Genomic DNA, 81,640 nt, shown 5'->3' on the forward strand with positions numbered 1-81,640 from the left:
CGAAAAGTCCCCCATTTAGACAAATTTTCTTTCTTTAATCGGTTTTAACCAACCATACTTTTCATGTTCAAAATCAATGGCTAGAAAACCTGGTTCGCATTTGCGAATACATTCAAAGAAAGCAGTCTCCGCTTCAACGTCACCCTCAGATTTAAGTATTATGGATTCACCCTCAATAGTTAAGGCCGCCTTGCTTGTTCCACTTGTTTTTTCTAAATAGTATTTACCGTTTTGCGACCAAAAATTCATCTTTTTCTTTAACCGCTGTTCAATAACAACCTGCAATTGGATTACGGGAACTGTCTTGGTGACATATTCGATTTGTTTTTGCAAAATACTCCTTAGTCCACCCTTTGCTTGAATATACTCCAAAAACAAATTGAAGAAAAGCTTTTCCCTACCATAATAATGATGGGCGAATTCATCTTCAATCAAAAAAATCTGATAGGTTCTCATTAGCCTATACCTCCCTAGGATCTCAATTTATGAACAGATATTAAAACGTAATGGCTTTTGCCATGAACCTTTATAAACCTTTACCCATTTGACACATTTAATCGATAATTAATTATTCTTATTATATCTTGACAAAACAACAAGATATGTTGTTTGCTGGAGAAATTTTCATCTTTTTTTGTCGAATGGGATTTTTTTAAATAAGTCCTCATTTACCTGAAATATAAGAAAAACTGACACCTCATAAATAGGTGTCAGTCATGTATTACTCAATTATTTAACAAGCATCTCTTTTACACGAGCTACTACATTTTCAACGGTAAAGCCGAATTCTTTCATAATTTTACCACCTGGAGCTGAAGCGCCAAAATGATTAATGGCTAAAATTTCACCTTCATCCCCTGTATAACGGTCCCAGCCAAAAGGTGAAGCCATTTCGATAGCCAGACGTTTTTTGACAGCCGGGTTGATTACACTTTGTTTGTAATCCTTGGATTGAGTTTCAAAACGATCCCACGATGGCATGCTGATAACGGAAACTTCAATTCCTTCCTCCGACAATGCTTGCTGTGCTTCGACAGCTAGATGAACTTCAGAACCAGTAGCCAGTAGCAATGCATCCGCTACTTCTTTTTTAGCGTCTGATATAACATACGCACCTTTTAACACACCTTCATAAGCAGTTTCTGATGTGTTTTTGATTGTCGGTAACCCTTGTCGTGTTAACACAAGTGCCGTTGGTTTATCTTTAGACTCAATAGCGACCTTCCAAGCTGCTGCAACTTCATTACCATCAGCTGGACGAATCACACCAAGATTAGGCATGGCACGTAATGAGGCTAATTGTTCGATAGGCTCATGTGTCGGTCCGTCTTCACCAACAGCGATACTGTCGTGAGTGAATACATATGTTACAGGAAGTCCCATTAAGGCAGCCATTCGGATGGATGGACGTAGATAATCAGAGAATACGAAGAATGTTCCACCGTAAACCTTGATGCCACCATGTAGCGTCATCCCGTTCAATGCTGCTCCCATAGCGAATTCACGTACACCAAACCATATATTACGTCCACTATAATTTCCAGACAATAGATCTGTAGCACCTTTGATGGATGTATTATTTGAACCTGCTAAATCGGCTGAACCTCCAATAAGGCTAGGTAGTTTTTTCGCTAATGCATTCAATACTTCTCCACTGGAAGCACGCGAAGCCAATGTCTTGCCTTCTTCATAAACTGGAATTTCTTGATCCCAGTCTGCAGGTAGTTCACCTTTTATAGAAAGCTCCAGCTGTTCTGCGAGCTCAGGGTACGCTTCTTTATATTTATTAAATAGTTCATTCCATTCTTGTTCTTTTTTATTTCCAGCTTCTACACAAGCTTCATTAAAGTGTGCATATACTTCATCCGGAACATAAAAGTCTTCTTCGAATGTCCATTTGTAAGCTTCTTTTGTCAACTTCATTTCATCAGCACCAAGGGGAGCACCGTGAGCAGCAGACTTACCAGAGCGGTTAGGAGAACCATAACCAATCACTGTCTTCACTTCAATTAAAGTTGGACGAGCTTCATCAGTCTTTGCTTCTTCAATGGCTTTTGCGATTTGTTGTAAATCGTTGCCGTCCTCCACTCTCAGATACTGCCAGCCGTATGATTTAAAACGGTCTGCTACACTTTCACTGAATGATTGGCTAAGATCTCCATCAAGAGAAATATCGTTTGAATCATATAAAACGACAAGTCTTCCTAGTTGAAGATGGCCTGCTAAAGAAGCAGCTTCAGCTGAAACGCCTTCCATTAAGTCTCCATCCCCACAAATACTATATGTATAATGATCAACTACATTATAAGAATCACGATTGTAGCTTTCAGCCAAGTGACGTTCTGCCATTGCCATACCTACGGCCATTGCAATCCCTTGGCCAAGTGGTCCAGTAGTGGCATCTACACCAGCAGTATGTCCGTATTCAGGATGCCCAGGAGTTTTACTTCCCCATTGACGGAAACCCTTTAAGTCATCCATTGTCAAGCCGTAACCTGATAAATGCAGGAGACTGTATAATAGCATGGAACCATGTCCTGCCGATAAAACAAAACGGTCTCTATTAAACCAATCAGGATTTTTCGGGTTATGATTCATATAATCAGTCCACAGCTTATATGCCATGGGAGCTGCACCCATAGGCATGCCTGGATGACCTGAATTAGCCTTTTCAATTGCATCGATCGATAATGTACGAATTGTATTAATAGAAAGTGCATCTAATTTATCTAACATGTGTAAAACATCCCTTCCTGTAGTGTACCTCTTTATATTATATTGACTAACTTAATATCACAACTAAAATAACCATTTCTTACACAGCTAATTCAATTTTCTACTAATTAAGGATTTACCAAGGTTAGGTTAAACCAAAAAAGAGAATACATACATCAATGCATTCTCTTTTTTCACTTTACATTCCTCATGAGTAATCCAATGATGGGGCCATCATCAGTCCTTATTGGTTAATGTAAACCTTTTTTTTCTTTAATATTTTTAATTTTTTGAGGCGTGACATCATTACCTTCCGGATCGATAACTTTAACATTTTCTAGCGTATCAGCCATTGAACGTCTAAATGTCTCCAAATACTCACTTCGTAAGGAAGTTTGCTCTTTTGCCTCTTCTACAGTTAAGCCTTCTCCCTTAGCTTTTTTAGAAAGTTCATTGATACGGGCCATTTTTTCTTTTGATAGCATAATTTTTCTCCTTTATATATACGGATATTGACATGGTATTAAAAAAAAAGTGAAATTACAAGTTCTATGATTGATTCTTCGGTGTACCTTGCTGGTATTCCAAGAATCTGCGGTGTACCGTTGCTTTTGACACTTCATAGCCAAAGCCTCTCAGTGTTGCCGCAATCTCCGCAAAAGTTAATCCATTCGAACGCAGTTTCACAATTTCTTCTATGGGTACTTCTTTACGATCCCTGCCAGTGGAGTTTCTTTGGTTCTTCAGGTTTTTCTGGGGCCGGTAGCCATTTTCAACGGCCCTAAGCATACCACGTTTAATTTTCAGGTTATGTAGTTTACGTTGATATTCTTCTACAATACCAACAATTTGGATAACCATGGCATCAGAGTCCGATAATTCTAACTCACCATCATGAGAAAGTGTGAAAATCTTCACTCCTTCTTTAAGTACAACATGAAACAAGGCAATTTTAGCATTTCCTCTTCCCAACCTAGTTTCATCTTGAATCAAGAGAACATCCGCTTCTTTTGTCTTAAAAAGATCAAGCATGTCAAATATCCCGTCACGGTTCAGTTCGTAACCACTTGCCTGCTCTCTTATTATTGAAACGACTTCCATGTCATTATGTTCTGCTAACTTCACTAATTCCTCTTCCTGCCTAGCTAGCGAGGTTTCCTGTGTTTCTTTTTCTGTACTTACCCGACAATAGATGACTGCTTTCATATGAACCTACCTTTACTGCTTACTAGCCAAACTTTGGACTACTTTTTCACTTTCAACTGGTATGACAATGATTTGACCTGCCTTAATAGTATCCGCCCTTACACCGTTATACTCTTCTATCCAACCAATGAATTCTTTTTTTGTCAATTCGGTTTGACCATATTTTTCTGAAATCTCCCATATAGTATCACCTTCGTTAATTTCAATCGAAAGGAAATCCTTATTTTGATTACTATCTAATGTGAAAGAGAATAAAATAGACAAGATAAATACAAATCCTGCTAATAGAATCGTATAAATATTATTTTTGCAAAATGTCTTCATTAATATCCCTCCATAGCGAATGTACGTTCGTTTTTAGTTGATGATTGAATTATAATACGAACATTTGTTTCAGTCAACAACCAAATTCGAACTTATGTTTGTATAGCATGTGGAGCCATGCTATAATATAGCAAAGAATTATAGAGAAGAGGTGCGTATATGACTAAACTATCAAAACGGCAGCAGGATATTCTTGATTTCATAAAAGATGAAGTTCGTCAAAAAGGTTATCCACCTTCCGTTAGAGAGATTGGCGAAGCTGTGGGACTTGCATCAAGTTCGACTGTACATGGACATTTATCTCGTTTGGAAAGCAAAGGCTTAATCAGACGCGACCCGACTAAACCAAGGGCCATTGAGATTTTAAATATAGAAGAATCTAATAACATTCCAAAAACAAACGTAGTTAACGTACCACTTCTCGGAAAAGTAACCGCAGGTATGCCGATAACTGCCATCGAGAACATAGAGGAATACTTCCCTCTTCCTGAAAGTATGGTTCCACATGATGATCATGTGTTCATGCTTGAAATTATGGGTGAAAGTATGATTGAAGCAGGAATTCATGATGGAGATTATGTCATTGTAAAACAACAAAGCAATGCCAATAACGGAGATATCGTCGTGGCCATGACGGAAGATGATGAAGCCACCGTTAAACGATTCTTTAAGGAACCGGATTACATACGGCTTCAGCCAGAAAACTCCAATATGGAACCTATCATTCTAAGAGATGTAACCATTCTTGGAAGAGTGATCGGGCTATATAGGCAAATTCACTAAAAGCGCGCAAATTGCGCTTTTTTTATTTGTTTTAAGTCTATGTATTACATCCTATGTATATGACAGAAGCAATATTATAATATTTTACTAGAGAGCATTGAATAACAAACCGAGTCAAAATAACAAGGTATAATTCTTTTATATCCGGTGAAATTAGTTCAATAGACATTTCTTTTTGAAAGTGGTGTTACTATGGATTTTCCGACAATACATACAAATTTTTGGGATGCTGTAATTGCTATCCCAACTATCATGATTTTGACTCAAATTATAAAGTTTCTCTTACCTATCCCCCGAAGTTACGTACCCACTATTGCGTTATGTCTTGGTTTAATCCTTTCTATATTCATAAGCCATCGGCATCACTTGACTACAGGGATTTTTATGGGATGGTTTTACGGATACGCCAGTATCGGTAATTACACCGCACTTAAAACAGCTTTAGTGTCTTTTAGGAACTCAGATAATCATTCGGATTGAGTAAACAGTGATGGATCCTTCGATCGAAAACCTCTATTTTTTTACGCAAAAAAACTGTCCAGTATTGTTGAACAGCATTTTCAAGCAATAATGGACACATATAGATCAGCTTTCTCTAAACCATCTACACGTGATTCTGGCAAATTCATTCAATCTTGTACCCTCTGCTTTCTACCTCCATCTTGTATTTCTCATGATAATGGATACAATAAACACAACAATTATGGCACCCAGTAACGCAGGCACAATGTAAAACCCTTCTGTCTCAGGTCCGATTGGCCCTAATATTGCAGTACCAAGCCATGCTCCAACAAATCCAGCAATGATATTTCCAATAATTCCACCCGGCATATCCCTTCCTAAAATCAGACTTCCCAGCCATCCAATTATTCCACCAACAATTAACATCCAAATTAGCTCCAAAAATAACCACCTCCTTTCTCTAAAATTTATGAAATTTTTTTATTAATAGAACAGACTTGTGACTAATGAAAATCACTTTAAGCTCCTCAGGCAATAAACTTATCGGCTGCTTATATACTTCTACCTATATAGGTACTATAAAAGGCCGCCCTAAAAAGGGTGGCCTTTAGTGTTTGATCTTCCGTTCTCCCTACCACAAAGAAAACCATCCAGTAAGAATGGTTGAAAATTATTATTTGGTTATAATAATAAATGCCGCCAGATAACTGCAATTATCTGGCGGCACCACATGGTAAAAAAGAAAACAATTAAATTGCTTTCTATACTAGAATAAGTATTTTGGCTTCTTTTGTCGATATGACAATATTCCTATTTTCAATTATTTACACTATTTCCTACCATACTTTTTTAATATTTCAACCTTTATTCATCATCATTTTTTCTACACAACCATTTAAAATTGGATTTTCATAACTTGTTGAAGGTTCTTGCAATTCGAAACCCCAAATCATTTACTTAATGAATTATATATCAAATGAACGGTGCGTTTTCAATCCAAAGTGATTAAAGGGCTCTAATATATACCTTCTTACCTAATTATACTATTTCGATAGTCCTCCATTTTACTAAAATGGAAAATAAACACAGGTTATTAAGAACTATTATTAAAATACACTAAATATTCTTTACAAGAGCTCTAAGAAAAGTTATTATACAATAATAAAAGGAGGAGAATGTATGTCATCAATAAATAAACAGAAAATTTTGGATAGCATTCCTCAAAAAGGTTTTTTCGGAAACCCTAAAGGACTATTCACTCTTTTCTTCACGGAGTTTTGGGAGCGCTTCTCCTATTATGGTATGAAGGCCATTCTTGTATACTATATGTATTATGAGGTATCTAAAGGCGGACTAGGTCTTGATGAAAAAACATCTCTAGCCATTGTATCCATCTATGGGTCGTTAGTATATATGTCCGGAATTATTGGTGGATGGTTAGCCGATAGGATCTTCGGAACATCGAAATCCGTTTTTTACGGCGGTATATTGATTATGCTTGGTCATATTGCCCTTGCGATTCCGGGCAGTATTTCCATGTTCTTCGTTTCCATGATACTAATCGTTATAGGTACAGGTCTTTTAAAACCTAATGTATCTAGTATTGTTGGAGAGCTATATGCAGAAGACGATAACCGTCGAGATTCTGGTTTCAGCATATTCTACATGGGAATAAACACGGGTGCATTCATTGCTCCGCTTATTGTCGGAACAGTTGGAATGAATTACAATTTCCACCTTGGATTTGGCATTGCAGCCGTTGGTATGTTTATTGGATTAATCGTCTTCATGGCTACAAAGAAAAAAAATCTTGGACTTGCAGGAATAACCCCTGTCAATCCTTTGGCTCCGAATGAAAAGAAATCTGTTTACACTAAGATTGGGCTAGCTATCATAATTATTGCCATCATTTGTGCAATCGCTATCTCAAATGGTCTCTTAACACTTAATAGCTTCATCGGGCTTGTTGGTATCCTTGGAATTCTAATTCCTACCATGTATTTTATTGTGATGTACCGTAGTCCGAAAACAACATCTGTTGAGCGTTCACGTTTACTAGCCTATATCCCTTTATTTATAGCAGCTGTCATGTTTTGGGCCATTCAAGAACAAGGCTCAACTATTTTAGCAAATTATGCTGATAAACGGACACAGTTAGAATTTGCAGGTTTTCACATTTCACCAGCATGGTTCCAATCTTTAAACCCATTGTTCATCATTACTTTAGCTCCTTTATTCGCATGGTTATGGGTTAAATTAGGGAAACGTCAGCCAACTATACCTCAAAAGTTTTCAATTGGCCTATTCTTTGCTGGTTTATCATTCCTAGTAATTTTGGTTCCCTCTTATTTTGGAGGAGCCGGTTCATTAGTTAGCCCATTATGGCTTGTACTTAGTTATTTCCTTGTAGTAATTGGAGAGCTATGCTTGTCACCTGTTGGTATGTCAGCTACGACTAAACTTGCTCCATCTGCGTTCTCAGCACAAATGATGAGTTTATGGTTCTTAGCCAATGCAGCAGCACAAGCATTAAATGCTCAAATTGTAAGATTTTACTCTGCGGACACGGAAATGGTCTATTTCGGGGCTATCGGAATCATTTCATTGATTTTAGGATTTATCCTATTGGCAATATCACCAAAGATTCAAGGCTTTATGAAAGGCTTACGTTAACAAATGTAAAGCCAGCTTCTCCTATCATGGACAAGCTGGCTTTTTTTGTTTTTCGTCAAAACTGTATGTTACTGGACTCTACCGGATTTTCATTATGCATTCCGCTTTGCGGGGATAATATCTATCACTTTCACGAACCAACGATACAAGAAATATCCCAAATATACCCCAATAAGGTTCAAGATCAGATCGTCTATATCCAAACTTCCTCTTTGAAAAACATACTGGCATATTTCTATGATTGAGATTGAGAAAAAGGGAATAAGAAATCTTGGAATACCGGTCATCTTTTTTCCCTTTCTGGATAGCAGGTACAATCCAAATGGAATGAATAATCCTATATTGGCACTTAGATTATAAAAAGAAACAAGCCAATTCGAATCACCAGTCAAATAAGTGCTGATTGTAGATAACGGGATAATGTTATACGAATATTCCTGTCCTTCAGGTCGGAAGAAAAGTAAAACTAGCAAAGAGAAACTATAACCACTTATCGCTACCTGCCAATACAATCGGGGTAGTTTTATTGTTTCCCCCCTGACCAATAAGACGATTATCAACACAGAGACTACAATACAAACCCATACAACCATGATCACCCAAGGGTTCAAATAGAATAGGAGTTGAAGAAAAATAGGTAGACCACCGAAGAATAACCCCTGTGAGAACAGAAGCGTAAGCAATAGCGTTTTATAAGTCATATGGGGCCCTCCTTCAAACGAATACCATTACATCCTAGGCTATTGAGGACATACCGTCAATATGAAAGATATAGCGCTTGGTACAACACTCATAAGATTTCCTACTTTTTCTCTCCGTTGACATACTCCCTTAACACGTAATTTCTGACCGACTTTTATTATATATATATATATTGGTATCTATCGGCTATCGTACTGTTTAGCCAAGAAAGATACCGTGTCACCTGACTTCCACCTGACCCCCTTCATAAAGTCCATAACGATGGGTATTTTCAAATGGAACGACCACCGGGATAGGATAAAGTTGTCCTATTTTTTAAAATAGATTCATAAGATAAACGTGCACAAAAGTTCGGAGGGGAAAATCATGTTTATAGCTTTTGAAAAAGCCGTTCTTATAATGGGTTTACTTCGTTTGCTTTCGGGAAGTATAGAAATATTCGCAGCTATACTCATGTTAAGACTTAATGATATCGAAAAAGCGTTGGTTGTGAATAGTTCCCTCGCACTCGTTGGGCCTATAATACTTATTAGTACAACAGCTGTTGGTTTATTCGGGATGACCGAAAAGCTTTCCCTCTTTAAAGTTTCATGCATCTTTATAGGAGTGACCATTATATTTATTGGAATAAAAAGCGAATAATAAGCATAAAACAACCATTCTCAATAAATGGGATTGCCCATGATAAAACATTTCGGCACCTTTTTGATTTCACCAACGATATTTTCAGATTATCTACATATATGACAGCCATTTCTACAATTCACTTAATCAACTTCTTTAATCTCAATAAGAGAAGGGATTAGATATGGTGTGTAGTGTGGTATCTCGAAGTACTTGATATTGTTTCATTCACCATCCAGAGCTATCATTTCACTCGCAGTTTTTGACCGATTTCAAGGTAATTGGGTTTAACCTTAGGGTTCAGAGCTAAAAGTTTAGACACACTTGTTCCATATTTTATGGCAATGCTATAAAGAGTATCACCCTTTACAATCATGTGAGTGTTACTTGGTACCTCCTCTTTCCTTTTCAAATTGAATGATTTAACGATTCCATTGACATGTCCTTGAGCTAAATTTTCAATAAAAGCACTCTTTTTCAACTTAGAGGCATCAGAAACATTATCGATGAAGCCATTTTCAGTCAATAAAGCAGGCATAGTGGATTCCCGAAGCACATGTAAATTTCCCGTTCTTTGCCCACGATCTTTCAAATCCACAAGTTTCAGAATTTCAGCGTGGATATTATCCTAGTACTTTTTAGTAACCTGATTAGTGGATGTATAAATATAATCTTCATATCCTTGTCCACCACCGGCATTAATATGGACGGACAAAAAGAAATCAGCTCCCCAAGCATTTGCTTCGTTTGTCCGTGCCGATAAGGACGGATACGTATCTCCTGTACGACTCATCTTTGTCGATACATTCTTATACCGTGCAAGAAACTCCCTGATTTTTTTAGCAATTTTTAATGTAAGATCTTTTTCTTTCAATCCATTTCCTATAGTGCCTGAATCTTCCCCCCCATGACCTGGATCAATATATATTTTCACCATAATTATCACCTCCTATTAATTCTATGTATGTCCCCTATAAATGCTTGTACATATGTCATTTGATTACCCTCAAAGCAGTGATACACGACTAAAGAACTTGCATAATACAGGTATGGCCCTTATTAGAATGACAGTACAGCATATATTCTTTTAAATTCAAATGATTATTACATAAAAGTATGTTCTACTCTTTGAAACTAAAAAGAAAAGGCACTCATGTCTGATGAGTGCCCTACATGTTAATTATCTATTCCAAAACGGTCTGCAACGATTAGAGTTATTAACATTGCTTCCGCAGTCTAAATTTTCTTCCACTGTTTCATATACTTCCCGTTCCCTTACAGGATAATAATGTTCATTTCTAACAATGGTTCTATTTACATTGATAACTTCAGTAGGGTGTATATGCTTCACTACCCGTCGATTCACTCTGGTATTAACAACCGTTTCAGTTGGGCTAGTAATCACTTCTTCCCTTTGTTCACGGCACTTCCTACAATTACAACTCATTATAAAATCCCACCTTTAATTAGTTTTAGTACTTACAGTGTAGCTTATGAAGTAAGGTGGTAACTTGTACTAAACGAATACACTAATTTTTATATTGGTCAGGATAATATAAATGAAACCACTGAATGAGTCATTACTAGTCAAAAATAGATCATTTGTATTTATAATCAAAGTAATACAAGAATAAAGGAAGTTATACGGTTCCCCTCAACAACACTTCCAATTAAAGATAAAATGACCAAAATTGCCCGCTTACAATACTAATTCAATAGTGCTACTATTTATTTAGGTTTTTTTACCTATTTTAAATATAAGTCAAAAATTAAACACGGATTTTTAGAGTAAAACCAAGTTTTAAGGAGGAAATAGCATGGGATTCTTAGATGGATTAATCGGTAATGCTTCAACGATAAGTAAAGATGAAGCAATAAAAGAACTAGAACAGATTCTAGCGAATGGTGAGGATGTAGATGCTGCGTTTAAATTAATAAGAGATTTGATTGTATTTACAGACAAACGCCTTATATTAGTGGATAAGCAAGGAATTACTGGCAAAAAGGTAGAATACCATTCCATACCTTTTAAAAGCATTTCCCATTTCAGCGTAGAAACTGCTGGACACTTTGATTTAGACGCAGAATTAAAAATATGGATTTCAGGTGCACAAACACCAGCTGTATCGAAACAATTCAAAAAAGATAAAAGTATTTATGATATTCAAAAATTATTAGCTGCAGTCTGTGGGTAATTCAACGAATATTGATTAGCATAGTTGAAAGAACAAAGGCTTGTTTTGGGGACTCTTATATGGAAGAAAGTAATATTTAATATCAGTGAAATTAACACCAGCTTTCAGATGATAACCAATAGAAAATTGCCGAACTGTATACAATCCTGGTCTCTCGGGCTTTATGCTTGTTCACCCTTTGCACCTCCCGTTAAAAGAACGGTTTTATCGGATATAATATGTAATTTATTCATTATGATTATACAATAAGTAATATATGCACATAAATCATTACTTATTGTATAGTATCTAGAACAAATTGCTTACATAACTATTCTGGTTTAATTTCAATTGTAAATGATCCTTCTTCTTTATGTATCTTCATATAGCGATTATCATCTTGATCCTCTTCGTACCAAGGTACATAAATATTTTTTAGGGGCTTTTCATCTGAATCTAATAGTTGGATGTACACAATGTCATGGTAATTAAATAACCGCCCTAGAATATTAGGTCTGTCTTCCACCTTATTACTTGAAGGATTATTAATATATGCACCAAGAAGATCATCATTATCCGTTGGGGAGTATTCAAGTTCTGTTTGGTGCGTATATGAAATTTCTAAATCTATACGGCTGCTATGATAAGAATTTTCTAATGCATGATCATCCTTTAAAGGTGTTAGTTCAGCATATGTTAGACCTAAAACACGCTCTGTTGGAATGACAATTGATTCACAATTCTCAAAAACCACTTCTATGTACTTAGCATTATCCATTTGAGCTCACTTCCTTTTTATTATCTATATAGGTAATTATAACAATAAAGGTAAAGTAAAATGTGATTTATTCATACAATCCCTTTCTTCCTAAACTTACTTGACCTTTTTAATTCACGATGACACTTAATTTTAACTTTACTTTATAAGAAGTCGTGTGAAACATACTTAGAAAGTATCAAAGTTAATATAAATAAAATAAAGCCCGTCAGATAAAGTAGAAGTTCAGTTGTGCCATTAAAGCGCCCTTTTATGGAATAACCAAACAGCTTCTTATAGCTTATTTAGTCTAATAAAAGTTCCATAAAATACTGAAAAGAAAACAATAAAAGGAGGTAGGTTATTTTAATAAATCATCGACCATGAGTCTCCAAATCATGTGATGATAGCCTTCGTCCCAATAATTCTCTAAGAAATAATCAGGATCTCCATATTTCTTTTTCCAGATTTTTTGTGCACTTATATATCCACTATCTAAACAAAATTCTTCTATACCCTTATTATGCAGTGTCAAATATATTTTATTTAATAGTAAATTACCTATACCCTTCCTTTGGAGTCAGGATCCACAAATACTGTACCCACCTCGTTTAGATTTTTTAAAGCATTATCTGTACATTTACTTATAAGATCGCTTGCTGCACCGTATTCAATTGTACCGATTATTTTATCTCCATCTAAAGCAATCAGAAAAAATCGTTTTTCACCATTACTTTCCAAGTCACTTTCTAAGTAGGTTTTCTTAGCTTCAATTTCGTTTTCTATGTCCTCTAGCTTATCCCCTATACCTTCTTTAATAAATATATCAGTTATTACTGTTCTAAAAAATTGATTTAACTCTTTTATATCCTCAGTTCTTGGCCTTCTAATCTCTAAGTTAAGCACTCTAGAGCCTCCTTAAACTTAATACCAATTATTTAAAATTACTGTTAAGGACTTAATCATTTTTTTCAACAAAGGTGTTTATCATATTACAGATAAGCGCGCTTTAACAGAATAACAAAGCAATTCCAAGGTTTGTTTGAGTAAATATTTGCTTAATCCCCATTTGTTAAGGTTACATGTTCATCAATTGCACATTTTATATTTTCTTTAATGTTATAAAAATGAGGGGCGATCTTAAAAATAGAGTTGAAATATTGAGCCTAATCTACCTTTCTTGCTTATATGATTGATATTGATATTCTATTTATTATCCTTTTTTCCTCCTATTCTTATTTACCTATCCTGCTCGGTTAGTTGAATAGAGGGAAAAATAATATAGTTAAAATAAACCCCTATTATCGGCATCACCGAAGAAAAAACGAATAACATCTTTCACTAAGATTAAAGTTCAACTCTCAACTTATAAGTTGAGAGTTGAACTGCGACATAAAATTGATAGTGAATACTGATGTAGTAGGGCTAAAGGTTAAGTGAACAATTTCGGTGCATATATAAACAAAGTTTTGTCGTGAGTTGAGTGTGGGTGTTTTGTGTATTTAAAAAGTAAACATAAATATAAAGTATTCACCCACAAAATAAAAACCCTCAACGCTTAGAGCGTCAAGGGTTCAAAGAATTAATACGTGCTCATATATTGTTCGCGTTCCCAAGGGTGAACTTGTGTGCGGAACATATCTTTGGTTTTCATATGTTTTCAAATTTATACATATTTGCTTAATTATCAAGGTTTCTATTATAATAATAAAAATTTCTTTTAACTCTTTTCGACTTTATATTGTTTTTTGGTGGTCAAAATGTGGTCATTTTTAATTAAGTACCAATTTTTTAATTTCAAATAAAAAAGTGAGAATAAACTTACTAAAATCTTATCTTCTCTAATTACATAAAATAAATTGAACAAATAACCATGAATCTTACTTTAAAATTACTGTCTCACAATCTCACATATGAACTTCAAATATAAAACCGCCCAAACCAATATAATTCATATTTTTTCTTTCCTATTCAGAATCTATTTATATAGAAGAAACTAATTCTCTAATTTCATTTATATTTCATTATTTTTCACATTCAATCAAATATTAGGTGATTTTTTTGTATTTTTTTAGTAATCTTAACATACAACCCGTAGCTCCTGTATCTTTCTACGACCCAAATAAGGCCATTAAAGCCATTATTTTTATATTTATATCTCTTAGTTAGAAGGAGAACTTACTAAGTTAGAGTTTTTAAAATATTATATTACCACTTTTTAAGTTATGAAATTACTAAAAAATTTAACCACCTTAGAAAAATACTACAAAATACTAATACCTTTCCAACTAAAAGGAGTGGAAATAAGTGGAGCTAGAATTATCATGTAACATAAAAAAAAGATTTTATAGGAGAGGAAGCAATGATTGAAGCAGAACTTTTATTAAATACTGCTAGCAGGGGAGTTACACAACCAAAGTTTTTTCATTGTAATGATAACAATATTTATTTAGTCAAGTTTAATCATCCAATTAATTTTAATAGAATATTATTAAATGAATACTTTGCTTACAATCTTGCAATCCACTTAGGATTACCCATGCCTGAAATGAGGCTTATTAACATCAGTTCACAATTGTGTGATTTATACCCTTCTGTACCTGGTTTAACCCCAGGTATTAAAATTGGATTCTTAAAAGAGGACATTGAGGATAATAGCACAGCTACTGGAACTTTAAATGAACCATATATAACCCTTTTTAATAAAGTGGATAACAAAGAAGTATTCCCAGAAATTCTTGCTTTTGATGCATTAATTCATAATGGTGACCGAACCAATAATGAGGGTAATTTCATTTTAACATCTACTGGGTATAACAGTTATCACATGAAGATAATTGATCATGGCCACGCCTTTTTTGGTCCTGAAGGTAATCCGCAAAGATTACATCTTCTACGTACATTCAATGAAGTTCACCTAAATTTATTAGGAATAATTTATGATGCAATTAAAGGACACATTGATTTAACAACTGGGACCAACCCCTTTTTAAATATTATAAATAAAATAGAAGGTATAGACGTAAATGATTTGACTATAATGTTAAGTAAAGTACCTAAAAATTGGGGCATAAACTCTGTTGAAATTGAAGCTTTAAAAAGATTTGTATTAGATAGGCAATTCACTGTAAAATATACTATTAATACATTAACAAACGGTGGTTACTTTCCATTATGGAAAAAGGAGGTATTACCATGGCAGGGACTGCTTGCAAGTTCGTTGTAATTCAATATATGCCTGATGAAATAAAGCAAGAAATATTTAATATCGGTGTAATTTTACATTGTCCAGAAAAGGGTATTTTAAAGGCACGTTTTTTGAAGAATTATCAAAAACTCAATAAACTAATCACTGTGAATCAAATAAATGAATTCAGACATTTTAGAAATAACTTAAATAGGCATTTCAAATCTTTAGATGGCCACATGTTAGATTCTAAGTTAGATATCCCTATTACATTTGAATTTCTTGACTCTTTAGTTTATAAGAACTTTAATAAGTTTCAAATCAAAAATCCAACACCTTTACTAGCAGAAGACCCTTATGAAAAACTAGATGATTTATTTAATTTTTATGTATTTGAAGAAGATTATCTTGAAAAAAGGGATCAACCACTCGTCAGCTCTGTTTGGCACAAATTTAAACAAGCTGGTGTAGATAGTTTTATTAGAAAAGATGTTGATATTCCTAATTTCCCATTTCCAATTGATTATGGGTTCCAGAATGGCTCCGCTAATTTGATTCAAACCATCAAATTCACAGATAATTCAAAGGATAATTTCAAAGAAGGACTACTGTGGCGAGATGCTCTACTTATAAAAGAAAAAGTTGAACAATATAAAGAATCACCTTTTTATGCGGTTGTAAAACCGCCAACTAATCCACAAAAATTTGGATATAGCCTTGCCTTAGAGCAGTTTCAGGAATATCAAAATGTTGAAGTTATTGAATTTGGAACAAACAAATTTAGTGGACTTGTTGAACATATTAAGGAACATGGACATATTCTTCACTGAAACCCCTTTAATGGGGTTTTATTTTGATTATAGATTAAAATACCTTATCTATAAGGATTTGTTTATTAATATAAACGCTAAATGATTTTATTCTCAAAAATTCCTCAAAGACTTTTATCCTTATGAAGATTAAACCTCACTGTCTATGAAAGAATTGAAGATAGGGCAAGAAGATATGATGGACGACATTATGAAAGGAGTATTACATACTAAATGTAGCTACTTTTCTTTTAATGAAATCGCAGATCAAGAATTCGTCGAAGTGGGAAACCAGAATTACCTAAATTTTTTTAAATAATTTATTATATAAAGAAAGTGGCCCCTTTCAAGGGCCACTTCCATTTATTTCACACGGAGTTTTTGACCAATGATAATCGTGTATTTGCTATCAAGTTTATTCCAATCCTTTATTTGATTAACCGTGCTGTCATATTTTGTGGCAATAACAGATACAGTGTCGCCTTTTAAAACTGTGTGATACGTAGCAGCTGAACCACTAACAATAAGTTTCTGGCCAATTTGAAGTGAATCAGCATCCACTTTAGGATTGAGAGTTTGCAGATTAGCCACAGTCGTTCCATATTTTTTAGCAATGGAATAAAGTGTGTCGCCTTTTACAACGGTATGAGTATTTCCGTTGGTTCCAGATACCTCATTATCCTTCATTTCCAGATTGAAAGACTTAACTATCCCATTCACATGCCCTTGTGCAAGAGCTTCGATAAATGCACTCTTTTTAAGCCGGGATGCATCTGAAGCGTTGTCGATAAACCCATTTTCCGTCAATATAGCTGACATCTTGGATTCCCGTAGCACATGTAAATTACCAGTCTTTTGTCCACGATCTTTCATGTCAATAAGCTTCATTATTTCTGCATGGATATTATCCTGATACGTTTTTGTATCCTTGCTGCTAGACGTGTAAATAAAATCCTCATATCCTTGGCCGCCACCAGCGTTAATATGGACGGACAAGAAAAAATCAGCTCCCCAAGCATTTGCTTCTTTTGTCCGTGCTGATAATGATGGGTAGGTATCTCCTGTACGGCTCATTTTAATAGAAACGTTCTTATAACCTGCAAGTATATCTTTAATTCTTGTAGCGATTTGTAATGTTAAATCCTTCTCTCTTAAGCCATTACCTACCGCACCTGGATCTGTTCCACCATGACCTGGATCAATATAAATTTTAACCATGTTAATTACCACCTTTATTAGAATAGTTGTCTGTTATCTAAATATGAATGGATGTACACTGATTTGTTATCACATGACAATCATCCCCTTCAAAATAAATAGCCACCCGAAGGCAGCTTATTTTGTATTTCCTATACGATTTGTGAAAACTTCATAAAGACCAGTCCCACCTAAACCTGCAAAAGCCCCGGCCCATAACCTTAAAGTGATATCCATAGCTGTAAACGGAAAAGCTACGGATCCTATTGCTAATCCAGCAACTAAACTTACAATAGGCAACGCATTGTTTGGTAATTTGACGGTACCCTTAATGACTTGAACAAGTGCTGTGACTATAGGTGCTAAAATAGTTGTAAATATTAATACTTGCTGCATAATTTCGTTTTCCACATTCATTCCTCCTTATGGTAAAAAAGCTTGTAAAATTAAATAAAGAACGCCACTACCCCCAAATACAGCGACAGTAACCTTCCCCATGATTTCCCACTTCTGTTTTCTAGTTTCAATGTTTGACTGTTGCTCTTGTGCATCTTTTCCAATAACATGATCAAGCAATTTATTTGTAATCACTTTGTTCTCGTTGACCAGGTCCCTTGTCGATTCATTCCCCTTCATTACCGTGAGTTCTAAACTGCTTTGTCCTGACTGTAATTTAGCAAGGTTCGTTTTAAGTAGAGATACATCTTGCTGAAACTTTTCATCATTTTGCTTTAACTGCAAAAGCTGTTCACGATGACTCTCAAGCTCTTGATCTACTGCTTTAAATTTTTCATCATGTTCCTGTACCTTATTTTCCAATTCCATCCCCTCCAATACCCATTCCCCCTTTTAAAACGCTATCTATTTACCCAAAAAAATACACCTCAAAGGGTGTTTTTTTTGTACAGGTATAATAAAAAAGCCTAACTTAGAGTTGGCTTTTCTATATTAATATTGTTCACTTAAAGCGCCACACATTAAAAATTAGTAAAAGACGTTCCTTCACTCAATAAATTTCTATACCATCAGTAGAAATTAATAGCTTCTTAGAAATAAAATTAGTTACTTCTTCTTCAGAATAGAACGGCTGATTATCCACTAAGTCTGCTATATTTTTAATTTCCTTGCCATTTATGTCAAGAGCCGTAACAGATTCTATTCTTATTATGCCTTCCATACTTTCAGGATACTCTAAATAAACTATAACCCGTTCGATCATAATAACTCCCCCCCTTTATCTACTTACACACTATTTTAATTTCAGCTTAAAGTCAAAAATAATAACATGTGGACTTTTTATTTCTTCTTTTAGAATTCTAATTAACAAGAATCATTCTATTGTATTTTTAAATACTTTTTCTTGCATTTCAACAAAAGGATCTAATGCTAATTTTATAAAATCAATCCCACTATTAAAAACATCTGCATTATAAATTGCACTCACTTCTCCGTGGCTATTATAATATTTACAAACCATTCTTAATTCATAGTCGACCCCCATATCCTCCAACCTTCGGAATAGTGTTTCGGACGCATATTTTATCAACATTTTTGATAATATCCCATGTTCATCAGTATAAAAATCATCTTTGTTTAATCGATCAATCACCTTTTCTAAAGAGCTTACTTTAAGATTTTTTACTGCTTCTTCGTGCATATTCATAGCTTCTCCACCTTGTGTTTTTTTAAAATACCGATATCACTATTATAAGGTAATAAATAGTATATTTACATTAAATTAGAACACAGACAACATTTAAAACAGAAAAATAAAAAGTAAGATTGTTTTTTATTCGATAGTTAAGGTACCTTTCTGATTCTGATTCCTAAAGATAAAAATACACCTCTATGGGTGTTTGTTTTGTTGCGTATAATCTTCCAGATACGCAACAAAAAAAGCCAACAGATTTCTGTCGACTTTAGTTTTCTATTAAACTATCACATAGTTAATTCGTGATAGCTCCTCCTGCCAATCCAACCATTTGAATAGCTTCGCCTATGCTTGTAAAATCAGTTTCACCACCTTCATAATAAGCATCAAGTGATTTTATAAAATAATCTTCATTAACATTAATTGTATATCCCTGATTTTGTAGTTGTAGTAAGTGTTGAGAAACCCTATTAGATTTTTGATTTAAAGATAGGCTATTCCATCCATTTTCTGTATTTCGGCTAGGGGTTTGAGTTGATTGATCACTAGTAGAATCTTTAAGAGCATAATTTCCAATATCTCTATATTCACCTTCATGTAATAACTCACCGGTGTTGAGAATGACATAATTTTCATTCCCTATAGTTCCATATACTACGTTGCTTAGGTCTCCATTATTATCACGATTGAATGCTTTTACTTCTTCATTATTTAAACTTATATTATAATTGTCATCTTTGTTAAAGGTAAGAACCAATGACTCGTATTTAATTCTTTCCTCATTAACTTCATAATCCCTTAAGATCTGCCTACCATCTGGTGCATCTCCCCGGTAGTCGTATATCTTTTGGGTGGGCTCTTTAAGTAATCTATATTGTTCTGAAGGTTTCAACTGTAGATAAGAAGCTTTCATGGGTATAACAATGTTATACATAAAAACTGTCTTTTCCTCACTAATAATTGTATCGTAACGTTCGAATTTAATATCCCCTTCAATAAAGTCGGAAATTTCCGACTCTGAAATAATTGTATTCAACTTTTCTTGTATTTTATTAACACCCGTTTTTATTTTTTCCTCGTCACTCTCACATCCACTTAGTACTAATAACATCACAAAACAGAAAGATAGTAATTTCTTCATTAAGAACGCTCCTTAAGTAATCTAACATTGGCAAAAAACCCACTTATTTTCCTAGTAAGTCCGATTTACCGATAACTATATACCTACCATTTGTAAATTCATGCCTATTACTACTATCGGGTAAATTTAAAAAACTTAAAGGGAAATATTTCTATGTTAGCAAGATAAGAAACGTAATGCTTAAAAATAAGAAAGGAATCCGGCCAAAAAAGAAATTTTATATATTAAGCAAATTTCTACGTTGATTTCTCAAGAAATTGACCACATTAATTCTTCTTCAACAGTTCTGATTCGTTAGTTGAAGTAGAATAAATTTTTTAATACATAATATCTTCCTAAAATGACATAAGAAAAAGCACCACGAAGGATGCTTCTTTAAATTTGAAAATTTATTAGTAAGAACTCTTTTCAGGTAAGTGAACGACTATCTTATACGAATCACCTGAATATTTTCCAGACAAATGGACTTTATCTTCTTCCTCAAAATATTTAATGTCCACAGGGTACTTATTACTACCTTCGGTGTAATGCTCCTGATACTCACCAGGTAAAACACCAGTTATTGGCCAATCTATAGTTAACCTACTATAATTTGTTTCAATTGTACTATAAATTTTATAGTTTCCATCGAATACCACCTTTCCTTTTTTTTCCCCCATAACATGCACTTCGACTCCTAAAATGTTTCTGTGTCGATAGTTTAATAATATTTCTCTAAGGTTTTTAGACATAAAATTCTCCTTTATTAAAATCTATGATAACTAATATTCGACAAAAAGAGCGTGTATCCCACAAATAGTATATTATAACTAAATAAAAAGTACTACTTTAGCTCTATCTTCCTACTCCGTTACTCTGCTGTTGGCGGTTGATATTCTCCTACCAAGAACTCAACGCCACTATCTTTTAAATTTTCATAAACGCCTGGCTTCAAAGTAGAAGGTACATCATTAAATTCCGTTTTTCCTAAAATTACGCGTTGTGCAAAAAATAATGCCATCATATTATCATCTCCTATAAGCTTTATTAAAAATTGTATTAAAAAACGGATTATCACTGATAGATCATCATCGCCATATCTGCGATAAGATCTTCATGAAAATCCGTCCGTTCACTAATTGCTTGGTTTTGTGCTTTTAATAGAGTGTTTTCTGCTTTCAATTCCTCAATTTGTTCCGTCAAAGGGGGCCCGAATACTTGCGGCGCTTCTGGTTCGCCCGGTTCAGGATAAGAAAACTCCAGCTTCTTCGTTTTCCGATTGACCCGGTACCCATTACACTCTGCAAAATTCTGTCCGTATTCCCCGAATGCCAATTCAATCATATCGAAGGTTTCACGGTTGCGTTCGGATAGTACAGTGAAGGTTGCGATGTCTTGTTCAACTGTTCTTGATTCCACATATCCTTCACGCTCTCCTGTATCTATAATTAGATTTCCAGTATCTTTTTCATAATAAATTCTCCTACCAATTTTCATTTAACAAAGCCCCCTTTATCCTTTTATCATTCCCAAGCATACCATTTAGCACTTGACGTATTGTTAGCTAAAGATGCATCAAAACCATCACTATAAAAATCGTTAGTGAAATTATCGGTTCTTCTTTGAATTGAACTAAAGCCATTAAAATTCCCACTTGAGTTAGTCACGACGGTACGCACACCTATGAAATTCCCATAGGTTTCAAAGTCATGCATATAAGAGTATGAATATCCACCTGCCTCTGAATAATAAAAAGTAATGAGAACTATTTTTGGTCTAAAACCCAATCCTCTTACATTAATAACATCATAGTAATTTGTTTTTGCTACTCCAGAGGCATATTTTTTACCTGTACTTACACTTGCAATTTTGGTCATTAAAGCATCTAGTGTTTCAGTAGAGATAGCATTAGTCCCTTTTGCCGTTAAATTTGTTGCTGCCTTGGTTTTTGCGTTCTGGATATGCGCTTTTAATTGTGCGAAGGTATCCGCACTTGTTGCCGGACTCCCAATAACGGACGCGATATCCGTTTTACCATTATTGGCATTTGTAAAAAGCTCCTTCAGTGCACCTTCCACATCTGTTGCTGTAAAAAGGTTAGCTGTATCTGCTATTGTAATTTTAGCTGCAGTGGTTGCCGGGTTGTTCCATTTAGTTCGCTCTGCAGCAGTGATATGTTTCACTTCATCCGCCGAATGCGTCATAACTGCGTCATTCACTTTCTTAACCGCATTTGCAGTAGCAGCCTGTGTAGTGCTGTCTGAATCTACCTTATCATTAAGCTGTGTAATTCCTTTTTGAGTTAATGAAGCATCTGCTATGGAGACTGAATCATCTATGTGTTGTGCATTTTCTTGTAGCTCTTTTAAAGCTTGATAGGTTAAGTTCCATTGCCAATTGAACCAATCAGCTGGCGGATGCTGATTCGGACCCCAACCACTCTTTTTTGCTTCTTCTGATGGTACTATTCCTGGGGCATTCCATTCGGGTAGTTCTTTTTTAAAAGACATTTTTATCACTCTCCTTTAAATCGGTAAAATCGTATCGTTTTCAGGAACAAAAATAACACCTAACGTTCCTCCGTCGGTGCCATTACTAGAAAATCCATATTTACTTGTCTCTATTTCATGATTTGAAGAAAATCTGAAAGTTCCCTCGAAATTAGCACTTGCCACACGAACATCTCCAGGGGCTACTTGTTCAAGCAATGAGATTAATTGGCTAGTAGTAAGCTGGGCATCACTCACTACCTTTATTGGAATACGTTCGACGATTAATGCCAGAGGTTCCTCTCCGCCATTCTCAATGACAGACTTAAAAGAGAGCTTGGTAGGGTCGCAATTAAGCGTGATTGCCATTGTATCAACAAGGTCATTCCAGGTTCCTGCACTCTTTGCCCTCTCCCTCTTGGACCGTATCAGCATACGGTATTGTGCATCGTTAGCGAGTCCTCGGTTTTGATTAATGTCAGCACCAATGAAGTCTAATTCTTTCCCCTGGGCTTTCCCAACGTCTATCCATTGATTCATTGTGGTGAGTGTATCTTTTACATCATTAAATTGTTCATTAAAGACGAACATGATCTTGCCAATATTAGAAGTTTCTTTTTTAGCTAGGGCATCTGTCAGCATGCCTAACATTATCTTAAGCATAAGCCACCTCAATCAATGTAGCATCTGTACGAGCAACCTGGCGTGGTGAGATGGCTAGATTACTTGGTATCAAGCTTAAAGGATCAGAACCTATTTCTATCCCCACATCCTCAATCCCATTTACCTGATAAGCAGCTCCTATCAGTTTTGAGAGGATGACATCTTCCCCCATCGACAAACCTTGCAGTTCTTCGCCACTGGAATCTATTCCGCCGATTATGCCGAGTATTTTGTTTTTGATTTGTGTTAAACCATCAGCCTCAAATTCAGAATTTGTTTTTATCTTCAATTTAACGGACACTTCCACCTCTTCTGCAAAATCGAAACGAATAGGATGGATGCCACCTGAATGATCTGCTATCTGGTAAACCTCTGCGCCTACCGTATCCGTAGTTGCTCCAATGTTGTCAAATAGGGACTGCGCTATATCCAACCCTGCCCCTCCTAGCACATAAGCGTGGAGAGATTTCGGCGGATTCCCCTCCGAGTCCGTTTCCATAGTCTTATTAAATATGACATTGGCGCTACGCACTTCAGTCACATTATTAACAGCAGCTTCCACAGCTGATACCGTACTCTTTCCACTTGATTCGTTTGATTTTAAAAGGCGAGCTTGATAGGAGCTGTCTGATTCAATATCCGTACCGCCAGTTGCTGGTTCAGGATTTGTGACACTGGAGATATTATCATCACTCTCCACCGGGATTGTTACCGTGTTAGCTAAGACTCTGGTATAAGCCCCTGTGTCTACGCTGATTGCTTCTCCAATCCCATCCCCAATAGCATCCAGTTCAACGTCCTCTAATAAAGCAAACTGGATATCTCCCTCCGTCGAAAAAGTTTCCTCCGCCTGTATGATATAACCCGGCTCGCCAGTAAAGACCAAATGGACATATGAGTTGGTCGCTGGATTTCTCGGGAGTTGCTTGTCACTGCCGTGATAGTCCAACGATACGCCTGTTGCCTTTTTGATAAATCGGCTGTTGTACACGGCCTCTACGACATCCCATAATTTCGCATAAAAAAAAGCCATAACCCTCATGATTATGCCTACCGGAGTATAGGAAGATAGATTAGTATCTTCACCAAACTGTTCTCTAAATTTTGTTTCCATTTCTTCTACTAAATCTGAGTAAGTCTTTCGACTAAATCCATTTTTATTCAGAGCCACCAAAATCCGACCCTTCTAAGTTAATTTCGGTCCCGTCCGTTTTAAGTATTCGCAAGGAAAGATCCATCTCTCCATTTTGGTTTGTGACGTTAATATCCTCGGCCCCCTCAATAATTCCCTGATCAGTCATAACTTGCAGGGCCTCCAATATATTATCAATGACTTCTTCTTCATTAGGACTTCTTTCCCCTAAGAAGCTTTGGTCAAGGCCAATCCATTCATCAAGCTCGAACTCTCCTTTACGGACAGACAGATTCATTTTGACACCTTGTACAATTTCTTCGTCGCCTTTTACCCATTCCAGATTACCTGCTGCATCAAAGACAAAGTCGCCATCGACAACCTTTAACGTTTTCACCCTTTATACCTCCCTACCACAACCGCATCATTGCTGCTCAATAAATCAAAGCTATCCGGATTAATAAATGATGCTCCATCTAGATTATCGAGATTGCGCTGGGCTGCCATATAAAAAATAACATTCCCTTTTTCTAAAGGGTGACAATGATCCAACACGATGGCATCTTCTATAATCGATTGCTTATAAAGATTATCGTCATTATCTGCTGTCAAAAAGAGAGGTTGTATATCTGCTAAGTGGTCAGCATTGTTATATCTTATAACTTTGCCCGGAGCTAATGTTGCTACCGATAACAGGGTTTCTCTCTGAAAACCGGTGAAGAACTTGCTTACTTCACTCATTCAATCACCTCAAATTCCGAAATAAAATCACTACCGTCGTAATAATGTCTTCCCTGTTTGACCCTGTACTTTCCTTTGGCGGTTTTGGAGTCAATGTTGATAATAGATGCTGTCGTAATACGATGCTGCAATAAACACCGGACACTATATCCTTTTATATCATCATCTTCAAATTGGCTAGGAGTCTCAATTAACCCTGTTGATTCCTTTAAGGTAAAACGTTCGTCGTTTCCAATCTCTATACTCCTGATCACCACTTTTCCACGCCGCCAGTACATAGAGGCCCCGCAGTCTTTTACAACCGTATTAAGTTTACTCTCGATTTTTCCAGTAACTTTATAGCCCCTTTTGTAAACCTTATCTCGCGGTATATTACACTCAGCTAATTTGATTCCCAGCAGTCCAGTTAATTTTTTGATAATCGTTGATGCTTTGATCCCTTTGGCAAAGGTAATATTCAAGGTTTGCTTTCGCCATTTCGCAACTTTCACGGTTTTATAATTGATAGTGGAGGTATATTTACGGCCGTTTTTACCTATCTTCGTCGTAGTGATTGGTTTCTTAAGCTTGACCCTTTTTGATACGTAATATTTTTTAGGGGCATCCGCCATGTCAGCATCAATCTTGATGCCCGAGTAATCAGTGCCCTCTTTAAAGATAATTGTGGTGAATTTATCAATGCCCTCATACTTACTGGTAACTTTGGTGATTTTGCCCTCAACGAGCAATCCATAGTCATCTTTATACCCACCGTTAAGGGTAACGTTTTGGCCCTTTTTAATCTTACTAATTGTACTTTTAGTAAGGTTATAGACGATCAATTTATTTACATTGGGTTTCGAGTCATCGTCAAATGTAACATCAAATTGTACTTCTAATTCCTCATTATTAAAAGTCAGTATGCCTCCACTTGTCTTGATTGTGGCCTTGATAACCCTTTGCCATAGCATATCAGCCATTAATATCACCCAAATTATTGCCATCTTCTATGTCCTGGTCGAATGGATCATCTGACGCATTGTCCAGCGTTAAAAAGACGGTTTTATAAAAATTTGCTTTAGAGATGCTAGTAGCCACGTTTGATTCATCCAGAGGGACAATACTGGGTGCAGGTAAGCGTTCATCCACAATAGATTCAAACAAGGGACGGCCAAGGACCATCTTTTCGCCCAAAACAATAACGTATCCCTCAGCATCCCATAAATCCACCGTGTAAAAATCGTATGACTCATTGTAATTGATTCCCATTGTATAAGTATCCTGCTCAAAATCAATTTCAAATTGGACTGGAACTTCATTCACATCTAAATCAATGTATTCCTTGGCCATGTGCCACCTCGCTTCATTTGATTCTCATTTTGACTCCGATGGGAATTTTTCTATCAGGCCATGGATTCAATTTTCTTAATGCAGCAACCGTTGTTCCATACTTTCTAGCGCATCCCCAATACGTATCCCCAGATTTTACTACGTGATATTTTTTAGTGGAGCTGGATGTTTTCTTGGTTGTTTTCTTCCCCGATGACTTCTTTTTCGTGGCTTTTTTCTTGTATGGTGTTTTGGCAATCCGCACCTGTTGCATTTCTGCGGAAAACTCAAAGCCATTCGATACAGTACTGCTGTATGTCCCGCTAAAACTAGTGATAAGCACATCAGATGCATTAATACGGCCGACGTACTTCACTGTTTTTCCACTTTCCATGAGTTTTTCTATCTTCTTTCTTTTTTCGTTTGAATTCTTATTTTTAAAAGAATCATTTAACAGCTTGCCACTGATGGAATAAGTCTTAGGATTCCTTTGTACCGAATCATTTAACGGCATTCCTTTTTCTACAGGATAAGAAGTCACGTTTACCGAATTAGAAAACGATTCTGACATACTATCTATTTTGTAATTGTTGATTTTCGACATTAATAAGCCACCCCGCTATCAAACAATCCACGGAGATCTTTAAAAGTCTCTTCTAAAGCTTTGGAAACAGCCCGCTGAATAGCCGATTCGTTCGTTTCCCCTTTACTGCCTTCCAGGTTAATATGGATAGTTGGACTCAGATTAATGTTAATATCAGAATTACCTTTTTTATTTAATAAATCATTTGTCTTTCTATTGTTATTTACGTAAGATCCAAATGGTAGGTCTACAAGTTCCGGACCTTCCTCACCGACAAGAACTTGTCCATTCTGATTAACTTGTCCACCTTTAGCAAAACGTCTTGAACCTGTTGGCCCCCAGCCGCGCTTACCATACGGTAAATCTTTTTTCCAGTTCGAATTATTGAAGAATGCTAATAACTGGTGATAACCATTCATAATATCGCTAAAACCCTTTAACTTATACGAGGCAAATGTTTGCGGGATGTATTGAAGCAATCCGCGGGCAGGATTATTATTCCTTATATTTATGTCATTCACTGCTGCAGATTGGATGATTTTTTCATTCCCGCCACTCTCACGCTGGATTTGCGCGATGATCCCTTGTAATTGTCCACCTGATAATGATGTCTGTGTCTGTGCAGCTGCTCTTAAAATCATTTTGGACCATGCAGACGCGCCTCCAGTAATGCCAGTTCCACCACTAAAACTAAGTTTATCCTCTATAAAAGATGCAGCGCCTTCTTTGATTTTTTTGAATGCAGCTCCGCCAATCCCCATCATGTCATTTTTAAGTGGATTTTTATTGATTAGGTTTTGTATGGCTACCTTTGGATCCGTAATGAAATCAAGCACATCATCAGTAATTTCGGTGACTGTAGAAACAGTACTTGCTGTGACATCTTTTGCTTTGTTATAAACAGAACCTGCTACATCTTTGGTCTTGCTGTATGCTGCACCCGACGCATCTTGTATTGCACCGGCAGCATCTTTTATCGAGCCACCAATACCACCGGCATAACCAGGCATGGATCCGTTCAAGCCTCCTGAAAACATTTGGCTGGTTTGAGAAGCTGTTAAAACTTTTGCCCCACGAGGTAAGTTGACAATTTCTGCTCCATTTCCACCGACGATTTGAGCTTCTCCATACGGGGTATAGGCAAGCTCAGGTCCCTCTTCTCCCACGACAGATAAGCCTCCTGGATGATAGCCTGTTCCTTTTGCATTGGAAGCAACTTTTTTTCCCGATGAGGAGCTTGAAGATCCTTTTGGGTTCCATGTTGGCATTTCCCATTCAAGCCCAAATGCCTTTAAAACAATATTAATACCGTCTGATATCGAATTGACCTTTTTAGCTAGGTTAATTTTAAATTGTTCCCACTTTGATAGAGATTCACCGGTTTCCCAATCGACTTGCTTAAGATGGCCTGTTGCTTGTTTTTTTGCTTGCTCTACAACCTTTTCATGCATTTCTTCTGCGTGTTCAACGGCCTTGTCCTTAGTCTTTTCAGCACTATCTTTAATAGCTTCATATTGCGCTTTACTAATTGATTTATTATCGTAATACTCAGTATCCGCAGCAGCTATAACTTCTTTGTATTTTTTTTCAGCCTCTTCTTTAGCACCATTTCGAGCTTTTTTGGATTGCTTCACCACGTCTGCAGCTTGCTTGGCGCTAATTCTACCACTATCCTCCTTCAATATAGTCATGATAGTTCTCTGTTCTTTTGCTGATTTAGACAAGGATTTTACAGCTGTGCTATTCATTTTTTCTTTCAGCTTATTGATTTCTTGCTGTTCTTTTTTAGTGATGGATCGGTTTTCTTTAGAAGCTTTATTGATGATTTTATTTATTTGCTTCTGATATTTTTCAACGGTATCTTTTTGTTTCTTATGGTTTTTTTCGACGTTTTTCGTAATTGCATTTTGTTCTTTTGCAGATAAACCTGAATCTTTCAAAAAACTTGATAAGGTCTTTTCGGTCTTTCCAAACTTACTTTTCATGGACTTTTGAATACTATCTGCCATCGCCCCATAATTTGCTTTTAAGGATTTAGCTGTCTTTTTAGATACTTTATCTCCGGACCAATAAAGTAAATCTAACTGTTCCGTTGCCTTATCAGATAGTTTTTTGTAATCATTGATAGCTTTTGCGGAAGTTTTCGAAACCCCTTTACCGAATTCTACAGTTGAAGAAAGGGGCTCTTTTAAAGAATCCACCAAATCTTTCTTTGCTGATTTAGCACCCTGTGCAATTCTTAAAATAGGGTTAGAAGCAGCTGCTACTTTTGTTAGTAACGGATGCTTTTCTGTAAAACTGTCGATTTTCTTCGTGATGTTAGGCCAGTGTTTTTGGACAGAGGACCCAAACTTCTCTCCGAAGACCGAACCGGCTATACCACCAACCAGTCCACCGATAGCTGTACCGATACCAGGAACTAAACTTCCGATTGCTGCTCCTGCTGCGGCTCCTGCTGCACCCCCACTTATAGAACCTGTATTTGAACCGAGATTCTCTTTGCCTCCGAGGGCTAAGGAACCGACTGCTACGGCAGTACCAAGTACAGGAATAGCTTTCGAACCTTTACCTAACACACTCAATTTACTGCCATTACCCAAAGTATTCTTTAACATGCCTGTTTTAGGATCAATGAGGTGATTCGGTTTAGTGCCGCCTTTTGACTTTTCTGTAGAAATAATAGTTGTGCCGCCAGATGATCCTGAACCACCCCCTGTACCTACAGACTTACCTTTACCTTTTGGCGGGACACTGCCGCCAGTGACTTCCTTATTCATCGCTTGTATTTCTTTGGCCGTAATAACAGCTTGCGCTCCAGTAAGTTGCATTTGTTTTCGGTAGGATTCAAAAAAACCTTTCGCTCCACCCATCACTTCTCTTACAGATTTAACGGCCTTGTGCACCTTATAAATTGCAATACTAGCTGGTATTACACCGCCAACAATCACTCCACCCCAAACTGCCATTGACTTAGCTGAAGGACTTAAATCGTTAAAGCCACCAACTAAATCTGTTAAAGCTTCTGTGCCCTCTCGGACAGTGGGCTTGAGTATATCTGAAACACTGACTGAGGCGCTTTCAATGGAACCTTTAAATTCTTCTACAGATCCCGCAAGATTGTCCGTCATTGTATCGGCAGCTTTTTTAGACGCTCCATCAGATTCTTTTAGCGATTTCGTGAATTTTTCCATTGTGCCTGGTGCACTATCAAGAATAGACAACATTCCAGTGGCAGCTTCTGTCCCGAAGATGGTAGATAACGCAGCCAGCTTTTGGGCATTACCCATCTTGTCTGTTTTATCACGCAACTCATTCATGATTAAAGCAAATGGACGCATATTGCCTTTGTTATTTGTGATGGCTACACCTAATACATCAAGTTTTTTGCCTGCGTCCTCTGATGGTTTAGCCAAACTAATTAATGCTGATCGTAAAGAGGTACCAGCTTGTTCTCCTGCTAAACCAGCATTCGTCATAATCATGGTAGCTGCTGATGTTTCTTCTAGTGTTATTCCAAGAGCTTTTGCAGGAGTAGCAGCATACTTAAAGGCATATCCCATATCACTAATATCTGCTTTTGATTTGTTCGCAGCCATCGCTAATACGTCTGCAACATGGGCAGATTCGCTTGCTTCTAATTGGAAACCATTCAACGCAGATGTCATAACACTAACAGCTACTGACATTTCTTCACCCGATGCAGTGGATGCGTTAATTGCCCCTGGGATTGCAGCCATTGCTTGTTTTGCACTCAACCCAGACTTTGCGAGCTCTAGTTGTCCTGCCGATACTTCTTTTGCTGATTTTGTGGTGTCTGCACCTAATTGTATTGCTTGTTTTCTCATAGCTTCAAAGTCTTTCGCTGATGCTTCAGCTACCGCCTTAACTTCGCTCATGCCCTTATCAAAGTCCATGCCGACTTGGATTGCGGAAGCCCCTAAATCATACATTTGTTTAGCAAAAGCTGCTGCACCAATAGTGGCAAAAACTTCTTTCAACTTAACACTAGACGAAGCCAAATTATCCATTGAATCTTTTGCTTTGTTGCTATTTACTGCTTGATCTTTCAATGAATCACCAGAGTTTTTTGCACTCTTCGAAAGTTTTTCATTTTCTTTATGGACACTTTCTGTACTTTTGGCATTTTTCTTTAAAGAATCAGTACTCTTTACGGCAGACGCACCTGTCTGTTCGATTGCTTTTGAACTCTTTTCACTAGCTTTCTCGAGTTTTTCAGCACTTTTAACCGTATAGTCAATCTGGTCATTAGCTGTTTTTAATTGCTTAGAGTCAACATCTATTTTGACTTTCATGGTTGTCTGCCGAAGAGATTTAGCCATCTATTCCACCCCCTTTCCCAAAAAGCTTAATCTTCATGTTAGCTGCGGCTACAGCCACCCCTAATTGATCCATTGTCATGAGTTCGACTTCATCACGAGTGGCGATTCCTGCGATGACGGGCAGCCAATACAGTTCGTCTTTTGCTAACATCATTTCATATTCTTCTGGTGACTTTTTCTTAGAGTTGTCGACCAAGAAAGTTATCGGCCAAGGCCATTACCTCACGATAGCCCTCATGTTCATCCCAATAATCCCAATTCACTCCAATAGGCTTCACTATTACATGCTCCATAATGTCTTCGTGGTATTTGGTATTACTGAAGTTTCCTCCTTTTGCTGCTTCGTCTAATATTTCTTGAGTTTTCTTTGTTCCTGGAAATTGAAACGTGTATTTAATGTTTTCTATTTCTTGGACCTCTTGCTTACCAAACTTTGATACCTGTTCTTCTTTTGCTTTTTGATTTTCACTCATAATAAAATTCCTCCTTATTTTTAAAATAAAAAAAGGAGCCGCAGCCCCCTTATAATCAATAGTTAACTATTTCAAAATCCCCTACTTTAATTGTGTAGGAACGCGCCTCAATCCCATCAGAGTATGTCGCATCAGCAGACTTAGTAACAATCCCCTGTGTACCGCCGCGACGTTCTTTATTAACTGGATCATCAACGTAAATTGGAAAGAATGTTTTAGAATTTACATACCCATTTAGGATTTTATTGAATGGAGATGTCTGATTAAGAGTAAGAGTGACGGTCCCCAGTTTTGAGTTATTTAATGACCAGGACGCCTCTCCCTGTGCATTTGACTCGACTGACACTCGATCCTCATCCATATTAGCGGTTACGAATGTTCCTTTTTTATACCCTGTGACAATCATGTTGTTTAGAGTTGTGGTGATTAAACTAGCATCATAGATTGCTGCTTCCATAATTCATCCTCCTTATTTTTGATAATAAATAGCCGTGCTGATTAGTTATCAGCAACGACTGAACCTTTCACATTAATTTTATGGATGGCATTATCAGCCTTGTAATCAAACGATAGACCCGAATAGACCCGCTTTTTCTTATCTTCCTGGCTACCTTCAGCAAAAGCGTTCGTATATACATTAAAATCGTATTGGTCTTGATCATTGCGGTCAATGATACCCTGTTTTCCAGCTGTTGTTAAAACACTAGTTGCTACAGCTCCTACCAAAGAGACGCCATTTGGATTACCTGGCACCTTATCATTATCGGTAAGCATTTTTTGCAGGTCTGTTTCCATATTTGCTTTAATCCAATCACGTCCATGGTAAAAATCGATATACTCTCCAGTAGCTACGATGCCCTCACTCGTTTGAGGTACGCCAGCTTTGGTAACATAAGCATTCCCTCCGGCAGCATGGATCACATCTAAATCCGGAGAGCTAATCTCAATTGGAGTGATTCCTTTAAGATTGTCCCGGAACTTCCATGTGATGGAACCGACAGTAAGGTTTGCCGCGTCACCAATGACTCCCCCGTCTAATCGCTCCCCATCATTAGTATGGTAATAGATAATTGTATGTGGATTGTTTTTCAATGCGGCAATTTCCCCAACTGAATCAACTTGTACTACCGCAAATTTAAAATCATGTGTCTCAACCTTATTGGACAATTCTAAACGCTCCGTTGTAGTGGCTTCAGCTAACAAAGCAAAATGCCATGATTTATCGTAATATGCTTCCACTACATCCCCAAGGTTTTGTCCTACTGAAGGAGACTCCTTCACATATGACGCTACACAAATTACTTCCGGCTTATTTTTTTGAGCCCAAATCGTTTGGGCCAGCTTATATGTGGCTGTCGTATCAGTGTAATCAGCTTCAAGTGCTTCAATTGATTTATACTCCGCATATTTAACTGTGCTTCCTGCTGCCAAAATTAAAGGCCTGCCTAAACCAGCTACACTTGCAGGATGTAGTACATCAATGACTACATTTACATCTTTTAGTGCCATGTATAATTTCCTCCGTTTTAGTTAATTTGGATTCCTTCCATTCCAGATATATCATCTGCGTGCGGATCCATAACACGCATGCTTATATCAAACCCGGCAGTACGCTCATACTCAATCGAGATAAAATTATCTCTTCTATTAAAATCCGTCACATCGACGATAACGACGTTTTTTTCAGCAAATAAATCACGTCCTGGGCTCGATTTAAAGTAGGACTCGCATTTTTTAGCCAAATTTAAAACGCTCAATGAACTTTCATCGTGCCAGGTTAAGGACACAACCAATTCAAATTGAGCGTTATCGTTATCTCGTTCATATGTGATTTTCGGACTTGTAATGTTAAACGTTGCAAATGGATAAGCAGGTTGATCACCCGTTCCATTTGCTTCAATACAAGGAAAATTCGTTAATGTTCTGACAGCCTTAATCAGCGAACTTGTGATAATTTTATAATCAAAATACTCAGCCAAAAGCACTCACCCACTTTAATTCGTACTGTATAAAGTCAGCAAAATCTTCGTAACCCGACTTATTTTCAACAGAGTATTTTTGCCCCTCGTGTATTACTAGAGACTTTGGCGGTATTTGCATGTCAATGATGAGCTGACGACTGTATTGAGTTAATCGGCCACCACTCTGATAGATTTCATTAGCTGAATAAGGAAGAACAACCCCACTAGTATCTATCGGCTCCGTGTTTTCGATGGTGCCTTTAATTGACTCGCCTGTTTCCTCGTCATAACCAGCATTAGTGGTAGTATCTGATGTTGTAATCACAACTTGTATTGGTGATTCATAATCTTCCAGCATATCCTTAAACTCAAATAACATCATTGCTCACCACTTTCCATGTTACATGTCGTCTCAATTCTCCAGTGTCTATAAGAGGATTACTGGACCCTTTATTGGATATAGTTAAAGGTGCATTGCGCGGTGACCGCATGTCCGTCATATTCCTTTGGATGTCCGCCACAATCCTGGCCCCCAATCGTTCAAAGACCGTTTTAACATCGATTTCTAATTCACAAACCTTCTCAATCTGGGATTCTAAAAAATCCATCCATTCATCATTCTTTTCATCAAAAGTAGAACGAATAAAAGAACGCTCAGGAATGTTAACACTCTTTTTAAGCACGAAGTACATCTCTAATTCATTGCTACCAGGGCTCTTTTCAATGCCAAGCCCATATACTTTGCTTTCACCGTTTTTCCTTGAGAACATTGGTTTTAAACTCTCACCAAAATCTTTCGGACTTTTTCCAACAGCATTTTCATGTACTGGAATGGCAAGATTTTTGGAGGTTTTAGGTTTAATCGTCATCCCAAATTCATGTACATTTGCAATCATGGCATAGAAAGAATCATCAGAACCAAACATCCCAATTTCAATAGCATATTTGTCTAATTCCTCGAGCTTCTCCATCAACGTAAATAGGTTATCACTTTCATCGAATAGTTCCATCACAACACCATTAAATTAATACTTTTCCGACTGTATTTTTTGACTAGCCTTGCATATTCCTGACCATATGGAGTTGAATCCAATCCTTTACGATCATCAATATTTCCAGAAGTATAGCTTCGCTTGACGGGGCCAACTGTTTCAGATTGAGTTTGACGCACATTAAGAGAGCCATAATGAGCCGCTAAATATCGAGTGCACTTTTCCTTATAAATGTCTTTGATAGGCAATTCGAACACATCTAAGGATGCATCTTCAATTAATAAAAGCACCTGATCATCTGATAATGATGACAGGTGCTTTGCAATAGATTTTACTTTATCTGGCGTTGTGAGCACTTCACTCATATCAGCACCCCTATTCTGCTTTCAATTCACCAATACGCTTATCAATAGCATCCAAGACTGTTTTCCTGTCCTCAGATTCCTTTATCGATACGAGTGTTTCGATATCAAAGGTATCCTCAATGAGAGAAATGATTTCCTTAGCGCTTGATTTTCCTTTTTCATAGACGAACTCTCCATTTCGGTCAAGCTTAGCCATTAAAGGATGGGTAAGGAACTTTTCAAAGTCCTTTTCTTCCACTTTATTTGTACCCGGAATCAGCACCACACCAGCAGCCTCATATGAAAAGTTACCCTTATTGTTTACTAACATCAGATACCATCACCTCTCACAATAGCCATAGGATATCGTACGATCACACCAGTTGTACGTTGTTCAAATGGCACCTTATGGTTAGGAAAAGAGTATTCCGTTTCGTGCCGTGTAATGTCCATTGGAACACCTAGCTGCACAACATCAGGCGATGAGTCTAGAACTACAAAACAGTTGGATTCTGCAGTTCCTTGCCCTGCGATATCATTCAGTACTTCAATACGTGTAAACCACCGCTGAGATTGGATATATTCCAGAACCGTTTGCTTCGTAAACTCATTAAATGGCTTTTCCAGTTGTTCAAAAGAATCAGGTGTAACAAGCAGTGTATCTGCAGTATGGCCATTAAGTTTATTGACCTTGTTTTTCGCCTTACGAATATCCGCGACAATCTCATCAGCCGTTTTGTCATTCCATGTAGTCTTACCGCTTGCACCTTGTGGCACCGCATAAACCTGAATACCAGTGGAGGCAGTTAGACCTTTGATATTGTGTTTAGCATCACCAATAAATGCCAGACTGTTTTCTTTTTCTGCAATAGCCTTCCGGGCAGTATCAACCTTGACAGTTTCTACCGTCATCCCCGCCATTTGCGCCTGTCTCAACTCTTGCACAGAGATATTAATACCTGCAGCGATGGAGTAAATGTTAACCGTGTGACGCTCAAGGTCCGCATCTACTAATGGGATATCGCTGGCACCGGGTGCAAGGATTTTAGCTGCTCCAGAACGGGTAAAAACATCGTAAGCGTACGTTTCTGCTCCAGCTGGAATGTCCGTTTTAACTGCAAATATATTTCGAGCCTTAAGCTCTTCTTTATGCGGCTCATAGATTTTATTATCAATGGCCTGCAAGTCTTGTGGTCTTAGTAATGACATAGTTTATATATCCCCCTTAAGGTAAATTAATTTCGATTTCTACTAATTGGTTAGCAGTAGCATTAGCCTTAAACACTGCATTTTTCACTTCAATCGGACCGTCTGTCGTAAATTTTTGAGTTGCTGCATCTACTTTGACCGGTTGACCATTAATTACATCGCCACCTGCGACCACAAAAATACGACCGCGTTTAACGATTGCAGCCGGAGAGGATACTTCGTACCTTTGGTCGTCCTTTTTCTCCACGTAATCATGAATATTTTGAGCAAGTGCGATACCAATCACCTTGCCACCCTCCTGAATCGGCGAAATCGCTGACCCAGTTGCATTTAACTGTACTGCTGCACCAAAAGGTACTTCCTCCTCCACAGCATAAGTATCTGCTAAGTAGTCCTGGTAGTTTGCCAGTTGTCCGGCCTTTCCTGCCGGAACCATGTATTGCGGATAAGATGTAATAGCCATTAATATCGTCCTCCTTATTTACGCATATTTAGGCGCTTAGCCTTCATTTCGTTGATTTCCTTGGACTGTGTTCCTACTGAGTCACCTGTAAATGCTGATTGAGCCCCAGTAGAAGAAAAACCTTTAGCTTGTACGGTTGCCGTTGTGGCATCGAAGAAGGCATTGATATAATCATCAGACTTGCTGTCCCCTTTAAATTCCGGATTCACAGATTGAATTACGGCTTCTTTAAGATCCCGAGTAGATTTACCCTTGAAGTTATAAGAATCTCCCAAAAGTGGCTTTATGGTGGAAATAAGCTCCACTCTCTCCTGTACCTTTGCATCCAGCTCATCCTCGGATAGGGATTTTTCTTTGAGATTAGCAATCTCTGTATCTTTTACCTTTAACTGAGCATCCTGGGCATCCAGACGGCCCTGCAGTGCGTCTACCTCTTTAATTTTCAAATCAGCAGTATCTAATTTGGCTTGTTGAGCCTCCATGAACGATTTTACTGCTGAGTCTACCTCAAAGTCCTTACCATCAATTTTGTAAGTTGGCATTTGTTGATTTCCTCCTTTTTCATCTTCAATTTGCCATGCGTCCGAATCACTCCGGATAGATACCTCAGAACCTGCCCGGCCCTGGTCCACAATGGCAATATGGTTGATTTCTAAATTCCGTTGAACATACTGGTAAGCTTCCCCGTTATAGGTCCCTTGTTCTGACACTACATCCGATAAAAAGCCAATGCTGATTTCCCGTTTTCCATTCCTGATTTTCTCAATTAAAGCTTCATCGGTAATGGTTAGGGAAACATAGAGTTTTAATTTTTTGACCGTGGCATCTGTATGAGAGAGACCCTTAGAATACCGGTTAAAATTCTTTAGATTGACTGGCTCATTTGGATGATCGTCAGTAACCGGCTTAGAACGTGCTGATTGAATCGTGCGGTCACTAAATATCTCTTCTGGAAGTTTGGCCTCCATTTGGACTGTTCCATCCTGCCTCTGATATGGAAAAACACCAGGGCGAGTTATCGGTACTGTGACCGTTAAATAGCCTTCTGGTGTTTCTCTATAGTCTTGTATTAAACTTTTGTCATACCTCTGTAGCTTCACACAATATCATCTCCTTTCAAATAAAAAGAAGACCGGAAATCCCGGTCTAACATTTGTTTACCATCGATAGGCTTCCTTTGGATTCTCACTAAAGCTATTTGCCGCAGAAAAACCGTCAAGATCCGGGAATAATGTCTCTTTTCTTAAATCAAAACTTTCAATCAATACTTTCCGTGATTGTTCTTTTAATTGCGGGGATATGGCTACAAAAACATTATTTTCCACACTTCCCATTTCCAAACTTCCCATTGAGTTGTCGGATAAATAACTATATAGAAACACACCATGTTGGGCAGCAATCCTTTTAGAAACAACTGGAGGTTCAATGATCATTGGATACTCATATAAAGAAAGATCCTCAATCGCGTCGGAATATGACTTAAATTGATCATCTAAGTATCCTTCCTCACCACCAAGATAATTAGTATGAACTCCAAGTAATAAACCATACTCTTTGGTAACCGTATTTACACAAAACCATAAGGCAACCAAACTACTTTTGGAGAAATCAACCAATCTGGTTGCGGCACCATGATGCTGTAACCTTGCAAGAAGTTCCATATCACTAAGCAGTATGCCACTATCTACACCGTATCCTTTATGTCGAGCTCTTTCAAGTAATGATTTTTCATAAGAGATTATATCAACTTCTCTAACATGTGATTTATTATTCATTAGTCTACGGTATGCGCCACTATCAATTCTCCAATCAACATTTGCTTGTCCTCTCCATATCCTTACAGAACGGTCTTTTTTATGGCTATCTCCAATTAAAAGTTTAAACAGTTCATAAATGTCCTCTGGTTCCAGAATTAATCCATAAATATCACTTTTATACTCTTTCACTAGCCTTAACCTCCGAATTTATAAGTCTTATAAAATATATATTATAAATTACTTTTGGAGGAAATTCTTCTAAAATTTTCATAGATTAAATACTGGAATAGAAACACACCTGCAACGGTAATCACTACCCGGAAATTTCCCATTCGCTCCAGATTGATAGGTATATACATTACCACTATAACCCTGGTGCTCTTTACGGACTCTTTCGTCGCCAGCTGTAAGCCAAGAGAACTTAGATACTCCCATTTCCTCATGTCGCTTTTTTGTAAGCTGCCCATGTATCCTTCCGCTCTGATCAACAGCAATAAATTCGGCTCGGCTCGCACTTACTTTTCCAGCCTTCATAATTTGCTCACGGATTTCTTTGGTGGATGATCCACTCTTCATGCCCTCGTAGACAATCGTCTCAATCTTGTCATGAAATTGGGACTGTATGGATTTGATATAGCCGACATTTTGAGAGATAGAAGTCTGCACGAAATCATCCAGCCATGATTCAAACTGAATTGGATTTACAGAAGCCACCTTAGCCTGATCATTCATGTTCTTCATGTTAAATAGGTTTAGCCCGCTCACAAAAAGATTTGCCAGATTGGTAATCTCGGCATCTGTAAAGATATTAAGAGTCAATGCCCTTATTAATTTTAGTAAACGCTGCACAAAAGTTAACTCATTAGCATCAGCTTGATAAGTGCGGATATTTACTTTAATGCCCTTGTCATACTCTTTGAGGGTTAGCAGAACCATTGCCCTTATTAGACGTTTAATGCCAGTCTCATAAGATCTCTCTACAGCATATGGATAACGAGTCGGTGGTATATTACGAAGACCGGTCATTGACATATCCCTCATATACTTCATTGGCTATCTTTTCGTAGTCCACACTATCACCTGAGTATTTATTTTCCTCTGTCAGCCCAAACTGTCCAAACCGTGCTTTACGTACATCGTCAGCAGTATGTACACCATTTACGATATATATCTGGTCAGTTTCCGCAGCCAGTTTCCTTATTTCAGCATCCGTTTTACTATCAACTTGCCAGAGAGGGTTGAATTTGATTTCCCACTCTAGTGATTCAGGATCTACCGAACCACCAATATCATTTTGGCTTATCATGATCAACCTGATTAGTCTTTCAATCGAAGGTTTTAAAATATTTTCCTGATCAGCAGCTATCCGGGCGTAGTAATTCATCACATCATATTGAGCACCCGCAATTGTTCCTGCCTCCTGTCCTTTTAAAACGGTTTTAGGCATCCGGGCGCTAGAAGCTAAGACCTCCCAAACAAAGTCAATTAGGTCTTTAATGCCGCTCACATTGGTGACTTCCTTTTTCAGTTCTTCGTCGGCTCCAATAAGTGCAAGGGCCTCAGTGCGAAACATGTAATCCATTAACATGGATAGCTCGCGTTTGTCTGTTGCATCTAGATCTGCAATGTCAGCTGATTTATACACTTTGAAAGTATAGTCGTAAAGAATCTGGCCCACTGACCATAAAGAGGTATCAAATACCTTGAACACATCTTTCATGCTCTCAATTAAAGACTGGCCTTGCAACTCTCCTTCTAACCACCGGGTTCGAGCATGCAATAATCTGGAGGTATGAACCTCAGCATTCGATTGCGCCAGAGAAATACCATGGCGAGAAGAACGATCAATACGCAAAGATTCCAATTGCCCATAACGGATATCAAAAACGTCTTCATTCATCAAAAATTCTTGTACTTTCATGCTGCTAAATGCATGCAAGTAATCGACTGAGAGTAGCTTTAATTCGTTTAAAGAATCTTTTAAATCAAAAATATTCTGTTGCGTTACCCCGAGTGAGATGAATCCATCACCTTGAATCCGGTCATACATCATCATTCTCTTGAAGGCATCTTTAGCATTAAGGTCCGCAAGTTTGCTCATGACATTTTGAGCCAATTTATCATCTTTACAACGTAAGGAAAACCAGTTGCGGGTCATATCCTCGGGGGGTATGTCCACAACATTTTGGATGATTCGGTTCTCCGCGTACAACGCATTCAACTCTTCTTTCGGTGTTCGGATGTAGTTTCCAGCCCTGAGTCCAACAAGCTTATCCCGGTGGTTATTCCGTCCAACACCGTCCATAAAATCTGCTCGATGTTCTCGATTTTCTAATTGTTGTTTTGCTATATTCAAGCTGCTCATTTAATCACCTCCCGAGTAAACGTTTATACCGATCAACAGGACTCTTAAGGTCTGCAACCTCATAATCATCTAAGGCATACCAAATGGCACTAAATGTATGGGGGTCGATGTTGAACTCATCCGATATAATTTCATCATTTTTATTTTTTTTATAAGTAAGTGGCTTTAATTCATAGATGGTATTTACACAAGCAGTCGAGCATATGATCCGTTTGAATCTCTTAACCTTTTTCGTATATTGTAGCCTGGAACCCTGAAACTTTTTTGCAGCTACCATATTAAATCCTTGTTGCCTATAAAATTCGATGGTCTTTGGTTCAGCGGCATCAGCTCTTATACGTTCACGAGTCTCTTTAAACTCCTCTATTTCTACCGCTGTTTTATCATCCGTCATCTTGTTTTTGTAATACTCATAATAGATGTACAGGTGTTTGCGTTGTTTATCGACTGCTACACGTACCAGAGCATTGTATGAATCCTCAAAACCAAAATCCATCCCGGCACGAAAAGTGAGAAATGGACGATTCTTCTTTATGAAATCCATTACTTCCTCATGAGCTATCACTTCAAATTGTGGCAAGACCTTAACTCCGTTAACTCCAAAGCGTCCCTTCCTCGCCACTCGGTGAAGATCAGGGTCATAATCCTTCATATCATCCAACTGGTTGATATAGCTTTCAGGCAAAAATAAATTATCATCCGCAGTAGAGTGATGATAATACGTGTCATTTATAATGATTGTCCGCCGCTTATATAACTCTTCGTCGTCAAGCACCAGCCGTTTATTCTGCTCATCTTTAAAAAAATGCTTAAAAGACCAGTTGTCAGTGCTCACTGGATTAGTAGAAAGAATCATATGAAGTTTTAAAGTAGGATGCCGTAAGCGTCCAAGAAGTTCTTTGAATCCAGCGTATTTTATTTCTGAACACTCTTCCAGCCACACGATAGAAATGTTGTTAATGGACTTCAACTTCTGTGGCTTGTCCATCCCCTTGAAAATGATCTTACTACCATTAGGAAAACGTAGTTGCATAGGAGAACTTAAGCATTTAATACGTCCATCTAATCCAAGGTCAATGACTAATTCTTCTAATAATGAAAAAGTAGAATCCCTATGTGTATCGTAAACTTCACGTACAACCAAAGCCGTCCTCTTTTCTTCCAATAACTTAAGAATCAATTTGAGAGCAACATGATAGCTTTTAGATGACCCATATCCTCCAACAAGAAACTGGAATTTTGTTGACCAATCAAACAGAAAATCTTCAAAGTGAGGATTGACCTCTTTTTCAATCATCGACTATCACCCTTGCTTTTCCTTTTGATAAGAATTTCAATCGGCTGGTCATCAGTCCTTGAAGAAATTTTATCAACCTCTGCCTTAGTTTTCTCTATACCTAAACGCATGCCTTCAAGTTTCAATCGGCGCTCATCACCTATATGAGCAAGCTCATCAAATTGCTTAATTAAGCTCCTTAGCTCACCCATCGCTCTGGATTGAGCATTCAGAAAATTAGCCTGGCGGTCCCAAGCAAATTGTATTTCGTATTTATCTGCTCCACTATCACCAAAACCAAATTGGCTTTGTTCTTTTGCCATATCATCTTTGTCTATAACAAACATGATTTTCTGGGCACGAATAATAGCTGTGTATTGAATCATGATTTGATCCCACAGCATATCAACTGGTGAACGCTCCTGTATTTCTTCCATAATCTCTAGTGATTCTTCGGGAAGATATTTAGAGAAAAATCCATGTGTAACGGCGTTCTGATTTTTTTTAGGGGCGCCCCCATTATTCCCTTTTGCGTTTATATTTCCCTTTGGAGCCCCACGTTTTTTTGTGTGCACACTTTTTTGAGGAGGTGCACCTTTATTTCTCACCCATCCATGTCGTTGTTTCCATGACTTGACGGTATTTATTGATACTTCATATTTCTCAGCAATATCTTTATATTTCATGCCTTTGATATAGTCTTTCTCAGCATTAACATGATTTTCAGCCATTTTACATCACCTGCCACCTCCTAAAATTGTGTTGTTTTGGGGCAAAGAAAAAAGCACTCACTATGAGCACTTGATTTTTCTAACAATTTCCAACATGGTATTATCTGCTTCTGCTAGTCCCTGATAAATAGATAATAAATTATCCTTAATCTCTTTATCTGTTTTACCAGAAGTTTTTATATTATCAATATAATTAATCATATTCCCAGCATAATATTGAACACTTTTTACCACTCTATAAAATTCAATTTCTATATGCCTCGCCTCTGTTAACATTTCTGATGCTGCTCGCTCTAAAGCTTTAGCATTTTTCAATATAATAGCTAAATTTAATTCCCAATTCATCGGACTTAAAGACTTCACTGGGTTGTATACATCAATCAATTTTGATAATAATTCAGTAAACACAAAGTTTGCTTTTTCGTATTTTTCTTGATTTTCTTTTCTTTTTTGAGAATCCAGTGTCCATTTAACACCCATAAGTGTGAGAAGACCCCCAATTATAGAACCTGTGAACCCTATAATAGCTGCTATTATTTCTTTTTCAAAAACATTCATTACCGTTAAGAGTGCATAAAAAATAATAAAGTTAATAATTACTACTGTAAACATTACTGCATATGGTAAGTAATCTATGTATCTTTTCATAATTTCCTCCTTTTTATCTAATTATACTAGAAAAGGAAGAAATAAAAACGCCACCGAAAGGTGACGTCCTAGCAATATTCCGTTCATAATCGGAGAGAGTTTTCTACTCCCCGTCCTGCCTTCCATTCTACACCGCCATTTTAATGGATTTCAACTTTTGCAGAAAGCTGTCTTTTTTGACTTTATTGGCGATATTGCCGATTATGTCATCTTTGACTTTTCTAATAGTATCTCTAGAAAATCCCAAATGATTTGCAATTGCTGTATACCTCATTCCTTCAATCATGCAATCATATACAACACACTGCTTTTCTTCTTCCAATAAATCCGTAGCTGTCTCTAAAAACTCTATAATCATTTCATACTTGATAAGCCTTCTTTCTCGTATATCCAATTGTCGTAATTCCGCCTGGCTAATGCCACCATTTCCTTTTGGTAAAGTTGCCTCTATTCCATAGGTTGCAGTTAGCTTCTGATGTCCGAAATGAGGTGTATTTAACAACCTATTCAATCTAGCAATTTCTCTTAGCATAAAATTATAATCACGGATCCATTCTATAACCTTTTGTTCAGCTTCCCAGTTTTTCATTTGCTGAGTCATCGAATAACCGACCTCCTGTTATGTTTTAAAGCTCCACCACTACGCCCCATTGTTGGTTTATATTTGCCCATTAACCCTTCCAATTCCCTATGACTGTATTCTTTAGCTTTTCGTGATGTTATTGACTTTATTCTCTCTTGATTCATCCCTTTGCCTCCCTGAATTCAACAAATTATTAACAAATTTACAATTATTTTTGATAAAGTAAGGATATATTTTTAAAAGGACGTGCTATTTATGATGAATTTTTTTCAAGATTCCAAGATTATTACTTTATTAATTTCCTGCTTATCATTAACGATTTCATTTTTAACTCTTTGGATAAATAGAAAAAGATTAGATATTACCATCGACTACAGTGGATTAGTAGACAGAATTGAAACGTTTGATAAAGAACCTGCTTTTCCTGATCAATCAACCTCTGCTCTAATAATCGTTAAAGCTCTAAATATGTCTCCAAAAGATATTGGTTTTTTTGACATTCAACTTTTAGATGCAAAGACTCTCCAGTTACTTCCAGGATTTTATAAATTAGCTATTCGCCCTGAATTGGAAGATAAAAAACTACTTTTGATTAACGACAGTGAAGGTACAGTCGCTCACTTTAATCCTCTAAACTCTAACTATGGGCTTATACCAGCCAACAGTATGAAAAGGTTCGAGACAGTGGTTTATCCGTACAGTCAAACTTTTATAGTAGACATTAAAGTAGCCATCAAAACATTTAAAAGAAATCCCTACGCTACAACAAGAAAAAATTATAAACATTATTCAAAAGTTATTACCCTTAGTGATAGTGAGTGGAGAACAATACAAGAATCGCAAAAATTAGCACAATAAATGAAAAAATAAATGTAATTACATCTAACATTATTAACACCTTCTTTATAAAGAATTTTAAAAAAGGGCACTAAATAAGCGATAGCTTACTCAGTGCCCTCCAGTTTTTGGTTGAGCAAATTATGAAGTTCTATTAAATCTTCCTTTTTACCGTGGTTTCTAATCTATCAACCTTCCCACCAAGCGTAACAATGACCGTCTCACCATAGTTGGGAAGATCATGTTTAATTAATTGGCCATCCTTTACTAGATACACCTTGTTGTTATCCATTAAATCTACTTCAGCAATCATTTTTAAATCGGCAGCTTCTTTCATTGTGATTCCTCCTAATGTGGTAAAATAAAGTATGTGGTTATAGAGAAATCTTGAATTCCTTGTTTGCAGACAGGGAATTTTTTATTTGTAAGTCAATCATGTGCACAGTTTTTATTCGAACTGTGCCGCTTTACATTTCATGTATTAACTCCAGCAGCACTTAAAGTGAGAAAGGATAGTGACTATGGAACTTAATAAAATCTATCAAGGACATTGCCCTGATGTTTTAAAACACTTTTAAAAAAAAGTGTAAATCTGAGTTAAATCCGGATTATATAAAGATGCTGAAAAGCGGTTAAACTATTAAATTTGTATCTAATAATAAATCACTAACTTTCGAATTTTTAAAAACAGTATATAATGTATATATCTTTTACTTTTAGGAGGATTTTTTTGAGTAAATTAGAATTTATCTCATCTATTATTAACTCAATAGCTTGGCCTATTGTTGTTCTCACAATTTCAATATTGCTAAGAAAACCCATAGTTAAAATCCTATATAATTTAACGAAGGTTACTTTTAATAATATAGAAATGGATTTTGAACAGAAACTCGATCAGTTGGAATCTAACTTGGAAGACAAGGGACTAACAGAGAACATTGATTATCCCGTTAACAAGAGGGATAAAGAAATTACTACTATTGCTCAAATCTCACCAACTGCCTCAATTACGATGGCGTGGTCAATGATTGAACAAGAAATAAATTCAACAATGGACAAGCTTGGTGAAGGGTCTAGTAATCCCACTCACAATATTAGATACCTTAAAGAAAATAATTTAATAGGTTTAGATACAGAACAAGCTCTTCATGAATTAAGAGTCTTAAGAAATAATGCTGTTCACGGGAAAGTCTCCGATGAAAGCGTTTCTTATTTTGAAGCCATAAAGTATTATGAACTAGCAATTAAAGTTACTATGATTCTCAAAAACATAAAGAAATAGGTGCCCGCTACTTAATATATTTTGTCCGGATTATTTATCCGGACTTTTTTAAATTAATATCCTTTTTTTTACTGCATAATATGTGTCCACTATTTACTTATTTCTTCGTTGAAGATACGTATCAAGATATTTCTCTAACAGTGGAGATCGTCCCATCCAACGTCCAGACCTCACATGATCCGGAGACCATCCTGGCATTTTTGGTAAAGGTGTATCAGCAGGTAATGAACCAATTTTCGTTGCTACTTTTAACAAAAGCTCTTTGTTGTACTTTCCCATGATGTCCTCACCCTTCTATTGCGAATGTAGCCTAAATCCAACTTAAGATACATTCGGATTGTTGAAATACCGCACTATCTATTCGAACAATTTATTATCCTTAAACACACTATAAATCCATAAAATGTAATATATTTAAGGTAATAAATATTAGGAGGTTTTCTTATATGGTTAATGTATTGCCTGTAGATGAACATGCTTGGAAAATAGAATGTATTCTTAGAACATTAGATATGAGAGATCTAGACGAAAAATGGTCTCATATATGTAGCTGGTTACAAATGGCCTCTAGCGTAGAACAAGTTAATTTAATTACAGAGAAATTTGATTCAAGTCTTGCTTTTTGTTCTTCAGCCCGTCACTTCGAAAATGAAAGAAGTGTTTTTTTATCAAATCTAGCAACAGAAATAACTACCTTTAACTTCATTTGGGGAGCATTTGAATCCTTGATTGAAACATTGGAACCGTTAATTGATGGTTGCGATATTGATAACCATGGTAAAGTCAATGCTGCTCGATACATAATTAGAAAAGAACATATTTCTAATTTTCCAGGATACAGAGAGTCACTTGAAGAGTTATTAGCATCTTACAAATCATTAATTAATAAAAAATTAAAATATTCTCATTTAAAATCTAATGAAAAAGGTATCTTTATTGTAAATGATGCTATGTTCCTTCTTTATGAGTAAAAACATAGAACTAACAAATCTATATTTATTCGATGAACTATATGATAAAGATTCTGTCTTTTTAATCCCCTTGCTAAGTAATGTTCACATTGAGGGTTATAAAAAACTTATAATTTAATATATTTCTGAATTTTAGAATTAGCTATCTATCATACATCCACATCCACCAAAATCAAATAAGTCCAATTGTTCTCCTCCCCTTTTGTACTCTTCTTTAAATTCACTTAGAGTAAAGGGGATTTTTTTGTATTTGGCGACTTTAAAGCCTTCTCTTCGATACAGGAGTACCCACACGCGGCTTTTTGGCCTTTGCGTTAGCATTCACCTTCCCGGCTTTTTTCTTAAGTATCTTGAGCTCATCAAGATCAATCCAACCATATTTGCTATCTAGGGTAAGAAGAGAAAGCTTATGCGGATATATCTTTTCGAATAGTTTCCTCTTAATCTTAAAACCTTCCGTTTCAACGCCTTTTACGTCAATAACTTCAATCGATCCATCGAGGTTATGAACCTCAAAATCTGCAACATATTCAATTTTACGAAAGGTTTTGCCGTTCTTCTTGAATGCTTCTTGCAGCTGGTACCGAGGCTGTAACCGGAAAAACAATATTTGTTTATGAAGTTGAGACCACTTAAGCTGCTCATAGTATTTCGCCTCAGCTTTACTATCAAATGTATGGTCATCCACTATTACCTTCTTGTTGCCATATTTACTGGTTGTCATTACTTCTCAGGCCCCTTTTCTTAAAGAATGAGAATACTCAATGACCTGATTCCCATAATCCACAATAGCTACTTCATAAGTGTTATAAAAATCACCAGCTGTATTAAACCGATCAAGTGCCCACTTTTCCTCATCTGACGTGTAACAGACCGTTTTCGATTGATTCTCCCCATCTAGCTTCCAGTAAATAATTGAGTATGGTGCTGGTCCATCAAAACCTAGTAAATTCATTTAAATCCCTGCCAATCTATGATTTAATATTTTTCTATCTCCCTGAATTACAACAGTGAAATCCTTACACATTTGATAAATACGGGTTCCAAGAGCTTCATCTACATCCACTATCTCGTCTACAATCAATTCAGAAGAAACAAGAATGGGCTTATGATTTAGATAGCGAAAATTAATCACTGCGTATAGCTGTTCCACCTGCCATTCTGTAGCTCTTGGCTTACCTTTAACTGGCTTGAACAAATCATCAATGAAAAGGACCTCAACTTGCTTCATACGTTCCAGTTTGGCTTCCAATTTATCAAAATCATCTTTTAAATCGTTGAAACCTTCCACATAAGGGAAATACAGAACGGGCACGTTCAGTTTCTTAATCAGATTATTTGATATGGCAGTTAGTAAATGGGTTTTCCCTGCTCCTGGCTGACCGAGAAGCGAAATACTATTGGCCCTCTCCTTGCGGATTTCTGCGAAACTCTGAAAATAAGCCAATGAACATTCATATGCATCAGATATAACTTGCGGTTTGTCTTCTCTAAGGAAATTTTGAAACCCAAGCTTCTTAAATTCGTTAGTAATCTCGCTTGCCCTCATAAGACGTTCAGCCTTTTTCTTCCGGATACAATCACATCTAATAGAAAATGTGGTATGCCATTCTTTTGCTTCTTCTGGACTACATACTTTACCAGCTAAATATTCAGATTCTAAAACCATACTTTCCGGTGTGAGCTTGGCTACTTCCTGACCTTCTATAAACCTCGTATCTACACACCACTTTGTTTTCTCATGGACCCGGTAAATAATAATCTGTTGGTCCTTACATTTGGGACAATCAGGCTTTTTTTCTTCCAATCCAGCCAGTTTGCCCTCCTGTAATGGAATCCTCCTTTGAAGTAGCTTTGACAGTGCTTCCTCTATCGACTTTGTTGCCATCGGTTATCCTCCTTTTCGCAAGATTCTGAGATTCTAGTTTTTTCTGATGTTTATCTAAAATAAAACCAGCACAATAAGATAAACTGTTAATCCGATCTCGGGTGTGTTTCGGCTTATACTGCTCAAAACATTCAGTGAGGTAAACTAAAGAATCGTTTATAGGGACACCACCATTTACGATTTCACGGGCAGCCTCTTCATCCTTTGGTGAAAAGTCAAAGCCGTAAGCTCTAAGTTGAATGAATCGATTTAAAAGAGATTGCGCTGCTAGTTCAGAAGTTTGTGATATTTCTCCCGCAAACATGGAATCATCCTCTGGACCGGTCGTAGGCACCCCGTCACTTTCTTCTGGCGTCGGCACGTTATCAACAACAGCAATTTCTTTATCATTCTTTACATTCTTGTTTATATCCGTAAGCTGTTTCTTCACTGTTTCCTCACTGTTACCCTCAAGTTCTTTTACTTGATACAAATCCCAATTTAATAGACTTATTAGTGTGTATTGCCTGTTACCCTTACCTCTATTTATCTTGATCATGGACTGCTTCTCTAACCAAGCCAAAATGGTAGAAATAGTTTTTGGGTTAGGTTCTTTAAAAACCGCTCCTTCATACCAGCCGATCTTATGAGCAATCGTTCTAACAGAAGTTAAGTGCTGCCCAGCTTTTATCGTTAAGAAGGTTCCGTCGTTCATAGGAATTTTTTTATCCTGATGATTGACTTGATATTTTAAGTATTGCCAAACCCTATGGTATAGAGGGGGCATCATCCAAATAGCACTGTCCAACTCTTTTCTAAAATCTTTGATGTATCCTTGCAAGATTCAACCCCCTCATCTTTTAAGATTTAATACAGATGGCAAAGCCATTTTTTATCGACTTAACCCTATATTCCGGATAACGCTTCATATATTGAAGGACCAGGTCTTTTAAATGTTCCTTGTCCTGGGCCTTCTTGAATATCCAAGAAGGCAGAAGGACATTGGTTTTATCTTCAATCTGACTCATTATTCAAATTCAATTTCTTGCTGATTCAAAATGGATGCTTTATCTTCCTTTGTTGTCTCTGATTGAGTCTCTTCCTCTACAGGAGCAATATCGATTATGGTAGATTCTTCTGCTTCATTGGTGATATCTTTGATTTCTGGTTCCTTTTCATCCTCAGCGACTGCCGTTTGCATTTCGATGGATAGGATTCCCCACTTACCTAGCATGTTTCTCAATACCGTTTTCATGGCCATAGCGTCATAATCTGAACGCCATACATTATTCAGAGACTTTTTATCTTTAGCTTTATTGTGCTTAATCCGATGAGCTTCAATTTCATCTCTGGTCCAATAAACCGTTTTTTCAAATCCATTTATTAGTTTGAAGTAACCACAATACCCAATGACCTTTTCGCTTGTGGCAGCCTCTAAATTGAGTTCAATTTCTTCCGTAAGTCGATTCCATTTAACAAGTTCACCTTCATGAACCGGAATTACATTGATCCCCTTATATTGACCCGTTCTCAGTGCTAATTGGATGTATCCTTTATAACCAAGCTGGAACTGAGCCGCCTTATGCCCCTTCTTACTGTCATAGAAAGGAACAATCCACGCATATCCTAAATTTTTATCAATGGGTAAATCAAGAGTCGCCGCGACCATCGCAGAAGAAACAATACTCATCGGTTCTGCTGCTTGAATATTTTGATCACCGTTGTATAAATTCAAGAGAGAAGATAAAAATTGAGGTGCCTTTTTATCCAAGACTTGTTCAAACTTCTTCTTCATAATAGGTGCACTCAAAAGCGATTTAAGTCCAAGAGATTGAGCAGCAACCTGTTTGGATGCATCTTGTTGTTTATTTGATAACTGATTTTTTAATGCTGAATTTGTAGCCATTATTTAATCTCCTTTACGGCAAATTTTCTGAAGCTGGTTTCTTTTAATACTTCACGGTAAATATCCGGAAACTTTTCTTTCAAAGCAGTGGAATCTACTCTGTTTTGCGATTGATTTTTCCAAGAGACTAAGAAACTATCAACTAGGCCCGTTTCAGCATCTTTTAATTCAGACTTGATTTTGTTCTCAATTTCCTTCTTAGCAGTAGTAATGAGTTTTTCATCGGTTTTGATTTTTTTATACTGGGCCAAGTAGTCCTTATATTCACCAGGAAGAATAATTTCTTTATCCTTTTCAGCCCGGTCATATTTTTCTTTTAAGTACTTTTCTGCTGCACTAGATCCATCTAATTCTGGAGGATTTCCTTGGACCACGTGGTACTCCCAAAAATGCTTTTCCGCTTCAAAAATGATGTTTATCAGCTCTTCATCCCGTTCGACTTCTTTCCAGATAAACTTATTACCGCCGATTAGAACCGCTATATAACCTCTATCCTTGCCTGTAACACCTAGATAGTGTTGAACCTGTACTAAATATGTTTCCGGGACTTCATCTGCTTCCCACTCTTTTACAAGAAAAGCACCTGCCGTCTTGCATTCTAATAGAGCTGATTCTCCAACCACTAAGCGATCCACATTTGCCTTAATAAAGGGGTATTTAGGATGGCTATACATAAAATTAGTGCGGCGAACCTTCTTATCCGTTCGCTTCTCAAATTCCTTCGCAACAACATTTTCCATTTCGTTTCCCCAATAAATCGCTTCATTATCAATTTCTTGTGGTGTTACCTGTCCGGTTTTCTCCAACCACAATTCAAAGGATGTACGGTATTTATTTAGTCCAAGAATGATTCCAGCATCAGAACCACCAATTCCTTTTGTGCGCTCTTCTAGCCATTGGTTCCGGCTCATATCACGAGTAGAAATTGCATTCATATTCATTGACATAAAAGATCCTCCCTTTACCGCCAGTGCAAAATGTAGTACACTAGCATTAATTAAATTTGTTCAAACTCACTAACTCCTGCTGTGAACAGGGGTTATTTTTATGCCGTTTTAAATTCAAAACCATAAACTTCACTCATATAATCCTGCAAATTTTCCTGCATAACTATTTCACCATTTTGAGGATCTTCGAAATAATCGTCCCCAGGCCATACCTCATTCCCAAAATAATCAACACCAATAGCTTCTTCTGAGCCAACTGCATATGGATAGCCTGTTCGTTCAATTTGAGTAACCAGTGGATGATCCATTCTATTCCTCCTCATTGCTCATTTTTTGTTCATTTACCAATCTACTTTCAGTTAGAAAACTACCAATTACCATACCCAGTAAAAATACTCCTGCTATAAAATAGACTAAATTCATAGATTCCGCACCACCATCTCAATATGGACACCCTCTGAGCTCAACCTACTTACCAGAGCTTCCATCTGGTCCTTTTGGATTTTTTTCTCTTGAAATTTTTCTAACTTACGGACTGTATTTTGTATCTGATAAATGTCTAATTTCGCTTTTTCCAAATCACCTTCTGAAATGGCATCGCCAATTTCATTCAAAAGAGTCCAAGATTTGCGGTACTCTATTTGTACTTGTTGAAAGTCTTTAGCTAAAAACAAATCCTGATTCAATGTTCAACCCTCCCTAATGACCGAGATCGTTCTGCAAAAAACTCCTCTTTCCTTATGGTTTCAAAGTGTGTAACAGACTGGATAATGACACGATCTGCAAGTGCTTCCTGTGTCCAGTTTCTGACGACCTGCTCCATATTCAGATTCCAGTTCTGTCGCATCGATGAAAGAGTCGATTCGGTTGCCTGTTGTAAATCAAGAACCTCTTCGGCCATCCTTATAATGTCCTCACCAAACCTCGAACCCACTTGATCACCAGGCCTTATATTCTTACTCAGTGTTAAAAGCGAGTTCGCTGCGGCTATTGCACCTGTTGCTTGCTGAATTAAGTTATTCAATTGATCAGGGACGGAGTTAAGCAAGCGAGGATCCGTTGCTGGTAAACCCATATTGTAAATATGCTTAATTTTTGCCAGTGCGGTATGATCTTTAACCAAACGGCACCAATCAGTAGCTAATTCAAATGGTGGTTGAGAATAACCTGCTTCAATATTAGTCAACCTTGCCACAGTGATTCCCAACATTTCAGCCACATAGCGTTTTGTCCGATGTTCCTCTTGACATGCACGCTCCCTAGCTATTCGCAAGATGTCTCCTATCTGTGATGATGAATACAAACACACCCTTTTAACAGTGTTCTCCAATTTGTTCCCCTCCTACATTTTGATTAAGAATAGTAAAATTAAATTAAAGTTAAGAGACTTTACGAGGTATCCAGTTTTCAATATAACTGATTGCAGATTGGAGCTCTTTTCTCTTAACGTCTTTATAACTAGCAACGCCGAAACGGTCTTTGATTTCGCGATAGAGTTCTTTAAAAAGCTTGGCAGCTTCTTTCTTATCTTTCGTAAATTCATAGACCCGGTATGCTACACCTTTTTGAAGACGCCGTTGTTCACCATGATCTAAGGTGATTTGCTGTTCAACTTTCTTTTCAAGTTCCAATAATTTGTTTGAATGCTCGGAAGCAACTAACTTTAACTCTTCAGTCTCCTCGGCTGTTATGGCCGATAGTTTCATGAGGGCTACTAAAGATTGTTTATCGTTAAGAGCAACAACCTTTTCACTTGAGTAACTTCCTAATTGCCGAATCGAAGGAAGAACTTCATGGGTAACCCACCTTTTAAAGGCCTTTGCTTCTGGCTTCTTACTACCAAGGATTAGAGAATAAAGTCCTGGCTCGTTAACAAGTGTTACATTTTGTTTTCCGCCAAGGGTGTCGATTGAATCTACTGCCTTTTCATCTTCGTCCAGACGAGAAACTGCATCCCGACTATTCTTAATTACAAGAATTCCACATACATCTTTTGCTACGAACCATGGTAGAGTATTTTTAATGACTGTACGTATCTTTTGCTCTTGGTAGTTAAATACTTTTTGTAATTGACTCATTAAATAGCCTCCCTGCTAAAATAATCAGTGTTGTCTTCAACCCATCGAGTGTTTCGGTCAATCCATTTGAATAATAAATGTGTTGGGATTAAAATTCCTGCTTCCCTCATAACCGGGAAATCAGAACGATTAATCAATTCAGAAGCTTTAGTTTCACCGATACTGAATAATTGCATGAATTGCTTCCTGGTAAGCATTGGAGGCAACTGATTTTGTCGAATAACATCAGCAACAGCATTTTTGATTTCCTCACGAAGCATTTCACGGAAATTATCATCAGCAAAATCAAGGTTTACTTGAATCATTCGTATTTCTCCTTTCCTTTTAATTATTGATAATTATTAGGCTGTACATGAATTTTGTTGCGAATCGCGACAATTATTTTCAAAAAAAAGCGTCCATTCAAACCCTATAGCATTAGCAATTTCTTTAGCTACTTTTACACTTGGACTCCTCACTCCCGATTCAATTTGTGTGTAATACGGACGTCTAATTTGAGCAATTACAGCAACTTCCTCTTGAGTTAATTTAGCTTTATTCCTTTTATCAAGGAGCCATGTTCTCTGTTCCATTAGAACACCTCTTTCTTGTAGCGTTTCGCCACTTTATAATATAAATATACAGTAGCGTTTTGCTACAGTCAACATAAATTTGTAACTTTTCGCTACAAATATTTATTGTAGCTTTTTGCTACAGTATAATTAAGGCAATTGAAAAGAAAAGAGGATTAATATGCTGGGCGATAGATTAAAAAAACTTAGAGCAACGCGTGGTCTGTCACAAGAACAGCTATCGAAGCACCTTGGATTAAGCAGAGGTACTTACGCACATTACGAAATAAATAAAAGGCAACCTGACTACGATACCTTAAAAAAACTTTCCGTCTTTTTTGATGTATCAACTGATTATTTAATTGATGGTAAGGAACATACCTCAAAAATTTCTGTTGCTGGGCAAGATATTCCACTAACAGAGGAGGAATATAAAGTTTTTAAAGAATTGAAGAAGCATCCTATTCTCTTTCACGATCTGGCCACTAATCCAGAGAAAAAAATCAAAGAGTTGATTAAGCTGCAAAAGATGAAAAAGCTATTTCTTGATGAAGGCGAAGAAAATCCAGGCAATGGTTTTGGAGATATCGAGGATTAAATAAGCACGACGTTAAATGTCGTGTTTATTTTTAACATAGATACAGTTCATTCAGACTATATATTTCACACCAAAGGTTGTTATTGGCATGCATCTTAGGGAATTAGAACCAACATCGGATTCTTGGGAATCCCGCGCAAATAAGGTACTTTCGCACTTCTCATACAACGAACCAGATGAGATTGATCTCTATGATATTTGTTGGCGTTATGGAATTAAAGTTAAACCTCTTGATCCAAATTACGTTCCTGAAACTGAATATTTCGAAGGTATTAAAAACTTAAAAGCCTGTTCAATTCCTAAAGATAAAGGAAGAAGAGGAACTATCTATCTTCACCCTGATTTAGAGACAGTTGAAAAGAAATTGATTTTAACCGAGGAATTTTGTCATTTGTATTCTCACCATATTTCCCAATTAAGCGCTAATTCAATTGTTCTAGCAAAAACCGAGAATCAAGCTAAACGTATGGCAGCCTATTTATTAATGCCGAAAAAATTCTTAGTAAATGTATTTAATTCGGCTCTTGATCAGCCGGTATTGATTTCTGACATTGCTGATTATTTTGTGGTTACTGAGGAATTTGCACAGTATAGATTAGAGCTAGTTTATAAACGTAAAGTGGATGCTCTGATCAACCACAAAGGTATTTTAGGAAGTTTAGAATACTTGGACTAATATATATTTTTTAAGGATTTTATAACTTTTTTGAAAAGAAGGTAAATTATTATGGTTGTTTTCGGATATATTCGGTGCATTGGAAAGTCTATGTCTTTATTTCTTTTTGTTTCTTTTTTGGTATTAGCAGTTTCTGGTTGTAGTGATAGCAACAAATCTATTAAAGAAGAATCAAGCGAACCAATTCTTAATACTAAAATAAATAAAAATGCTACCATCTCTAAAGATGAATTAAAACAAATTCAAATTGGTGATTCTTATAAAAAAGTGCTTGGAATATTAGGAGAGCCCAACGAGGTAGATACTGTAGGATTCATGTGGAATTATACAGGCAACTCTTCTCAAGATTCCTATGGGATTATATCCTATGACTTTGAAAACAAAGTAGAATCCATAGAACAATTTGGAATTACATCTTCAGATACAACTCTTTTAGATGACAGTGGAATAAACAATTATGATAACCCTAAAAAGTCTACCGGTGTTTATAAAGATTTGGAAGATTTGGATACTGAAGAGCCAACGAATAAAGATTATATCTATGATGTCGAGTCCGCTATCGAAGATGCACTAGGAGAAACCGTTGATTGGAATGATAAGTCAAAAGAAGTTGTTAAAGAAATCGAAATCAATGATAACCTTGGTAAAAATGACGGGAGTAAATTAATTCTTGTTCACTTAAATGCTCCAGTAAAAGCTACTAATAATTTTATCAAGAAAAAAGTAAATGAACAGACTTTAGAAATTGCGAAATCAATTAAAGATGATTCATCTATTGATTTCACCGTTGATAGCATTACTTACTTTTGGTATCTGCCACTTACAGATAGTAATGGGAAGACCAAGAGCAGTAAAGCTTATAAAATATCTTTAGAGAAAGATACATTAGAAAATATCAACTATGAAGATTTAGATAGTGTAGATTTACCAGCGATAGCTGATCAATACAATGTTTTGTTTAAAGAATAAGTTTAGCCCTTTAGTGGGCTTTTCTTTCAAACTAAAATAGAACATATATTCGTTTATTAAAAATCATATTCTCTCCTACTGTCCTATTAACAACAACAGTAATACATTCTTAATCATTCTTAACATTCTTGTTTATATCCGCTGACTGTTACCTGACTGTGTAATGACTGTTTCTGAAAGGTAGTATTTACACATTATAAATCCCTATATACCAAGGCTTGGTGGGTGTTACTTTACTGTTACCCTAAAAACACAAAATAGTGTACTAATCTAATAATCATAGAAATCATGAAAGGTCGTGACCGTTTTGGCTTATTATCAAAAAGTACCTGCAAAGAATAAACAGGGTTACAAATGGAAGTGTACCGAAGAAGGCCCTCGGAATCCTGCTACTGGTAAAAGGACTCAAATTACACGACGCGCAGATACAAAAAAAGAAGCTGCTTTTAAGGTTGAGGAAGCCCTTAAAGATCTTAAAATAAATAATGGACAAGCTTATAACAAAGATATTCTTTTTAAGGATTACCTGCCTGATTGGTTAATCACTTATAAAAAGAACACAGTAAAAGAAAATACATTTAGACTTCATGAGCGTAATGTCCATAAAAAAATCATTCCTCTAATAGGTCATATGAAAATCAAAGAATTAACCCCAACCCATTATCAAAAAATCATTAATAAACTCTCTGATTTAGAAAAAACTGAAAGAACAGTAGAAATTATCCATTCTACTATTTCTAACGCTATGAATAAAGCTGTTTCACTTGAAATGTTATCAAAAAACCCTTGTTCTGGTGTTACTATCCCCAATAAAACAATTAACCAAATAAAAGAGGAAGACGATTTAGAATATCTTAGCAAAGATGAAGTAATCAAATTTTTAGAGGCTGCACTAAAAGATAATTGGAAGTATTTCATTTTATTTAAAACCCTAATAGACACTGGTTTAAGAAAAGGTGAAGCTTTAGCTATTCAAGACCAAGATATAGATTTTACTGATAATAAAATTAAAATCTACAAAACACTCAATTATGACGTAATGGACATAAAAAAAATGTTTGGGCCACCTAAAACTGAAACATCTTATAGAAAAGTTTTAATCGACGACAATCTTACTGCTCTGCTATCGCGTCATATGATTAAATTAAAGGAACAAAAATTGAAATTTGCAGATAGATATCACAGAGAAACAAATCTTGTGTTTGAACGAGGTAATGGACTTCCCTATTCCAAATCTACATTACATAGGGCATTTATACGAATATGTAGAAAAGCAGGAATTTCAAAGCATATAACCATTCATGGATTAAGACATACACATGCGGTTTTACTCCTTGAATCTGGAGCAAGTTTAAAAGATGTTCAAGAACGACTCGGACATAAATCTATCCAGACTACTGCAGATGTTTATGCGCACGTTTCCAAGAAACTTGAAGAAAAAAGCGTAGATGGTTATTCAAAATATATGAACTATGGTCAATATAATATGAAATAGTATGAAATGTGGTCAAAATGTGGTCAATAAGTTATTTTTCTAATATTTCGCCAAAATAAAAAAAGCCTTGGTTACTGAGTAACTCAGTAATACCAAGGCTTTTAAGCTATTAATAAGTAGACATATATTGTTCGCGTTCCCATGGGTGAACTTGAGTGCGGAACATATCCCACTCGATTTCTTTTGCTTCGATGAAGTGTTCAAGTAAATGGTCACCTAGAGCATCCTTGATGACTTTATCCGCTTTTAATGTTTCTAAAGCTGCATATAAAGTTGATGGAAGATCGATGATGCCTTCTGCTTCACGTTCTTCTTTGTTCATGACATAGATGTTACGGTCCACTGGAGCTGGAGGAGTCAGATTATTTGCGATTCCGTCAAGACCCGCTTTTAGGATGACAGCAAGTGCAAGGTATGGGTTTGCTGCTGGATCGACACTACGTACCTCAACTCGCGTACTTACTCCGCGTGAAGCCGGGATACGGATTAATGGGCTACGGTTTTTAGCGGACCAAGCAACATAGCAAGGTGCTTCATAACCAGGTACTAAACGTTTGTATGAGTTAACAGTTGGGTTAGTTACCGCTGTAAAGTTTGGTGCATGTTTGATGATACCCGCGATAAATTGTTCAGCTGTTTTGCTTAATTCTAATTTACCTTCTTTATCGTAGAAAGCATTTTCGCTTCCCTTAAATAGAGATACGTTACAGTGCATACCTGAACCATTCACACCGAATAGTGGTTTTGGCATGAACGTTGCATGTAAACCATGTTTACGGGCAATCGTTTTAACGACCAATTTGAATGTTTGGATGTTATCACAAGCTGATACAGCGTCTGCATATTTCCAATCGATTTCGTGTTGTCCTGGGGCAACCTCGTGATGCGATGCTTCAATTTCAAAGCCCATTTCTTCCAGTTCAAGAACGATATCGCGACGGCAGTTTTCCCCTAAGTCAGTAGGTGCAAGGTCAAAGTATCCACCTTTATCATTTAATTCTAGAGTTGGTTCGCCTTGAGCATCTAGTTTGAATAAGAAGAATTCAGGTTCAGGTCCTAAGTTAAAGTTCGTGAAGCCCATTTCTCTTGCTTCAGCGAGAATTCGTTTTAGGTTAGCACGAGGGTCCCCATCAAAAGGTGTTCCATCTGTATTGTAGATATCGCAAATCAGACGAGCAACTTTACCTTTTTCTGATGTCCAAGGGAAAACCACCCATGTATCTAAATCAGGGTACAAATACATATCTGATTCTTCGATGCGTACGAAACCTTCAATGGAAGATCCGTCAAACATCATTTTATTATCAAGTGCTTTTTCCAATTGACTAACTGGAATTTCTACATTTTTGATTGTTCCTAGGATATCAGTGAATTGTAAACGAATGTACTTTACATTTTCTTCTTTTGCTAAACGAGTAATATCTTCACGTGTAAACTTTGCCATTTTCAATTCCCCCTAAATAATAGTTCATATTGATATTTCATTTGAAAAAACGCGACATATCACCTTGTCGGAGAGATGTGCGATTTCTAGTGCCTTGGAGAAGCTCTGCTCGTAAAAGCTTACGCAATTCGTCATCACTTAAGTCACGTCTTATTTTCTCCGCCTGTTCAAGATCTTGTGATTTCGGTAAATTTTGTTCTTTTACAGTAAATATCTTCTTAATGCCAGCGAGATTGACGCCTTGTTCGATCAAGTCTTTAATCTCAAGGAGTCTATCAATATCGTTTAAAGAAAAAACGCGCCGGTTTCCGTCTGTTCTCATAGGAGTAATTAATTGATGCTCTTCGTAATATCGAATTTGACGTGCAGACAAATCAGTCAGCTGCATCACAATTCCGATGGAAAAAAGAGGCATAGAACGCCGAATGTTGTTGCCGCTCATTCTTTGCATCCTCCTTTGTTTATCTTGATATAATCATAGTATATGGTATTTAATATGTCAAGGTGATGTTACCTTTTATGACATAAATTATTCATAAAAATTGAATGATTTGTAACCCATTGAATATTATGACTATTTTTCTTCATGAGAATCCAGACATGCTGGGTTCTCACGAAGTGTATTTCTTAAACTAACGGCTACCATCTCACGTTACAAATGTATCAATTCTTTCTCCATTAACGAGTTCACCGCGGTCAATACAGCCATTTTGACATGGGCATATGTTAAGCCACCTTGAACATAGGCAACATAAGGAGGCCTTGTCGGTCCATCTGCCGTCAGTTCAATGCTAGCTCCTTGGATGAATGTTCCTGCAGCCATGATTACATCATCTTCATACCCTGGCATATAAGCAGGGTATGGAGTAACATGTGAATTAATTGGGGATGCATATTGAATTGCCTGGCAAAAAGCCACCATTTTATCTTTATCATCGAATTGGACAGACTGAATTAAATCGGTACGTTTTGCATCCCAACGAGGGTATGTATTCATCCCAATTTTTTCTAAAAAGGCTGCTGTGAACATCGCACCTTTTATCGCTTGCCCGACGACATGTGGCGCAAGGAAGAATCCTTGGTACATTTCCTGTAGGCTATATAATGAAGCCCCTGCCTCCGCTCCAATACCTGGGGACGTCAAACGATAGGAACACGCTTCAACTAAATCTTTTTTACCGACAATGTATCCGCCAGTCTTCACAATTCCGCCACCTGGATTTTTAATGAGAGAACCCGCCATAAGATCTGCCCCGACATGACAAGGCTCTTCCGTTTCCACAAATTCGCCGTAGCAATTATCCACGAAAACAACGATTTCTGGATTGATTTCCTTGACGAAAGAAATCATTTCCTTTATTTCATCGATTGTAAAGGAAGGACGAGTCGCATAGCCCTTTGAGCGTTGGATGCCTATCATTTTCGTTTTCGGATTGATCGCTTGTCTGACGGCTTCAAAATCCACACTTCCCGATTCCATTAACGGTACCGCATCATAACCTATTTGAAAATCGCGTAAGGACCCAATTCCAGAACCCCTGATCCCGACAATTTCTTCTAATGTATCGTATGGTTTTCCAGTTATGTATAGCAATTCATCGCCTGGACGTAAAATCCCAAATAAGGCAGTGGATATGGCGTGTGTACCGGAAATGATTTGAGCACGAACCAGTCCTGCTTCCGCACCAAAAACATCGGCATATATTAATTCGAGCGTATCACGTCCGATATCATCATATCCATATCCTGTTGTTGGGTTAAAATGCGAATCACTCACACGGTGCTTCTGATAGCTTTGCAATACGCGAAATTGATTGGTCTCGATTCTTTCATCTACTTGCTTATGTAATGGAAAAATCATCGCTTCGACTTCTTGGGCGATTGTTTTTAAGACTTCTCCATGCTTTAACTGCTGATACATCCAAATTCCCCTTTTATAATGAATATTTCTCTAGCTGTCCAATTATTGAATGATCAGCTAGACAAAAACCTTTGCATTCATATCTTTCCGATTCTTCATTAAAGGAGAGAGTGCGCAAAATGGTTTCATTTTTTAGCTGTGATAGTAGTTTACCCTCACTGGAAGGTAAGAAAACATTATACGGTATCATTTTCTCAATGACGTACTTTTCAATTTCTTCCATGATTGTTTCCAGGTCTTTTTGGTCATAGGCACTGATTAATAACGAATCATTACTGGAAGATCTTAAAAAGTCGACGTGAACCCTATCCTTCTTATTATACAACGTTAGCTGGGGAATGGAAGAGACATCTAAGTCATTTAATAGGTTGTAAACCGTTTTCTCATGATTAAAATAATCCGAGCTAGACGAATCGACAACGTGGAGCAACAAGTCCGCTTCCTTCACTTCCTCTAATGTCGAGCGAAAGGCTGCAATCAGGGAAGTCGGCAAATCCTGAATGAAACCGACCGTATCGGTCATTAGTACAGTAAAGCCGCTAGGAAGAATCGCTTTTCGTGTCATTGGATCGAGAGTGGCGAACAACAGATTTTCTTCAAAGGAATCTGCTTCTGTCAAACGGTTGAACAAGGTTGATTTACCAGCGTTCGTGTAACCAACAAGAGCAACCTGAAACGCCTTATTTCGTTTTCTCCTTTCACGATATCTCTCACGATGCTTCACGATTCCCCTTAGTTGTTGCTTGATTTCGTCAATTTTCCCACGAATGTGACGGCGGTCACTTTCGAGCTTCGTCTCTCCCGGTCCCCGCGTACCGATTCCGCCTCCTAATCTGGACATGGCTGTACCCTGCCCGGCTAAACGGGGCATTAAATATTGGAGCTGGGCAAGTTCCACCTGGAGCTTACCTTCCCTCGACCTGGCTCGCTGAGCAAAAATGTCCAGTATAAGCTGAGTCCTGTCAATCACCCTAGCCTCCAGGAATTTAGAAAGGTTCCGGATTTGACTCGGTGATAATTCATCATTGAAAATGAATAAATCAGGCTCCAATTCTGCTTCTAGGTTTTGTAGTTCTTCTATTTTCCCTTTACCTATATATGTCGACGGATGAATCCGTTCTCTTTTTTGTGTAATGGTCATCAATACCTCGCCATTTGCTGTCTTAGCTAACGAAGCCAGCTCCTCCAGTGAATAGCGGAAATGTTCCTCATCCTCTGTCGTTTGACAACCAATCAATATAGCGGTTTCTCTTATTGCCTGTTCCAATTCATACACCACCTAAACAATTTTCATCCATCATACCAAATAAATGGTCACTTATAAAATTTTCCTGAAAACAAGGCCAGTAACCATATTAATATCACCCGTAACATGCTAAAATCAAGTTTGGCTTTACCATAAATCTGAAATGACATAGAGGGAAAAGGATATGACGTGGGAAGTATTAACCTTCATTGGTACAATTGCATTTGCCATAAGTGGAACCATCATTGCAATGGAAGAAGAGTATGATATTTTAGGAGTATATATTTTAGGAATTGTTACGGCGTTCGGGGGCGGAGCGATTCGAAACCTTTTAATCGGCGTGCCTGTATCTGCGCTTTGGGATCAAAGCCTCTATTTCACCGTCGCCCTGGTCTCAATCACCATCGTTTTTCTTTTCCCTACCAATCTATCAAGGCATTGGGACAGATGGGGAAACTTCAGTGATGCCATTGGGCTCTCTGCGTTTGCTATCCAAGGTGCCATGTATGCAGTGGAACTGAATCATCCAATTAGCGCCATTATCGTGTCCGCGGCACTAACCGGTTGTGGTGGGGGAATAATCAGGGATGTACTTGCCGGGAGAAAACCGTTAGTCTTTAGAAAAGAAATCTATGCCGTTTGGGCAATCATCGCAGGTTTGGCTCTAGGCAGTGGACTTTTCTCGCAAGCATGGCATTTATACACACTCTTTATTTTTGTCACTTTATTCCGCGTGCTATCTTACACCTATAATTGGCACCTTCCTAATAAAAAATGGGTCCCGAAAATATAAATGCGAAAGGCCAGCCACGTTTAATGGCGGGCCTTTCTGTTGTCACTCCTTCTCATCATCCTCGAAAACGAGGTCTTGACTTGTCAGGGTAAGCAGGTCGACCTTTTCAAACGTATCTTCTATTAATAGGCGCATGGCCTGCGCCCTTATCGATTTTTCAAGTACATTCCGAATATAACGTCCATTAGAAAACGATACCACTCCACGATCGGAACGTAATACAATCAAATGTTCCTTTAACTTCCTTTCGGCATCCCGGCTCATAATATATTCACGCTCTTGCAACATGAGGCCAGCTATCTCCATTAACTGATCGATTGTATAGTCCGGAAAATCGACGACTAGTGGAAACCTCGAATAAAGCCCTGGATTGAGACTTAGGAAATAGTCCATTTCACGAGAATAACCTGCTAAGATTAAGATGAATTCGTGTTGGCGATCTTCCATATGCTTGACAAGCGTATCTATCGCTTCTTTGCCAAAATCCTTCTCTCCACCTCTTCCCAAAGAGTAGGCCTCATCGATAAATAATATGCCACCTATTGCCTTTTTAATCAGATCACGTGTTTTTTGGGCTGTATGACCAATATATTCACCGACCAAATCGGCGCGTTCCGCTTCAATCAAATGCCCTTTAGAAAGGACATTCATCTTTTGAAACAACTTACCAATCAATCGGGCAACGGTAGTCTTACCTGTTCCTGGATTCCCTTTAAACATCATGTGAAGTGCTTGCTGACCAGTCTTCAGCCCTCTGGTCTCACGTTGTTTGTTTATGTAAATCCAAGCGTATATTTCCTTTATCATGCGTTTCATCTCATCCATTCCAACCAGTGCCTTCAGTTCGTCTTCTATTTCCTTCAAAGCCACATGTTGTTGGGGAATTTCTTGGACCAACACTTCTTTGACCGGCAAATCTTTCTGTAGTGATTTTCTATTTTCCGCATTAAAAACGATATTGATTTGCCCGTTATTTTTCATACGGATCGGTTGTTCCAATGTCTTCACCTCTCCATCTTGGACCCTAAACTTTTAAACCATTCATTTAACATGAAACACACACGGACCTTTCGGGTCATTTTATGTTTTCCCTTCGCCAATATCTCCGTCTAATTTACTTTTGTAAATATTGGGTTTTTCAGTTAGCTTTCTTGTCTATAAAGGGGCTTTCGACAATTTATCTCCTATTCATCATTTCTTTCATTCATGTCATTTCCTGCGCTTTCCCGAGAAATGATTCTTCCTTCCATATATATTCAAAACGAACAAGTAAAATAATCGAATCCTTGAAAAAGATACAAGCTCTTAGCACAAAAAAACAGGCCGCCCTGTGGGCCGCCTGTCATTTTGCTATCATGTATATGGTTATTCCTTCACTTCGTAATCAATTTGAACATTACGCTGTGGAGCGAATGTGGATATAGCATGTTTGTATACCAATTGCTGCTTACCTTCGGATTCGAATAACACAGTGAAATTATCAAACCCTTTAACCTGGCCCCTGATTTGGAAACCATTTAATAAGAAAACCGTCACATACGTCCCATCTTTTCGTAATTGATTAAGAAATTGGTCTTGAATATTTACGGATTGCTTCATGATTTAGTCCTCCTCTTTTCTCTCTAAATTTATGTATTCGCCTTCTTTGAAAAGCTTTCCTGCTACAAATCCAGATATTTCATTTATTTTTTTTGTAAACCCTTCGATGTCCGTCATATTAAACCAGATTACATCCATTTTATTTCGGAACCAGGTCAATTGACGTTTTGCATATCGGCGTGAGTTTTGCTTCAAAGAATCGATCGCTTCTTCCACCGAAGCCCGGTCTTCAAAGTAGTCGTATATCTCTTTGTAACCAATTGCCTGTATCGATTGGCAATCCCTCAATCCTTGATCATAAAAAGATTGTACCTCTTCAATCAATCCCGCTTCCACCATTCCATCAACTCGTTGGTCAATACGTTCATATAACTTGTCCCGATCCATTGTCAGTCCTATTATGCATGTATCATATTTCATTTCCGTGGGTTGTTGATTCATCTGCTCACTCATTGTTTTTCCTGTACAGTGGTAAATCTCAAGTGCACGAATCACCCTTCTTACATTATTAGGGTGTATTCTTTTAGCACTTTCTGGGTCCACACTCCGCAATTGGTCAAAAACAGGATCGATTCCTGCTTCGTTGACTTGTTTTTCGAGCTGTTCCCTATATAGAGGATCGGATGGCGCTTCAGAGAAATGATAATCATAGATTACCGATTGAATATATAAACCCGTGCCTCCTACTATGATAGGGAGTTTGCCCCTGCCCTGAATATCCTCAATGCAAGCATTTGCCCGCTTCTGAAACTCAGCTGCACTGAATGGTTCATCCGGCCCCTTTATATCAAGTAGATAATGGGGAATGCCTTCCATCTCTTCTCTTGTGATCTTTGCAGTTCCAATATCCATTCCCTTATAAACCTGCATGGAATCCCCACTGATTATTTCTCCATTAAATCGCTTGGCCAACTCAATGCTCAGTTTCGTCTTGCCTACTGCCGTCGGTCCAATAATGACTAGAAGTTTTCCTTTTTGTTGTGTCAACTTTATTCACTGCCTTATATGATTTTTTTTTATCTTATCACAAAACGCCACAAAAGCAGTTAAACATCTAACCATTATATCCATTCCTCACTCATTTATTCACATCGGCGAATATATCTCCTTAACAAGTTAGCGAAGGTTCTGGTTCAACGCTTGGAGTACTGTCTGTAAATCCACATGACTAAAGGCATGATCCCATAAACGGGTTCATGCCCCTAAACATCCCTAACAAAATAAAGCATCTCACTTTTTGGGCGGTCTATTTGTAAAAACTTCATTCCACAGGTATTAAGACCGTTACAGTCGTTTCTACTTCATTCGAATCTACTGATATCTCACCGTTATATCTCCTTACTAGATCCTTAACGATAAACAGACCTTGACCACGCTCTTTTCCTTTTTCTTTCTTTTTAGTGGAAAATCCACTTATATAAATCTTTTTCAGGTCCCCCCTACTAATCATCTGTCCTGAATTCGTAACGGTGAATGTATATTTTCCTTTATCCTTTTTACAAATGATATTCATACGCCGCTCTTGCTCAGGTATTTCAATCGTAGCTTCTATGGCATTATCTATTATATTTGATAACAATTTAATTAAATCTATCGTCTTAATCGTATCGAAAGAATCTGGAGAAATATCAAGGCTTATATCAATATTATAGTTTTGGGCAGACAGCCTTTTCGTTTCCAACAGCACCGATAACCCAGGGTGTGTAACGTTCATTTCCATGGATTCTATGGTATGGATCTCCTTAGAGAGACCTGTTAAGTATTCTAATGCTTTATCTTTTTCTCCAAGTTTTAAAAGACCGTGTACGACCTGAATGTGATTGGAGAAGTCATGCCTTAGGGAACGAACAGATGCCATAAGAGATTGAAACTCCGCCCTGTACGTATCCTCAGTATCCCCTACTTCTCGTATCAACTCTTTTCGATACCATCTTTGCATGATTGTAAAAGCAATGGCCAGGATAATGACAAAAGCGCCCGAATAAATCAGATTAAAAATGCTGCTATTGATAACCTCATCGCTTATTGCGTGAATATCTTCAGCACTCGCATCCACTCCTAAAAAACCTATTACGGAGCCTTCCTTATCCTTTATGGGAACTCCTACAGTCATATACTTCCCATATATGGGGTCATCCAGAATATCCGTGATGAAGTTTTCTCCCTTATAGGCCTGTCTGACCTGGCGTTCGGGGACCGTGCATAGTTCCCCAATTTCAGGTTCTCTTTTAACGTTTTCTGGGAGACCTGCAATCATGGTCCTTGACTCTTGGGGGTTTTCCACTTTTAAAGTATAGATGTGTACAACGCCAACATTTTCACGGACATTCTCTAAATAGGCTTTAATATCCTCATATTCTTGGCTCTTTACTGGGTTTTTAAGAAAGCGTTTATAGGCTTCTATATCCAACGTACTAGCAACAGACTTAGCAACCAAGAGATTTTGATTGGCCACAGACCTTTGAACAGTATTTTTGATATTTAAATAAGAAGTAAACATATTAAGTAGGACAAATCCAAGTAACAATAGGAATATCATTATAATGAATGCTTTTACCTTTTTATTTTTCATAAAATTCTATATACCCCATCTCTTGAAGTTGAAAATCGGATATTATACTATAATTTTACTATAATTACAGAGAAAGAAATATAGTAAACTTATTTTATATCGATTATCATAGGTATATTTAATCACAAAATGAATAAATAAGATAATGACACAACGTTCTAAATATTCCTTTTTCTAGACTTCAACAAGTGTGAAAGGACCCTGGACCATTAATCTTTAATGGTCCAGGGTCCTTTTTTCGGCTATCATGCTTTATTAATTGATTTCATTTAAATTTCCTCAGGGATTTTTAGTCCCTCGATAAAGGATTTGAAACTTTCTGCCACTTTATAAATATTTTCATCCTGACTGGAGGGATCTGCGTACCACCCCTGATCCCAAAAGAAGATTCCTTGTTCTTCATCATTGTTTATCAACAGGATTTTTCCTGCACAGGTATCGTTGCCGATTATAATGCAATTTGTATGTAAACCATCTTTATTATTTTCATGCAACTTTTGTAAATCAAGCTGTTCACTATCGATATCCAACCCATATAACACGTCTAACGATACAAGTGTGTCCAATGCCTCTACATAAAACTTACCATTTTGAACGGTAGTGGTCCCTCCGTTATATTCAAGGAGGAAATGTTTATAATCAGCCGGAATCTCGAAACCGACATACCTCTCAAAGTTATTGACCGCTTCCTGTGTTGCTTTGCCGTATCCAGTGATTTTCCTCATCCTATCAACTCCAGTTCGTTTTAATAAAAAACTACATTAGCCACCTATATGCCTAAACTTAAATGTAATCAGGGGATAACTCCGAGGATATATGTTGATTGCAGTTGTCTTTCAATAGCCCCTTTAATATCTCGTTTTACAATAAATAACAATATCTAATTATAATTGTACTATACCATGTAGATTTTCATAATTCTTGGGGAAATAGTACGTTTTCATCAAATTTCCCACTCGTTGCTTGTAAAAGAAAACTTTACTATAACTATTATTCCCCATATTTATCCTATACCACTTTCTTAAAATATATTAACATAATTTCGTTTGTTTTTTTCAGTATTTTCTGCAAATAAAAAGGAAAAATAAAGGTGTTGACATAGTTCATCTTTACGTTGCTATGTCAACATCCCCCAGCCTCAGTTACAACTTATTTATATTCTTTTCCTCATTTTCACTTATTTTATCTAGCATTGAAATCGTATCTACCAAGTGATTATTAAATATTTGACGTGCTATTGAAAGAAGTTCCACAATCATGGGGTCTCTTAGTGAATAGACCACGCGATTTCCATCTTTCGTTCCTACGACAATATTTTTCGCTCGTAAAACGGTTAGCTGCTGGGAAACTGCGGATCCTTCACTACCAATGAGATTTTGGATTTCATTTACGTTTTTATCTCCTTCTGACAATAACTCGAGAATTTTTATTCTCAAGGGATGTGCAAGTGCCTTAAAAAACTCCGCTTTAAATTGTTGCATCTCAAGATTCAATGATAATTCTCCTCTTCAATTTAATTAACTGGAAAAGGCCCGTCTTCTTTCCTCAATACCTTTGGTGAGCTCCCCTGATAAAGCCGAACATTCTCTAAAGGCAAAGTGCTTGCAGCCAAGACACTTATTCCTATTTAACTGTTCAAGAGCGTAATCAATCGCTACTCCTGTATGATCAAAAAAATGATCTTTCCCAATTACTTCATATAAGCCAGTTTTGATCAGAAGCGTTTTAGGTTGTGGTTTGATTCCAGAAATCAAAACGAGACCGTGTTTAGAAAAATGATGAACGATGTTAGAAAGATAAGACTCACCAGTGGTATCCAACAATGGGACTTGTCCCATTCTTAAAAGCAGTACCTTTGGTTTGGAATGGGTTGTCCCAATAATAGACTGTTCAAAAGTTTGGGCTGCACCGAAAAAGAGTGGCCCTTCCACATTATATATACTAATCTGTGGACAATCATGCGTAGATGTAACTACTCGGCTATCAACCTGTTGGTGTTTATTATTGGGATTAGGCAATACTTTTTCAGTTACTATTGTATCACTCATTCGTTTTATAAATAAAAGGACGGCTAAAATAAGCCCCACTTCTACGGCGCTGGTTAAATTTTCAAATACCGTCAATAAGAATGTTATAACTAGAATGAGTGAATCTGTCGTTTTGATTTTGACCATATTAAAGAAAAGATGCCTCTCACTCATATTCCAAGCAACCACCATCAATATCGGAGCCATACTTGCCAACGGCACCTTTGAGGCGTACGGTGCAAACAGCACTAAAACCAAGAGGACGACTATGCCATGAACCACACCGGATACCGGGGAAACAGCCCCGTTTTTAATATTGGTAGCCGTTCTTGCGATTGCACCTGTCGCTGGGATTCCACCGAATAGAGGAGTAATTATATTAGCAACGCCTTGACCAATCAATTCCTTATTACTATTATGCTTACTACCGGACATCCCGTCTGCCACGACTGCTGATAATAATGATTCTATTGCTCCTAGCATGGCTATGACAAGCGCGGGTCGAATTAAAAGTTGAATGCGATCTAAAGTAATCTCAGGAAATTTGAACTGTGGCAAATTATTTGGAATTTCCCCATATGTTGAACCAATCGTTGCTACTTGACCCGGAAATAAGAAAGTGGCAACCAATGTCGAACAGATAATGCCGATTAGTGGCCCTGGAATCTTTGGAAAGAACCTAGGTGTGCCTAAAACAGCCATTAAACAAATACCTGCGGTTAATACGCTGTACATGTTCATGCTTTGAATATGCATGAATATTTCCTTTACATTATTAATGAATTCTTCGTGTTTCTCCACACCAGACAATCCCAGAAAGTTCGGAACCTGGCCCACAAATATGATGACAGCAATCCCAGCGGTAAACCCAATCGTTACAGGTTTGGGAATAAACTTAATTAATGAGCCTAATTTAAAAATCCCCATTAAGGTTAGGATGATTCCTGCTAAAAATCCAGCAATTAATAAGTTTTCAAACCCATATGTCATTACAATCCCAAATAAAATCGGGATAAACGCACCTGTTGGCCCACCTATTTGAAATTTCGAACCCCCTAATAGGGAAATCAATACTCCGGCAATGATTGTCGTGTATATCCCATATTCAGGTTTTACACCTGAAGCTATAGCAAATGCCATGCCTAATGGAATGGCAATTACACCGACTACGAGTCCAGCTATAAAATCTTTTTGTAAAGATTGAAAAGAATAATCTTTGTATCTTCCATCAATAAGCCAATTTCGCTTCATAAAAAAGCACTTCCTTTTTTTATTTTTGTATATCTGATTATTTGAATATACGATTATTAGAATTTAACCCTTTCTCTTCTTTTTGTCAAAGGTCATTTTAAAGAGTGGGGGTAATTCAGTAGGAAGCGTGAATCATTTATTTTTGATACAGTACCTTTTGATGGGTCCTTTCTATTATATTTGGCAAAAAAAGAAGCACTTAACCCATTGGTCAAATGCCTCTTTTTACTAACTTCCTTCCACTATATATTTTCCCTGTACGTAATTGTCCTTTCATTCTGTTTCAGGGAAAAAGATTTGAGCTGTACGGATATCGACTAAAGCGGGTAACTCTGACTGCAAAGCTTCTGTGATGGATGCTTCCAAGGAGTTATCCTCTTCGACATGCACACCCTTCCATCCACAGGCTTCCGCTACCTTTACGAAATCAGGATTTGTCAGACCCACGCCCACTTCATCCCCTCCCTCAGCTTTAATTTTATCCCGTTCCATTTGTAGTGATTCATTATTGAGTACGATGATGGTAATCTTAATGCCATATCGTTTGGCTGTCAGTAAGTCAGCAAGTGTCATCTGAAGGCCTCCGTCACCGACAACGGCTACTACTTGTTTTTCCGGTTCGGCTAATTTGGCAGCCATTGCAGCTGGAAGACCAAACCCCATCGTTCTCCAATATCCTGAAAATAGAACCCTTTGGTTTTGTTGGCGCAAGATTCTATTCGTCCAAACAGTTACATCCCCAGTATCGATTGCTAGGATCGCATCTGGATCTATCGTCCTTTCAATCGCTCGAATAATCCTTGCTGGGTGTATAGGAGAACCTTCGCTATTGCCTTCCTGTTCCAATTGCGCTGACCATAATTCTTTCACTTCCCGGCAACGACCGACCCACTCATCATTCTTGTTGTGCCCTTTTAATCCAAGATTCAATTGAGGAATAACCTCTTCAGTATTACCTTTAATACCGATTTCTACGGGTATGCTTTTTTCAATCTTGTCAAAATTACTGTCTATCTGTATAATCTTCGCATCCGTTGGCACATATCCTTCGGGCCACCAAGTAACACCGGCAAGCAATACGACGTCAGCCTCCAGGAAGGCGGTCTTCGCATATGGATTGCCGCCTTCCCCGATGCCTTGTAAAAGATTTGGAGAATTTGCCTCGAAAGCGCCCTTACCCCCAAGGCTAGTAAGAATGGCAGCACCCCACGTACCGGCAAGCATCTCAATCGCTTCTGAAGCACCACGGGCACCGGCTCCAGCAAGTATCATAGGTTGTCTCGCTGTTTTCATTACCTCAAGAATCCGATTCTTGCTTTCTTCTTCCAGCGAGGAAGTACTTTTAACAAGCAAAGGTAAACGCCTTGGCCGCACTTGCGTTTTTTTATCGAAAAAATCCTTTGGTATGGAAAGGTGAGTAACCCCTCTCTGGCCAAGCGATTTTTGGGCCGCTTTGTGCATCACTTCAATAATGGCATCCGGGCTGGTCAAATTTACACTATAAGAAGCAAACGGCTTCACAAGTTCCTGTTGATTCACATATTGTTGAAAATCCGTTCCTATTTTATCACTTGGAGCCTGCCCTGTTATGGCCAACACCGGTGCTTTATCGGAATAGGCATCACCAAGTCCATTAAGCAAATTAGTGACCCCAGGTCCCATGGTCGCGGTACACACACCCAATCCCCCTGTTAACTTGGCCTCCGCCGAAGCCATTAAAGCGGCTACCGATTCATGCTTAACAGCAATGAATTTAATATTTTCTTGATTCGCCAGTGCATCAATCAGTCCAATTATCGTATCTCCCACCACTCCATAAATTCTTTTCACATTCATGAGTTGTAATTGTTGAATGATTAACTCGGCAACTGTATTCTTAGAATGTTCCAAAATCCTTCAACCCTCTCGCTTTTATTACTTGCGTTAATTTGTCCTATTATTTTTTACACTAATCTCCTTTCTTTTAAACAAATGTATTGAATTTTATTTTTTTATAGTTAGTTCTATTAAAAAAGCCATCTGAGTATTAACAGATAGCTTTTCTACTTGTATGGATTTCTAATCATCTTTCTATTACGTATATCACTATAGCAACATACAAAATATTCTTTTAAAAAAAGGATAATTTCAAGATAAAGCGTTAATTAAAAAGGGCAGGCCAGGGCACCCAATCAAAAATGATTGAGTGCCCTTTTACTATTTATAAAGTACGTTCATCCTGATTATATGATTTTATAATCATCATAAGTAATTATTAACCTACTCATGGACACAGTTTCTGCACGTATCCTGTTTTTATCTCGACAATATGCGATAAGCGAACTATTGGCAAGTTTGGCCGTACAATTCCATTTGTTATGCTTTTTAGAATATCTGGAGGAAATCTGAATCATTTCTCCATGAACTTTTAATAATCGACGTTTGATCAAAGGCATCATCTCCAATACAAGTAATATCTTATACCCTGATTTTAGAGAGTTTATTCGTAAAAACTAAAAGAAATACAAAAAAGTAAGAAAATTATAGGTATTTTATAGGAATGAAGCCTATTTCCAAGGTGAATTCTCAAAAAAACCATAAAAATGGAGAATATAGAAGATATTCAAGTTTCCCGATGATACCACGAAAAATGTCCCCTGGCTTACACGAACATAAATAATAACTTTAAGTTATATTCATATTGTAAAAAACTATTTGAAATTAACAGTCGGTAGACGTATGATTAGGAGTGTTAGGATAGAGACACGTGAGTTCAGTAAGTTAATAGGTTCTATCAAAGGAACTACATATCAGTATGGGCCTCTAGTAGCGATAACTTTTTAAAGAGATTTTCAAAGTTATAGTTTCTGACTTCGATAGTAATGTGACTTTGCATCCTAATTAGCAAATTAAGTTCAACGCAAAGGGGAAATAGATATGGCAGATGTAGTCTCAAAATCAAAACCTGAAAACGAAACACTTAATATCTCTGCAAGCCAGGAACAAAGAGATATCCTAGATCAACTTTTAAACCCTGAGGTTCAACAATCACTGAATAATTTAGTAGAACAATTACCAAAATTAACGGAATTGGTTAATATTTTGACAAAGTCATATGATTTTGCTCAATCTGTTGCAACTGATGAAGTATTGAAAAATGATACAGTCAGTGCTATTTCAGAAATGGCAACACCAGTTGTATCTTCTGTAAAGGGCCTTGCTGCCAATGCAATCGAAGCAAAGGACCGGGCTGAAGAAAGTACGGAAGTCATTGGTCTTTTCGGTTTACTACGTATGATGAAAGATCCACAAGCGCAAAAACTTTTCCGTTTCGCAAGTGCGTTCCTTGAAATCTCTGCAGAACGTAAGAACCAAAACTAATTCTATTATTATCATTCAACCAGTTAGGACGGGGGATTAACAAATGTCAAAACATATCGTCATCTTAGGTGCAGGATACGGCGGATTACTATCTGCATTAACGGTTCGACAATACTTAAATAAAGATGAAGCACAAGTTACAGTGGTTAACCAATACCCAACACACCAAATTATCACAGAACTTCATCGTCTAGCAGGAGGATCAGTTTCTGAACAAGCTGTTGCCATTCCGTTAGAAAAACTTTTCAAAGGAAAAGACATCGACCTTGTCATTTCCAAAGCTGAATCTTTCTCAGTGGATAAAAAACAAGTTAAACTTGCTAATGGTTCTACTCTAACTTACGATGCTTTAGTTGTTGCTTTAGGAAGCCAAACAGGATTCTTCGGCATTCCAGGACTTGAAGAAAACAGCATGGTATTAAAATCTGTACATGATGCAAACAAAGTTTACAAACATATCGAAGATCGCATTCGTGAATATTCCATTACGAAAAATGAAGCGGACGCAACGATTGTAATCGGCGGCGGTGGATTAACTGGCGTTGAATTAATCGGTGAAATCGTAGATCATTTCCCTAAAATTGCAAAACAATTTGGCGTAGACTACAAAGACTTGAAAATCAAGCTTATCGAGGCTGGTCCAAAGATTCTTCCTGTATTACCGGATTCATTAATTGAACGCGCTATGACAAGTCTACAAAAACGTGGGGTCGAATTCTTAACTAGCCTTCCTGTAACAGGTGTCAAAGGCAATGTTATCGAATTGAAAGATGGACAAACCATCACGGCTAATACACTTGTTTGGACTGGTGGGGTCGCTGCTCTTCCTATCGTTGGGGAATCAGGTCTTGAAGTGGACCGTGGTAAAGCAACTGTCAATGAATATCTTCAATCCAAGTCTCATAATGACGTATTCGTTGTTGGCGATAGTGCCGTTGCCTTCCCTCCAGAAGGTGGACGTCCATACGCACCAACCGCACAAAACGCTTGGCAAATGGGCGAACTAGTCGGTTACAACCTATATGCAGCATTTGAAGGTAAAACACTAGAAAAATTCGCACCTATCAATTCTGGAACACTTGCCAGCTTAGGTCGTAAAGATGGTGTAGCAACAGTTGGGGCTAACAACACTGAACTTAAAGGCTTACCTGCCACTTTAATGAAGGAAGCTAGTAACATCCGTTATCTTACTCATATCAAAGCGCTTTACAATTTGGTCTATTAAGTTCAACACTGAACTTAATCATTTGTAAATAAGTAGACGCTGAGAAAAATCCAGTTTCTGTCCTTAGACGGAAACTGGATTTTTCAATTCCACCAATTGATAGACTAGGAATCTATTGACGAATTAATAAATGATAGAACATGGTCCCCTCCCCCGTAGTATGGCAAGGCAATACAATAAGTATAGACTGAGGGCACATTTTGCCGGACTTTAAATTCAGGCCTGGTGTCACCCTCTTTAGCGTCCCTATTACATTTCCCATACAAACCCATCAAGAATGAAATCATATACGTTAACATTTACAGAATACGCTCCTTTTACAAATACAAAACATGACGATCAGCCCTACAACCTACTCTCTGCCGTTATTAAGAAATTTTTTCGAATCACCTTTAGCTATTGATTTCGCTACCCCTCATTAATGAAAAAGCAAAAAAACAAGCTGAAGCGCGATTTGCATGCTTCAGCTTGTTTGTTATTTTTCTTCTTCCCACATGATCCATTCATGAACTTCAAGGATTTCAAAAAATTTCACAAGTCGTGGTAAGGCCGGTTCGGCTTCTTCCCCAAAGTGTTCAATCATCGCTTCCGAAATCGCTTGAACATTCTTGCGATATGCCATTTGTTCAATGGCAAATCTCCCAAACTTATCTAGCTTGATTTTACGAAATGCCCTTTGCTTCAAGAAACGAATCGTCAGTCTCTCGATGAAGTTAGTTCTCTGGATAATCAAAAATCCTAAGTCCGAAGAAGAATCCATTTCTAGGGTGACACGACTTTCCAAAAGAGGAACCATAGTTAACAGGTTCCTCTTTGATTTTTTCTTTTTACGAAACATCTTCTTTATTCCTTTTGCTAGATACAAACCAAAGTACTCCAGCTAAAGCAAGGAAAAGTAAGAATGGTATTAGGTTGCTCGCTATCACCGCTACGGCTGGAACTTTTACTCCCACTGCAATTAAGACTGCAATAAGCACTCCAATCAATGATTCACCGGCGATTAAACCGGACGCGAACAATGTTCCTCTATCTACTCTTGCTTTACGTGCTTCTTTAGATTTAGAAAAACGTTCAACGAAGTAACGTACAAATCCACCGATCATGATTGGCGCACTCGTATGAACTGGCAAGTAAATCCCAACTGCCACACTAAGTGAATTCAAACCGAAGAACTCTAGAGTAATGGCAATCGCCGTTCCGATGAAGATAAGGGTCCAAGGTAAGTCTCCTCCAAGAACACCTTCAGCAAGAATTTTCATCAAGGCCGCTTTAGGTGCAGGAAGTTCTGCAGAACCCATTGTATAAGCATTATCCATTAACACTAAGGTAAAGCCAATGACAGCTGCAGATGCAACGACACCAATCATCATCGCAACTTGTTGTTTCCATGGCGTACCACCGACAATATAACCTGTTTTCAAATCTTGAGAAACGTCACCTGACACTGCAAGTGCCGTACAAACGATTGCAGCAACCGTTACTACAGCTATCATGCCATCCATGCCAGTGAAGCCTGTTGCCTTATAAATAAGCGCTACAATTAATAGTGTTGCAATGGTCATCCCAGATGTAGGGGATGAAGAGCTTCCGACAATCCCAACAATCCTTGAAGCGACCGTCACGAATAAGAAACCAAAAATACCGATTGCAACTGCGCCTATGATACCTACTTCCGTTACAGGTGCAAAGGCAATGATCAAAAGAACAATAAGCATCCCTAACCACACGAATTTAGCAGGAATATCTTTTTCAGTACGAATTAGCCCGGCTTTAAGCTGACCTTTATTCGCTTGCACGCCTCTCAGCGTTGCAAAAGCAGAACTGAATAGAGTGGGCAAAGTCTTAATCAGTGTGATTAAGCCCCCAGTCGCAACTGCTCCAGCTCCGATGTACCGAATATAATTATCCCAAATTCCCCAAGCGTCCAGTTCACCGATAGGAACTTCTGATGGGAATATAGGTGTAGAGCTACCACTACCAAAGAAGCTAATGGCCGGTATAAGGACGACCCAAGCCAATAGACCCCCACCGATCATTTGACCCGCAACACGTGGACCGATGATATACCCGACACCCAATAGGGAAGGAAATGCATCAAGGCCGACTACTGCATTTTTAAAACCAGTGATGCCTGTTTCCACTTCCGTTTTAAATAGCTTGAATCCATCTCCAAGCGCTTTAACCACACCACCGATTACTAAACCGACTCCGATTAATTTAGCGCTAGAACCGCCTTTTTCTCCTGATTTCAATACCTCGGCACATGCCGTACCCTCAGGATAAGGTAATGTTTCGTGCTCCCTTACTATTAAAAGCTGACGAAGGGGGACCATCATGAAGACCCCAAGGAATCCACCAGTTAAAACAATGAATAGGATTAACGCTTGACTAACATCCATCCCCCACATAAATAATGCTGGGATAGTAAAAACGGCTCCGGCCCCAATGGCCTCACCTGCTGTTGTCATCGTTTGCACAATGTTGTTTTCTAAGATGGAATCTCGTCGAAAAATCCCTCTCAGGATTGCCATTGAAATTACCGCCGCGGGTATAGATGCGGAAACCGTCAATCCAATAAGGAGACCTAAATATGCATTAGCTGCTCCAAAAACGATGGCAAGAATTATACCTAGAATAATTGCAGTGACAGTTAATTCGGGTAAAGATTTCGAAGCAGAAACGTACGGGACGAATTTGCTCTCTTTCGAATTGTTAGACAATTTAGACACTTCCTATATCTTTTTAACTTTAAAAACACAGGAATTATTATATCACTGTAATTTCTATTCATGCAATGGGAAAATTCTGCTTATTCTTAAATAAGACAATAGGGAAAATTCAGTTAAATGATATTTTATAAGAATATTATTTTGAAAGACTTTGGTTTCTAACTACAATCTTTATCATGGGCATTTGCACATTCTAATGGTAAACCACATATCCTGCTCAAACCAACACTATCGTAAAGGAAGGATACCTATGGATTATGCATCACCTTCGACTCTATTTACCTTCGATGTAAATAAAAGTACTTTAGTAAAAAAAGATAATCTGAACTATATAAATGTATTGGGCATTTCACAGTTGAACACCCTGGAGAATACTTCTTTACTCGATATATTCTTAAGTGCCAATAATATCATCGAACCTCATTACCATCAAAATGCAGCTGAGCTAGTTTATTGCATCTCCGGGGCCGCTACAGTATCCATTCTGAATCCATATACAAAGCTCATTCAGAACTACCCCATTACTCCCGGCCAAGTAGCGAACGTCCCACAAGGCTGGTGGCATTATGAAGTGGCTACCATGGACCAAACACATTTACTTGCTATTTTTAATGCACCTATCCCTGAAGTCATTCTTGGATCGGATATCTTGAAATTAACGCCAGCGGATATCATGGCCCACACTTATTCCATAGATGAAAACCAATGGAAAAAAATGGTGTCACCCGTTCAGCCCTCGACTTTCATTGGCCCACCCGTAACCTATAACAGAAATGGGAATAATCATTCCAATCAATCATGGCACTATCTAAACCAATGGTACGGTAGCCCATACTACAATCAAAATCCATCAGCTTTACCATATTATTAGTATTATTTTAATAAAATAATATAAAATCCCATAAATAACTAAAATATTATCCTTATATTTATATTAATGGTATATTTTAATTAATCCATGCATAAAATAACAGATAAATATCTATACGAATGAAAAAATACTATTTTAAAATACTTATTATCTCACTTTTCTCTTAATAACCATGATAAGATATGCTAGGGTGATATAATGATGAAAAAACTTAAAGTAATATTAGTGGCTGTTCTATGTTTAACTTTATTTACTGGAATCCAGTCAACTGAAGCTGCTGCTTCCAATGTGAAGGTACACTTTATCAATGTGGGCCAAGGCGATTCCATCCTGATTCAAACCGGTAATGAAAACATTTTAATTGATGCTGGTGGAAAAGGAAAAGGCGATGATGTCGTTGCCTATCTGAAAAAACAAAAGGTAAAAACGTTGAATGCGGTTGTCTCGACGCATCCGGATGCCGATCATATCGGTGGACTGGCCTATGTAATCAATAACCTGAAAGTCAAAGCTGTGTATGCACCGAAAGTTTCCCATACCACACAAGCTTACAAAGACTTTTTAAAAGCGGTTAAGAAGAAAGGGCTAAAAATCAAGAAAGCCAAGACCGGGGTAGTAATCACAACGAAGGCAAAGAATACGTCATTGAAATTCCTTGCTCCAGTCAAGGACTATAAGAAAGACTTAAATAACTGGAGTGCCGTCCTATTGCTTAAACATAATAAAAAATCGTTCTTGTTCACTGGCGATGCTGAAGAAAAATCCGAAAAAGACATGCTTGCCAAAAAGGTAGTACCAAGCGTGGATGTCCTTAAAGTTGGGCACCACGGGGCAAAAACATCTTCTAGTTCAGCTTTTATTAAGAAAGCAAAACCAAAATACGCTATAATAAGTGTAGGAAAAAATGGGTATGGGCATCCTACTTCTACCGTTGTAAAACGCTTGAATTCCATAAAAGCTAAAATCTATCGTACAGACAAATCTGGAAACATTATTTTTACTTCTACAGGTACGAAACTTACTGTAAAGACGGTGAAATAAATGAAGCAAGGAATAATTGATCGCTTTGAAGGTAAAATAGCTGTCGTGGAAATCGATGGTGGCGATATGAAGGATTTTCCGAAAAGCTCCCTTCCAAAAGGGGCCAAGGTCGGAGATATGCTGATTATCGATGGTGATACAATTACTGTCTCCAAAGAAGGAACAAGAAAGTTAAAAAAAGAAATTGATGACTTGATGGATGAGTTGTTTGAAGATTGACTACGACTATCCCCTTCTCATTTTGAGAAGGGGATTTTTTCTACATCTTTTACCTTAATAATAATGAACTAGCTGAGAAACATGAACTTACCCTGGAGGTATATTTTTTAACTTACACGTTCCCTTTCATTCTTATCACTTTTCCCTCTAATTCAAACCCTACTTCCTGCATTCCATTTTTACGATAAAAAGACAATGCGTTTCTATTAGTAGGAGAAACGCGTAGATGATATTCCTTTACCCCATATTTTTTAAAGAAATGAAGAGCATATCGGTGAAGTTCCTTCCCTAACCCCATTCCACGTTTTTCAGGAATGAGATAATAAAGATTTACGTAGCCTACTTTACTACCCTTATATTCTTTAATTGTAAGTTCAAGTTGACCGATGGGCACATCATCTTCCATAACCAAGACAAATCCACCTGGATATCGGTTCGATTTTATTTTTACCCAATCCAGATATTCCTCTACGTTTCCAAGATCCTTATCAGAACCAAAGCTTATGACGAAAGAGTCCCTACGAAATCGAATAATGAATGTTCTATGCTTCGTTACATCAATCGGTTCAAAATGCAAAGAAACTCCTCCCTTAGCATACATATTACGTATTATGTTGGTACCTATCCCAAAGGGGCTGTCCCAAAAGTCAGGAAAATGACTTTTAGGGCAACCCTTTTTTTATGAAATTTATGCACAAAAAAATCGCCCTTTTTAGTAAAATG

General features: G+C 37.4%; 97 protein-coding genes and 2 pseudogenes. 20 read left to right on the forward strand and 79 right to left on the reverse strand.

Annotation, left to right across the window (positions count from 1 at the left end):
- Positions 1-15: 15 nt before the first annotated feature.
- The 5 genes from sirA to yneA all read right to left on the reverse strand — a co-directional run bounded on the left by sirA (position 16) and on the right by yneA (position 4,245).
- Positions 16-456 (reverse strand): sporulation inhibitor of replication protein SirA, encoded by a 441-nt coding sequence (sirA, locus tag ACQKIC_RS16230; protein WP_403080539.1) that lies wholly within the window; start codon positions 454-456, stop codon positions 16-18.
- 273 nt (positions 457-729) lie between these two features.
- Positions 730-2,736: a transketolase gene (gene tkt / locus ACQKIC_RS16235; RefSeq protein WP_427591982.1), complete on the reverse strand. Its 2,007-nt coding sequence runs from the start codon at positions 2,734-2,736 to the stop codon at positions 730-732.
- Between the two features lie 230 nt (positions 2,737-2,966).
- Positions 2,967-3,200, reverse strand: coding sequence for a DUF896 domain-containing protein (locus tag ACQKIC_RS16240; protein ID WP_402875358.1), 234 nt, complete (start codon positions 3,198-3,200; stop codon positions 2,967-2,969).
- Positions 3,201-3,264: 64 nt separating this feature from the next.
- Entirely contained in the window at positions 3,265-3,921 is a 657-nt protein-coding gene (locus ACQKIC_RS16245) for a YneB family resolvase-like protein (RefSeq protein ID WP_402875356.1), read from the reverse strand.
- 12 nt (positions 3,922-3,933) lie between these two features.
- Positions 3,934-4,245, reverse strand: a complete 312-nt coding sequence (yneA, locus tag ACQKIC_RS16250; protein WP_427591981.1) for a cell division suppressor protein YneA — start codon at positions 4,243-4,245, stop codon at positions 3,934-3,936.
- Between the two features lie 159 nt (positions 4,246-4,404).
- Between yneA and lexA the strand changes: the two genes are divergently transcribed.
- Positions 4,405-5,028 (forward strand): transcriptional repressor LexA, encoded by a 624-nt coding sequence (lexA, locus tag ACQKIC_RS16255; protein WP_402875352.1) that lies wholly within the window; start codon positions 4,405-4,407, stop codon positions 5,026-5,028.
- A 192-nt stretch (positions 5,029-5,220) separates the two neighbouring features.
- Positions 5,221-5,508 (forward strand): hypothetical protein, encoded by a 288-nt coding sequence (locus ACQKIC_RS16260; RefSeq protein WP_427591980.1) that lies wholly within the window; start codon positions 5,221-5,223, stop codon positions 5,506-5,508.
- A 171-nt stretch (positions 5,509-5,679) separates the two neighbouring features.
- On the opposite strand, the gene ACQKIC_RS16265 is transcribed toward ACQKIC_RS16260, so the two are convergent.
- Complete coding sequence (locus ACQKIC_RS16265; RefSeq protein WP_402875429.1) at positions 5,680-5,916, reverse strand: GlsB/YeaQ/YmgE family stress response membrane protein; 237 nt, start codon at positions 5,914-5,916, stop codon at positions 5,680-5,682.
- 753 nt (positions 5,917-6,669) lie between these two features.
- Here ACQKIC_RS16265 and ACQKIC_RS16270 point away from each other — a divergent pair.
- Entirely contained in the window at positions 6,670-8,163 is a 1,494-nt protein-coding gene (locus ACQKIC_RS16270; RefSeq protein ID WP_427591979.1) for a peptide MFS transporter, read from the forward strand.
- Positions 8,164-8,255: 92 nt separating this feature from the next.
- On the opposite strand, the gene ACQKIC_RS16275 is transcribed toward ACQKIC_RS16270, so the two are convergent.
- Positions 8,256-8,864 carry a VanZ family protein gene (locus ACQKIC_RS16275; protein WP_427591978.1) on the reverse strand — a complete coding sequence of 203 codons (609 nt, stop codon included), beginning with the start codon at positions 8,862-8,864 and terminating at the stop codon, positions 8,256-8,258.
- A gap of 367 nt (positions 8,865-9,231) precedes the next feature.
- On the opposite strand from ACQKIC_RS16275, the gene ACQKIC_RS16280 reads away from it, so the two are divergent.
- Entirely contained in the window at positions 9,232-9,507 is a 276-nt protein-coding gene (locus tag ACQKIC_RS16280; RefSeq protein WP_402956403.1) for a YqhV family protein, read from the forward strand.
- Positions 9,508-9,733: 226 nt separating this feature from the next.
- Here the strand turns inward: ACQKIC_RS16280 and ACQKIC_RS16285 are convergent.
- Both ACQKIC_RS16285 and ACQKIC_RS16290 read right to left on the reverse strand, forming a co-directional pair.
- Positions 9,734-10,426: pseudogene (locus ACQKIC_RS16285) on the reverse strand (N-acetylmuramoyl-L-alanine amidase).
- 243 nt (positions 10,427-10,669) lie between these two features.
- Positions 10,670-10,936, reverse strand: coding sequence for a CotD family spore coat protein (locus tag ACQKIC_RS16290; protein WP_402875342.1), 267 nt, complete (start codon positions 10,934-10,936; stop codon positions 10,670-10,672).
- A gap of 370 nt (positions 10,937-11,306) precedes the next feature.
- Here ACQKIC_RS16290 and ACQKIC_RS16295 point away from each other — a divergent pair, with 370 nt between their 5' ends.
- Positions 11,307-11,684: a PH domain-containing protein gene (locus tag ACQKIC_RS16295; protein WP_402990991.1), complete on the forward strand. Its 378-nt coding sequence runs from the start codon at positions 11,307-11,309 to the stop codon at positions 11,682-11,684.
- Between the two features lie 310 nt (positions 11,685-11,994).
- Here the strand turns inward: ACQKIC_RS16295 and ACQKIC_RS16300 are convergent, their stop codons facing one another.
- Positions 11,995-12,441 carry a hypothetical protein gene (locus tag ACQKIC_RS16300; RefSeq protein WP_427591977.1) on the reverse strand — a complete coding sequence of 149 codons (447 nt, stop codon included), beginning with the start codon at positions 12,439-12,441 and terminating at the stop codon, positions 11,995-11,997.
- 340 nt (positions 12,442-12,781) lie between these two features.
- Positions 12,782-13,326, reverse strand: a pseudogene (locus ACQKIC_RS16305) (GNAT family N-acetyltransferase).
- A 1,456-nt stretch (positions 13,327-14,782) separates the two neighbouring features.
- Here ACQKIC_RS16305 and ACQKIC_RS16310 point away from each other — a divergent pair.
- Positions 14,783-15,646 carry a HipA family kinase gene (locus ACQKIC_RS16310; RefSeq protein ID WP_427591976.1) on the forward strand — a complete coding sequence of 288 codons (864 nt, stop codon included), beginning with the start codon at positions 14,783-14,785 and terminating at the stop codon, positions 15,644-15,646.
- Positions 15,616-16,437: a DUF3037 domain-containing protein gene (locus ACQKIC_RS16315; RefSeq protein ID WP_427591975.1), complete on the forward strand. Its 822-nt coding sequence runs from the start codon at positions 15,616-15,618 to the stop codon at positions 16,435-16,437. The genes ACQKIC_RS16310 and ACQKIC_RS16315 overlap by 31 nt, the downstream gene beginning before the upstream one ends.
- A gap of 342 nt (positions 16,438-16,779) precedes the next feature.
- On the opposite strand, the gene ACQKIC_RS16320 is transcribed toward ACQKIC_RS16315, so the two are convergent.
- The 38 genes from ACQKIC_RS16320 to ACQKIC_RS16505 form a co-directional block, all read right to left on the reverse strand.
- Complete coding sequence (locus ACQKIC_RS16320) at positions 16,780-17,634, reverse strand: N-acetylmuramoyl-L-alanine amidase (RefSeq protein WP_427591974.1); 855 nt, start codon at positions 17,632-17,634, stop codon at positions 16,780-16,782.
- A gap of 117 nt (positions 17,635-17,751) precedes the next feature.
- Positions 17,752-18,024, reverse strand: coding sequence for a holin (locus tag ACQKIC_RS16325; RefSeq protein WP_427591973.1), 273 nt, complete (start codon positions 18,022-18,024; stop codon positions 17,752-17,754).
- Between the two features lie 12 nt (positions 18,025-18,036).
- On the reverse strand, positions 18,037-18,432 hold the full coding sequence (locus ACQKIC_RS16330; protein ID WP_427591972.1) for a hypothetical protein: 396 nt from the start codon (positions 18,430-18,432) through the stop codon (positions 18,037-18,039).
- Positions 18,433-18,619: 187 nt separating this feature from the next.
- Positions 18,620-18,832 carry a hypothetical protein gene (locus ACQKIC_RS16335; RefSeq protein WP_427591971.1) on the reverse strand — a complete coding sequence of 71 codons (213 nt, stop codon included), beginning with the start codon at positions 18,830-18,832 and terminating at the stop codon, positions 18,620-18,622.
- A gap of 111 nt (positions 18,833-18,943) precedes the next feature.
- Entirely contained in the window at positions 18,944-19,276 is a 333-nt protein-coding gene (locus tag ACQKIC_RS16340) for a hypothetical protein (protein WP_427591970.1), read from the reverse strand.
- 283 nt (positions 19,277-19,559) lie between these two features.
- Complete coding sequence (locus ACQKIC_RS16345) at positions 19,560-20,405, reverse strand: hypothetical protein (RefSeq protein WP_427591969.1); 846 nt, start codon at positions 20,403-20,405, stop codon at positions 19,560-19,562.
- Between the two features lie 392 nt (positions 20,406-20,797).
- Entirely contained in the window at positions 20,798-21,136 is a 339-nt protein-coding gene (locus ACQKIC_RS16350; protein ID WP_427591968.1) for a hypothetical protein, read from the reverse strand.
- A 119-nt stretch (positions 21,137-21,255) separates the two neighbouring features.
- On the reverse strand, positions 21,256-21,408 hold the full coding sequence (locus ACQKIC_RS16355; RefSeq protein WP_427591967.1) for a hypothetical protein: 153 nt from the start codon (positions 21,406-21,408) through the stop codon (positions 21,256-21,258).
- Positions 21,409-21,458: 50 nt separating this feature from the next.
- Positions 21,459-21,881, reverse strand: coding sequence for a hypothetical protein (locus ACQKIC_RS16360; RefSeq protein WP_427591966.1), 423 nt, complete (start codon positions 21,879-21,881; stop codon positions 21,459-21,461).
- 26 nt (positions 21,882-21,907) lie between these two features.
- Positions 21,908-22,894, reverse strand: a complete 987-nt coding sequence (locus ACQKIC_RS16365) for a phage tail protein (protein ID WP_427591965.1) — start codon at positions 22,892-22,894, stop codon at positions 21,908-21,910.
- Positions 22,895-22,909: 15 nt separating this feature from the next.
- Positions 22,910-23,536, reverse strand: a complete 627-nt coding sequence (locus ACQKIC_RS16370; protein WP_427591964.1) for a hypothetical protein — start codon at positions 23,534-23,536, stop codon at positions 22,910-22,912.
- Positions 23,529-24,650 carry a baseplate J/gp47 family protein gene (locus ACQKIC_RS16375; protein ID WP_427668698.1) on the reverse strand — a complete coding sequence of 374 codons (1,122 nt, stop codon included), beginning with the start codon at positions 24,648-24,650 and terminating at the stop codon, positions 23,529-23,531. The genes ACQKIC_RS16370 and ACQKIC_RS16375 overlap by 8 nt, the downstream gene beginning before the upstream one ends.
- 43 nt (positions 24,651-24,693) lie before the next feature.
- Positions 24,694-25,065, reverse strand: coding sequence for a hypothetical protein (locus ACQKIC_RS16380; RefSeq protein WP_427591962.1), 372 nt, complete (start codon positions 25,063-25,065; stop codon positions 24,694-24,696).
- Positions 25,062-25,409, reverse strand: a complete 348-nt coding sequence (locus tag ACQKIC_RS16385; protein WP_427591961.1) for a Gp138 family membrane-puncturing spike protein — start codon at positions 25,407-25,409, stop codon at positions 25,062-25,064. The genes ACQKIC_RS16380 and ACQKIC_RS16385 overlap by 4 nt, the downstream gene beginning before the upstream one ends.
- Positions 25,406-26,392 (reverse strand): phage protein, encoded by a 987-nt coding sequence (locus ACQKIC_RS16390; RefSeq protein ID WP_427591960.1) that lies wholly within the window; start codon positions 26,390-26,392, stop codon positions 25,406-25,408. The genes ACQKIC_RS16385 and ACQKIC_RS16390 overlap by 4 nt, the downstream gene beginning before the upstream one ends.
- Positions 26,361-26,738 (reverse strand): phage baseplate plug family protein, encoded by a 378-nt coding sequence (locus ACQKIC_RS16395; RefSeq protein WP_427591959.1) that lies wholly within the window; start codon positions 26,736-26,738, stop codon positions 26,361-26,363. The genes ACQKIC_RS16390 and ACQKIC_RS16395 overlap by 32 nt, the downstream gene beginning before the upstream one ends.
- A gap of 13 nt (positions 26,739-26,751) precedes the next feature.
- Positions 26,752-27,321 carry a LysM peptidoglycan-binding domain-containing protein gene (locus ACQKIC_RS16400; RefSeq protein ID WP_427591958.1) on the reverse strand — a complete coding sequence of 190 codons (570 nt, stop codon included), beginning with the start codon at positions 27,319-27,321 and terminating at the stop codon, positions 26,752-26,754.
- Positions 27,321-31,640, reverse strand: coding sequence for a phage tail tape measure protein (locus ACQKIC_RS16405; protein ID WP_427591957.1), 4,320 nt, complete (start codon positions 31,638-31,640; stop codon positions 27,321-27,323). The genes ACQKIC_RS16400 and ACQKIC_RS16405 overlap by 1 nt, the downstream gene beginning before the upstream one ends.
- Positions 31,633-31,794 carry a hypothetical protein gene (locus ACQKIC_RS16410; RefSeq protein ID WP_427591956.1) on the reverse strand — a complete coding sequence of 54 codons (162 nt, stop codon included), beginning with the start codon at positions 31,792-31,794 and terminating at the stop codon, positions 31,633-31,635. The genes ACQKIC_RS16405 and ACQKIC_RS16410 overlap by 8 nt, the downstream gene beginning before the upstream one ends.
- Before the next feature lie 25 nt (positions 31,795-31,819).
- Positions 31,820-32,113: a hypothetical protein gene (locus ACQKIC_RS16415; protein WP_427591955.1), complete on the reverse strand. Its 294-nt coding sequence runs from the start codon at positions 32,111-32,113 to the stop codon at positions 31,820-31,822.
- Positions 32,114-32,168: 55 nt separating this feature from the next.
- Complete coding sequence (locus tag ACQKIC_RS16420) at positions 32,169-32,570, reverse strand: phage structural protein (RefSeq protein ID WP_427591954.1); 402 nt, start codon at positions 32,568-32,570, stop codon at positions 32,169-32,171.
- Positions 32,571-32,611: 41 nt separating this feature from the next.
- The gene (locus ACQKIC_RS16425; RefSeq protein ID WP_427591953.1) at positions 32,612-33,622 is read right to left on the reverse strand and encodes a DUF3383 family protein; all 1,011 of its coding nucleotides are present in this window, start codon (positions 33,620-33,622) and stop codon (positions 32,612-32,614) included.
- A 17-nt stretch (positions 33,623-33,639) separates the two neighbouring features.
- Positions 33,640-34,092: a phage neck terminator protein gene (locus ACQKIC_RS16430; RefSeq protein ID WP_427591952.1), complete on the reverse strand. Its 453-nt coding sequence runs from the start codon at positions 34,090-34,092 to the stop codon at positions 33,640-33,642.
- Positions 34,085-34,453, reverse strand: coding sequence for a hypothetical protein (locus ACQKIC_RS16435; RefSeq protein ID WP_427668700.1), 369 nt, complete (start codon positions 34,451-34,453; stop codon positions 34,085-34,087). The genes ACQKIC_RS16430 and ACQKIC_RS16435 overlap by 8 nt, the downstream gene beginning before the upstream one ends.
- Entirely contained in the window at positions 34,443-35,084 is a 642-nt protein-coding gene (locus ACQKIC_RS16440; protein ID WP_427591950.1) for a hypothetical protein, read from the reverse strand. Before ACQKIC_RS16440 ends, ACQKIC_RS16435 begins: the two co-directional genes overlap by 11 nt.
- The gene (locus ACQKIC_RS16445) at positions 35,084-35,431 is read right to left on the reverse strand and encodes a DUF4054 domain-containing protein (protein ID WP_427591949.1); all 348 of its coding nucleotides are present in this window, start codon (positions 35,429-35,431) and stop codon (positions 35,084-35,086) included. The genes ACQKIC_RS16440 and ACQKIC_RS16445 overlap by 1 nt, the downstream gene beginning before the upstream one ends.
- 10 nt (positions 35,432-35,441) lie before the next feature.
- The gene (locus ACQKIC_RS16450; RefSeq protein WP_427591948.1) at positions 35,442-35,741 is read right to left on the reverse strand and encodes a hypothetical protein; all 300 of its coding nucleotides are present in this window, start codon (positions 35,739-35,741) and stop codon (positions 35,442-35,444) included.
- Positions 35,741-36,619: a DUF2184 domain-containing protein gene (locus ACQKIC_RS16455; RefSeq protein ID WP_427591947.1), complete on the reverse strand. Its 879-nt coding sequence runs from the start codon at positions 36,617-36,619 to the stop codon at positions 35,741-35,743. Before ACQKIC_RS16455 ends, ACQKIC_RS16450 begins: the two co-directional genes overlap by 1 nt.
- A gap of 16 nt (positions 36,620-36,635) precedes the next feature.
- Positions 36,636-37,082 carry a structural cement protein Gp24 gene (locus tag ACQKIC_RS16460; protein ID WP_427591946.1) on the reverse strand — a complete coding sequence of 149 codons (447 nt, stop codon included), beginning with the start codon at positions 37,080-37,082 and terminating at the stop codon, positions 36,636-36,638.
- A gap of 14 nt (positions 37,083-37,096) precedes the next feature.
- Entirely contained in the window at positions 37,097-38,182 is a 1,086-nt protein-coding gene (locus ACQKIC_RS16465; protein ID WP_427591945.1) for a DUF2213 domain-containing protein, read from the reverse strand.
- Between the two features lie 57 nt (positions 38,183-38,239).
- Positions 38,240-39,028, reverse strand: coding sequence for an FRG domain-containing protein (locus ACQKIC_RS16470; RefSeq protein ID WP_427591944.1), 789 nt, complete (start codon positions 39,026-39,028; stop codon positions 38,240-38,242).
- Positions 39,029-39,106: 78 nt separating this feature from the next.
- Entirely contained in the window at positions 39,107-39,865 is a 759-nt protein-coding gene (locus ACQKIC_RS16475; RefSeq protein WP_427591943.1) for a minor capsid protein, read from the reverse strand.
- Positions 39,849-41,204, reverse strand: a complete 1,356-nt coding sequence (locus tag ACQKIC_RS16480) for an anti-CBASS protein Acb1 family protein (RefSeq protein WP_427591942.1) — start codon at positions 41,202-41,204, stop codon at positions 39,849-39,851. Before ACQKIC_RS16480 ends, ACQKIC_RS16475 begins: the two co-directional genes overlap by 17 nt.
- Positions 41,205-41,208: 4 nt before the next feature.
- Positions 41,209-42,501: a PBSX family phage terminase large subunit gene (locus tag ACQKIC_RS16485; RefSeq protein WP_427591941.1), complete on the reverse strand. Its 1,293-nt coding sequence runs from the start codon at positions 42,499-42,501 to the stop codon at positions 41,209-41,211.
- Positions 42,498-43,211, reverse strand: coding sequence for a phage terminase small subunit (terS, locus tag ACQKIC_RS16490; RefSeq protein WP_427591940.1), 714 nt, complete (start codon positions 43,209-43,211; stop codon positions 42,498-42,500). Before terS ends, ACQKIC_RS16485 begins: the two co-directional genes overlap by 4 nt.
- A gap of 60 nt (positions 43,212-43,271) precedes the next feature.
- Positions 43,272-43,859, reverse strand: coding sequence for a hypothetical protein (locus ACQKIC_RS16495; protein WP_427591939.1), 588 nt, complete (start codon positions 43,857-43,859; stop codon positions 43,272-43,274).
- 127 nt (positions 43,860-43,986) lie between these two features.
- Positions 43,987-44,460, reverse strand: coding sequence for a hypothetical protein (locus ACQKIC_RS16500; RefSeq protein WP_427591938.1), 474 nt, complete (start codon positions 44,458-44,460; stop codon positions 43,987-43,989).
- The gene (locus tag ACQKIC_RS16505) at positions 44,457-44,606 is read right to left on the reverse strand and encodes a hypothetical protein (RefSeq protein WP_427591937.1); all 150 of its coding nucleotides are present in this window, start codon (positions 44,604-44,606) and stop codon (positions 44,457-44,459) included. The genes ACQKIC_RS16500 and ACQKIC_RS16505 overlap by 4 nt, the downstream gene beginning before the upstream one ends.
- Before the next feature lie 94 nt (positions 44,607-44,700).
- Between ACQKIC_RS16505 and ACQKIC_RS16510 the strand changes: the two genes are divergently transcribed.
- Positions 44,701-45,300, forward strand: coding sequence for a hypothetical protein (locus ACQKIC_RS16510; RefSeq protein ID WP_427668702.1), 600 nt, complete (start codon positions 44,701-44,703; stop codon positions 45,298-45,300).
- Positions 45,301-45,433: 133 nt separating this feature from the next.
- Here ACQKIC_RS16510 and ACQKIC_RS16515 read toward each other — a convergent pair whose 3' ends face one another.
- Complete coding sequence (locus ACQKIC_RS16515; protein WP_427591935.1) at positions 45,434-45,616, reverse strand: DUF3954 domain-containing protein; 183 nt, start codon at positions 45,614-45,616, stop codon at positions 45,434-45,436.
- Between the two features lie 393 nt (positions 45,617-46,009).
- On the opposite strand from ACQKIC_RS16515, the gene ACQKIC_RS16520 reads away from it, so the two are divergent.
- Positions 46,010-46,561 (forward strand): DUF4145 domain-containing protein, encoded by a 552-nt coding sequence (locus ACQKIC_RS16520; protein ID WP_427591934.1) that lies wholly within the window; start codon positions 46,010-46,012, stop codon positions 46,559-46,561.
- A gap of 93 nt (positions 46,562-46,654) precedes the next feature.
- Here the strand turns inward: ACQKIC_RS16520 and ACQKIC_RS16525 are convergent, their stop codons facing one another.
- Positions 46,655-46,840 carry a hypothetical protein gene (locus ACQKIC_RS16525; RefSeq protein ID WP_427591933.1) on the reverse strand — a complete coding sequence of 62 codons (186 nt, stop codon included), beginning with the start codon at positions 46,838-46,840 and terminating at the stop codon, positions 46,655-46,657.
- 167 nt (positions 46,841-47,007) lie between these two features.
- Between ACQKIC_RS16525 and ACQKIC_RS16530 the strand changes: the two genes are divergently transcribed.
- Positions 47,008-47,532, forward strand: a complete 525-nt coding sequence (locus ACQKIC_RS16530; RefSeq protein ID WP_427591932.1) for a hypothetical protein — start codon at positions 47,008-47,010, stop codon at positions 47,530-47,532.
- Between the two features lie 259 nt (positions 47,533-47,791).
- Here ACQKIC_RS16530 and ACQKIC_RS16535 read toward each other — a convergent pair whose 3' ends face one another.
- From ACQKIC_RS16535 to ACQKIC_RS16595, 13 genes are all read right to left on the reverse strand, one after another.
- Positions 47,792-48,256 carry a DUF1064 domain-containing protein gene (locus ACQKIC_RS16535; protein WP_427591931.1) on the reverse strand — a complete coding sequence of 155 codons (465 nt, stop codon included), beginning with the start codon at positions 48,254-48,256 and terminating at the stop codon, positions 47,792-47,794.
- Positions 48,257-48,262: 6 nt separating this feature from the next.
- Positions 48,263-48,487: a hypothetical protein gene (locus tag ACQKIC_RS16540; protein WP_427591930.1), complete on the reverse strand. Its 225-nt coding sequence runs from the start codon at positions 48,485-48,487 to the stop codon at positions 48,263-48,265.
- Positions 48,488-49,420: an ATP-binding protein gene (locus ACQKIC_RS16545; protein ID WP_427591929.1), complete on the reverse strand. Its 933-nt coding sequence runs from the start codon at positions 49,418-49,420 to the stop codon at positions 48,488-48,490.
- Positions 49,320-50,240 (reverse strand): hypothetical protein, encoded by a 921-nt coding sequence (locus ACQKIC_RS16550; protein ID WP_427591928.1) that lies wholly within the window; start codon positions 50,238-50,240, stop codon positions 49,320-49,322. The genes ACQKIC_RS16545 and ACQKIC_RS16550 overlap by 101 nt, the downstream gene beginning before the upstream one ends.
- Before the next feature lie 19 nt (positions 50,241-50,259).
- Positions 50,260-50,427, reverse strand: a complete 168-nt coding sequence (locus ACQKIC_RS16555; RefSeq protein ID WP_427668704.1) for a hypothetical protein — start codon at positions 50,425-50,427, stop codon at positions 50,260-50,262.
- The gene (locus ACQKIC_RS16560; protein WP_427591927.1) at positions 50,427-51,305 is read right to left on the reverse strand and encodes a recombinase RecT; all 879 of its coding nucleotides are present in this window, start codon (positions 51,303-51,305) and stop codon (positions 50,427-50,429) included. Before ACQKIC_RS16560 ends, ACQKIC_RS16555 begins: the two co-directional genes overlap by 1 nt.
- Positions 51,305-52,246 carry a YqaJ viral recombinase family protein gene (locus ACQKIC_RS16565; protein ID WP_427592011.1) on the reverse strand — a complete coding sequence of 314 codons (942 nt, stop codon included), beginning with the start codon at positions 52,244-52,246 and terminating at the stop codon, positions 51,305-51,307. The genes ACQKIC_RS16560 and ACQKIC_RS16565 overlap by 1 nt, the downstream gene beginning before the upstream one ends.
- 104 nt (positions 52,247-52,350) lie before the next feature.
- A complete protein-coding gene (locus tag ACQKIC_RS16570; RefSeq protein WP_427591926.1) occupies positions 52,351-52,560 on the reverse strand; it encodes a YqaI family protein in 210 nt (69 codons plus the stop codon).
- A gap of 111 nt (positions 52,561-52,671) precedes the next feature.
- Positions 52,672-52,938: a hypothetical protein gene (locus tag ACQKIC_RS16575; RefSeq protein ID WP_427591925.1), complete on the reverse strand. Its 267-nt coding sequence runs from the start codon at positions 52,936-52,938 to the stop codon at positions 52,672-52,674.
- Positions 52,935-53,582: a helix-turn-helix domain-containing protein gene (locus ACQKIC_RS16580; RefSeq protein WP_427591924.1), complete on the reverse strand. Its 648-nt coding sequence runs from the start codon at positions 53,580-53,582 to the stop codon at positions 52,935-52,937. Before ACQKIC_RS16580 ends, ACQKIC_RS16575 begins: the two co-directional genes overlap by 4 nt.
- Positions 53,583-53,631: 49 nt before the next feature.
- Complete coding sequence (locus ACQKIC_RS16585) at positions 53,632-54,330, reverse strand: BRO family protein (RefSeq protein WP_427591923.1); 699 nt, start codon at positions 54,328-54,330, stop codon at positions 53,632-53,634.
- Positions 54,330-54,635 (reverse strand): DNA-binding protein, encoded by a 306-nt coding sequence (locus ACQKIC_RS16590; protein ID WP_427591922.1) that lies wholly within the window; start codon positions 54,633-54,635, stop codon positions 54,330-54,332. The genes ACQKIC_RS16585 and ACQKIC_RS16590 overlap by 1 nt, the downstream gene beginning before the upstream one ends.
- A gap of 36 nt (positions 54,636-54,671) precedes the next feature.
- Positions 54,672-54,902: a helix-turn-helix transcriptional regulator gene (locus ACQKIC_RS16595; RefSeq protein WP_427591921.1), complete on the reverse strand. Its 231-nt coding sequence runs from the start codon at positions 54,900-54,902 to the stop codon at positions 54,672-54,674.
- 160 nt (positions 54,903-55,062) lie between these two features.
- Here ACQKIC_RS16595 and ACQKIC_RS16600 point away from each other — a divergent pair, with 160 nt between their 5' ends.
- The 4 genes from ACQKIC_RS16600 to ACQKIC_RS16615 all read left to right on the forward strand — a co-directional run bounded on the left by ACQKIC_RS16600 (position 55,063) and on the right by ACQKIC_RS16615 (position 58,619).
- Positions 55,063-55,479, forward strand: a complete 417-nt coding sequence (locus ACQKIC_RS16600; protein ID WP_427591920.1) for a helix-turn-helix domain-containing protein — start codon at positions 55,063-55,065, stop codon at positions 55,477-55,479.
- A gap of 88 nt (positions 55,480-55,567) precedes the next feature.
- Positions 55,568-56,155: an ImmA/IrrE family metallo-endopeptidase gene (locus tag ACQKIC_RS16605; protein ID WP_427591919.1), complete on the forward strand. Its 588-nt coding sequence runs from the start codon at positions 55,568-55,570 to the stop codon at positions 56,153-56,155.
- A 51-nt stretch (positions 56,156-56,206) separates the two neighbouring features.
- Positions 56,207-57,124, forward strand: coding sequence for a hypothetical protein (locus ACQKIC_RS16610; protein WP_427591918.1), 918 nt, complete (start codon positions 56,207-56,209; stop codon positions 57,122-57,124).
- A gap of 307 nt (positions 57,125-57,431) precedes the next feature.
- Positions 57,432-58,619, forward strand: coding sequence for a tyrosine-type recombinase/integrase (locus ACQKIC_RS16615; protein WP_427591917.1), 1,188 nt, complete (start codon positions 57,432-57,434; stop codon positions 58,617-58,619).
- A 109-nt stretch (positions 58,620-58,728) separates the two neighbouring features.
- Here ACQKIC_RS16615 and glnA read toward each other — a convergent pair whose 3' ends face one another.
- The 4 genes from glnA to hflX form a co-directional block, all read right to left on the reverse strand.
- The gene (gene glnA / locus ACQKIC_RS16620; RefSeq protein WP_402875294.1) at positions 58,729-60,063 is read right to left on the reverse strand and encodes a type I glutamate--ammonia ligase; all 1,335 of its coding nucleotides are present in this window, start codon (positions 60,061-60,063) and stop codon (positions 58,729-58,731) included.
- Between the two features lie 37 nt (positions 60,064-60,100).
- Positions 60,101-60,505 (reverse strand): MerR family transcriptional regulator, encoded by a 405-nt coding sequence (locus tag ACQKIC_RS16625; protein WP_402875291.1) that lies wholly within the window; start codon positions 60,503-60,505, stop codon positions 60,101-60,103.
- Between the two features lie 210 nt (positions 60,506-60,715).
- Positions 60,716-61,984, reverse strand: a complete 1,269-nt coding sequence (locus ACQKIC_RS16630; protein ID WP_402875288.1) for an aminotransferase class I/II-fold pyridoxal phosphate-dependent enzyme — start codon at positions 61,982-61,984, stop codon at positions 60,716-60,718.
- Positions 61,985-61,997: 13 nt separating this feature from the next.
- Positions 61,998-63,251 carry a GTPase HflX gene (gene hflX / locus ACQKIC_RS16635; RefSeq protein ID WP_427591916.1) on the reverse strand — a complete coding sequence of 418 codons (1,254 nt, stop codon included), beginning with the start codon at positions 63,249-63,251 and terminating at the stop codon, positions 61,998-62,000.
- 163 nt (positions 63,252-63,414) lie between these two features.
- Between hflX and ACQKIC_RS16640 the strand changes: the two genes are divergently transcribed.
- On the forward strand, positions 63,415-64,023 hold the full coding sequence (locus tag ACQKIC_RS16640; RefSeq protein ID WP_402875283.1) for a trimeric intracellular cation channel family protein: 609 nt from the start codon (positions 63,415-63,417) through the stop codon (positions 64,021-64,023).
- Between the two features lie 42 nt (positions 64,024-64,065).
- On the opposite strand, the gene spoVK is transcribed toward ACQKIC_RS16640, so the two are convergent.
- The 8 genes from spoVK to ACQKIC_RS16680 all read right to left on the reverse strand — a co-directional run bounded on the left by spoVK (position 64,066) and on the right by ACQKIC_RS16680 (position 73,362).
- Complete coding sequence (gene spoVK, locus ACQKIC_RS16645; RefSeq protein WP_402875280.1) at positions 64,066-65,022, reverse strand: stage V sporulation protein K; 957 nt, start codon at positions 65,020-65,022, stop codon at positions 64,066-64,068.
- Positions 65,023-65,388: 366 nt separating this feature from the next.
- Positions 65,389-65,622, reverse strand: coding sequence for an RNA chaperone Hfq (gene hfq, locus ACQKIC_RS16650; RefSeq protein WP_034313436.1), 234 nt, complete (start codon positions 65,620-65,622; stop codon positions 65,389-65,391).
- A gap of 3 nt (positions 65,623-65,625) precedes the next feature.
- Positions 65,626-66,609, reverse strand: a complete 984-nt coding sequence (gene miaA / locus ACQKIC_RS16655; protein WP_402875277.1) for a tRNA (adenosine(37)-N6)-dimethylallyltransferase MiaA — start codon at positions 66,607-66,609, stop codon at positions 65,626-65,628.
- A 274-nt stretch (positions 66,610-66,883) separates the two neighbouring features.
- Positions 66,884-68,194 (reverse strand): sensor histidine kinase, encoded by a 1,311-nt coding sequence (locus ACQKIC_RS16660; protein ID WP_402875274.1) that lies wholly within the window; start codon positions 68,192-68,194, stop codon positions 66,884-66,886.
- 269 nt (positions 68,195-68,463) lie between these two features.
- Positions 68,464-68,919, reverse strand: a complete 456-nt coding sequence (locus ACQKIC_RS16665; RefSeq protein ID WP_402875271.1) for an SMI1/KNR4 family protein — start codon at positions 68,917-68,919, stop codon at positions 68,464-68,466.
- A 417-nt stretch (positions 68,920-69,336) separates the two neighbouring features.
- On the reverse strand, positions 69,337-69,687 hold the full coding sequence (locus ACQKIC_RS16670) for an ArsR/SmtB family transcription factor (protein ID WP_427591915.1): 351 nt from the start codon (positions 69,685-69,687) through the stop codon (positions 69,337-69,339).
- A 24-nt stretch (positions 69,688-69,711) separates the two neighbouring features.
- The gene (locus ACQKIC_RS16675) at positions 69,712-71,472 is read right to left on the reverse strand and encodes a SulP family inorganic anion transporter (protein WP_427591914.1); all 1,761 of its coding nucleotides are present in this window, start codon (positions 71,470-71,472) and stop codon (positions 69,712-69,714) included.
- A 273-nt stretch (positions 71,473-71,745) separates the two neighbouring features.
- A complete protein-coding gene (locus ACQKIC_RS16680; RefSeq protein WP_427591913.1) occupies positions 71,746-73,362 on the reverse strand; it encodes a thiamine pyrophosphate-binding protein in 1,617 nt (538 codons plus the stop codon).
- Between the two features lie 1,026 nt (positions 73,363-74,388).
- Between ACQKIC_RS16680 and ACQKIC_RS16685 the strand changes: the two genes are divergently transcribed.
- A complete protein-coding gene (locus ACQKIC_RS16685; protein WP_402875259.1) occupies positions 74,389-74,832 on the forward strand; it encodes a DUF1641 domain-containing protein in 444 nt (147 codons plus the stop codon).
- Between the two features lie 43 nt (positions 74,833-74,875).
- Positions 74,876-76,057, forward strand: coding sequence for an NAD(P)/FAD-dependent oxidoreductase (locus tag ACQKIC_RS16690; RefSeq protein WP_427591912.1), 1,182 nt, complete (start codon positions 74,876-74,878; stop codon positions 76,055-76,057).
- 475 nt (positions 76,058-76,532) lie between these two features.
- Here ACQKIC_RS16690 and ACQKIC_RS16695 read toward each other — a convergent pair whose 3' ends face one another.
- Both ACQKIC_RS16695 and ACQKIC_RS16700 read right to left on the reverse strand, forming a co-directional pair.
- The gene (locus tag ACQKIC_RS16695) at positions 76,533-76,841 is read right to left on the reverse strand and encodes a PqqD family protein (RefSeq protein ID WP_427668706.1); all 309 of its coding nucleotides are present in this window, start codon (positions 76,839-76,841) and stop codon (positions 76,533-76,535) included.
- A gap of 43 nt (positions 76,842-76,884) precedes the next feature.
- Positions 76,885-78,777 (reverse strand): OPT family oligopeptide transporter, encoded by a 1,893-nt coding sequence (locus tag ACQKIC_RS16700; RefSeq protein ID WP_402868492.1) that lies wholly within the window; start codon positions 78,775-78,777, stop codon positions 76,885-76,887.
- Between the two features lie 259 nt (positions 78,778-79,036).
- On the opposite strand from ACQKIC_RS16700, the gene ACQKIC_RS16705 reads away from it, so the two are divergent.
- The 3 genes from ACQKIC_RS16705 (at position 79,037) to ACQKIC_RS16715 (ending at position 80,917) form a co-directional block, all read left to right on the forward strand.
- Complete coding sequence (locus ACQKIC_RS16705) at positions 79,037-79,657, forward strand: cupin domain-containing protein (protein ID WP_427591910.1); 621 nt, start codon at positions 79,037-79,039, stop codon at positions 79,655-79,657.
- A 201-nt stretch (positions 79,658-79,858) separates the two neighbouring features.
- A complete protein-coding gene (locus ACQKIC_RS16710) occupies positions 79,859-80,698 on the forward strand; it encodes a ComEC/Rec2 family competence protein (protein WP_427592010.1) in 840 nt (279 codons plus the stop codon).
- On the forward strand, positions 80,699-80,917 hold the full coding sequence (locus ACQKIC_RS16715) for a DUF3006 domain-containing protein (RefSeq protein WP_403123129.1): 219 nt from the start codon (positions 80,699-80,701) through the stop codon (positions 80,915-80,917).
- Positions 80,918-81,029: 112 nt separating this feature from the next.
- Here ACQKIC_RS16715 and ACQKIC_RS16720 read toward each other — a convergent pair whose 3' ends face one another.
- Positions 81,030-81,494, reverse strand: a complete 465-nt coding sequence (locus ACQKIC_RS16720) for a GNAT family N-acetyltransferase (RefSeq protein WP_403123131.1) — start codon at positions 81,492-81,494, stop codon at positions 81,030-81,032.
- Positions 81,495-81,640: the final 146 nt, after the last annotated feature.

It is taken from the genome of Peribacillus sp. NPDC046944, assembly GCF_050272735.1.
Taxonomy (GTDB): Bacteria; Bacillota; Bacilli; order Bacillales; family DSM-1321; genus Peribacillus.

Bases quoted from the DNA above. Each gene is read 5' to 3' on its own strand.
- ACQKIC_RS16435 (WP_427668700.1), bottom strand. From the start codon at position 34,453: ATGTTATTTGAGTTTAAGGATATGCTGGAAGATTATGAATCACCAATA.
- ACQKIC_RS16475 (WP_427591943.1), bottom strand. From the start codon at position 39,865: ATGACCGGTCTTCGTAATATACCACCGACTCGTTATCCATATGCTGTA.
- ACQKIC_RS16485 (WP_427591941.1), bottom strand. From the start codon at position 42,501: ATGATTGAAAAAGAGGTCAATCCTCACTTTGAAGATTTTCTGTTTGAT.
- ACQKIC_RS16450 (WP_427591948.1), bottom strand. From the start codon at position 35,741: ATGTTAGTAAACAATAAGGGTAACTTTTCATATGAGGCTGCTGGTGTG.
- ACQKIC_RS16270 (WP_427591979.1), top strand. From the start codon at position 6,670: ATGTCATCAATAAATAAACAGAAAATTTTGGATAGCATTCCTCAAAAA.
- ACQKIC_RS16410 (WP_427591956.1), bottom strand. From the start codon at position 31,794: ATGATGTTAGCAAAAGACGAACTGTATTGGCTGCCCGTCATCGCAGGA.
- ACQKIC_RS16460 (WP_427591946.1), bottom strand. From the start codon at position 37,082: ATGGCTATTACATCTTATCCGCAATACATGGTTCCGGCAGGAAAGGCC.
- ACQKIC_RS16560 (WP_427591927.1), bottom strand. From the start codon at position 51,305: ATGGCTACAAATTCAGCATTAAAAAATCAGTTATCAAATAAACAACAA.
- ACQKIC_RS16415 (WP_427591955.1), bottom strand. From the start codon at position 32,113: ATGAGTGAAAATCAAAAAGCAAAAGAAGAACAGGTATCAAAGTTTGGT.
- terS (WP_427591940.1), bottom strand. From the start codon at position 43,211: ATGGCTGAAAATCATGTTAATGCTGAGAAAGACTATATCAAAGGCATG.
- glnA (WP_402875294.1), bottom strand. From the start codon at position 60,063: ATGGCAAAGTTTACACGTGAAGATATTACTCGTTTAGCAAAAGAAGAA.
- hfq (WP_034313436.1), bottom strand. From the start codon at position 65,622: ATGAAGCAATCCGTAAATATTCAAGACCAATTTCTTAATCAATTACGA.
- ACQKIC_RS16535 (WP_427591931.1), bottom strand. From the start codon at position 48,256: ATGACAACCAGTAAATATGGCAACAAGAAGGTAATAGTGGATGACCAT.
- ACQKIC_RS16355 (WP_427591967.1), bottom strand. From the start codon at position 21,408: ATGATGGCATTATTTTTTGCACAACGCGTAATTTTAGGAAAAACGGAA.
- ACQKIC_RS16570 (WP_427591926.1), bottom strand. From the start codon at position 52,560: ATGGATCATCCACTGGTTACTCAAATTGAACGAACAGGCTATCCATAT.
- ACQKIC_RS16310 (WP_427591976.1), top strand. From the start codon at position 14,783: ATGATTGAAGCAGAACTTTTATTAAATACTGCTAGCAGGGGAGTTACA.
- tkt (WP_427591982.1), bottom strand. From the start codon at position 2,736: ATGTTAGATAAATTAGATGCACTTTCTATTAATACAATTCGTACATTA.
- ACQKIC_RS16320 (WP_427591974.1), bottom strand. From the start codon at position 17,634: ATGGTTAAAATTTATATTGATCCAGGTCATGGTGGAACAGATCCAGGT.
- ACQKIC_RS16545 (WP_427591929.1), bottom strand. From the start codon at position 49,420: ATGGCAACAAAGTCGATAGAGGAAGCACTGTCAAAGCTACTTCAAAGG.
- yneA (WP_427591981.1), bottom strand. From the start codon at position 4,245: ATGAAGACATTTTGCAAAAATAATATTTATACGATTCTATTAGCAGGA.
- ACQKIC_RS16705 (WP_427591910.1), top strand. From the start codon at position 79,037: ATGGATTATGCATCACCTTCGACTCTATTTACCTTCGATGTAAATAAA.
- sirA (WP_403080539.1), bottom strand. From the start codon at position 456: ATGAGAACCTATCAGATTTTTTTGATTGAAGATGAATTCGCCCATCAT.
- ACQKIC_RS16295 (WP_402990991.1), top strand. From the start codon at position 11,307: ATGGGATTCTTAGATGGATTAATCGGTAATGCTTCAACGATAAGTAAA.
- ACQKIC_RS16640 (WP_402875283.1), top strand. From the start codon at position 63,415: ATGACGTGGGAAGTATTAACCTTCATTGGTACAATTGCATTTGCCATA.
- ACQKIC_RS16530 (WP_427591932.1), top strand. From the start codon at position 47,008: ATGGTTAATGTATTGCCTGTAGATGAACATGCTTGGAAAATAGAATGT.
- ACQKIC_RS16280 (WP_402956403.1), top strand. From the start codon at position 9,232: ATGTTTATAGCTTTTGAAAAAGCCGTTCTTATAATGGGTTTACTTCGT.
- ACQKIC_RS16600 (WP_427591920.1), top strand. From the start codon at position 55,063: ATGCTGGGCGATAGATTAAAAAAACTTAGAGCAACGCGTGGTCTGTCA.
- ACQKIC_RS16565 (WP_427592011.1), bottom strand. From the start codon at position 52,246: ATGAATATGAATGCAATTTCTACTCGTGATATGAGCCGGAACCAATGG.
- ACQKIC_RS16505 (WP_427591937.1), bottom strand. From the start codon at position 44,606: ATGAATCAAGAGAGAATAAAGTCAATAACATCACGAAAAGCTAAAGAA.
- ACQKIC_RS16375 (WP_427668698.1), bottom strand. From the start codon at position 24,650: ATGGAAACAAAATTTAGAGAACAGTTTGGTGAAGATACTAATCTATCT.
- ACQKIC_RS16515 (WP_427591935.1), bottom strand. From the start codon at position 45,616: ATGAAAGAAGCTGCCGATTTAAAAATGATTGCTGAAGTAGATTTAATG.
- ACQKIC_RS16585 (WP_427591923.1), bottom strand. From the start codon at position 54,330: ATGAGTCAATTACAAAAAGTATTTAACTACCAAGAGCAAAAGATACGT.
- ACQKIC_RS16710 (WP_427592010.1), top strand. From the start codon at position 79,859: ATGAAAAAACTTAAAGTAATATTAGTGGCTGTTCTATGTTTAACTTTA.
- ACQKIC_RS16480 (WP_427591942.1), bottom strand. From the start codon at position 41,204: ATGAGCAGCTTGAATATAGCAAAACAACAATTAGAAAATCGAGAACAT.
- ACQKIC_RS16660 (WP_402875274.1), bottom strand. From the start codon at position 68,194: ATGAAAAATAAAAAGGTAAAAGCATTCATTATAATGATATTCCTATTG.
- ACQKIC_RS16590 (WP_427591922.1), bottom strand. From the start codon at position 54,635: ATGATTCAAGTAAACCTTGATTTTGCTGATGATAATTTCCGTGAAATG.
- ACQKIC_RS16540 (WP_427591930.1), bottom strand. From the start codon at position 48,487: ATGAATTTACTAGGTTTTGATGGACCAGCACCATACTCAATTATTTAC.
- ACQKIC_RS16290 (WP_402875342.1), bottom strand. From the start codon at position 10,936: ATGAGTTGTAATTGTAGGAAGTGCCGTGAACAAAGGGAAGAAGTGATT.
- ACQKIC_RS16675 (WP_427591914.1), bottom strand. From the start codon at position 71,472: ATGAAGCGAAATTGGCTTATTGATGGAAGATACAAAGATTATTCTTTT.
- ACQKIC_RS16690 (WP_427591912.1), top strand. From the start codon at position 74,876: ATGTCAAAACATATCGTCATCTTAGGTGCAGGATACGGCGGATTACTA.
- ACQKIC_RS16360 (WP_427591966.1), bottom strand. From the start codon at position 21,881: ATGAAAATTGGTAGGAGAATTTATTATGAAAAAGATACTGGAAATCTA.
- ACQKIC_RS16500 (WP_427591938.1), bottom strand. From the start codon at position 44,460: ATGACTCAGCAAATGAAAAACTGGGAAGCTGAACAAAAGGTTATAGAA.
- ACQKIC_RS16440 (WP_427591950.1), bottom strand. From the start codon at position 35,084: ATGGAACTATTCGATGAAAGTGATAACCTATTTACGTTGATGGAGAAG.
- ACQKIC_RS16400 (WP_427591958.1), bottom strand. From the start codon at position 27,321: ATGTCGAAAATCAACAATTACAAAATAGATAGTATGTCAGAATCGTTT.
- ACQKIC_RS16625 (WP_402875291.1), bottom strand. From the start codon at position 60,505: ATGAGCGGCAACAACATTCGGCGTTCTATGCCTCTTTTTTCCATCGGA.
- ACQKIC_RS16495 (WP_427591939.1), bottom strand. From the start codon at position 43,859: ATGAAAAGATACATAGATTACTTACCATATGCAGTAATGTTTACAGTA.
- ACQKIC_RS16555 (WP_427668704.1), bottom strand. From the start codon at position 50,427: ATGAGTCAGATTGAAGATAAAACCAATGTCCTTCTGCCTTCTTGGATA.
- ACQKIC_RS16395 (WP_427591959.1), bottom strand. From the start codon at position 26,738: ATGGCCAAGGAATACATTGATTTAGATGTGAATGAAGTTCCAGTCCAA.
- ACQKIC_RS16265 (WP_402875429.1), bottom strand. From the start codon at position 5,916: ATGTTAATTGTTGGTGGAATAATTGGATGGCTGGGAAGTCTGATTTTA.
- ACQKIC_RS16275 (WP_427591978.1), bottom strand. From the start codon at position 8,864: ATGACTTATAAAACGCTATTGCTTACGCTTCTGTTCTCACAGGGGTTA.
- ACQKIC_RS16610 (WP_427591918.1), top strand. From the start codon at position 56,207: ATGGTTGTTTTCGGATATATTCGGTGCATTGGAAAGTCTATGTCTTTA.
- ACQKIC_RS16315 (WP_427591975.1), top strand. From the start codon at position 15,616: ATGGCAGGGACTGCTTGCAAGTTCGTTGTAATTCAATATATGCCTGAT.
- ACQKIC_RS16455 (WP_427591947.1), bottom strand. From the start codon at position 36,619: ATGTCATTACTAAGACCACAAGACTTGCAGGCCATTGATAATAAAATC.
- ACQKIC_RS16260 (WP_427591980.1), top strand. From the start codon at position 5,221: ATGGATTTTCCGACAATACATACAAATTTTTGGGATGCTGTAATTGCT.
- ACQKIC_RS16340 (WP_427591970.1), bottom strand. From the start codon at position 19,276: ATGAATATGCACGAAGAAGCAGTAAAAAATCTTAAAGTAAGCTCTTTA.
- ACQKIC_RS16605 (WP_427591919.1), top strand. From the start codon at position 55,568: ATGCATCTTAGGGAATTAGAACCAACATCGGATTCTTGGGAATCCCGC.
- ACQKIC_RS16335 (WP_427591971.1), bottom strand. From the start codon at position 18,832: ATGATCGAACGGGTTATAGTTTATTTAGAGTATCCTGAAAGTATGGAA.
- ACQKIC_RS16595 (WP_427591921.1), bottom strand. From the start codon at position 54,902: ATGGAACAGAGAACATGGCTCCTTGATAAAAGGAATAAAGCTAAATTA.
- ACQKIC_RS16525 (WP_427591933.1), bottom strand. From the start codon at position 46,840: ATGGGAAAGTACAACAAAGAGCTTTTGTTAAAAGTAGCAACGAAAATT.
- ACQKIC_RS16365 (WP_427591965.1), bottom strand. From the start codon at position 22,894: ATGTCTTTTAAAAAAGAACTACCCGAATGGAATGCCCCAGGAATAGTA.
- ACQKIC_RS16240 (WP_402875358.1), bottom strand. From the start codon at position 3,200: ATGCTATCAAAAGAAAAAATGGCCCGTATCAATGAACTTTCTAAAAAA.
- ACQKIC_RS16715 (WP_403123129.1), top strand. From the start codon at position 80,699: ATGAAGCAAGGAATAATTGATCGCTTTGAAGGTAAAATAGCTGTCGTG.
- ACQKIC_RS16510 (WP_427668702.1), top strand. From the start codon at position 44,701: ATGAATTTTTTTCAAGATTCCAAGATTATTACTTTATTAATTTCCTGC.
- ACQKIC_RS16405 (WP_427591957.1), bottom strand. From the start codon at position 31,640: ATGGCTAAATCTCTTCGGCAGACAACCATGAAAGTCAAAATAGATGTT.
- ACQKIC_RS16245 (WP_402875356.1), bottom strand. From the start codon at position 3,921: ATGAAAGCAGTCATCTATTGTCGGGTAAGTACAGAAAAAGAAACACAG.
- ACQKIC_RS16385 (WP_427591961.1), bottom strand. From the start codon at position 25,409: ATGAGTGAAGTAAGCAAGTTCTTCACCGGTTTTCAGAGAGAAACCCTG.
- ACQKIC_RS16390 (WP_427591960.1), bottom strand. From the start codon at position 26,392: ATGGCAATAATTTGGGTGATATTAATGGCTGATATGCTATGGCAAAGG.
- ACQKIC_RS16345 (WP_427591969.1), bottom strand. From the start codon at position 20,405: ATGAAGAAATTACTATCTTTCTGTTTTGTGATGTTATTAGTACTAAGT.
- ACQKIC_RS16685 (WP_402875259.1), top strand. From the start codon at position 74,389: ATGGCAGATGTAGTCTCAAAATCAAAACCTGAAAACGAAACACTTAAT.
- ACQKIC_RS16300 (WP_427591977.1), bottom strand. From the start codon at position 12,441: ATGGATAATGCTAAGTACATAGAAGTGGTTTTTGAGAATTGTGAATCA.
- ACQKIC_RS16370 (WP_427591964.1), bottom strand. From the start codon at position 23,536: ATGCTTAAGATAATGTTAGGCATGCTGACAGATGCCCTAGCTAAAAAA.
- lexA (WP_402875352.1), top strand. From the start codon at position 4,405: ATGACTAAACTATCAAAACGGCAGCAGGATATTCTTGATTTCATAAAA.
- ACQKIC_RS16420 (WP_427591954.1), bottom strand. From the start codon at position 32,570: ATGGAAGCAGCAATCTATGATGCTAGTTTAATCACCACAACTCTAAAC.
- ACQKIC_RS16350 (WP_427591968.1), bottom strand. From the start codon at position 21,136: ATGTCTAAAAACCTTAGAGAAATATTATTAAACTATCGACACAGAAAC.
- ACQKIC_RS16445 (WP_427591949.1), bottom strand. From the start codon at position 35,431: ATGAGTGAAGTGCTCACAACGCCAGATAAAGTAAAATCTATTGCAAAG.
- ACQKIC_RS16425 (WP_427591953.1), bottom strand. From the start codon at position 33,622: ATGGCACTAAAAGATGTAAATGTAGTCATTGATGTACTACATCCTGCA.
- ACQKIC_RS16665 (WP_402875271.1), bottom strand. From the start codon at position 68,919: ATGAGGAAAATCACTGGATACGGCAAAGCAACACAGGAAGCGGTCAAT.
- ACQKIC_RS16630 (WP_402875288.1), bottom strand. From the start codon at position 61,984: ATGTATCAGCAGTTAAAGCATGGAGAAGTCTTAAAAACAATCGCCCAA.